Annotated in this window: 101 protein-coding genes, 1 tRNA gene, 1 other RNA gene and 2 riboswitches (2 of these 105 cut by a window edge); of the genes, 42 read left to right on the top strand and 61 right to left on the bottom strand. The window is 58.3% G+C overall.

From position 1 onward, the window contains the following. The 9 genes from FMN52_RS12500 to FMN52_RS12460 all read left to right on the top strand — a co-directional run. Positions 1-770, top strand: the 3' portion of a protein-coding gene (locus FMN52_RS12500; RefSeq protein ID WP_148608920.1) for a tetratricopeptide repeat protein. It extends 139 nt beyond the left edge of the window; 770 of the gene's 909 nt are visible here — the last part of the coding sequence; its start codon lies beyond the left edge, outside the window; its stop codon occupies positions 768-770. 154 nt (positions 771-924) lie between these two features. Continuing rightward, positions 925-2,037 carry a branched-chain amino acid ABC transporter substrate-binding protein gene (locus tag FMN52_RS12495; protein WP_148608919.1) on the top strand — a complete coding sequence of 371 codons (1,113 nt, stop codon included), beginning with the start codon at positions 925-927 and terminating at the stop codon, positions 2,035-2,037. 161 nt (positions 2,038-2,198) lie between these two features. Further along, positions 2,199-3,122 (top strand): high-affinity branched-chain amino acid ABC transporter permease LivH, encoded by a 924-nt coding sequence (gene livH / locus FMN52_RS12490; protein WP_148608918.1) that lies wholly within the window; start codon positions 2,199-2,201, stop codon positions 3,120-3,122. Then, a complete protein-coding gene (locus FMN52_RS12485; protein WP_148608917.1) occupies positions 3,122-4,393 on the top strand; it encodes a high-affinity branched-chain amino acid ABC transporter permease LivM in 1,272 nt (423 codons plus the stop codon). Before livH ends, FMN52_RS12485 begins: the two co-directional genes overlap by 1 nt. 6 nt (positions 4,394-4,399) lie before the next feature. Further along, complete coding sequence (gene livG, locus FMN52_RS12480; RefSeq protein WP_148608916.1) at positions 4,400-5,155, top strand: high-affinity branched-chain amino acid ABC transporter ATP-binding protein LivG; 756 nt, start codon at positions 4,400-4,402, stop codon at positions 5,153-5,155. Positions 5,156-5,164: 9 nt separating this feature from the next. Next, positions 5,165-5,866, top strand: a complete 702-nt coding sequence (locus FMN52_RS12475) for an ABC transporter ATP-binding protein (protein WP_148608915.1) — start codon at positions 5,165-5,167, stop codon at positions 5,864-5,866. Between the two features lie 239 nt (positions 5,867-6,105). Beyond that, positions 6,106-6,570, top strand: coding sequence for a DUF3015 domain-containing protein (locus FMN52_RS12470; RefSeq protein ID WP_148608914.1), 465 nt, complete (start codon positions 6,106-6,108; stop codon positions 6,568-6,570). An 89-nt stretch (positions 6,571-6,659) separates the two neighbouring features. After that, positions 6,660-8,525 (top strand): DUF4105 domain-containing protein, encoded by a 1,866-nt coding sequence (locus tag FMN52_RS12465; protein ID WP_148608913.1) that lies wholly within the window; start codon positions 6,660-6,662, stop codon positions 8,523-8,525. After that, positions 8,495-9,367, top strand: coding sequence for an alpha/beta hydrolase (locus FMN52_RS12460; protein WP_148608912.1), 873 nt, complete (start codon positions 8,495-8,497; stop codon positions 9,365-9,367). The genes FMN52_RS12465 and FMN52_RS12460 overlap by 31 nt, the downstream gene beginning before the upstream one ends. Positions 9,368-9,418: 51 nt before the next feature. On the opposite strand, the gene pnp is transcribed toward FMN52_RS12460, so the two are convergent. From pnp to ftsH, 13 genes are all read right to left on the bottom strand, one after another. Next, a complete protein-coding gene (gene pnp, locus FMN52_RS12455) occupies positions 9,419-11,539 on the bottom strand; it encodes a polyribonucleotide nucleotidyltransferase (protein ID WP_148608911.1) in 2,121 nt (706 codons plus the stop codon). Positions 11,540-11,890: 351 nt separating this feature from the next. Further along, positions 11,891-12,160: a 30S ribosomal protein S15 gene (rpsO, locus tag FMN52_RS12450; protein WP_064230008.1), complete on the bottom strand. Its 270-nt coding sequence runs from the start codon at positions 12,158-12,160 to the stop codon at positions 11,891-11,893. Positions 12,161-12,238: 78 nt separating this feature from the next. Further along, a complete protein-coding gene (gene truB / locus FMN52_RS12445; protein ID WP_148608910.1) occupies positions 12,239-13,180 on the bottom strand; it encodes a tRNA pseudouridine(55) synthase TruB in 942 nt (313 codons plus the stop codon). Then, positions 13,177-13,599 (bottom strand): 30S ribosome-binding factor RbfA, encoded by a 423-nt coding sequence (gene rbfA, locus FMN52_RS12440; protein ID WP_148608909.1) that lies wholly within the window; start codon positions 13,597-13,599, stop codon positions 13,177-13,179. The genes truB and rbfA overlap by 4 nt, the downstream gene beginning before the upstream one ends. Further along, complete coding sequence (infB, locus tag FMN52_RS12435) at positions 13,599-16,145, bottom strand: translation initiation factor IF-2 (RefSeq protein ID WP_148608908.1); 2,547 nt, start codon at positions 16,143-16,145, stop codon at positions 13,599-13,601. Before infB ends, rbfA begins: the two co-directional genes overlap by 1 nt. Positions 16,146-16,163: 18 nt before the next feature. Further along, positions 16,164-17,657 (bottom strand): transcription termination factor NusA, encoded by a 1,494-nt coding sequence (gene nusA, locus FMN52_RS12430; protein ID WP_148608907.1) that lies wholly within the window; start codon positions 17,655-17,657, stop codon positions 16,164-16,166. A gap of 55 nt (positions 17,658-17,712) precedes the next feature. Then, a complete protein-coding gene (rimP, locus tag FMN52_RS12425) occupies positions 17,713-18,174 on the bottom strand; it encodes a ribosome maturation factor RimP (protein WP_088559066.1) in 462 nt (153 codons plus the stop codon). 320 nt (positions 18,175-18,494) lie between these two features. Then, positions 18,495-18,579: transfer RNA gene (locus tag FMN52_RS12420), tRNA-Leu, on the bottom strand. 7 nt (positions 18,580-18,586) lie between these two features. Continuing rightward, positions 18,587-18,967, bottom strand: coding sequence for a preprotein translocase subunit SecG (secG, locus tag FMN52_RS12415; RefSeq protein WP_148608906.1), 381 nt, complete (start codon positions 18,965-18,967; stop codon positions 18,587-18,589). Positions 18,968-18,991: 24 nt separating this feature from the next. Next, positions 18,992-19,750 carry a triose-phosphate isomerase gene (gene tpiA / locus FMN52_RS12410; RefSeq protein ID WP_148608905.1) on the bottom strand — a complete coding sequence of 253 codons (759 nt, stop codon included), beginning with the start codon at positions 19,748-19,750 and terminating at the stop codon, positions 18,992-18,994. A 75-nt stretch (positions 19,751-19,825) separates the two neighbouring features. Next, complete coding sequence (glmM, locus tag FMN52_RS12405) at positions 19,826-21,169, bottom strand: phosphoglucosamine mutase (protein WP_148608904.1); 1,344 nt, start codon at positions 21,167-21,169, stop codon at positions 19,826-19,828. Next, positions 21,169-21,999 carry a dihydropteroate synthase gene (folP, locus tag FMN52_RS12400; protein WP_148608903.1) on the bottom strand — a complete coding sequence of 277 codons (831 nt, stop codon included), beginning with the start codon at positions 21,997-21,999 and terminating at the stop codon, positions 21,169-21,171. The genes glmM and folP overlap by 1 nt, the downstream gene beginning before the upstream one ends. Before the next feature lie 92 nt (positions 22,000-22,091). Continuing rightward, positions 22,092-24,035 (bottom strand): ATP-dependent zinc metalloprotease FtsH, encoded by a 1,944-nt coding sequence (gene ftsH, locus FMN52_RS12395; RefSeq protein WP_240339474.1) that lies wholly within the window; start codon positions 24,033-24,035, stop codon positions 22,092-22,094. Positions 24,036-24,421: 386 nt separating this feature from the next. On the opposite strand from ftsH, the gene yhbY reads away from it, so the two are divergent. Further along, positions 24,422-24,733, top strand: a complete 312-nt coding sequence (yhbY, locus tag FMN52_RS12390; protein WP_148608902.1) for a ribosome assembly RNA-binding protein YhbY — start codon at positions 24,422-24,424, stop codon at positions 24,731-24,733. 75 nt (positions 24,734-24,808) lie between these two features. Here the strand turns inward: yhbY and greA are convergent, their stop codons facing one another. From greA to grpE, 7 genes are all read right to left on the bottom strand, one after another. After that, positions 24,809-25,288 carry a transcription elongation factor GreA gene (gene greA / locus FMN52_RS12385; protein ID WP_148608901.1) on the bottom strand — a complete coding sequence of 160 codons (480 nt, stop codon included), beginning with the start codon at positions 25,286-25,288 and terminating at the stop codon, positions 24,809-24,811. 4 nt (positions 25,289-25,292) lie between these two features. Beyond that, positions 25,293-28,511: a carbamoyl-phosphate synthase large subunit gene (gene carB / locus FMN52_RS12380; protein WP_148608900.1), complete on the bottom strand. Its 3,219-nt coding sequence runs from the start codon at positions 28,509-28,511 to the stop codon at positions 25,293-25,295. A gap of 80 nt (positions 28,512-28,591) precedes the next feature. After that, positions 28,592-29,722 (bottom strand): glutamine-hydrolyzing carbamoyl-phosphate synthase small subunit, encoded by a 1,131-nt coding sequence (gene carA, locus FMN52_RS12375; RefSeq protein WP_205424925.1) that lies wholly within the window; start codon positions 29,720-29,722, stop codon positions 28,592-28,594. 194 nt (positions 29,723-29,916) lie between these two features. Beyond that, positions 29,917-30,717: a 4-hydroxy-tetrahydrodipicolinate reductase gene (gene dapB / locus FMN52_RS12370; RefSeq protein WP_148608898.1), complete on the bottom strand. Its 801-nt coding sequence runs from the start codon at positions 30,715-30,717 to the stop codon at positions 29,917-29,919. Positions 30,718-30,742: 25 nt separating this feature from the next. After that, positions 30,743-31,873 (bottom strand): molecular chaperone DnaJ, encoded by a 1,131-nt coding sequence (gene dnaJ, locus FMN52_RS12365; RefSeq protein ID WP_148608897.1) that lies wholly within the window; start codon positions 31,871-31,873, stop codon positions 30,743-30,745. Between the two features lie 78 nt (positions 31,874-31,951). Continuing rightward, on the bottom strand, positions 31,952-33,877 hold the full coding sequence (gene dnaK / locus FMN52_RS12360; RefSeq protein WP_148608896.1) for a molecular chaperone DnaK: 1,926 nt from the start codon (positions 33,875-33,877) through the stop codon (positions 31,952-31,954). 92 nt (positions 33,878-33,969) lie between these two features. Next, complete coding sequence (gene grpE / locus FMN52_RS12355) at positions 33,970-34,569, bottom strand: nucleotide exchange factor GrpE (protein WP_148608895.1); 600 nt, start codon at positions 34,567-34,569, stop codon at positions 33,970-33,972. 255 nt (positions 34,570-34,824) lie between these two features. On the opposite strand from grpE, the gene recN reads away from it, so the two are divergent. Continuing rightward, a complete protein-coding gene (gene recN / locus FMN52_RS12350; protein WP_148608894.1) occupies positions 34,825-36,504 on the top strand; it encodes a DNA repair protein RecN in 1,680 nt (559 codons plus the stop codon). A 93-nt stretch (positions 36,505-36,597) separates the two neighbouring features. Here recN and fur read toward each other — a convergent pair whose 3' ends face one another. Then, the gene (fur, locus tag FMN52_RS12345) at positions 36,598-37,008 is read right to left on the bottom strand and encodes a ferric iron uptake transcriptional regulator (RefSeq protein ID WP_148608893.1); all 411 of its coding nucleotides are present in this window, start codon (positions 37,006-37,008) and stop codon (positions 36,598-36,600) included. A 122-nt stretch (positions 37,009-37,130) separates the two neighbouring features. On the opposite strand from fur, the gene FMN52_RS12340 reads away from it, so the two are divergent. Beyond that, positions 37,131-37,457 (top strand): outer membrane protein assembly factor BamE, encoded by a 327-nt coding sequence (locus tag FMN52_RS12340; protein ID WP_148608892.1) that lies wholly within the window; start codon positions 37,131-37,133, stop codon positions 37,455-37,457. Between the two features lie 2 nt (positions 37,458-37,459). On the opposite strand, the gene FMN52_RS12335 is transcribed toward FMN52_RS12340, so the two are convergent. The 3 genes from FMN52_RS12335 to FMN52_RS12325 all read right to left on the bottom strand — a co-directional run bounded on the left by FMN52_RS12335 (position 37,460) and on the right by FMN52_RS12325 (position 39,882). Then, a complete protein-coding gene (locus tag FMN52_RS12335; protein ID WP_162851871.1) occupies positions 37,460-37,741 on the bottom strand; it encodes an RnfH family protein in 282 nt (93 codons plus the stop codon). Next, positions 37,738-38,184 (bottom strand): type II toxin-antitoxin system RatA family toxin, encoded by a 447-nt coding sequence (locus FMN52_RS12330; protein ID WP_148608891.1) that lies wholly within the window; start codon positions 38,182-38,184, stop codon positions 37,738-37,740. The genes FMN52_RS12335 and FMN52_RS12330 overlap by 4 nt, the downstream gene beginning before the upstream one ends. 72 nt (positions 38,185-38,256) lie before the next feature. After that, the gene (locus FMN52_RS12325) at positions 38,257-39,882 is read right to left on the bottom strand and encodes a sodium-dependent transporter (RefSeq protein ID WP_148608890.1); all 1,626 of its coding nucleotides are present in this window, start codon (positions 39,880-39,882) and stop codon (positions 38,257-38,259) included. 200 nt (positions 39,883-40,082) lie between these two features. Here FMN52_RS12325 and smpB point away from each other — a divergent pair, with 200 nt between their 5' ends. The 3 genes from smpB to ssrA all read left to right on the top strand — a co-directional run bounded on the left by smpB (position 40,083) and on the right by ssrA (position 42,576). Continuing rightward, positions 40,083-40,562, top strand: coding sequence for an SsrA-binding protein SmpB (smpB, locus tag FMN52_RS12320; protein WP_148608889.1), 480 nt, complete (start codon positions 40,083-40,085; stop codon positions 40,560-40,562). A gap of 140 nt (positions 40,563-40,702) precedes the next feature. Beyond that, the gene (locus tag FMN52_RS12315) at positions 40,703-42,121 is read left to right on the top strand and encodes a wax ester/triacylglycerol synthase family O-acyltransferase (RefSeq protein WP_148608888.1); all 1,419 of its coding nucleotides are present in this window, start codon (positions 40,703-40,705) and stop codon (positions 42,119-42,121) included. Between the two features lie 90 nt (positions 42,122-42,211). Then, positions 42,212-42,576: a transfer-messenger RNA gene (gene ssrA, locus FMN52_RS12310) on the top strand. Positions 42,577-42,646: 70 nt separating this feature from the next. Here ssrA and FMN52_RS12305 read toward each other — a convergent pair. After that, positions 42,647-43,540: a transporter substrate-binding domain-containing protein gene (locus tag FMN52_RS12305; protein WP_148608887.1), complete on the bottom strand. Its 894-nt coding sequence runs from the start codon at positions 43,538-43,540 to the stop codon at positions 42,647-42,649. Positions 43,541-43,712: 172 nt separating this feature from the next. Here FMN52_RS12305 and FMN52_RS12300 point away from each other — a divergent pair, with 172 nt between their 5' ends. From FMN52_RS12300 to FMN52_RS12290, 3 genes are all read left to right on the top strand, one after another. Beyond that, positions 43,713-44,309, top strand: coding sequence for an exopolysaccharide biosynthesis protein (locus FMN52_RS12300; RefSeq protein ID WP_148608886.1), 597 nt, complete (start codon positions 43,713-43,715; stop codon positions 44,307-44,309). A gap of 69 nt (positions 44,310-44,378) precedes the next feature. After that, positions 44,379-45,035, top strand: a complete 657-nt coding sequence (locus tag FMN52_RS12295) for an SDR family oxidoreductase (RefSeq protein ID WP_148608885.1) — start codon at positions 44,379-44,381, stop codon at positions 45,033-45,035. A gap of 219 nt (positions 45,036-45,254) precedes the next feature. Beyond that, positions 45,255-46,142: a chemotaxis protein gene (locus tag FMN52_RS12290; protein ID WP_148608884.1), complete on the top strand. Its 888-nt coding sequence runs from the start codon at positions 45,255-45,257 to the stop codon at positions 46,140-46,142. On the opposite strand, the gene FMN52_RS12285 is transcribed toward FMN52_RS12290, so the two are convergent. The 5 genes from FMN52_RS12285 to mqo all read right to left on the bottom strand — a co-directional run bounded on the left by FMN52_RS12285 (position 46,139) and on the right by mqo (position 53,718). Next, positions 46,139-47,002 (bottom strand): hypothetical protein, encoded by an 864-nt coding sequence (locus tag FMN52_RS12285; protein ID WP_148608883.1) that lies wholly within the window; start codon positions 47,000-47,002, stop codon positions 46,139-46,141. The two genes, FMN52_RS12290 and FMN52_RS12285, sit on opposite strands and share 4 nt — an antisense overlap. Positions 47,003-47,048: 46 nt before the next feature. Continuing rightward, positions 47,049-48,719 carry an acetolactate synthase large subunit gene (locus tag FMN52_RS12280; RefSeq protein WP_148608882.1) on the bottom strand — a complete coding sequence of 557 codons (1,671 nt, stop codon included), beginning with the start codon at positions 48,717-48,719 and terminating at the stop codon, positions 47,049-47,051. Between the two features lie 48 nt (positions 48,720-48,767). Next, complete coding sequence (locus FMN52_RS12275; RefSeq protein WP_148608881.1) at positions 48,768-50,792, bottom strand: hypothetical protein; 2,025 nt, start codon at positions 50,790-50,792, stop codon at positions 48,768-48,770. 55 nt (positions 50,793-50,847) lie between these two features. After that, entirely contained in the window at positions 50,848-52,080 is a 1,233-nt protein-coding gene (locus FMN52_RS12270; protein WP_148608880.1) for a carboxylate--amine ligase, read from the bottom strand. 156 nt (positions 52,081-52,236) lie between these two features. After that, complete coding sequence (mqo, locus tag FMN52_RS12265; protein ID WP_148608879.1) at positions 52,237-53,718, bottom strand: malate dehydrogenase (quinone); 1,482 nt, start codon at positions 53,716-53,718, stop codon at positions 52,237-52,239. Between the two features lie 323 nt (positions 53,719-54,041). Between mqo and nhaD the strand changes: the two genes are divergently transcribed. Together nhaD and FMN52_RS12255 are read left to right on the top strand one after the other, a co-directional pair. After that, positions 54,042-55,292, top strand: a complete 1,251-nt coding sequence (gene nhaD / locus FMN52_RS12260) for a sodium:proton antiporter NhaD (protein ID WP_148608878.1) — start codon at positions 54,042-54,044, stop codon at positions 55,290-55,292. A gap of 9 nt (positions 55,293-55,301) precedes the next feature. Next, a complete protein-coding gene (locus FMN52_RS12255; protein WP_205424924.1) occupies positions 55,302-56,285 on the top strand; it encodes a calcium/sodium antiporter in 984 nt (327 codons plus the stop codon). A gap of 26 nt (positions 56,286-56,311) precedes the next feature. On the opposite strand, the gene FMN52_RS12250 is transcribed toward FMN52_RS12255, so the two are convergent. Beyond that, positions 56,312-57,076, bottom strand: coding sequence for a lysophospholipid acyltransferase family protein (locus FMN52_RS12250; protein ID WP_148608877.1), 765 nt, complete (start codon positions 57,074-57,076; stop codon positions 56,312-56,314). 212 nt (positions 57,077-57,288) lie between these two features. Here FMN52_RS12250 and FMN52_RS12245 point away from each other — a divergent pair, with 212 nt between their 5' ends. Together FMN52_RS12245 and FMN52_RS12240 are read left to right on the top strand one after the other, a co-directional pair. Next, the gene (locus FMN52_RS12245) at positions 57,289-58,515 is read left to right on the top strand and encodes a sulfite oxidase (RefSeq protein WP_148608876.1); all 1,227 of its coding nucleotides are present in this window, start codon (positions 57,289-57,291) and stop codon (positions 58,513-58,515) included. A 58-nt stretch (positions 58,516-58,573) separates the two neighbouring features. Beyond that, positions 58,574-58,894 carry a cytochrome c gene (locus FMN52_RS12240; protein WP_148608875.1) on the top strand — a complete coding sequence of 107 codons (321 nt, stop codon included), beginning with the start codon at positions 58,574-58,576 and terminating at the stop codon, positions 58,892-58,894. 34 nt (positions 58,895-58,928) lie between these two features. Here FMN52_RS12240 and msrB read toward each other — a convergent pair whose 3' ends face one another. From msrB to chrA, 3 genes are all read right to left on the bottom strand, one after another. Further along, positions 58,929-59,354: a peptide-methionine (R)-S-oxide reductase MsrB gene (msrB, locus tag FMN52_RS12235; protein ID WP_148608874.1), complete on the bottom strand. Its 426-nt coding sequence runs from the start codon at positions 59,352-59,354 to the stop codon at positions 58,929-58,931. A gap of 11 nt (positions 59,355-59,365) precedes the next feature. Beyond that, positions 59,366-60,019 carry a peptide-methionine (S)-S-oxide reductase MsrA gene (msrA, locus tag FMN52_RS12230; RefSeq protein WP_148608873.1) on the bottom strand — a complete coding sequence of 218 codons (654 nt, stop codon included), beginning with the start codon at positions 60,017-60,019 and terminating at the stop codon, positions 59,366-59,368. Between the two features lie 112 nt (positions 60,020-60,131). Continuing rightward, the gene (gene chrA, locus FMN52_RS12225) at positions 60,132-61,313 is read right to left on the bottom strand and encodes a chromate efflux transporter (protein ID WP_148608872.1); all 1,182 of its coding nucleotides are present in this window, start codon (positions 61,311-61,313) and stop codon (positions 60,132-60,134) included. Between the two features lie 165 nt (positions 61,314-61,478). On the opposite strand from chrA, the gene FMN52_RS12220 reads away from it, so the two are divergent. After that, positions 61,479-62,453 carry a metallophosphoesterase gene (locus FMN52_RS12220; RefSeq protein WP_148608871.1) on the top strand — a complete coding sequence of 325 codons (975 nt, stop codon included), beginning with the start codon at positions 61,479-61,481 and terminating at the stop codon, positions 62,451-62,453. Here the strand turns inward: FMN52_RS12220 and FMN52_RS12215 are convergent. The 3 genes from FMN52_RS12215 to FMN52_RS12205 all read right to left on the bottom strand — a co-directional run bounded on the left by FMN52_RS12215 (position 62,450) and on the right by FMN52_RS12205 (position 64,688). Further along, a complete protein-coding gene (locus tag FMN52_RS12215) occupies positions 62,450-62,932 on the bottom strand; it encodes a CDP-archaeol synthase (RefSeq protein ID WP_148608870.1) in 483 nt (160 codons plus the stop codon). The two genes, FMN52_RS12220 and FMN52_RS12215, sit on opposite strands and share 4 nt — an antisense overlap. Positions 62,933-62,959: 27 nt before the next feature. Further along, the gene (locus FMN52_RS12210) at positions 62,960-64,336 is read right to left on the bottom strand and encodes a class II fumarate hydratase (RefSeq protein WP_148608869.1); all 1,377 of its coding nucleotides are present in this window, start codon (positions 64,334-64,336) and stop codon (positions 62,960-62,962) included. A 67-nt stretch (positions 64,337-64,403) separates the two neighbouring features. After that, entirely contained in the window at positions 64,404-64,688 is a 285-nt protein-coding gene (locus FMN52_RS12205; protein ID WP_148608868.1) for a hypothetical protein, read from the bottom strand. Positions 64,689-64,880: 192 nt separating this feature from the next. On the opposite strand from FMN52_RS12205, the gene FMN52_RS12200 reads away from it, so the two are divergent. From FMN52_RS12200 to FMN52_RS12190, 3 genes are read left to right on the top strand one after another with little or no spacing between them, the layout of a single operon-like run. Beyond that, on the top strand, positions 64,881-66,359 hold the full coding sequence (locus FMN52_RS12200) for a response regulator (RefSeq protein ID WP_148608867.1): 1,479 nt from the start codon (positions 64,881-64,883) through the stop codon (positions 66,357-66,359). After that, positions 66,317-67,000, top strand: coding sequence for a response regulator transcription factor (locus FMN52_RS12195; RefSeq protein WP_240339473.1), 684 nt, complete (start codon positions 66,317-66,319; stop codon positions 66,998-67,000). The genes FMN52_RS12200 and FMN52_RS12195 overlap by 43 nt, the downstream gene beginning before the upstream one ends. Next, entirely contained in the window at positions 66,997-68,367 is a 1,371-nt protein-coding gene (locus tag FMN52_RS12190; protein ID WP_148608866.1) for a HAMP domain-containing sensor histidine kinase, read from the top strand. Before FMN52_RS12195 ends, FMN52_RS12190 begins: the two co-directional genes overlap by 4 nt. Here the strand turns inward: FMN52_RS12190 and FMN52_RS12185 are convergent. The 13 genes from FMN52_RS12185 to FMN52_RS12125 form a co-directional block, all read right to left on the bottom strand. Then, entirely contained in the window at positions 68,339-69,463 is a 1,125-nt protein-coding gene (locus tag FMN52_RS12185; protein WP_148608865.1) for a porin, read from the bottom strand. The two genes, FMN52_RS12190 and FMN52_RS12185, sit on opposite strands and share 29 nt — an antisense overlap. After that, the gene (locus tag FMN52_RS12180) at positions 69,453-70,037 is read right to left on the bottom strand and encodes a DUF4956 domain-containing protein (protein ID WP_148608864.1); all 585 of its coding nucleotides are present in this window, start codon (positions 70,035-70,037) and stop codon (positions 69,453-69,455) included. Before FMN52_RS12180 ends, FMN52_RS12185 begins: the two co-directional genes overlap by 11 nt. Next, entirely contained in the window at positions 70,021-70,779 is a 759-nt protein-coding gene (locus tag FMN52_RS12175; RefSeq protein ID WP_148608863.1) for a polyphosphate polymerase domain-containing protein, read from the bottom strand. Before FMN52_RS12175 ends, FMN52_RS12180 begins: the two co-directional genes overlap by 17 nt. Beyond that, positions 70,776-72,566, bottom strand: a complete 1,791-nt coding sequence (locus FMN52_RS12170; protein WP_148608862.1) for a CotH kinase family protein — start codon at positions 72,564-72,566, stop codon at positions 70,776-70,778. Before FMN52_RS12170 ends, FMN52_RS12175 begins: the two co-directional genes overlap by 4 nt. Before the next feature lie 116 nt (positions 72,567-72,682). Beyond that, a complete protein-coding gene (locus FMN52_RS12165; protein ID WP_148608861.1) occupies positions 72,683-74,449 on the bottom strand; it encodes a NahK/ErcS family hybrid sensor histidine kinase/response regulator in 1,767 nt (588 codons plus the stop codon). Beyond that, complete coding sequence (gene ercA, locus FMN52_RS12160; protein ID WP_148608860.1) at positions 74,433-75,596, bottom strand: alcohol dehydrogenase-like regulatory protein ErcA; 1,164 nt, start codon at positions 75,594-75,596, stop codon at positions 74,433-74,435. The genes FMN52_RS12165 and ercA overlap by 17 nt, the downstream gene beginning before the upstream one ends. Positions 75,597-75,640: 44 nt before the next feature. Next, positions 75,641-77,563 carry a prolyl oligopeptidase family serine peptidase gene (locus FMN52_RS12155; RefSeq protein ID WP_240339472.1) on the bottom strand — a complete coding sequence of 641 codons (1,923 nt, stop codon included), beginning with the start codon at positions 77,561-77,563 and terminating at the stop codon, positions 75,641-75,643. Next, positions 77,529-78,665 carry a pyrroloquinoline quinone biosynthesis protein PqqE gene (pqqE, locus tag FMN52_RS12150; protein WP_148608859.1) on the bottom strand — a complete coding sequence of 379 codons (1,137 nt, stop codon included), beginning with the start codon at positions 78,663-78,665 and terminating at the stop codon, positions 77,529-77,531. The genes FMN52_RS12155 and pqqE overlap by 35 nt, the downstream gene beginning before the upstream one ends. Further along, positions 78,662-78,937, bottom strand: coding sequence for a pyrroloquinoline quinone biosynthesis peptide chaperone PqqD (pqqD, locus tag FMN52_RS12145; protein WP_148608858.1), 276 nt, complete (start codon positions 78,935-78,937; stop codon positions 78,662-78,664). Before pqqD ends, pqqE begins: the two co-directional genes overlap by 4 nt. After that, positions 78,937-79,692, bottom strand: a complete 756-nt coding sequence (gene pqqC, locus FMN52_RS12140) for a pyrroloquinoline-quinone synthase PqqC (RefSeq protein WP_148608857.1) — start codon at positions 79,690-79,692, stop codon at positions 78,937-78,939. The genes pqqD and pqqC overlap by 1 nt, the downstream gene beginning before the upstream one ends. Beyond that, entirely contained in the window at positions 79,689-80,618 is a 930-nt protein-coding gene (gene pqqB / locus FMN52_RS12135; RefSeq protein ID WP_148608856.1) for a pyrroloquinoline quinone biosynthesis protein PqqB, read from the bottom strand. Before pqqB ends, pqqC begins: the two co-directional genes overlap by 4 nt. A 53-nt stretch (positions 80,619-80,671) precedes the next feature. Further along, positions 80,672-80,743: a pyrroloquinoline quinone precursor peptide PqqA gene (gene pqqA / locus FMN52_RS12130; protein WP_007153157.1), complete on the bottom strand. Its 72-nt coding sequence runs from the start codon at positions 80,741-80,743 to the stop codon at positions 80,672-80,674. A 334-nt stretch (positions 80,744-81,077) separates the two neighbouring features. After that, positions 81,078-82,598, bottom strand: a complete 1,521-nt coding sequence (locus FMN52_RS12125; RefSeq protein ID WP_104321811.1) for an aldehyde dehydrogenase family protein — start codon at positions 82,596-82,598, stop codon at positions 81,078-81,080. Between the two features lie 375 nt (positions 82,599-82,973). Then, positions 82,974-83,079, top strand: a riboswitch (guanidine-I (ykkC/yxkD leader). Positions 83,080-83,137: 58 nt separating this feature from the next. Between FMN52_RS12125 and FMN52_RS12120 the strand changes: the two genes are divergently transcribed. The 7 genes from FMN52_RS12120 to FMN52_RS12090 all read left to right on the top strand — a co-directional run bounded on the left by FMN52_RS12120 (position 83,138) and on the right by FMN52_RS12090 (position 93,310). Continuing rightward, entirely contained in the window at positions 83,138-83,863 is a 726-nt protein-coding gene (locus FMN52_RS12120; protein WP_148608855.1) for an urea amidolyase associated protein UAAP1, read from the top strand. Between the two features lie 13 nt (positions 83,864-83,876). Beyond that, positions 83,877-84,515 carry an urea amidolyase associated protein UAAP2 gene (locus tag FMN52_RS12115; RefSeq protein ID WP_148608854.1) on the top strand — a complete coding sequence of 213 codons (639 nt, stop codon included), beginning with the start codon at positions 83,877-83,879 and terminating at the stop codon, positions 84,513-84,515. Continuing rightward, positions 84,506-88,141: an urea carboxylase gene (gene uca / locus FMN52_RS12110; protein ID WP_148608853.1), complete on the top strand. Its 3,636-nt coding sequence runs from the start codon at positions 84,506-84,508 to the stop codon at positions 88,139-88,141. Before FMN52_RS12115 ends, uca begins: the two co-directional genes overlap by 10 nt. 69 nt (positions 88,142-88,210) lie before the next feature. Then, a complete protein-coding gene (locus tag FMN52_RS12105) occupies positions 88,211-89,278 on the top strand; it encodes a putative urea ABC transporter substrate-binding protein (RefSeq protein ID WP_148608852.1) in 1,068 nt (355 codons plus the stop codon). An 82-nt stretch (positions 89,279-89,360) separates the two neighbouring features. Next, on the top strand, positions 89,361-89,975 hold the full coding sequence (locus FMN52_RS12100; RefSeq protein ID WP_148608851.1) for a TetR family transcriptional regulator: 615 nt from the start codon (positions 89,361-89,363) through the stop codon (positions 89,973-89,975). A gap of 201 nt (positions 89,976-90,176) precedes the next feature. After that, complete coding sequence (locus FMN52_RS12095; RefSeq protein WP_148608850.1) at positions 90,177-91,361, top strand: helix-turn-helix transcriptional regulator; 1,185 nt, start codon at positions 90,177-90,179, stop codon at positions 91,359-91,361. 236 nt (positions 91,362-91,597) lie between these two features. Then, positions 91,598-93,310, top strand: a complete 1,713-nt coding sequence (locus FMN52_RS12090; protein WP_148608849.1) for a hypothetical protein — start codon at positions 91,598-91,600, stop codon at positions 93,308-93,310. Positions 93,311-93,413: 103 nt separating this feature from the next. Here FMN52_RS12090 and FMN52_RS12085 read toward each other — a convergent pair whose 3' ends face one another. Next, the gene (locus FMN52_RS12085) at positions 93,414-94,307 is read right to left on the bottom strand and encodes a methylated-DNA--[protein]-cysteine S-methyltransferase (protein ID WP_148608848.1); all 894 of its coding nucleotides are present in this window, start codon (positions 94,305-94,307) and stop codon (positions 93,414-93,416) included. Between the two features lie 138 nt (positions 94,308-94,445). On the opposite strand from FMN52_RS12085, the gene FMN52_RS12080 reads away from it, so the two are divergent. Next, positions 94,446-95,216, top strand: coding sequence for a class II aldolase/adducin family protein (locus tag FMN52_RS12080; protein ID WP_148608847.1), 771 nt, complete (start codon positions 94,446-94,448; stop codon positions 95,214-95,216). Positions 95,217-95,234: 18 nt separating this feature from the next. Here the strand turns inward: FMN52_RS12080 and glnT are convergent, their stop codons facing one another. Then, on the bottom strand, positions 95,235-96,593 hold the full coding sequence (glnT, locus tag FMN52_RS12075; RefSeq protein WP_148608846.1) for a type III glutamate--ammonia ligase: 1,359 nt from the start codon (positions 96,591-96,593) through the stop codon (positions 95,235-95,237). A 157-nt stretch (positions 96,594-96,750) separates the two neighbouring features. Between glnT and FMN52_RS12070 the strand changes: the two genes are divergently transcribed. The 3 genes from FMN52_RS12070 to FMN52_RS12060 all read left to right on the top strand — a co-directional run bounded on the left by FMN52_RS12070 (position 96,751) and on the right by FMN52_RS12060 (position 99,742). Continuing rightward, positions 96,751-97,782, top strand: coding sequence for an alpha/beta fold hydrolase (locus FMN52_RS12070; protein ID WP_148608845.1), 1,032 nt, complete (start codon positions 96,751-96,753; stop codon positions 97,780-97,782). A 184-nt stretch (positions 97,783-97,966) separates the two neighbouring features. Next, positions 97,967-98,075: riboswitch (guanidine-I (ykkC/yxkD leader) on the top strand. A gap of 66 nt (positions 98,076-98,141) precedes the next feature. Next, positions 98,142-98,957, top strand: a complete 816-nt coding sequence (locus FMN52_RS12065; RefSeq protein ID WP_148608844.1) for an ABC transporter permease — start codon at positions 98,142-98,144, stop codon at positions 98,955-98,957. Next, a complete protein-coding gene (locus tag FMN52_RS12060; protein ID WP_148608843.1) occupies positions 98,957-99,742 on the top strand; it encodes an ABC transporter ATP-binding protein in 786 nt (261 codons plus the stop codon). Before FMN52_RS12065 ends, FMN52_RS12060 begins: the two co-directional genes overlap by 1 nt. A 60-nt stretch (positions 99,743-99,802) precedes the next feature. Here FMN52_RS12060 and FMN52_RS12055 read toward each other — a convergent pair whose 3' ends face one another. The 3 genes from FMN52_RS12055 to pedF form a co-directional block, all read right to left on the bottom strand. Then, positions 99,803-101,578, bottom strand: coding sequence for a PQQ-dependent methanol/ethanol family dehydrogenase (locus FMN52_RS12055; protein WP_148608842.1), 1,776 nt, complete (start codon positions 101,576-101,578; stop codon positions 99,803-99,805). A gap of 193 nt (positions 101,579-101,771) precedes the next feature. Next, a complete protein-coding gene (locus tag FMN52_RS12050; RefSeq protein WP_148608841.1) occupies positions 101,772-102,728 on the bottom strand; it encodes a transporter substrate-binding domain-containing protein in 957 nt (318 codons plus the stop codon). A 77-nt stretch (positions 102,729-102,805) separates the two neighbouring features. After that, the gene (gene pedF, locus FMN52_RS12045; RefSeq protein ID WP_148608840.1) at positions 102,806-103,234 is read right to left on the bottom strand and encodes a cytochrome c-550 PedF; all 429 of its coding nucleotides are present in this window, start codon (positions 103,232-103,234) and stop codon (positions 102,806-102,808) included. Between the two features lie 260 nt (positions 103,235-103,494). Between pedF and FMN52_RS12040 the strand changes: the two genes are divergently transcribed. Genes FMN52_RS12040 through FMN52_RS12025 form a run of 4 tightly spaced genes read left to right on the top strand, consistent with a single transcriptional unit; the run spans position 103,495 to position 107,211 of the window. Further along, positions 103,495-104,667: an ABC transporter substrate-binding protein gene (locus FMN52_RS12040; RefSeq protein WP_148608839.1), complete on the top strand. Its 1,173-nt coding sequence runs from the start codon at positions 103,495-103,497 to the stop codon at positions 104,665-104,667. 42 nt (positions 104,668-104,709) lie between these two features. Further along, positions 104,710-105,684, top strand: a complete 975-nt coding sequence (locus tag FMN52_RS12035) for a YVTN family beta-propeller repeat protein (protein ID WP_148608838.1) — start codon at positions 104,710-104,712, stop codon at positions 105,682-105,684. Further along, positions 105,681-106,403, top strand: a complete 723-nt coding sequence (locus tag FMN52_RS12030; RefSeq protein WP_148608837.1) for an ABC transporter ATP-binding protein — start codon at positions 105,681-105,683, stop codon at positions 106,401-106,403. Before FMN52_RS12035 ends, FMN52_RS12030 begins: the two co-directional genes overlap by 4 nt. Before the next feature lies 1 nt (position 106,404). Further along, positions 106,405-107,211, top strand: a complete 807-nt coding sequence (locus tag FMN52_RS12025) for an ABC transporter permease (RefSeq protein WP_148608836.1) — start codon at positions 106,405-106,407, stop codon at positions 107,209-107,211. A gap of 87 nt (positions 107,212-107,298) precedes the next feature. Here the strand turns inward: FMN52_RS12025 and FMN52_RS12020 are convergent, their stop codons facing one another. Genes FMN52_RS12020 through FMN52_RS12010 form a run of 3 tightly spaced genes read right to left on the bottom strand, consistent with a single transcriptional unit; the run spans position 107,299 to position 109,689 of the window. Then, entirely contained in the window at positions 107,299-107,970 is a 672-nt protein-coding gene (locus tag FMN52_RS12020; RefSeq protein ID WP_148608835.1) for an ATP-binding cassette domain-containing protein, read from the bottom strand. Next, the gene (locus FMN52_RS12015; protein WP_240339471.1) at positions 107,963-108,739 is read right to left on the bottom strand and encodes an ABC transporter permease subunit; all 777 of its coding nucleotides are present in this window, start codon (positions 108,737-108,739) and stop codon (positions 107,963-107,965) included. The genes FMN52_RS12020 and FMN52_RS12015 overlap by 8 nt, the downstream gene beginning before the upstream one ends. Next, positions 108,736-109,689 carry an ABC transporter substrate-binding protein gene (locus FMN52_RS12010; RefSeq protein WP_148608834.1) on the bottom strand — a complete coding sequence of 318 codons (954 nt, stop codon included), beginning with the start codon at positions 109,687-109,689 and terminating at the stop codon, positions 108,736-108,738. Before FMN52_RS12010 ends, FMN52_RS12015 begins: the two co-directional genes overlap by 4 nt. 370 nt (positions 109,690-110,059) lie before the next feature. Between FMN52_RS12010 and FMN52_RS12005 the strand changes: the two genes are divergently transcribed. Continuing rightward, the gene (locus FMN52_RS12005) at positions 110,060-110,737 is read left to right on the top strand and encodes a response regulator transcription factor (protein ID WP_148609746.1); all 678 of its coding nucleotides are present in this window, start codon (positions 110,060-110,062) and stop codon (positions 110,735-110,737) included. A 111-nt stretch (positions 110,738-110,848) separates the two neighbouring features. On the opposite strand, the gene FMN52_RS12000 is transcribed toward FMN52_RS12005, so the two are convergent. The 3 genes from FMN52_RS12000 to FMN52_RS11990 all read right to left on the bottom strand — a co-directional run. After that, positions 110,849-113,110, bottom strand: coding sequence for a hybrid sensor histidine kinase/response regulator (locus tag FMN52_RS12000; RefSeq protein WP_148609745.1), 2,262 nt, complete (start codon positions 113,108-113,110; stop codon positions 110,849-110,851). After that, entirely contained in the window at positions 113,088-114,368 is a 1,281-nt protein-coding gene (gene nosP, locus FMN52_RS11995) for a nitric oxide-sensing protein NosP (RefSeq protein ID WP_148608833.1), read from the bottom strand. The genes FMN52_RS12000 and nosP overlap by 23 nt, the downstream gene beginning before the upstream one ends. Positions 114,369-114,496: 128 nt before the next feature. Further along, positions 114,497-115,343 carry the 3' portion of a porin gene (locus FMN52_RS11990; protein WP_148608832.1) on the bottom strand. Its footprint extends 254 nt past the window's final position, so 847 of the gene's 1,101 nt are visible here — the last part of the coding sequence; its start codon lies off the right edge, out of view — the gene reads right to left on this strand; the stop codon is at positions 114,497-114,499.

Raw genomic sequence — 115,343 nt, 5'->3', positions numbered from 1 at the left:
ATACGCCCTTCATCGAGCTTTATCTGCTGGAGGAAAGCAAAGCCCTGCGCAAAGAAATGATGAACACCCGCGCGGAGCTGATCGAAAAGGTGGTGGACAAAGAGCTGTCCGTTGCCGACAAGACCATGTCCTACGCCACCGACACAGTGACCTACTTCTTCTATCTGATTGCCGGTGCAACCTCCATTCTGGTAGTCATTGGCTGGAACTCGATCCGCGACATGCGCAATCAGCTCACCAGCCTCGCCGAAAAACGGGTTAACGAACTGGTGATCGAATACGAGCAACGGCTCGAATTTATCGAGGACCAGCTGAAGCAAAAATCCGACATCATTCACCAGAATCAGGCCGAGATTGAGCGCACCAACGAAGTGCATTCGCTGTGGCTGAAAGCCAGCCAGGAAACCTCACAACAAAACAAGATCTCCGCCTACGATCAGATTCTGGATCTTCGCCCGGATGATGTGGAAGCTCTGAGTTACAAGGCCGACGCCGTCCTGGAAATGCAGGAGCCGCTCTGGGCAATCAGTCTTTGCCAGCGAGCGCTGAAACTTGCACCGGATAATGGCCACGCGCACTATCAGTTGGCATGCGCCTATGCGGAAATCGGCCGCTGGGAGGACGCAGTCAGCACCTTGAAGAAAGCTATTGAAATTTCGGAGGCATACCGCGACGATGCCTCCGTAGACGTTAGTTTTGAGCAGCTGCGCGAACACGAGAGCTTCCGCGCGCTGGTCTCACAGGATGAAGAAGACGGCACGGATGCGTGACACCGCTCAGAGCGGCACGGGTTTTGCCTTTGCAGACAGGCCCGTGTTCCGGAGCAAACTCCAGAGCCATCTGCTTGACAAGCAGTGAGGTGTGGTGTTTGTTTAACTCTCTGAGAACACAAGAATAACCCTGAAATAAAACAGGACAGACTCAATGAGAACTTCAGTAAAGAAACTCGTAACCGCTGTTAGTACTTCCGTCGCCCTGATGGGCGCTGGCCACGCCGCCGCAGAAATCCAGATCGGTATTGCCGGTCCCATGACTGGCCCCGTTGCCCAGTATGGTGACATGCAATTCTCCGGCGCCCGCATGGCGATCGAGCAGATCAACGCCAATGGCGGTGTGATGGGCGAAGAGCTCGTTGCCGTTGAATACGACGACGTGTGTGACCCGAAGCAGGCCGTAACTGTTGCCAACAGCCTGGTCAACGATGGCGTTCGCTTCGTAATCGGCCACCTGTGCTCCAGTTCCACCCAGCCCGCATCTGACATCTACGAAGATGAAGGCATCCTGATGGTGACCCCGGCTTCCACCAGCCCGGAAATCACCGAGCGTGGCTATGAACTGGTGTTCCGTACCATCGGCCTGGACAGCATGCAGGGCCCGGTTGCGGCGAATTACATTGCCGCCCAGAATCCCGAGCGCGTGGCCATTGTTCACGACAAGCAGCAGTACGGTGAAGGTATTGCCACCGCGGTTCGTGACACCCTGAAGGACGCTGGCGTTGAAATCGCCATGTTCGAAGGCATCACCGCCGGTGACAAGGACTTCTCATCACTGGTCACCAAGCTCAAGCAAGCTGATGTGGACTACGTCTATTACGGCGGTTACCACCCGGAGCTTGGTCTGATCCTGCGCCAGGCTGACTCCGCTGGCCTGGATGCCCGTTTCATGGGCCCCGAGGGCGTAGGTAACAAGGACATCAACACCATCGCCGGCGAAGCAGCAGAAGGCCTCCTGGTAACCCTGCCACCGGCATTCGACCAGAAAGCCGAAAACCAGGCGCTGGTGAAGGCGTTCGAAGACAAGGGTGAAGATCCTTCCGGTCCTTTCGTTCTGACCTCCTACACCGCTGTCCAGCTGGTTGCCGAAGGTATTGAAGCGGCTGACTCCACCGATCCGTTCGACGTTGCTGCTGCCCTGCGCGAAGGCACCTTCCAGACTCCGATCGGTACCGTTGAATACGACAAGGCCGGCGACATGAAGTCGTTTGAGTTTGTTGTGTACGAATGGCATTCAGATGGAAGCAAAACTCCGGTAAACTGAGCCAAAATCGTTAACAAACGGTAATCATGAGAGCACCTTCTCACCGCGATCCGGGAGAAGGTGTTTTTCTAGGCTCCTGTTGATCCTCCTACACTTCCTGCCCGGATATCCCGGGCAGACGTGTGGTAGCGGAGGGAGCAGGCTTTCGGAGTCCCATAACAATGCAAGACCTCCTGTATTTCTCTCAGCAGCTCATCAACGGGCTGACGATCGGGAGCACCTATGCCCTGATCGCCATCGGCTACACGATGGTTTACGGCATCATTGGCATGATCAACTTTGCCCATGGTGAAATCTATATGATCGGTGCCTACACGGCGCTAATCGCCATTACCGGCCTCGCCTCCCTGGGCATTGCCTGGCTGCCACTGATCCTGATCGTGGCTCTGCTCTGTGCCATGCTCGTCTCCAGCTCCATGGGCTGGGCGGTGGAACGGGTGGCCTATCGGCCTGTGCGGGGGCGTCACCGCCTGATCCCGCTGATCTCAGCCATCGGCATGTCCATCTTCCTGCAGAACTACGTGCACCTGGCACAGGGGTCACGGAACATCGGTTTTCCGGCACTGATAGATGGCGGTTTCAACTTCGGTTCCGGTGACGGTTTCCAGATGTCCCTGTCCTATATGCAGATCACCATCTTCATCACCACCCTGATCTGTATGACGGCCCTGTCACTGTTCATATCCCGCTCCCGGACCGGCCGCGCCTGTCGGGCGGTGTCTCAGGATCTGGGCATGGCCAGCCTGCTGGGCATCGATACCAACCGGATTATCTCCGCGACGTTCGTGATCGGTGCGGCCCTGGCGGCGGTTGCCGGCCTGCTACTGGGCATGTACTACGGTTCGGTTGATCCCCTGTTCGGGTTCATTGCCGGACTGAAAGCCTTTACTGCTGCGGTACTTGGTGGCATTGGCAGCATCCCTGGTGCGATGCTGGGCGGACTGATACTGGGCGTGGCAGAGAGTATGACCTCCGGCTACCTCAGCGGTGAATACAAGGATGTGATCTCGTTCAGCCTGCTGATCCTGATTCTGCTGTTCAAACCCACCGGCCTGCTCGGCAAACCGGAGGTTGAGAAGATCTGATGGCTGCTAACAATTTCAGACACGCGCTGTTCTGCGCGTTCATTACACTGATCATTTCCTACCCGATCATCGGCTTCAACCTTGAAGCCCAGGGCATCAACGTGACCCTGACCGGCGCCGATGCCAGCACCATAGTGATGGTATTGCTCGCGGCGTTGATCGTATTCCTGTTCCAGATGTTCCGGGAACAGATCATGGGGGGCTTGAAGAGCATCCCCCATCCTTTGCCCCAATCCAACAAGGAGCCAATGGCGGAAAACCGCCGGGCAAAGATTGAGTCCTGGGTACTCACCGGTATCGTGATTTTCGCGCTATTCTGGCCTTTCCTTGTATCCCGTGGCTCCGTGGATCTGGCAACCCTGGTACTGATCTACATCATGCTGGCCCTTGGCCTGAACGTGGTGGTCGGTCTGGCCGGCCTTCTGGATCTTGGCTACGTGGCATTCTACGCCGTGGGCGCCTATACCTTTGCCTTATTGTCCCAGTACACAGGCATTTCGTTCTGGTTGGCTCTACCCATCGGTGCCCTGCTCGCGGCTCTGTTCGGTTTGGTGCTCGGCTTTCCGGTGCTCCGGTTGCGGGGGGATTATCTGGCCATCGTAACCCTCGGGTTCGGTGAAATCATCCGGATCCTGCTGAACAACTGGACGACGCTGACTGGCGGCCCCAACGGCATTGGTGGCATCCCCGATCCAACCCTGTTCGGCATGGAATTCGGGCGCCGGGTGAAGGAAGAAGGCAACACCTCGTTCCACGAAACCTTTGGCATTGCCTACAGCGGTGAGCACAAGGTCATCTTCCTGTACCTGATTGCCCTGGTTCTGGCGGTGTTCACTGCCCTGGTTATCCGTCGTTTCATGCGGATGCCGGTCGGCCGTGCCTGGGAGGCACTGCGGGAAGATGAAATCGCTGCCCGCTCCCTCGGCCTGAGCCGAACCGCGGTGAAGCTGTCCGCCTTTACCATTGGCGCCTTCTTTGCCGGTTTTGCCGGCACGGTATTCGCCTCCAAGCAGGGTTTTATCAGCCCGGAATCGTTTGTCTTCCTGGAATCCGCCATCATCCTGGCCATCGTGGTACTCGGCGGCATGGGCTCCCAGATCGGTGTGGTACTCGCGGCAATTGCCGTGACCATCCTGCCAGAACTGGCCCGTGAGTTTTCCGAGTACCGGATGCTTATTTTCGGCGCCGCCATGGTGCTGATGATGGTCTGGCGTCCGCAGGGCCTGATGCCCATGCGCCGCATTCACATTGAACTGAAAAGGCAGGAGTGACAGACGATGCTTGAAGTACAGAATCTGTCCATGCGCTTTGGCGGCCTGCTGGCGGTAGACGAAGTGTCTCTGGACGTTCAGGAACACGAAATTGTATCCATCATCGGTCCCAATGGGGCCGGAAAAACCACCGTATTCAACTGCATGAGTGGTTTTTACAAACCCACGGGTGGCAAGATCCTGTTCGAGGGGAGAGAGGTTCAGGGCAAACCTGACTACAAGATCTCTCGTCTCGGGATGGTACGCACCTTCCAACATGTCCGACTGTTCAGCCAGATGACGGTGGTGGAAAACCTGTTGGTGGCACAACATCGCCATCTCAACACCAACCTGATTTCCGGCTTGATCAAAACCCCCAGTTATCGGACGAAAGAGCAGAAATCCCTGGATCGTGCCGCCTACTGGCTGGACCGGGTAGGCCTGCTGGACCTGGCCAACCGGGAAGCCGGCAATCTGGCCTATGGCCAGCAACGACGTCTTGAGATTGCCCGCTGCATGGTGACCGAGCCAAAGCTGTTGATGCTCGACGAGCCAGCAGCCGGCCTCAACCCGGCGGAAACCAAGGAACTCAATCAGCTGATCGTCAGCCTGAAAGAGGACTACAACGTTTCCGTGGTGCTGATTGAGCACGACATGAGCCTGGTAATGGATATTTCCGACCGCATCAACGTCATCAACCAGGGACGCCCCCTGGCCAGTGGCACACCGGAAGAAATCCGCCAGAACGACGACGTGATCAAAGCCTATCTGGGCGAGGCCTGAGGTAACCACATGCTAGTACTAGAAGATGTCCATACCCATTACGGCAAGATCGAGGCCTTGCACGGGGTGTCTGTCGAGGTCAAAAAGGGTGAGATCGTCTCGCTGATCGGCGCCAACGGCGCCGGCAAAACCACTCTACTGATGACCGTTTGCGGCAACCCACAGGCCAGTTCCGGTCGCATTTTCCTGGAGGGCCGGGAGATTACCCGTGAACCGACTGCCCAGATCATGCGGTCCGGCATTGCCATCGTCCCTGAAGGGCGGCGGATATTTTCAGGCCTGACGGTTGAGGAAAACCTCCACATGGGTGGTTTCTTCAACACCAAGACCGAAATCCGCAAGAGCCAGGAGCACGTCTACGAGCTCTTCCCCCGCCTGAAGGAGCGCGAACATCAGCGTGCCGGCACCATGTCCGGCGGCGAGCAACAAATGCTGGCTATCGGGCGGGCACTGATGAGCAGGCCAGAGATGATCATCCTTGATGAACCATCGCTGGGCCTGGCACCGCTGATCATCAAACAGATCTTTGAGATCATCGGCCAGCTGCGCGAGGAAGGCATCACCGTATTCCTGGTAGAGCAGAACGCCCACCAGGCGCTGAACCTGGCAGACCGTGGCTATGTGCTCGAAACCGGCAAGATTCGCCTGCACGATACGGGCAAGAACCTGCTGGAAAACCCGGATGTCCAGAATGCGTACCTTGGCGGCTGATCTCTGATCGTTGCCTGTGAATGAAAAGCCGGAACATGCCAACATGTTCCGGCTTTTTTAGGCCAAATCAATTACTCACCCACCTTTTAACTTGCGCTGGCTGGATATCAACTATACTCAAACCAACGGTCAACCTGTCTCCACAAGACCAGTCAGGGCCGTTTTCGCAATGCTGCTCCACGTCAGGGGCAGCATTGTGTATTGCGACGACAGCTTTAAACCACAGAAAGGAGTGGATAATGAAAAAACTGATCGCAGGTGCAATTCTCCTGGGTGCTTCCTCCATGGCCTTTGCCCAACCGGGCTGCGGTGTGGGTGCCATGATCTGGAAAGGACAATCCGGCATTGCTCCCCACGTACTGGCTGCAACCACCAACGGGACCTTTGGTAACCAGACCTTTGGCATGACCACTGGCACCCTTGGCTGCCAGACGAACCAGTCTGTTCAGTCCATGGCTATGTACATGGACAGCAACATCGATAAGGTTGCCCGGGACATGTCCCGCGGTTCTGGCGAGAACCTCGACACGATGGCCGTTCTTCTGGGCGTCGACGAGGCTGACCGCGACACCTTCCGCAAAGTGCTGCAAGATAACTTTGCCACCATTTTCCCGAGCTCTGACACCACCTCCGGCGAAGCGGTCGATGCCATCGTCGCGCTGCTGGAGAAAAACGAGTCACTCAGCAAGTACGTAGCAGCCTGATAATGACTCATTGAATGGACTCTCATGCGCCAGGGACGGCGCATTGTTCCATCCTCCATACCGTTCAACCCCGGATGCAGTAAACACCCATGGGCAACATGCTTCGCATTGGGCCAGCGCTGATCTGGCTTGCAGTCAGCCTGCAAACCCAGGCTAATACGCCTGAAAACACATCCGAACTCCATCTCGATCCTGCCTGGCTCACACTTATCCATTATCAGCCCGACACCTTTGGCGATGGATATACCAGCCAGGCCGACGATCCGGCCTTTTTTCTGAGCGAAGACGGCAAACACTCACCACAGGCGGAGCTGAAGGCAACCCTCGACGCCATCCAGAAGCCCGGCCAAGGCAATGACCACGCCCGCTGCCGTTTCCCGGCCCGGGAAACCTGGCTTCGTCAGCAACTGGATCTATCGTTAACCGAAATCGACTGCCCCGGGTATCAGGAATGGTCGGAAACACTGAACACCGAGACCGTGACCCTGGTGTTCGCCGCCTCATACCTGAACAGCCCTTCGTCCATGTTCGGCCACACGTTTCTGCGCCTTGATCCTCCCCAGGATGATGACGACACCAATCTGCTGCTGGCCAACACAATTTCTTATGCGGCCGACGCCGCTGCCCACGACAGTGAGCTACTGTTTGCCTACAAGGGCATTTTTGGCGGCTATCCTGGCATCACCTCCGTCCAGCCCTACTACGAGAAAATCCGGTTGTACTCCGACATCGAACATCGTGACCTGTGGGAGTACAAACTGAACCTCACGCAGGATGAAGTGGACCTGATGATCGCTCACGCCTGGGAGATCAGGGATCGGAATTTTGATTACTACTTCTTCGACGAGAACTGTGCCTACCGCCTGCTGGCCCTGATAGACATCGCCCGCCCCGGCACCGATCTTCTGGGCGAAGTGAGCACTCACGCCATCCCATCGGACACGGTACGCTGGGTGGTCGACAAGGATCTGGTGAGCGACGTTTATTACCGGCCCTCGGCTGCCACGTCGGTGGCCTACAGTCTCTCTACCCTGCCCGACGATCAACAGACCCTTGCGGCAGCCATCGCCAACGGATACGTAGCCGCTGATGGTAGCGAAGTGAGGTCACTGCCAGCCGAGCAACGAGCACATGTTCTGGACGCCACCTACGATTATGTTCGCTACAAGAGCGAGGCCGACGGCTGGCCCCGGGAAATCGCGGCGCCACTCTCCCATGACCTTTTGAGAGAGCGCAGCCAGATCAACAATGTGGCTCCGCCGGAGGCGCCGCCAGAGCCGATTGTCAGAGACGATCAGGGCCACGACACCTTTCGCCTGAGCCTGGGAGCTGGCCAGCAGGCGCACCGGGAATTCGCCCAGCTGACCCTGCGCCCGGCCTACCATGACGTCCTTGATCCGCCGGCTGGCTACCGCACCGGCGCCCAGCTTCAATTCCTCAGACTCGACGCGCGTCTTTACACAGACAACGACGAGCTTCAACTGGAACAACTGACCGGCGTGGAAATCCGCTCGTTGAGCCCGCGGAACGCTTTTTTCTCGCCGCTGTCCTGGCAGGTAGGGTTTGGTGGCCGCCGAACCGACACCGGCAACGACCGGGTCCTGACCCCCTACCTTGAGGGCGGCGCCGGCGGCAGCTGGCGCCTGGGCCATCAAACCCAGGCCTTTGCCATCGCCACCGCCGACCTGGAAATCGACGACGACCTGCGCCGAGGCTACGATGCGGCCCCGGGGGCCGACGTAGGCTTGTTGCACCAGAACAATCGGTTCAGCCTGCTCGCCGGTGCCAAAACCAAGGCCTGGATCGTCAGCAGCCAACATCGTCAGGACCAACTCTACGCCAAAGCCAACTGGCACATCGGGCGGGAGTTCAGTCTGTTTGCCGAATTCGCCAGAGAAGACCACTACGACAGGTACCAGAGCACATGGCACGCCGGACTCCACGCCTACTTTTGACCGCCGCAACAGCCCGGTTAACCGGGCTGTTGATCGCCCTACTTCTGCTATCCGGTTGCAGCAGTGTGTTCTTTTACCCGGACCGGGTGACTTACATCACCCCGGACCGACTTAATCTCGAATACGAAGATATCTACATCGACACCGCAGACGGCGAAACTCTCCACGGCTGGTGGCTGCCTGCAGACGCGCCTGAGAGTGACTCCAGGGGCACTGTCTACTTCCTCCACGGCAACGCCCAGAACATCAGTAGCCACATCTTGAACGTGGCCTGGTTGCCTGAGAGAGGCTACAACGTATTCACCATCGACTACCGGGGCTACGGCAAATCCACCGGCGACCCGGACATCGAAGGCGCCCTGCATGATGTCGAAACCGGTCTGCGCTGGCTGGCCGAAAAGCCGGAAGTCAATGGACGGTCGCTTTTCATCCTCGGCCAGAGCCTTGGCGGTGGGCTGGGAATCGCATTGGCCAGTGAGTGGACCCAGAGGGAAGAGGAGCCCCGCCTGGATGGCGTCATCCTGGATGGCACATTCTCAGGCTTCCGTGGAATCGCCCGGGAGAAACTGGGCGAATTCTGGCTTACCTGGCCATTTCAGATTCCGCTGAGCTGGACCATTCCCGAGGACTACGAGGGCGTGGATCATATCCCCAGAATCAGCCCGGTGCCGGTAATGGTGATCCACAGCGTGCGGGACGGGATTATTCCGTTTCATCATGGGGAGGCCCTGTACGAAGCTGCAGAGGAGCCCAAGGAGTTTTTGCAGACGGATACGCCACATGGGGCGACGTTTGTTATTCCAGGGTACCGGAAGGAAATGATTCGGTTTATGGCGCAATAAAAAACCCGCCGATCCAGAGGAAAGGCGGGCTTTTATTAAGCCCGAAAACGATCAGGCAGAGAAATCGGTCGGCTGGTCGCCTTCCTTGATTTCCTTCATGGACAGCTTCACCCGACCACGGTTGTCCACATCCAGCACTTTCACCAGAACTTCCTGACCTTCGCTCAGCTCGTCAGTTACGTTCTCGATGCGGCGATCAGAGATCTGGGAAATGTGCACCAGACCATCCTTGCCAGGCAGGATGTTAACGAAGGCACCGAAGTCCACAATGCGCTCAACGCGCCCCTTGTAGATAGCACCCACTTCGATCTCAGCGGTGATTTCCTTGACCCGGTTCACCGCCGCCTGGGCAGCTTCCTGGTTATCCGCGTAGATCTTCACATTGCCGTCATCATCCAGATCGATGGAAGCGCCGGTCTCGTCACAGATGGAACGGATCACAGAACCGCCCTTACCGATAACGTCGCGGATCTTTTCCGGATTGATCTTGATAGTGGTGATGCTCGGCGCACGGGCAGACAGCTCGGCACGGGGGGTAGAGATCACCTTGTTCATCTCGCCCAGAATGTGCAGACGCGCTGCGTGGGCCTGCTCAAGCGCAAGTTCCATAATCTCGTCGGTAATGCCGTTGATCTTGATATCCATCTGCAGGGCGGTCACGCCCTCCTGGGTACCGGCAACCTTGAAGTCCATGTCGCCCAGGTGATCCTCGTCACCCAGGATGTCGGTCAGAACCGCGAACTTGTCGCCTTCCTTGACCAGACCCATGGCAATACCGGCCACCGGCGCCTTGATGGGCACACCCGCATCCATCAGCGCCAGGCTGGAACCACAGACCGAAGCCATGGAGCTGGAACCGTTGGACTCGGTGATCTCGGAAACCGCACGGATGGCGTACGGGAATTCTTCGAGGGTCGGCATAACCGCCAGAACACCACGCTTGGCCAGACGACCATGGCCAACCTCACGGCGACCCGGTGTGCCCACACGACCAGCTTCGCCCACGGAGTACGGAGGGAAGTTGTAGTGGAACAGGAACGGATCCTTGCGCTCACCTTCCAGTGCATCAATGATCTGCACATCACGGGACGTACCCAGAGTGGTGGTCACGATGGCCTGGGTCTCGCCACGGGTAAACAGGGCAGAACCGTGAACGCTGGGCAGAACACCCACTTCAATTTCGATCGGACGGACAGTCTTGTTGTCACGACCATCGATCCGGGGCTTGCCATCAATAACCTGCTGGCGAACCACGTTTTTCTCGATCTTGCCGAAGTACTTTTTGACTTCGTCTTCGGAAGGCTGGCCTTCCTCTTCACCGGCCAGTTTCTCAACGGCAGCGGCTTTCACTTCGCCAAGGCGCTCGTAGCGGGCCATCTTGTCGCGGATGCCATAGGCTTCCCCGATGGCACCGGCAAAGTCCGCCTTGATGGCATTGAGCAGCTCGGTGTTCTCGACCGCCGGTTGCCAGTCCCAACGGGGCTTGCCGATTTCAGCGGCAAATTCCTTGATCGCCGCAACCGCAGTCTGCATTTCCTGGTGGCCGTAAAGCACGCCGCCCAGCATCTGGTCTTCAGTCAGGCCCTTGGCTTCGGATTCAACCATCAGAACCGCGTCTTCGGTGCCGGCAACAACCATGTCCAGCAGGGAGGTCTGCAGCTCTTCGAAGGTCGGGTTGAGGAAGTAGCCGCGCTCGTTGGTGTAACCCACACGGGACGCACCGATGGGGCCATCGAACGGGATACCGGAGATGGACAGCGCCGCAGACGCGGCCAGCATCGCAGCAATATCAGGATCCTGATTCTTGCTGGAGGACATAACCGTGGTGATGACCTGAACTTCGTTCATGAAGCCGTTCGGGAACAGCGGACGAATCGGACGGTCGATCAGACGGGAGGTCAGGGTTTCCTTCTCGGAAGGACGACCTTCGCGCTTGAAGAAGCCACCGGGGATTTTGCCCACGGCGTAGGTCTTCTCGAAGTAGTTCACGGTCAGCGGGAAGAATGGCTGGCCGGGCTTGGCTTCCTTGGCGCCAACAACGGTACCGAGAACGGAAATATCATCCACGGTTACCAGTACGGAACCGGTTGCCTGACGGGCAATACGGCCGGTTTCCAGAGTGACGGTCTTGCCGCCAAGCTCAAACGATTTCTTGAAAGGTTTCAGATCCACAAAAAACTCCTGGTCTATCTGTTCCAGATTGATTCGTCCCGAACGCCCCTGCGCACGAGACCATAGTTCTGCAGATGATGTACTGTGGTCTGAAGAGCAACCCGTCTGAAAGCTAACAGGCTGTTGCAAAACCCCGGTCTGAAGGGCGGCAGTTCCAGAAGCCGCCGGGCCCGGGTTTTCAACAACCTGCTATCAATTTCGGCTTTCCATTACGACAGGGAATCCTTCGAAAACACAGACAATCCAACTGCAGTGGGAGAAAAACACAACCAGCAGACCCGGTGAAGGGCCTGCTGGTTGACGGCTGCCACCGGGAACACCGGCACAGCCCTCAGGTCGTAGAGACCCGGATCAGCGACGCAGACCCAGACGCTGGATGAGCTCCAGGTAACGGTCGGCGTTTTTGCGCTTGAGGTAGTCCAGCAGCTTACGACGCTGGTTAACCATCCGGATCAGGCCGCGGCGGGAATGGTGATCCTGCTTGTTGGCCTTGAAGTGATCCTGCAGCTTGTTGATGTTAGCGCTCAGCAGTGCCACCTGAACTTCAGGGGAACCGGTATCGCCATCACCTTGCTGAAAATCCTGAACGATCTGTGCTTTCTCGTTGGCAGAAAGTGCCATAACTCACCTCATTGTTTGCGATGCTTTCGAATACGGCCGAACCGCGCATCTCTACAGCCCGGCTAGACAGCGGAGCGCCTAACGCTTTCCGCTGCTCTTCACCAGTCGGCGTGGAACCAGATTGGTCTGTTCGCCTTCCGGGAATGCTTCTGCCAGCCCCACGAAGCTCTCGTTAGCGCTCTCACTTGCATAGAGACGCACGAAGCCTTCATAGGCCCGACCCGGTATTCTAACCGGTTGTCCGTTCAAGATCGATACCAGCGCCTGCCCCGCCAGACGGTGCTCAGGGAACATGGACAGCGCGGCATCCGGTGCCACGAGCAGGCCATCAAGGCTTTCACCCCGTTCACGCATCGCCTCGAGATCAGTCACTGCGTGGGCATTGGCCAGGGTGAACCCCGAGGCCATGGTGCGGCGCAATGCCGTCACATGGGCACCGCAACCCAGGGCTTCACCAATATCCTCAACGAGTGAGCGAATGTACGTACCCTTGGTGCAGCTGACCGCAATATCCAGCTCATTCTCACGAATGTCCAGGAGGGTCAGCTCGTAGATGGTGACCGGTCGCGCCGGGCGCTCCACCTCGATACCTTCACGGGCATATTCGTAGAGCGGACGCCCCTTGTGCTTGAGCGCCGAATACATGGAGGGAACCTGTTGGATATCACCCCGGAAACCGTCCAGAACCGGCTCCAGTACACCCGCAGTCAAACCCGTGGGCACCGGTTTCTCGGCAACGACTGCGCCTTCGCTGTCGCCGGTTTCGGTCTGAATTCCGAGCCGGGCGGTAGCAATATAGGCTTTGTCGCTGTCGAGCATCATCTGGGAGAACTTGGTGGCCTCACCAAAACACAATGGCAGCACGCCTGTGGCCAGGGGATCAAGAGCGCCGGTATGGCCCGCCTTGGCGGCCCCGAACAGGCGTTTGACCTGCTGCAGGATACCGTTGGAGGTGACACCGATGGGCTTGTCGATAACCAGAATACCGTTAACGTCACGGCCTTTGCGTCTGCGGCTCAAGCGTTACGCTCCGGATCGTCCTGATCGTCTTCGGTCCGGTCCACGGCCGGCTTGTCGCCGACCGCTTCCCGAATGAGGCTATCCATCTTACGGCTGTATCCCTGCAGCGTATCGAAGTGGAACCGCAGCTGGGGCACAACCCTGAGCTTCATCGCACGACCTACCTGACCGCGCAGAAAGCCCGAAGCCTTGTTGAGCACCGAAATCGATTCCTTGACCTCCGGAGACTCCTCCGTCAGTTCTTCGGTGGAAAGCAGGGATACATAGATATCGGCGTAGCCAAGGTCGCGACTGACCTTGACCGCGTTGACGGTGACCATGCCCACCCGCGGGTCTTTGACTTCCCGCTGGATGAGCTGGGCCAGTTCCCGTTGCATCTGATCGCCAATGCGATCAATACGGCTGAACTCTCTTGGCATCAGGCCCCCGTGGACTCAAGCTTGCGCTCGACCCGGACGCGATCGAAGACCTCGATCTGGTCGCCGACTTTCACGTCGTAACCCTTAACACCAATACCGCATTCCATGCCGTTTCGGACTTCAGGCACGTCGTCCTTGAAGCGACGCAGGGATTCCAGCTCGCCTTCAAAGATAACCACGTTGTCCCGCAGAACCCGGATCGGCTTGTTGCGGTACACGGTGCCTTCGGTGACCATACAACCGGCCACCTGGCCGAACTTCGGCGAACGGAACACGTCGCGAACATCGGCAATACCAACGATGTCTTCGCGGAATTCCGGTGCCAGCATCCCGGTCAGCGCCGCTTTCACATCATCAATCAGGTTGTAGATGATGCTGTAGTAGCGAAGATCCAGGCCTTCCTGCTCAACCAGACGCTTGGACGCACTGTCTGCACGCACGTTGAAGCCGAAGATAACCGCATTGGTTGCCATGGCCAGGCTGACGTCGGTCTCGGCAATACCACCGACACCGGAAGACACGATCTTGACCTGGACTTCATCATTACCGAGGTCCTGCAAGGCCTTGGTGATGGCTTCCAGAGACCCACGAACGTCGGTCTTGAGCACGACATTGAGGGTTTTGACCTCGTCCTTGCCCATGTTCTCGAACAGGTTCTCGAGTTTGGCCGCCTGCTGGCGCTGGAGACGCTGTTCCCGCTCACGGCTCTGACGGAACTCGGCCAGCTCTTTGGCCTTCTTCTCGTCGGCCACGGCGAAGAATTCGTCACCGGCATCCGGTGTACCGTTAAGACCAAGAATCTCAACCGGAATCGACGGGCCAGCTTCTTTCGTCTGCTTACCAGCTTCATCGGTCATCGCCCGGACCTTGCCGAAATAGGCACCGGCAACAACCATATCACCTTGGCGCAAGGTACCGTTTTGCACCAGAACGGTCGCCACGGAACCACGACCACGCTCAAGGCTGGATTCCACGACCACACCCTTGGCCGGCGCATCCGTTGAGGCCTCAAGTTCGAGGATTTCGGACTGCAGCAAGACGGCCTCAAGCAGCGCTTCGATGCCGTCACCGGTGTGAGCGGAAACGGGCACGAACTGAACGTCCCCACCCCAGTCTTCCGGGACAACTTCCAGGGCAGCCAGCTCACTCTTGATTCGATCCGGGTCCGCCCCTTCCTTGTCCATCTTGTTGATGGCAACAACGATCGGCACACCGGCCGAACGGGCGTGCTGCACCGCTTCCTTGGTCTGCGGCATTACGCCATCATCGGCGGCAACAACCAGGATAACGATATCGGTACACTGTGCACCACGGGCACGCATGGCGGTAAAGGCCGCGTGACCCGGGGTATCCAGGAAGGACACCATGCCGTGATCGGTCTCTACGTGGTACGCACCAATATGCTGGGTAATACCACCGGATTCACCGGAAGCCACCTTGGTACGGCGGATGTAGTCCAGGAGGGAGGTCTTACCATGGTCAACATGACCCATCACACTCACAACCGGAGCACGCTTGGTTTTCTCGCTGCCTTCGAAGGAGAATTCACTCAGAACCTCTTCCTCGAACGCATCTTCACTGACAGTCTTGGCTTTATGACCCAGCTCCTCAGTCACCAGAACCGCAGTTTCCTGGTCCAGTGCCTGGTTGATGGTGGCCATCACGCCCATGCCCATCAGGGTCTTGATAACATCAGCCGACTTGACCGCCATACGCTGGGCAAGGTCCCCGACTGAAATCGTTTCCGGAATCTCTACTTCTCTGACCATTGGTTTGGTCGGCCTCTCGAAGCCATGACGCTTCTCTTTGGGTTTCTTTTTCGCACGCAGCGGCTTACGCAGCGTGGTCTCTTCCTCATCCTCGGAGATAACCAGCGGCTCTTCCACCGGACGACTGCGAGGACCACGATGACCAGCCTGTTTCTTCTTCGGCTTGCCTTCTTCGACCTCGTCGCCACGCTCGCGAACTTTTTCTTTCTTTTTCTTCGGCTTCCGATCCTTGCCATCACCCTCAGGCGGCGGCATCGGCATATCTTCCGGAGCGGGAACGGGCTCGGGCTCAGGCTCTTTCTTAGCCTCAGCCGACTCTGTTTGTTCCGGCTGCTCTGACGTCGCTGCCTCCGCCGGCTTTTCCGCCTCTGGCTGCGGCGCCTGATCGGCCGCCGCTACCTTTGGCGCCTCTTCCACCGGCGCTTGCTCCGGCTGCTGCTCTGCTACCGGCTCTTCCGGCTTCGGAGCTTCAGCCTCAGGCTCCAATTCAGCCCGTTTGATATAGGTACGGCGCTTGCGAACCTCAACATTGACGGTCTTTGCCTTGCCGGCTTTGAGCGTGGTGGTGGTCTTACGCTTCAGAGTAATCTTGCGCGGTTCGGCGTCAGCCTCACCGTGAGTCTTTCTCAAATAGGCCAGCAACTGCTGCTTCTCATCGCTGGAGACAGAATCATTCTCGGAGCGGGCTTTCAGGCCAGCCTCCACAATCTGCTTCAGCAAACGATCCACGGGAGCGCCTACATCTTCGGCCAGTTGTTTTACCGTTACTTCAGCCATACTGGTCCTCCTCCCGAATTAAGCCTGGTCTTCAAACCAGGGGGCACGTGCAGTCATGATAAGCTGACCAGCACGCTCTTCATCCATACCTTCAATCTCAAGCAGGTCGCCTACCGACTGCTCTGCCAGATCTTCCATGGTGCGCACACCCATGCCGGCCAGCTTGAAGGCCAGACTACGGTCCATGCCGTCCATTCCAAGTAGATCATCTGCCGGCTCAGCACCCTCGAGCGCTTCCTCGCTTGCCAGAGCCTGGTTCAGCAGGACGTCCTTGGCACGGCGGCGCAACTCGGTGACGGTTTCTTCGTCAAAGCCTTCGATCGCCAGCATTTCTTCCATTGGCACATAGGCCACCTCTTCAATGGAGGTAAACCCTTCCTCGATCAGCACACCGGCGAATTCTTCATCAACGTCCAGATTGCCAGTGAAATGCTCGACAAGACGACCGTATTCCTGCTCCTGACGCTCACCGGCCTCTTCCTCGGTCATCACGTTCAGGGTCCAGCCGGTCAGGTCCGTCGCCAGGCGGACATTCTGGCCATTACGACCGATTGCCTGTGCCAGGTTATCCTCCGCCACAGCCACTTCCATGGTGTGCCGGTCTTCGTCCATTACGATAGAAGCCACTTCTGCGGGCGCCATGGCGTTGATCACCAACTGGGCCGGGTTATCATCCCAGAGCACGATATCAACACGCTCACCGCCCAATTCATTGGACACGGCCTGAACCCGTGAGCCACGCATGCCGACACAGGCACCAACGGGATCGATACGGCGATCATTCGTCTTCACCGCAATTTTGGCACGGGAACCCGGGTCACGGGCAGCACCACGGATCTCGATCAGATCTTCAGCAATCTCCGGCACTTCGATGCGGAACAGCTCAATCAGCATCTGCGGTGAGGTGCGACTGAGAATCAGCTGGGGGCCACGATGATCTGTGCGAATCTCCAGCAGCAGGGAACGTACCCGGTCACCCATGCGGAACGTCTCGCGCGGGATCAGAAATTCCCGGGGCAACAGCGCCTCGGCATTGGCACCCAGATCTACAATGACATTATCCCGAGTCACTTTCTTGACGGTGCCCGAAACCAGCTCACCAACGCGGTCGCGGTAGCTGTCCACGATCTTGGTACGCTCTGCCTCACGAACCTTCTGGAAGATAATCTGCTTCGCTGCCTGAGCACCGATACGGCCAAAGGCTTCGGATTCGATTTTCTCTTCGTGGATATCGCCGGGCTTCAGGGCCGGGTCGATTTCCTCGGCTTCCTGCAGGGTGAGCTCGGTGCCCAGCGCAGGAACGGCATCGTTATCCATAACCAACCAACGGCGGAAAGTTTCGTATTCGCCGGTTTTCCGGTCGATTGATACGCGGATATCCGCCTCTTCGTCTTCAAAGCGCTTTTTGGCAGCGGTGGCCAGTGCCAGCTCGATCGCTTCAAAAATCACATCCTTCTCGACACCTTTCTCGTTCGAGACGGATTCAACCACCAGCAAGATCTCTTTACTCATTGGATTGCCCTGCCCTTAAAATCAACTGTGCGTCCACGGACTTTATTCAATTCGTTCATTCAAATACCGGAACGATGTGGGCTTTTTCAATGCTGTCGAATGGCAGCAGATATTCGTGATCATCAACGACCACAACCACATCATCACCTTCCACGCCTTTGATCAGCCCCTGAAACTTCCGGCGGCCCTCAAACGCCATCCGGAGACGAATCTGAACCTGGTGACCAACAAAGGCCTCGTATTGTTCAAGACGAAACAGCGGGCGATCCATCCCCGGGGATGAGACCTCCAGTGTGTATTCGGTCTGGATGGGGTCTTCCACATCCATCACACCGCTGATCTGACGACTGACTTTTTCGCAGTCCTCAATGCCGATGCCATTTTCGGCGTCGTCAATAAACACTCTTAACAGGGAATGATGTCCCTGCGAGCGGAATTCAATGCCCCAGAACTCATACCCCAAGCCTTCCACTACGGGCTGAAGAATGTCTTCCAGTTGCTTAAGCTTGGCTGACAAGTTGCGCCTTCTCCGTTATCAGATTTACCGGCCCCAAAAACAAAAAAAGGGCTGTTTTATCAGCCCTTTTTATGCACCAGGGCCCGTTGCGCCAGGCCCCTTAATCAAAAAGCCCCTGACAATGGGGCCTTTTGTTGCAAGAACTCGCAGGAAGCAAACCGGTGTACCGCTTCCTGCTGACAGACACCTGGCCTGCCAGAAACCCGCCAATAACACGCGGCAGGTCCCAATATCCGCCGGAGTATAGAGACGCCGGACAGACTGGTCAAGGACTGACCAAAAAAAACGGCCTGGAAACTCCAAGCCGCTTTTCTTCTATATGGTGCCCGGGGCCGGACTCGAACCGGCACAGCTTTCGCTACTACCCCCTCAAGATAGCGTGTCTACCAGTTTCACCACCCGGGCAACATTCTTACTCGAGTTCAGGAAGATCGGACTCCCCACCCTCGGTTTCGCTGACTGAGGCTCCACCATTGTCAGCAGCGGTGTCCGCCGGGGCAGCATCGCTGGATTCCTGAACCACAGGAATACCCGCTTCCCCTGCCACTTCGGCACGCTGCTTGGCGAAAATCGCCAGCGAGAAACTTGTCACAAAAAATACCACTGCAAGCAGGGTCGTAAAGCGGGTCAGAAAGCTTCCGCTGCCCTGGCTACCAAACACCGTCTGGGAGGCACCACCACCAAAGGCGGCACCGGCATCAGCGCCTTTGCCCTGCTGGATCAGCACCAGACCCACCAGCGCCACCGCGATCACCACGTGCACAACGACTACCAGTGTCTCTACCCAATCCATAACGAATCTCGCGAACCTTTAAATTCAGGTACTCGCCGGAACACTCCGGCAAATACTTACAAAATCTTCTGCTATGAGCGACGCTCCGCCGATCAAACCACCGTCTATATCCGGCTCGGCAAAAAGAGCGGCTGCATTATCCGCTTTTACGCTGCCCCCGTAAAGCAGGCATATCTCATTGGCCGGCGCGCCCATTTCCGAAAGCACGCCTCGGATCGACGCATGCATTGTTTGAGCATCTTGCGCCGTCGCTGTTTTACCCGTACCGATCGCCCAGACCGGCTCGTAAGCAACAACAACGCGCTGCCAGTCATCCGCTGCGACTTTCGCGAGCCCCGCCTTCACCTGAGAGGCGACAACAGCTTCGGCTTTACCAGCCTCGCGCTCTTCCAAAGTCTCGCCAACACACAGCACTGCATGAAGCCCGGCGCCGATGATGCGATCGACCTTTTCGGCTACTGCATCGTCTGTCTCACCAAAGAGCTGGCGACGCTCGGAATGCCCGACCAGAGCATACAGACAGCCCTGATCCACAGCCATATCCGCGGAAACTTCCCCGGTGTAGGCGCCAGAAGCCCACTGCCCCACGTTCTGAACGCCAACTGACAGGCTATCACCTGCGCTTGCGACTACGTCTCCGACATAAATAGCGGGAGGAATGATAACAACCTCGACGCCATTATCAAGAGAGGCCGCCTGGGATCGCACATCGCTTACCAGCGTTTGTGCCAGGTCTTTCGACCCGTTCATTTTCCAGTTTCCGGCTACAATCTTCCGACGCATAACAGTTCCCGAACGTGAGGGAGGGCGAACTATACAGCACTCCCTTCCCCTAGACAACCGCCTGAAAACACAAAATTAAGCGGTAGATTTCTCCACGACTTTTGCCAGTTCCTCGACCACCCGCAGAATCTCGTTGGCGTCCTGGCCTTCCGCCATCACCCGAATCAATGGCTCCGTTCCTGAGGCTCTCAGCAGGATTCTTCCGGAGCTGCCGAGTTCCGTTTCAGCTTTGCGCACAGCGGCCACGATATCGTCTCGACTGAACGGATCAAAACGTTGCTGCACCCGGACATTGATCATTTTCTGAGGCAGCTTACTCATGCCCTGACGCAGATCAGAAAGTGTTTTCCCGGACTTCCAGACAGAAAGCAGAACCTGCAGCGCAGAGACAATACCATCGCCGGTACTGGTGCAATCGCGTATGACCATGTGGCCTGAGCCTTCGCCGCCCAGCACCCAGTTATTGGCCAGCAGCCGTTCCATCACGTAGCGATCGCCGACTTTTGCACGCTCAAACTCGATCCCGATTTCCTTCAACGCCAGCTCAACGCCGAGGTTGGTCATCAACGTACCCACGACGCCACCCTTGAGACTACCTTCCGCAAAGCGCTGGGAGGCAATCACATAGAGCAGCTCATCGCCGTCCACTTCAGATCCGTCCCGGTCCACCATCAGAACCCGGTCACCATCACCGTCAAAAGCGATGCCCAGATCCGCGCCTTTTTCGATCACCTTCGCTTTGAGAGCGTCCAGATGAGTGGATCCGACGTTCAGATTGATGTTCAGGCCATCCGGATCCCCGCCGATTACCGATACCGTGGCGCCAAGCTCACGAAACACCTTGGGCGCCACGTGGTACGTCGCGCCATGGGCACAGTCGAGCACGATGCTCATACCGTCCAGCGTGAACTCGTTGGGGACCGTACTCTTGCAGAACTCCACATAGCGGCCCGGCGCATCATCTACCCGTGAAGCCTTGCCCAGCTCTGTTGGGCCACAAACCTCAATCGGTTTGTCGAGCCAACGTTCGATCTCAGACTCGAGGGCATCATCAAGCTTGGTGCCGGCCGCCGAGAAGAACTTGATGCCATTGTCGTGATGTGGATTGTGGGAGGCGCTGATCACAATACCCGCCGAGGCCCGAAACGTGCGAGTCAGATAGGCGATAGCGGGTGTTGGCATCGGGCCAAGCAGCTTCACATCCACCCCCGCCGCAGACAGACCGGCTTCAAGGGCCGATTCGAACATGTAACCGGAAAGCCGGGTATCCTTGCCGATCAGCACACTGTTGCGCTGACCATCCCGCTTGAAAGCCTGACCGGCGGCCCACCCCAGCTTGAGCATGAATTCCGGGGTTATGGGAAACTCACCCACATGCCCGCGAATCCCGTCCGTACCAAAATACTTTCTCTCGGACATTAACCTGCCTCCTTCACTGCCGCCGCCACACGGACGGCGTCCACTGTTTCCCTGACATCGTGCACGCGAATAATACTCGCACCCTTCATGGCGGCTATTGTCGCGACCGCAAGGCTTGCGGGCAACCTTTCATTCACATCCCGACCGGTGATATGGCCGAGCATGGACTTTCTGGACATTCCCACCAACAGTGGATGCCCAAGAATTTGCATCTGCTCAAGGGAGTTCAACAGCTGCAGGTTGTGCTCAAGGCTTTTGCCAAAACCGAAGCCGGGGTCCAGAAGAATGTTTTCCGGGCGGACACCGGCAAGCTCCGCAACACGTATGCGTTCCGTCAGGAAGGCACTGACTTCCCGGCGCACGTTCCGATACTCGGGACGATCCTGCATGGTGTCCGGCTCGCCCTGAATATGCATGATACAAACGGGGATACCCATCCGGGCAGCTACCTCAGGTGCACCATCCCGTTGCAAAGCTCGCACGTCATTAATCAGACCGGCCCCCAGCTTTGCCGTCTCTGCCATGACTTCCGGAGCGCTGGTATCCACCGAGATCACCGCCTCCAACTCCCTGGCAGCAGCCTCAACCACAGGGCAGACTCGGTCAAGCTCCTCCTGGACCGAGACCGGCATCGCGCCCGGCCTCGTGGATTCGCCGCCGATATCGATAAAGGCGGCCCCATCGGCAACCATCTGCCTCGCCCGTATAAGCGCTGAATCCGGGCGGTTGAATTTTCCGCCATCAGAAAATGAATCCGGCGTTACGTTCAAAACCCCCATCACGTGGCAGCGGGACATATCCAGTTCTCGGCCGGCAAAGTTCATTTTCATGGCAAACCTTTTTCAATGGCAAAAACAAACGCCGCCCGGAATCCGGGCGGCGCAAGGAACTACACTATTTTCTGACCGGAGCTAGCTGGCAGTCAGTGTTCTCCGGCCGGCCGGCCGACACCGGGATGACGACCGTCATCGGAAGCCTTTGGTTCCGGCGCGGTCTCGGGCTCGTCGGCCTTGACGCCGCCAGCCGGACCACTATCTCCCCAACCTTTCGGCGGGCGAGGTGTGCGACCCTCCATGATGTCATCAATCTGGTGACGGTCGATGGTTTCGTACTTCATCAACGCGTCGGCCATCATGTCCAGCTTGTCCCGGTTATCGACCAGAATCTGCTTGGCCTTCTCGTAGCAGCTGTCAATAATGTTCCGGACTTCCTCATCAATACGCTGGGCCGTTTCCGGTGAGTACACAGTCTGGGACTGACCGGCAGACCGGCCGAGGAACGGCTCTTCGCTGTCGGTATCGTACTGCAGAGGCCCAAGCTTCTCGGACAGCCCCCAACGGGTCACCATGTTACGCGCAAGGCTGGTCGCACGTTCGATGTCGTTAGAAGCACCGGTGGTTACACCGTCAAAGCCAAGAGTAAGCTCTTCGGCAATACGGCCACCAAACAAGCTGCAGATGGAGCTGATCAGGAAGCGTTTGCTGTGGCTGTACTTGTCCTCTTCAGGGAGGAACATCGTGACACCCAAAGCGCGACCGCGCGGGATAATGCTTACCTTATAGACCGGGTCATGCTCCGGCATCAACCGGCCAACAATCGCGTGACCAGACTCGTGGTAAGCGGTGTTCCGCTTTTCTTTTTCGCTCATCACCATGGACTTGCGCTCGGCGCCCATCATGATCTTGTCCTTGGCAAGCTCGAACTCCTCCATGGACACCAGACGCTGGTTGCGACGGGCCGCAAACAAGGCTGCCTCGTTCACCAGGTTCGCAAGGTCGGCACCGGAGAATCCGGGGGTGCCACGAGCGATCAGAACCGGCTCAACACCATCGGCCAGGGGCACTTTCTTCATGTGCACCTTGAGGATCTGCTCACGACCAATGATATCTGGCAGGCCAACGACAACCTGGCGGTCAAAACGGCCCGGGCGCAACAGTGCCGGGTCGAGAACATCCGGACGGTTGGTGGCGGCGATGACGATAACGCCTTCGTTACCTTCAAAACCGTCCATCTCGACCAGCAGCTGGTTAAGAGTCTGCTCGCGCTCGTCGTGACCGCCGCCCATACCGGCGCCACGATGGCGACCGACGGCATCGATCTCGTCGATGAAGATAATGCAGGGGCTTTGCTTCTTGGCCTGCTCGAACATATCGCGAACACGGGAAGCACCCACGCCCACGAACATTTCGACGAAGTCGGAACCTGAGATGGAGAAGAACGGCACCTTGGCTTCGCCGGCAATAGCCTTGGCGAGCAGGGTCTTACCGGTACCCGGCTGGCCGACCATCAGGACACCCTTGGGAATGCTCCCACCAAGACGCTGGAATTTGCTGGGATCCCTCAGGAAATCCACCAGCTCCTTCACATCTTCCTTGGCTTCATCAACGCCTGCAACATCTGCGAAGGTGGTCTTGATCTGGTCTTCACTCATCAGGCGAGCTTTGCTCTTGCCGAACGACATGGGGCCTTTGCCGCCACCGCCGCCCTGCATCTGGCGCATGAAGAAAACAAACAGAGCGATGATGATCAGTATCGGGAACGCAGCAACCAGCAACTGTGTCCACAAGCTCTGGCGCTCAGGCTCCTTACCGATGACCTCAACGTTGTTCGCGAGAAGATCGTCCATCAGCTTGTTGTCAGACACCTGGGGACGGACTGTCTGGAACTGGGAGCCGTCACCACGGGTACCCTGCACCTGCAACCCATCGATTGTGACCTGACGGACCTGACCTTCCTGGACCATCTCCACAAACTGGGAATAGTTGACTTGTTGGCCGGTGGTGGTGGGAGAAAAGTTCTGAAACACCATCAGCAGCACGGCGGCTATAATTAGCCAGAGAACCAGATTTTTTGCCATATCGTTCAAGGATCATCACCTGTGAATTGTAGGGTTAACCTTTCGCAAAGCACCCTTTTCTGACACCTTACACCAATTGTACGCCGGTCCACCAGAAACGGCCCATCCGTATCGGCCACACGCAGCACACAGTTTTTTAATGAAAAGTTGCCTTAACCTTCATATTGGGTGCCATATCTGAAATTACAACAGCAACCCTCAATACGTCCCCATCTCCACGAACCTTTTGACCCCTGTCCCACGGGATGGTTCCTTCTGCCTGCGGCCCCGACGTCGATACGTGTTAACGACCATTCTTACAGCAGGACGATCTGTTACAATTCGCCGATTATACGTTCAAGTCAGCCTATCCGCCGCTGACCTTTTGTTAATAGCACCAATAAAGAGATTACATCATGAGTCTTTCACCGGAACAGCGCCGGGAATACCGGGCGATTGCCCACAACCTCAAGCCCGTCATCATTGTTGGCGACAAAGGCCTTTCCGAGGGACTGCAGGAAGAACTTGAGCGCGCACTGAACGATCATGAGCTGATCAAGATCAAGGTGGCGAGCCAGGACCGTGACGCCAGACAGGAGGCTATCACTGCCCTGTGTGAATCTTCTGGCGCTGAACTGGTCCAGACCATCGGCAAGATCGCCGTCATTCTGCGTCGGGCCAAAAAGCCCAACCCCAAGCTCTCCAACCTGCTGCGCCACAAGCACTGATCCGAGGCCTGGGAATCGAAAACAAAAAGCCGGCTGGGAAAACCCGAGCCGGCTTTTTGTTTATCGAATATGGGATCAGACGTATTCGACCTGCTCGATCTCATACTCCACGGTACCGGACGGCACGCGAATCGCCACAACGTCGCCTTCGCTCTTGCCCACCAGAGCCCTGGCAATCGGAGAGGAAATCGACAGCTTGCCTGCCTTGATATCCGCCTCATCCTCGCCAACGATCTTGTAAGTCACCTGTTCATCGGTGTCCATGTTAAGCAGATATACCGTAGTACCGAAGATTACCCTGCCGGTGTTCTCCATGGTGGTCACATCGATAACCTGAGCGGCAGAAAGCTTGCCCTCGATTTCCTGGATCCGGCCCTCAATAAAGCTCTGCTGCTCGCGCGCAGCATGGTATTCGGCATTTTCTTTCAGGTCGCCATGTTCCCGGGCGTCTGCAATCGCCGCAATGACCCGGGGGCGATCTTCGGACTTCAGCTTCTGAAGCTCCTCACGGAGACGGGTCTCGCCCGCCTTTGTCATCGGTACTCTGTCAGCCATAGTCTCACTTTCCTGCGTGAAGATCCTGGAGGCGGCGTACAGTGCGCTCCGGGCCGAACTTGATGGCCCGGCAGAAGGCTTCGCCGCCCGCCAGTGTTGTTGTATAGGTTACCTTGGTCTGCAATGCCGACTGGCGAATCTGGGCCGAGTCGGAAATCGCCTTGCGACCTTCAGTGGTATTGATGATCAGCTGAACCTGACCGTTCTTGATGGCATCCACAATATGCGGACGACCTTCACGGACCTTGTTCACCCGATCAACCTCGATTCCGGCCTCTTTCAGGGCCTTGGCCGTGCCGGTGGTGGCCACAAGCTTGAAACCGGCCTCAACCAGATCACGGGCAACTTTCGCCGCGCCGGGCTTGTCGACATCCCGCACTGACATGAACGCGGTACCTTTGGCCGGCAGGCGCTCACCAACAGCCAGAGCGGCCTTGGCAAAGGCCTCATCAAAGCTGTCACCCAGGCCCATGACCTCACCGGTAGACTTCATTTCCGGCCCCAGGATCGGATCTACCGCCGGGAACTTGTTGAACGGGAACACCGACTCTTTTACCGCGTAGTAGCGCGGAATGATTTCCTGGGTGAATTCCAGCTCTTTGAGGGTCTTGCCAGCCATTACCCGGGCCGCCACCTTGGCCAGGGACACACCGATGGCCTTGGAGACGAACGGAACGGTACGCGATGCCCGCGGGTTTACTTCGATCACGTAGATCTCACCGTCCTGCCAGGCTAGCTGCACGTTCATCAAGCCGATTACATCCAGCTCAATGGCCATCTTCTTGACGGCATCACGCATCTCGTCCTGAACCTGCTGGGACAGGGTATACGGCGGCAGCGAACAGGCAGAATCACCGGAGTGAACGCCGGCCTGCTCAATGTGCTGCATGATGCCACCAATCACCACGTCTTTACCGTCGGAGATGGCGTCGATGTCCACCTCGATGGCGGCGTTCAGGAAGTGGTCCAGCAGCACCGGGCTGTCGTTGGAGACCAGCACTGCGTTGCGCATGTAGCGAACCAGCTCTTCTTCGTCATAGACGATTTCCATGGCCCGACCGCCCAGCACGTAAGACGGACGCACCACCAGCGGGTAGCCGATTTCCCGGGCCGCCAGGATGCCTTCCTCGTGGCTGCGCACGGTGGCATTTTCCGGCTGCTTCAGACCCAGACGGGTGATCATCTGCTGGAACCGTTCCCGGTCCTCGGCGCGGTCGATAGCATCCGGGCTGGTGCCGATGATAGGAACACCGGCCGCTTCCAGGCCACGAGCCAATTTCAGCGGGGTCTGGCCGCCGTACTGAACGATCACGCCCTTGGGCTTCTCGACGTGGATGATTTCCAGCACGTCTTCCAGGGTGATCGGCTCGAAGTACAACCGGTCGGAGGTGTCGTAGTCGGTGGACACGGTCTCCGGGTTGCAGTTGATCATGATGGTTTCGTAGCCGTCCTCACGCATGGCCAGGGCCGCGTGCACACAACAGTAGTCGAATTCGATGCCCTGACCGATCCGGTTGGGGCCGCCACCGATCACCACGATCTTCTCACGGTCGCTGGCGTCCGACTCGCACTCTTCCTCATAGGTGGAGTACATGTAGGCGGTATCGGAGGCAAACTCGGCGGCGCAGGTATCCACACGCTTGTATACCGGGCGGATATCGAGATCATGGCGCAGCTTGCGCAGACTGACCTCGGAGATACCCAGGAGTTTGGCCAGGCGAGCGTCGGAGAAACCCTTGCGCTTGAGGCGGAACAGTGTGGCCTGGTCAATGTCGGCCTTGCCGGCACTCTTCAGCGCCTGCTCTTCCCTGATCAGATCCTCGATCTGCACCAGATACCAGGGATCCACATGGGTATGGGCGAACACATCCTCCACGGACATCCCCGAACGGAAGGCGTCGCCGATGTACCAGACGCGGTCGGCACCGGGCACGTTCAGCTCGCTGATCAGGGTTTCCTGCGAGTCCTCGGAACTGAGGTCTTCCAGCTTCTCATCAAACCCTTCGGAACCCACCTCCAGGCCCCGCAGGGCTTTCTGCAGGGATTCCTGGAAGGTGCGGCCGATAGCCATGACCTCACCCACGGATTTCATCTGGGTGGTCAGGCGGGCATCGGCCTGGGGGAATTTCTCGAAGGTGAACCGGGGGATCTTGGTGACTACGTAATCGATGGACGGCTCGAACGAGGCCGGTGTCACGCCGCCGGTGATTTCGTTGCGCAGCTCGTCCAGCGTGTAGCCCACGGCCAGCTTGGCGGCGACCTTCGCGATCGGGAAGCCGGTGGCCTTGGAGGCCAGGGCCGAGGAGCGAGACACCCGCGGGTTCATCTCGATCACCACCATGCGACCGGTGTCCGGATTGATGCCGAACTGAACGTTGGAGCCGCCGGTTTCCACACCGATCTCACGCAGGACCGCCAGGGAGGCGTTCCGCATGATCTGGTATTCCTTGTCGGTGAGAGTCTGGGCCGGCGCCACGGTGATGGAGTCACCGGTGTGCACACCCATGGCGTCGAAGTTCTCAATGGCACAGACAATGATGCAGTTGTCGTTTTTGTCCCGGACAACTTCCATCTCGTACTCTTTCCAGCCGATCAGAGACTCATCGATCAGCAGCTCGTTGGTCGGGGACAGATCCAGACCCCGGGTACAGATTTCTTCGAATTCGTCGCGGTTGTAGGCAATCCCGCCGCCGGAGCCGCCCATGGTGAAGGACGGACGGATGATGCAGGGAAAGCCGATCTCGTCAGCGACTTTCCGGGCTTCTTCCATGGAATGGGCGAAGTTGGCCTTGGGGCATTCCAGACCAATCTTCTTCATGGCCTTATCAAAGCGGTCCCGATCCTCAGCCTTATCAATGGTGTCGGCATTGGCGCCGATCATTTCCACGCCATGCTTCTCCAGCACGCCCTGCTTTTCAAGTTCCAGCGCGCAATTCAGTGCGGTCTGGCCGCCCATGGTGGGCAGCAAGGCGTCCGGCTGCTCTTTCTCAATGATCTTCTCGACGGTCTTCCAGGTGATCGGCTCAATATACGTGGCATCGGCCATGACAGGGTCTGTCATGATGGTTGCCGGGTTGGAGTTAACCAGAATGACCCGGTAACCCTCTTCGCGCAGCGCCTTGCAGGCCTGGGCTCCGGAGTAATCAAACTCGCACGCCTGCCCGATCACGATGGGGCCCGCGCCCAGGATCAGGATGCTTTGGATGTCGGTACGTTTTGGCATGTCTTGGTAAACCTGTCAGCAACTTTTGAATTCTGGCAGCGCAACGCGCGGCGCCCGTGAGTTTTCCCTGGCGATCGGTCTCAGGCCGATCGCGCCTCCATCAGGCGGATAAACTCGTCAAACAGCGGGGCCACGTCATGGGGACCGGGGCTGGCTTCCGGATGACCCTGGAAGCTGTAGGCCGGCTTGTCGGTACGGCGGATACCCTGCAAGGTGCCGTCAAACAGGGATTTGTGAGTCGCCTCAACATTAGCCGGCAGTGTTGCCTCGTCCACGGCAAACCCGTGGTTCTGGCTGGTAATCATCACTGTGCCCTTGGCAATATCCTGCACCGGATGGTTGGCACCGTGGTGGCCATGCCCCATCTTCATCGTCTTGGCACCGCTGGCAAGAGCCAGTAGCTGGTGACCCAGGCAAATACCGAAAACCGGGATCTCGGTTTCCAGGACTTCCCTGATGGCGGTGATGGCGTAATCACAGGGCTCGGGGTCCCCGGGGCCGTTGGACAGAAACACACCGTCCGGATTCATCGCCAGTACCTCGGAGGCCGGCGTCTGGGCAGGCACTACGGTAATGTCGCAGCCGCGGGAAGCGAGCATGCGCAGGATGTTCAGTTTCACACCGTAATCCCAGGCAACGACTTTGAACTGGGACTCTTTCCGCTCACCATAGCCCTCGGCCAGGGTCCACTCGGTCTCGTTCCAGGACCAGATCTTGTCGGAGGTAACCTCTTTTGCCAGATCCATGCCCTTGAGGCCGGGGAAAGCTTTCGCCAGTTCCAGCGCCCGCTCGGCGGTGGCGTTTTCGCCCGCCACGATGGCACCGTTCTGGGAGCCTTTGTCCCGGAGGATACGGGTGAGACGGCGGGTATCAATGTCGGCGATACCAACAATGTTGTTGCTTCGCAGGTAGTCGTCCAGGGTACCCTTGCTGCGCCAGCTGCTGGCCAGCAGAGGCAGATCGCGGATGATCAGGCCGGCGGCCTGGATACGGTCTGACTCGATGTCTTCTTCGTTCACACCGGTGTTGCCGATGTGCGGGTAGGTCAGGGTAACGATCTGGCGGGAGTAGGACGGGTCGGTCAGGATTTCCTGGTAGCCGGTCATGGCGGTGTTGAACACCACTTCACCGCTGGTTTCTCCGTCGGCGCCAATGGCGCTGCCGTAGAACAGGCTTCCGTCTGCGAGTGCAAGGATTGCTGGTGTGCTCAAGGCTTGTATCCTCATCGAGTGGCGTATCGGTTCGTCACGAACAGGAACGCAAGCGCAAATTCAGGTTGCAAAAAAGCGAGACGGAGTCTTAACTCGGTCCCGCTTTTTCAGAAACTTGGTGCAAAGGTACGCTTGGTGCAGTCAAACCGCCTTATTGTAAAAAATATGGCGCTTTGTGTCCACGAGAATTGCCCTCACTTGAGGGCCAGAACGTCCTGCATGTCGTAAAGCCCGGCAGGCTTATCCTTCAGCCACAACGCCGCCCGCATCGCACCTTTGGCAAAGGTCATCCGGCTGCTGGCCTTGTGGGTCACTTCGATGCGCTCCCCCTCGGTGGCGAACAGGACGGTGTGATCACCAACCACGTCACCGGCGCGAATGGTCTCAAACCCGATTTCCTTGCGGGTACGCTCGCCGGTGAAACCCTCACGACCATAAACGGCACACTCTTTCAGGTCGCGGCCGAGGGCGTCAGCGACAACTTCGCCCATGCGCAGGGCCGTCCCGGAGGGCGCGTCTTTTTTGTGGCGGTGATGGGCTTCGATGATTTCCACGTCGTAGTCGTCACCCAGGGTTGCGGCGGCGGTGCGCAGCAGGTTGAGGACGACGTTAACGCCCACGCTCATGTTGGGTGCGAACACCACCGGCGTGGATTCGGCGGCCAGGGCAAGCTGCTGCTTTTCGGCGTCGGACATGCCGGTGGTGCCAATCACGAGCATCTTGCCGTTGGCCTTGCAAAACTCGGCGTTTTCCAGGGTCAGGTCCGGGAAGGTGAAGTCGACAAGCACATCGAAATCGCCCTTTACATCGGCCAGACTGCCGGCCATTTTCACGCCGGTTTTACCGATACCGGTCATTTCACCGGCATCGGCGCCGATCAGGCTGCTGCCCGGCTCGACGACGGCGGCACCCAGCTCAAGGCCCTCAGTGCCGTCAACAGCTTCGATCAGAACTTTTCCCATGCGCCCGGCGGCGCCGATGATTGCTACCCTCATGCTCGCGTTCCTTTTTTCGGGCCGATCAGAATTTCATTTCGTCGAAGAAGCTTTTCACACCTTCAAACCAGGAGGTCTTCTTCGGACCATGCTCTGTGCCGTTGCTGGCATCCAGCGTCTTCTGGAATTCTTCCAGCAGTTCTTTCTGGCGCTTGGTGAGATTCACCGGCGTTTCCACGATCACGCGGCACAGCAGATCACCGGCGGGGCCGCCACGAACCGGACTGACGCCCTTGTTGCGCAACCGGAAGAGTTTTCCGGTCTGGGTTTCCGGTGGAATCTTCAGTTTCACCCGGCCATCCAGTGTCGGCACCTCAAGCTCTCCACCCAGGGAGGCATCAACGATGCTGATGGGCACTTCACAATAGAGATTGCGGCCATCGCGGGTGAAAATCGAATGTTCCCGCACGGCAATCTGCACATACAGATCTCCGGGAGGACCACCATCGATGCCCATCTCGCCTTCACCGGAAAGACGAATGCGGTCACCGGTGTCCACGCCGGGCGGCACCTTGACCGACAGTGTTTTCTCTTCCTGAACCCGACCCTGACCGTGACAGGCATTACAGGGGTTCTTGATGATCTGGCCGGAGCCCCGGCAGGTCGGACACGCCTGCTGCACGGTAAAGAAGCCCTGCTGCATGCGCACCTGCCCCATACCTTTACAGGTACCACAGGTTTCCGGGCGAGAGCCTTTTTCAGCGCCGCTGCCATCGCAAACTTCACACTCGCGATGCCCCGGGATCTGGATCTGAACGGTCTTGCCCTTTACGGCCTCCTCCAGATCAAGCTCCAGGGTGTACCGCAGGTCGGCACCGCGGGTATTGCGGCCCCGACCGCCGCCACCACCAAAAATGTCACCAAATACATCGCCGAAGATATCGGAGAAGCTGGCACCGCCGCCTCCGAATCCGCCGCCACCGGCCTGACCGTCTACGCCGGCGTGACCAAACTGGTCGTAGGCAGCCCGTTTGGACGGCTCTGCCAGTACTTCGTAGGCTTCGCTGGCCTCTTTGAACTTGTTCTCGGCTTCGGCGTCGTCCGGGTTACGGTCGGGGTGATACTTCATGGCGAGCTTTCGGTAGGCTCGCTTGATTTCCTTCTCGTCCGCGTCCCGGGAAATCCCGAGAATCTCGTAATAATCGCGCTTGGCCATGCTTTTAAAACCCTGTTTTTAAACGCGGAAAACGCGGGGAACTCCCCGCGTTTTCCAACTGCCTGATGTACGTCAGATTTATCGCTTGTCGTCGTCTTTGACTTCTTCAAACTCAGCATCGACGGCGTCGTCAGACTGCTGGCCCTGGGCTTCTTCCTGCCCACCGGCCTGCTGGGCCTGATCCGCCTGATCTGCATACATCTTCTGGGCCAGCTCGGAAGAAACTTCAGTCAGCTTCTGAGTCTTGGCTTCGATGTCTTCCTTGTCGGAACCTTCCAGAGCTTCTTCCAGCTCCTTGACGGAAGCTTCGATAGACTCTTTCTCGCTGTCGCTGACCTTGTCACCGGCGTCCTTCAGGGTCTTGCGAACGGCGTGGACCATTGCATCACCCTGGTTGCGAACCTGGACAAGCTCTTCGAACTTGCGATCTTCCTCAGCGTTGGCCTCGGCGTCCTGAACCATCTTTTCGATCTCGTCATCGTTCAGGCCGGAAGAGGCCTTGATCACGATGGACTGCTCTTTGCCAGTCGCCTTGTCCTTCGCGGACACGTTAAGGATACCGTTGGCATCAATATCGAAGGTGACTTCGATCTGCGGAACTCCGCGTGCTGCCGGCGGAATGTCAGCCAGATCAAAACGACCCAGAGATTTGTTCTGGTTCGCCTGCTTACGCTCACCCTGGACCACGTGAATGGTCACGGCAGTCTGGTTGTCATCCGCTGTTGAGAAGGTCTGCGACTTCTTGGTCGGGATCGTCGTATTCTTGTCGATCAAAGGAGTCGCCACACCGCCCATGGTTTCGATACCCAGGGTCAGCGGGGTAACGTCCAGCAGCAGAACGTCTTTTACATCACCGGACAGTACGGCCGCCTGGATGGCAGCACCCATAGCCACGGCTTCATCCGGGTTGACGTCCTTGCGAGCCTCTTTGCCGAAGAACTCTTTAACTTTTTCCTGAACCAGCGGCATGCGGGTTTGACCACCGACCAGAATCACTTCGTCGATTTCGCCAGCTTTCATACCTGCGTCTTGCAGAGCAACCTTACACGGCTCCAGACTGCGCTGAACCAGCTCTTCCACCAGGGATTCCAGCTTGGCGCGGGTCAGTTTTACATTCATGTGCTTGGGACCTGACGCGTCTGCTGTGATGTACGGCAGGTTAACGTCGGTCTGCTGGCTGCTCGAAAGCTCGATCTTGGCCTTTTCACCGGCTTCTTTCAGACGCTGCATGGCCAGAGAGTCGCCGCGCAGATCAATACCGCTGTCTTTCTTGAACTGGTCTGCCAGGAACTCGATGATCTTCATATCGAAGTCTTCACCACCGAGGAAGGTGTCGCCGTTGGTCGCCAGCACTTCAAACTGGTGCTCGCCATCCACATCAGCAATTTCGATGATGGACAGGTCAAAGGTACCACCGCCGAGGTCATAAACTGCAACGGTGCGATCACCGCTCTTCTTGTCCAGGCCATAGGCCAGAGCAGCTGCAGTCGGCTCGTTAATGATGCGCTTCACATCAAGACCGGCAATCTTGCCAGCGTCCTTGGTTGCCTGACGCTGGCTGTCGTTGAAGTAGGCCGGCACGGTGATAACCGCTTCGGTCACTTTCTCGCCAAGGTAATCTTCGGCGGTCTTTTTCATCTTCTTGATGATTTCCGCAGAAACCTGCGGGGGCGCCATCTTTTCACCCTTCACTTCTACCCAAGCGTCGCCATTGTCAGCCTTGGCGATCTTGTAAGGCACCATCTTGATGTCTTTCTGAACCACGTCGTCTTCGAACCGACGACCGATCAGACGCTTGATGGCGTACAGGGTGTTGTTCGGGTTGGTTACCGCCTGGCGCTTGGCTGACTGGCCAACCAGGGTCTCACCATCGTCGGTGTAAGCGATGATGGACGGGGTGGTGCGATCACCCTCGGCGTTTTCAATTACCTTCACCTTGTCGCCATCCATGATGGCCACACAAGAGTTGGTCGTTCCCAGGTCAATACCGATAATCTTGCTCATTGAGTCACTCCAATTCTTCTGAATGCTTTCCCGGAGGGCAATTGCCTCCGCTTTCGCTATTTACTGGCTATATTGGCGCTTTAATCGGCTTTTCAAGCCTGCTCATCAATTTTTGGTGCATCTTCTGCCTTGGCGACCACCACCATGGCCGGCCGCACCACGCGGCCATTCAGCAGATACCCTTTCTGCACCACGGCGACCACACTGTTCGGCTCTGCATCCGGCGACGGCACCATGGACATGGCTTCGTGCTGCTGCGGATCGAACGGTTCGCCAACCGGGTTGATCTGCTCAACATTGAATTTCTTCAGACTGGACATGAACAGATTCAGGGTCATTCCCACGCCTTCACGGATCGAGGCAACCGCTTCACCCGAATCTTCATGCCCCTCAGTGCTCTCGACTGCCTTCTCCAGGCTGTCGGCAACCGGCAGCAGCTCTTTGACGAACTTTTCCAAAGCAAACTTGTGGGCCTTCTCCACATCAATCTCGGCGCGACGCCGAACGTTCTGCATCTCCGCCTGGGAGCGCAGCATCTGCTCCTGGAACTCCTGAACCTGAGCCTTGAGCGCCTCCACTTCTGAGGTCTCGCTGTCTCCCGCGTCTCCTTCAGCAGACTGGGCTTCCTCTTTGGCAGCCTCGAGGGCTTCGTTCAGTTCCTCGTGCTCATTCCGGTTCTCGTCAGTGCTCATGGCTACTCCTGCTTGGTCTAAAACGGCCCGCTATCCGTGGCCGGTTAAACATGGGCTCCGGCCCCGGCGAGCCGGAAAACGTCGTTGCGAACGGATATGGGGCCCGCTCCTCAGGTTTCAACCACCAATGCCTGCAATCCTGAAGAAAATCCCGTCCCGAGGTTTGCAAACCGCAAAAACCCTGTATATATTCACAGTCACTGTATACATGCACAGTATTTTGCCGGTCTCAGGAAAAACGCGGAGGTTATCTGCATGCTGACTCAACTTACGGTTTCCAATTACGCCATCGCCGAACGGGTGGAACTCCAGTTCCGCAAGGGCATGACCGCATTGACCGGCGAGACCGGGGCCGGCAAATCCATTGTGCTCGACGCCCTGGGCCTCGCCATGGGTGGTCGCGCAGATGCCGGCGCGGTCCGCCACGGCGCCAAACGAGCCGATATCACCGCCACCTTTGACGTATCCGACATTCCCGAGGCCGGCAAATGGTTGGCAGAGCACGAGCTGGATGACGAGAACGACTGCATTCTGCGCCGAGTCATCAGCAAGGATGGCCGCTCCCGCGCCTACATCAATGGCCAGCCCTGCCCACTGAATCACCTGAAGGAACTCGGTGGCGTATTGATGGATATTCACAGCCAGCACCAGCATCAGTCCCTGTTGCGCAAAGACACTCACCGCAAACTGGTGGACGAGTTTGCGGGCGTTGAGGCCCTGGCCGCCGATACCCGCGAAGCCTGGAGAGCGTGGAACCAGATCCGTCAAAGGCTGACCGAGCGCCAGCAGAATGCCGATGAAGCAGAGGCAAAACTGCAGCTGTTGCGTTACCAGGTGGAAGAACTGGATCGCCTGGCGCTGGAAGACGGTGAGCAGGAACAACTGGAGCAGGAGCAGGCCCAACTGAGCCAGGCCGACACGGTTCTGCATAACAGCCACCAGGCGGCCCTGCTCTGCACGGAAGATGAAACCAGCGCGGTCGATCTGGTCCGCCAGGCACTGCAGCAGCTGGAACAGCTTCCAGTGGATGTGCCCGCACTGGCCGATACCATTCAGATGCTGAACGAAGCCCAGATCCAGATCAGAGAGGCCGGCGACAACCTGCGCCACTTTGTCGAAGACTACGAGGCTGATCCGGCTCGGCTGGCAGAAGTGGAAGAACGCCTGAGCGCCATTTATCAGATGGCCCGCAAACACCGGATTACACCGGAGGAACTACCGGAACTGCATCAGCGCCTGAGCGCCGAGTTAGCGGAACTTGATGGCGGCGAAGGCAGTCTGGAACAGCTGGAAGCTGACCTGGAAAGCCAGCGCGGACGCTTCGATGAACTGGCCGAAAAACTGTCAGAAGCCCGCGCCAAAGCCGCCGCTGAACTGGACCAGCGGGTCGCAGCCGAGCTTGCCCACCTGAGCATGCCAAACATGCAGTTCATTACCCACCTGAATCGCAACAACGGCGAGGAACCGACGCCCCACGGGCTGGAAGAGGTTGAATTTCTGGTCAGCGCCAACCCGGGCCAGCCAGCCCGGCCATTGGCCAAAGTGGCCTCCGGCGGCGAGCTGTCGCGGATCAGTCTTGCCATTCAGGTAGTCGTTGCCCAGACCTCAACCACGCCCACGCTGGTCTTCGACGAAGTGGACGTAGGGATTGGCGGTGGCACGGCCGAAGTGGTTGGCCAACTACTCCGAACCCTTGGCAGCAATGGTCAGGTGCTTTGCGTCACCCATCTGCCGCAAGTGGCAGCCCAGTGCCACCAGCACCTGTTTGTCAGCAAATTTACCGAGCAGGATGCAACCTTCTCGAAAATCGAGACGCTGGACGATCAGGGCAGAATCAGTGAAGTGGCGAGAATGCTGGGCGGCGTGGACATGACCGAACATACAATCGCTCATGCCAAAGAAATGTTTTCAAAGGGGCAGGCAACCCATCACTGAGCCGCAAGCAACTATCCACTACCCCTCTCGATCCTGAGAGCTGTTGGGGCGGGCCAAAAAACCCGCCCCTTTTTTTTCGTCAGACCATCAGGCTCAGGACTTGGTGGGCTTTACGTACAAAATCAGGCTGTGATCGACGATTTCGTAGCCATGCTCTTCAGCAATTTTCTTCTGGCGCTCTTCAATCACCTCGTCGACAAACTCGATGACCTCACCAGTCTGAGTGCAGACCATGTGGTCGTGGTGGTCGTCGCCGGCCATTTCAAATACAGCATGACCACCTTCAAAGTTGTGGCGCAATACCAGTCCAGCCGCTTCAAACTGCGTAAGCACACGGTAGACTGTTGCCAGCCCCACGTCATCGCCTTGCTCCAGAAGCTTCTTGTATACATCTTCGGCACTGAGGTGATGTTCCTCCGCTGTCTCCAGAATATTGAAGATTTTCACTCGTGGCAGAGTCACTTTCAGACCGACTTTTCGCAATTCGGCGTTTTCAGATGACATGTTACTATTCACTCTTTGGTGTGCCTCACGGCTTCCGGTATGATGAAGCCGCCATTGAACGGTTAAACCGTGTCACACCTGCCCCTGGCAGGCGATTTCAAGATAGAGGATTTCCCCCGGCGATGCAAAAGCTCACAGCTCTCATTCTCACTTTCGTTCTATCCGGTTGCGTTTTCCCGGGCGTCTACAAAATCAACGTCCAGCAAGGAAACATCGTTACCGATGAAGAGCTGACGCAGCTGACTGAGGGCATGCCTCGCAGCCAGGTGCATGCGGTCATGGGAACCCCGCTTATGCTCAACCCCGTTGATCTCTCCCGCGAATACTATATTTACACCTTCCAGAGGCAAGGCGGAGACATCCAGGAACAAAGAATCATCGTTTACTACGAAAACGACCAGTATGCCTACTACGAGGCCCAGCTGCTGGAAGAAACCCCGGCCTACTGAGACTAACCTTTCTTTTTCGCCCGGTTCAGTCGCGCCTGCTTCGGGTCGATCTTTAGCGGGCGATACAGCTCAACCCGGTCGCCTTCGCGAAGTTCGTGTGCGGCCGGATCCTTGATCACCTTCCCGAACACGCCCATATCAATGCCATCCGGGTCGATTTCCGGAAAAATATCGGTAATCCCAGAGAGCTTGGTCGCCTCCAGAGCGGTGGTCCCCTCCGGCACGTTCACCGGCACGATTTCCTGTCTGTCAGGCCTGGCATAGGCCACTTCCACCTGAATCATGCGCCCTCCTTCCGGTACAGTTCATCGGCACGACGACAGAACGCATCAACCATTGTATTGGCCGCCTGGCTGAATACCGGCCCGAAGGTCATCCTTGAAAGCGATCCGGAAAACTCGAACTCCAGAGTCAAAATCACCTTGCAGGCATTGTCGTCCAGGGATTTGAAATGCCAGCGCCCCGTCAGGTTGCGAAAGGGGCCGTCCACCAGATTCATCTCAATCGCCTCCGGCATCAGCAACTGATTCCGGGTCGTCAGTTTATGCCGCACCCCACCCTTGGCAATTTCCAGGGACGCGGTTACCTGCTCTGGCTGGCGCTCATGAATCTCCGCTCCCGCGCACCAGGGCAGAAACTCCGGGTAACGGGCAATGTCGTTAACCAGGTGAAACATGCGCTCGGCGGAGTGCATTACCAAAGCTGTTTTATCGATCTGATGGGGCATTGGAACCGGTTGTCCTGCTTACAAACACACTATGAAAAGATTGCAGACTTCTGGAAAGGAAGACAGCCTTAATCACACACTATGATAAAGGATATCATCCTGTTTTGGGGCTTTTTCGCCTGACTTACCATCTCCCCCTTCCTTTGCCGGCGGTTTCTGGTCTGCCGCAGGCGCCGAGTTATCAGCCCCAGCCGCTTCGCCATCCGATTCTGCGGGTGTCGCGGCAAATGACCGATCTTTCGATAGCGCTTCACCATCCTCTGAAAGCAGGACGGCGGACTGCTCGCACCAGGCCGCGGCGTTACCGTTGCTGCAGAGGTTGGCCAAAGAAAAGGCCGTGTACTGGATCCCTATCCAGGCAACGACGATGGGCAACACCAGGCGCATCACCCAGAACCAGATGCCGGCGAACAGTCTCGGCGCGGCGCCCAGCATGGTACCGGAAAGATGTCTGGTCAGGCACCAGCCGGTGAACAGCGCAATCAGGATGGCCACCAGGGGAATCAGGAGGCCACCGGTGACCAGTTCCAGCCAGCGGAACAGGGTAGCTCCGCCAACCCGCTGCTCGGCCCAAACATTAAACGACAGCAGAGAGGCGAGCCCCGCCAACCAAACCGCCAGGCCAATGAGGAGCACCGAGAGCGTTCTGGGCGCTCCGGTCCACTCGCGGAACCAGCCGACAATCGGCTCCAGCAAGTTCAGTGATGTGGTCCAGACAATCAGCACCACCATCAGGAACACGGCCGCAATCACGAACTGGCTTGCAGGCAACTGGGCCAGCGTTACCGGCATGGACACAAACAGCAGACTGAAGCCCCTTTCACCGTCAAAGCTGTTGCCGTCTGTCGCGATCGCAAAGATCATCAATCCGGCGAGGATGGCTACCAGGGTATCCATCAGTACCACCGCCAGAATCGAACGCTTCAGGCGGGTGTGTGACGTGGTGTAGGAACCCAGTATGGCCCAGACCCCCATCCCAAGACCGAGGGTGAAGAAGGCGTGGAACAGGGCCGCTTTCAGGCTCTCCCAGGAAAGGTCCTCCGGATGCATCGCCAGAATGTGATTGATAGCGCCGTCGATCCGGCCATGCCAGGCCGCGAGGGCAAACAACACCAGCATCAGCACCAGGGCGCCCGGCACCACCACCCTAAGAGTCCGCTCCAGTCCCTTCACAATGCCCTGTGCCGAGACCCAGAGCACCAGCAGCAGAAAGCAGACATGCCACCCCATGAAAAGCCGGTATCCCCTTGGATCTGACACCAGGCCCGCAAGAATACCGGTTGCCTCTGTCTCGCCGGCACCGGAAAACCGGCCAAGCGCCCCGAAAAACACGTAGGCCAGGGCAATGGCTCCGAATACTGCGGTAAACGAGAGCACCAGAAAGGCTGCCAGTATGCTGAGCCGACCGACCGCCATCCAGGCACGAGACCGTTTGGCACTGCGGATCAGCCCGTCCATGGCCAACACAATTCCATGGCGGGCATAGCGACCTATGGCCGCTTCGGTCACCATCAACGGCAGCGTAACCAGCAGCAAGCAGGCAAGATAAAGCAGGATGAACAGGCCACCACCATGCAAACTGGCCAGATAAGGGAACTGCCACAGATTGGCAAGACCCACGGTAGCGCCCACCGCAGCCCAGAAGAAGGTTGATTTTCGGGTAAAGGACCCGATATGTGTCTGATACGGCGTAGGCATTCGCGTCCCTGAGGCCATTGAGCAGGTCGGGGAGAAGGTCTGGGCCAGTATTGTAGCTGAAGGATCCCGCCGCGCACGAACCAGAAACCGCCACAACGCTGAATTCGTGACCGGTCCGGCACTCCTGGGCTACAATGCGCCTTTTTCCGGCTGCAGCAAGGCCGGCCCGTTCATTCGTCCGACCCCGGATTCATTGATTCATGAGCAAGAAAAAACCCGGAACGCCGAGCAACACCATTGCGCTGAACAAAAAGGCGAAGCACGAGTACCACATTGAGGAACGCTTTGAAGCGGGTCTCGCCCTGCTGGGCTGGGAAGTGAAATCCCTCCGCGCGGGAAAGGCCCAGCTGGTGGACGCCTATGTGCTGCTCAAGGACGGCGAAGCCTGGTTGCTCGGCTCTCACATCACCCCGCTGATTGCGGCATCCACCCACGTGATCGCAGACCCAACGCGCACCCGCAAGCTCCTGCTTCACGCCAAGGAGATTGCCAAGATCGTCGGCAAGGTCAACCAGGCCGGTTACACCTGCATTCCGCTGGCGCTGTACTGGAAAAACAACAAGGTGAAGTGCGAGATTGCCCTGGTGAAAGGCAAGAAGCTGTTCGACAAGCGCGCCACCGAGAAAGAGCGCGACTGGAACCGCCAGAAGCAGCGCATTCTGCGCGAAGTCAACGTCTGATTCCGTTCCCCAGGAATTAACAAATACCTGACGCCGGTCATGGCCGGCGTCGGCCGGTATGTCGCATACTCACTCTCTTTGTTCAGAATTCCAACAGGCCTATACTCGGGAACTCCGGTGCATGGCAAAGGGAGCCGCTTATGTCACCCAAACAGATACCTATGTCCGCTGTAGACCGCGCGTGGCTGCGCATGGACACCCCCCAGAACCCAATGATGATCTGTGGGGTATGGACGCTGGAGCGGCCGATTTCCATGAGCCGCCTCAGGCACACCCTTGAAGAGCGATTTCTCTGCTTCGACCGGTTCCGGCAACGGGTAATCGACACTGGCGACCGCGCCTACTGGCAGGACGATCCCCTGTTCGACCTGGACAACCACCTGCACCGCATCGCCCTGCCGGGCAAGGCCGACAAAGCAGAGCTTCAGAAGCTGGTCAGTGACATGAACAGCACGTCGCTGGATTTTCGGCAACCGCTCTGGCAAATGCACTATATCGACAATTACGGCGACGGCGGCGCACTACTCATCCGTATTCACCACTGTATTGCCGATGGCATCTCGCTGGTTCGTGTAATGCTGTCACTCACCGATAAAACGCCGGAACCCAGGCTGGGCAAAGTGGCCCGCAAGCGTCACTCCAAACCCGGCAGGAAATCAGCAATCCAGAACTTCCTGCACCGTGCCGTGGACAGCGCGCAGACAGCCACCAACCAGGCCAAACTGTTTATCCACTCCGTCCGCGAGGAGCCCAACTACCCGTTAAAACTGGCCACCACCGCCAGCGGCGTAGCCCTTGATCTCCTGAAACTTGGTCTGGCTCCCGTCGAACCCAAAACCGGACTGAAAGAGCCCTTATCCGGACGCAAGCAAGTGGCCTGGGCCGATCCTCTCGACCTTGCCGAAGTAAAAGCCTGCGCCAAGGCTCTGGGGGGCACCATCAACGATGCCCTGCTCTGCACGGTCACCGGGGCCTTACAGCGGCATTTTGCCGCCCATAAGGAGACGATCCCCGAGTGTGGAATCCGCGTGGCCGTGCCGTTCAACCTGCGGCCCCTTGATCAGCCCATCGAAACCCTGGGCAACAAGTTCGGGCTCGTACTGGTTACCCTGCCGGTGGAAGTGAGAGACCCGCTCATGTGCTTCCGCCAGGTGCAGGAGAACATGAACCGGCTCAAGCAGTCCTATCAGGCCCAGGTTACCTACAGCCTGCTTGATATCTTCGGGCGAGGCCCCGATGTTATAGAACGAAGGGCCCTGAATCTGCTCAGCAACAAGGCTTCGGCGGTACTGACCAACGTGCCCGGCCCGAAAGAGCCTCTGTATCTGGCGGGCAGCAAGCTGACCCAGCCCATGTTCTGGGTTCCCCAGAGCGGCACCATCGGAATCGGCATGAGTATTCTCAGTTATGCCGGCACCGTGCAATTCGGCATCACCGTGGACAAGGCCATTCACGCCGACCCGGACGCCGTGATGGGCTACTTCCGGGAAAGCTTCGAGGCCCTGAGCCACGCGGCCCTGGCAGGCCGGAACGGGGCCATTGAACGCAAGGCCAGCTAGGGTTCTAGGTACATCTACAGCCCCGAAAGCACAAAACTGCAACAAAGAAACCTTGAAGTCCGGCAAACCGGACACATATACTGAAGATAAGGGGACGACATGGCTTCGACGCCGGTGGCGAACCCTTGAGTGCATGTCGAGATGGCAGCCAATCTCGTTAATCCAAAGCTGCAACGCAATAGTCGCAAACGACGAAAACTACGCACTAGCAGCGTAAGCTGCTAGTCGTCCTGACCGGGTCGCCCGTAGCCCGGAAGCAACATCTCAGGACGTCATCGCTTACGGGATGCTCCGTTACCCAGAGTTCACTGGTTAACGGCTAAGATTTAAAGAACTCGGTTCTTGCACCCTGGCTCTCGGGTCGCTTGAACTTAAATTAATAGAGAGACGCTAAACATGTAGACCTCAAGGCTGAGTACTGGCGGACGCGGGTTCAATTCCCGCCGTCTCCACCAAACAACCGAGAGAAAGCCCCTGATTTCAGGGGCTTTTTTCGTTATACACCCTCCAAAACCTGGCCGAACGTCAACGAATCGCCAACGGGCATGCGCCCGTATCCGTCTGCGCCTCTGCCAGCCCAAAATCTCCGTGAACGCAAACATACCGATTCACAATGGCCGCAAACGTCCCATCGTCCAGCATTGCTCGCAGCGCAAGATCAAAATCCGCCACAAACTCGGAGCCAACCGATGCTTTGGAGAAAACAAAGAACGCAGGTTTGTTGGATACCACCAGAGAGCTCGGAACAATCGCGCCGGACAGCCCCAGCTCCTTAATCTCGTACAGGCCGGTTAACCTGCTGGCAACCACGCCATCGATTCGATTGCGCGCCAGCATTCTCCAGAGCGACTCCCGGCGGGAGAGATACTGAATATTTTTTTCGTAGTCCGGATTCTGAACAAGGGCGCTGTATTCGTCGCTATAGGACACGTTAATCTGGGCGCCGAGCCTGAAATCCGATTCCAGCAGTACCCTCAGTCCGCTGAAGTCGAACCTGGCCTTGTCAGACCGTCGAACAAACAAGATATTGGGGGATACCAGGCCAACCACTTCCGAGTAGTGGGCATACTGTTCGCGCTCGGGCGTCCGATAGGCACCGGAGAGCATATCCACCCGCCCATCACGCAGTTCCCGGAGCGCCCTCGCCCATGGCAGCTTTTGCAGCGAAAGACTGCAACCAAGGCGCTCCATGGCTTCCCGAGCGAGATCGGCATCAATGCCCACCACTTCATCTTCCTTGAGCATGAAATAAGGCGGATCATCATCCCAGCGCAGGGTGATGTCGCAGTCACCATAGCTGGGGGCAGCAAAACAGAGAACAGACGCGAGGACCAAAGCAGATTTGCGCAAAACCGGCCCAAATAAGCGCAGGGGCAACAACTGCGAGAACGGGAATCCGTTACTCTTGCCTGTATACATCTTTGGTGCCGCTGATGAGGGGAACTTCGTTCAATATAGACCAATAACTCCTTGGCTCAAAACCGTGTGCTAGGCAGGTCAGTACTAACCCTTCCGTCATCTTGTAGTCATGCACTGTTTACTCAATCAAGGTAGTGTCTGAGAACTGCCAAAAGGAGCATCAACCAACACCATGAACCAACCAGACGACCCAGCCAGCCTGACAGAGCTCCTGGAGCGCCTCCGCTTGAACACCGCGGGGCAGGCTCAGGTGTCTGTGGGCGACGTACTGGAAGCCGTCGGTGAGCGCTCATTCGGGCCGATCGTTCTGATCGCCGGTGTTATTACCCTTGCGCCGCTGATCGGTGACATTCCCGGGGTACCCACGCTGCTCGGCCTGATGGTGTTGCTTACCCTGGGGCAACTGGTGTTTCAGCGACATTCGGTCTGGATTCCGTCAAAGCTGGCGCGCCGAAACATTGAAAGAGAAAAGCTTGCCCAAGGCCTCGACTGGATGGCGAAGCCTGCCCGTTTTATGGATCGCTGGACGAAACAACGGCTGATCTGGCTGGTCACGGGGCTGGGGCAATACGTTATGGCGGTCATTTGTATGGCCGTAGCCGCCGCCATGCCACTGATGGAAGTGATTCCTTTCAGCGCCAACGGTGCTGGCCTAGCCCTGATGGCATTTGGACTGGCCATTGTGGCCCGGGACGGCCTGCTCGCCCTGGTAGCGATCCTGGCTACCGGGGGAACCGTCTGGTTTATTCTGAATAACCTTCCCTGGTAGCCAAACACTTTTGGCATAATAGCCAGAGATACCTGCTACTGTTGAATCTCCACCAGCAAGGGTAAAACCATGACCATTCTGATTACAGGCGCCAATCGCGGCATCGGTAAGGGGCTTGCCGATGAGTGGCGGAAAGCGGGCTCTGATGTCATCGGCACGGCCCGCAGTGAGCCGGGCATGGAGCCGCTGGATGTGGCCGAACCGGACAGCATTTCCGCCCTGGGCAAACGCCTGGAGGGAAGCCCGGTTTCAACCCTGGTATGCAATGCCGGCATTCTGATGGATCGCCATGACCAGCTGGACAACGGTTACCCTCCCGAGCTCTGGGCCCAGCACTTCCAGGTCAATGTGACCGGCGTATTCCTGACCATACAGGCGCTGCTGCCCAATCTTAGATTGGCGGTGGCGAACGGCGGCCACCCTAAAATCGCCATCATTTCCAGCAAACTTGGATCCCAAGCCTCTGCCGGTGGCGGACGCTACATCTATCGTGCCTCTAAAGCAGCGGCGCTCAATCTCGGACGCAATCTCGCCATCGATCTGCGCGAGCAAGGCATCGCCGTGGGCATCTACCACCCGGGCTGGGTTGCCACCGACATGGGCGGCAGCAACGCCGAGGTATCGGTTGAACAATCCGTCGATGGCCTTCGGAGGCAGATTGATAATCTCACCCTGGCCGAAACCGGATGTTTCAGAGCGTGGGATGGTCAGGACATTCCGTTCTGAGAGATTACTGGGCACAGTGCTCACCCTCAATCGCTGATGCGGTAGGATTCTGTCACCATTTGAAACAATCCTTCTGAATCCCGACTCATCGTAAAGCTGCTACTATTGCTACATACCCTTGCTTGCCGGCTGAACAGCCTCCGGCAAGCAGCATACTGAACCAACTTCTTGAAAAGGCTCCTGCTTCAGGGGCTTTTGCGGTTGAAAGGACCCGGTTTTATGTCCAGCAAAGCGAAGCAGACCCAGAAACTTCTGCTATTCCGGCTTTCCGGCGAGCGTCTGTTCGGAATCGGAACTCTGAAGATCCGGGAAATCCTGCCTTTCATGCGGCTGACCAAACTGCCTCACAGCCATCATGCGGTCATCGGCACGGCCACCTTCCGAGGCTCCGCCGTTCCGGTGATTGATATGGCAGCGGCAGTCGGCTATCCGCCGCTGACCCAGGAGGAACGGGAAAAGGCCTCGATTATTGTCACCGATATCCAGCGCCAGGAGATCGGCTTTCTGGTGCGCAGCGTTCAGCAGATTATCGAAACCGATTGGAAGTCTGTCATGCCGCCTCCCAAGGCCCTGGGCAGCAAGGCGTTTATCACCGGCCTGCTGGACGTGGATGGCGATATCATTCAGTTGCTGGACGTGGAGTTACTTCTGGCCAAGGTGTACCCGGAATCGCTGGATACCCAGGAGGTCGTTCTCACGGATGTGCAGAGCGAGACCCTCAAGGCCCTGAACATTCTCATGGTGGACGATTCCCAGGTGGCCCGGAAGCAGCTCTCGGATGTGCTGGATAGCAAAGACATCCCCTACCAGGTGACGTCCAATGGCGATGATGCCCTGCAGATCCTTCTGCGGGACCACGAACTGGGCCGGCCCACGGATATTCTGGTCAGCGATATCGAGATGCCGGGGCTGGACGGTTACGAGCTGGCGTTCAATGTCCGGGACAATTCAGCGTTGAAGCAGCCTTACATCATCCTGCATACGTCTCTGAACAGCGAGATGAGCCTGAGCTATGCCAATCAGGTAGGTGCCAACGAGGCACTGACCAAGTTCGATGCCGAAGAGCTGCTTCAGGCAATGCTAAGGGGTGCTGAAGAGGCTCGTTAAGGCCTGAGCTGCTCAATAAATTCGTCCGCGTCAGCCCGCATTTCAGCCAGCTTTTGCTGCCACTCTTCCCGGTAACGGTTCAGGGTTTCCTCACTCAGGCGAGTGAAACGCTCTCCGGTTTCCGCCACGGTGCGGCTGGCGTTGGCGAGGGATTCCATGGTCGGGTCACTCAGCTCATCGGCCTGCCGATCCAGATCCCGGGCAGCCTGTTCCAGAATCACCCGATCGTCCTCGGGTGTCGGCTCGTCGTCTTTCAGGGCTTCTTCCACCGACCGCTCTAGCTCCCGCATGGCGTCCTGCAGTTTTTTGCCGAACTCGTCCATGGCGCTCTCTGCTTGCCGGCCCATTTCATCAGAATAGGCTTCCAGATCCTGCGCCAGCTGCTCCATTTGCTGCTCAAAATCGTCAGAAGATGAGGACAAACGGGCGCTGAGCTCCTCGCCAAGCCGGCTGAGCTCACCCATGATGCTGTTGAACGGTGAGGGATTGAGGATGGCCTCGCCGGTGCGGTCGTAATCCACCAGCCATTGCTCCTGAAAGCGCACGAGGTAGGTGACCAGCTCCAGCCGCTCGCCTTCGGTGCCCGCCTCGGCGGGCAGGCGGGTTACGATGGTGGCTTCACGGTCTTCGATGATCACCCGGCCGAACGATGGCACGGCGTCGGTCCAGCTGCGCTTGTAACCGTCGAACGCGGCGGACTCCGCCAGGGTGGAGTACTCCATAACGTCGTCGGCATCGTTCTCGGCCATGGCCTGCCAGAAGGCAGCCGCCACTTCCTGGGGCGTCTCGGGGTTGCTGCAACCAGCGAGCATGGTCAGTGTAAGGGCCGCAATCAGGCCACGTGTCAGGAAACGGATCATTGCTGTGCTACCTCGGGTTCAACATCCGCAGAGCATGATACACCCCTTACAGCCTGCAGGTCAGTTCCGCCAGCTCCTCATCAAACACCCGACGGTTTTCACTGTAATCCACCGGCACCTCTACCAGGTGGACACCGCCGTCTGCCAGGGCGCGTTCCAGAATTGGCCTCAGGTCTTCCGTGCGGGTTACCCGGCGCCCTTTGGCACCATAGGATTCGGCGTAGGTGACAAAATCCGGATTACGATAATCCAGCCCGAAATCAGTGTAACCCTCCTGCGCCTGCTTCCACTTGATCATGCCGTAGGCACTGTCGTTGATAATCAGCACCACCAGGTTCAGGTTGAGGCGCACCGCGGTTTCAAGTTCCTGGCTGTTCATCATGAAGCCGCCATCGCCGCAGACCGCCATCACCTTGAGTTCCGGATACAGCATGGAGGCCATCATCCCGCTGGGCAGGCCCGCACCCATGGAGGCCAGCGCGTTGTCGAGAAGCACGGTATTGTTGTCGTAGGCCGGGTAATTGCGGGCAAACCAGAGTTTGTACATGCCGTTATCCAGGGTGATGATCCCGTTCTCCGGCATCACCTGACGCACATCATGAACAATACGCTGGGGAATCACCGGGAAGCGGTCGTCCTCGGCCCGCTCCTGCAGATGGGCGTCCACCGCCTCTTTCACTTCCATCAGGCGAGTGAAGTCGTGGTTGGCGCATTGGCCACAGTTCTCGGCCATGTATTCCACGCTGTTGGCGATATCCCCCACCACCTCATGCTGGGGAAAATACACCGGGTCCACGTCAGCCGCACTGAAGTTCACATGAATGACCTTCTTGCCGCCGGGGGTCATAAAGAAGGGTGGCTTTTCCACCACATCGTGGCCGACATTGATCACCAGATCGGCACGATCGATCGCACAGTGCACGAAGTCCCCGGCCGACAGGGCGGCATTGCCCAGGTAACGTGGGTGCCGCTCATCCACCACGCCCTTGCCCATCTGGGTGGTAAAGAACGGGATGCCGGTGACATTAACCAGGTGCAGCAGCGCCTGGGACACCCGCTTCCGGTTGGCGCCGGCACCAATCATGATCAGCGGGTGCCGCGCTTCGCGCAGCATCTCGCAGGCCATCTCCAGACTCTTGGGGCTAGCCGAGGGCCGGCGGGCATCACTGGGTTTGAAGATATGGGTGTCAGATTCGGGTGCCTCGTCGGCGATGTCTTCCGGCAACTCGAGATGCACCGCGCCCGGACGTTCTTCAGAGGCCAGACGGAAGGCTTCCCGAACCTTGGCAGGGATGGTGTTGGCATTGCTGATTTGCCGGGTGTACTTGGTGAGCGGACGCATCAGGTCCACCACATCCAGAATCTGGAATAACCCCTGCTTGGAGGACTTTATGGGCTTCTGGCCCGAGATCATCATCATGGGCATACCGCCCAGCTGGGCGTAGGCGGCCGCAGTCACGAAGTTGGTGGCGCCGGGCCCGAGCGTGGAAAGGCAGACCCCCACCCGGCCCGTCAGGCGGCCATAGGTGGCGGCCATGAAGCCGGCGGCCTGCTCATGTCGATTGAGCACCAGTTGAATGCTGGAGGTTCTCAGGGCCTCGAGGAAAGCAAGGTTCTCCTCCCCGGGCACCGCGAAAATGTATTCAACGCCTTCGTTTTCCAGCGCCCGGATAAACAACTCGGCCCCGTTTTGGGCCGGGGTCTGTTCGTTGGCCATGGCCTTCCTCTTGATCTGTGGGTTCCGGGTGATCAGCAGGTTCCGGGATCAATCGGTTATGGGCGGCTCTGCCTGGAGGGCGTCCGCCGGCAAGCGATCCTTACCCCAACTGCGATGCACACCTTCTGTTACGCGCCGAAGGGCATCCTCGTTCACTTCCGCCGGCTCTCCCCGCTCCAGGGGATCATAGTGGAAGATGTACAGCCGTGATGTGAACTGTTCGAATGGCAGCGACGACTCGCCAAAACGCTCTCCGTTGCCAGACGTACTGACTTTGACCCCATCGCCCCAGTTCTGGCCACTGTCGTTATTGGGATTGAAGAAATAAATCCGCATCTCACCTTCCGGGTCGAGCGCGGACCGGAGAATGGTAATGGCGTGCCAGCCGATAAACCGGGCGGCACTGTCGGTAACAGCAATACCCGCAGGCTGCGGGTGGATCAGCGGCTGATTGCCGTTGTAATAGGGATGATAACTGGCGTAGAAATGCCGTATAAAGCCTTCCAGATCATGCAGCTTGCCAGTGGCCACATCCACGTTGATGGCAAACCCGCGCCCGGCAGACCAGCCGTGGAACTCCGGGTTTACCCATTTATGGGGATCACCCTCGCGCCCGACGCACAACCGGCCCATCTCCACATAAATGCGGTCCAGATGCGGCACCACTACCAGAGAAACCGGATCAAGATCCAGCGTCACCTCGGACGCGACACCGCCGACACTGCGCGCCGATGACACCGGCTGACCTTCAAAGTGAATGACGATTTCATTGTCTCGAGCAGCCCAGGCCACCATCTGCAAGAGATAATCCGGATCGTTATACGCCCACATCGAGAGCGCACGGGCCGACTGGCAGGTGGGGTTGTTGCCCTGCCCTACTCCCAAAGGCTGGCCCAACATATTCAACACGCCCTGAATCAGCCAGGCATTCGGTTGCGGTTGATAGCCATAGGCCAGCTCAAGTCTCTCCCGCGCATGAGGACAGAGAGACAGCCGTGCCTGGCGCCACAGACCCGGCGCAACAGGAGGTTGATAAAGAATACCCCTTTCCAGAAGCAGCGCCAGGCCATAAATGCCCTGGGCGGTTTCCGGATAGACCCCTTCTTCAATCAGGGTGTGGACCAGCTCCCGATAACACATCAGGCAATCCCGGCCAGTGCTGGACAGACCCAGCGCCTCGCTGAGCAAAGTGTCCTGGTCCGCCAGGATGAAACGTATAAACGAGGCATGATAAGGGGAGACCAGGCCGGTATCGTGCATGGACCGCGCAAACCCGGTGGCTTCGTTCTGCAGGGCCTGGGCGTCCATGGTTTCCAACCGCTGCTCGTAGACCACGGTTCCGGGGTCTTCACTGCAGGCCCGGGTGGGGCCATAGAGGCTGGAGATCAACCGGTCGGCACCGCGCCCCGCGCTGCCCAGATCGGCCTGCGGATCGGCCCGGCAAAGGGCAATCTGCGTAATCATCTTGCGCACATCCGATACCTGGATCGGTCGCTGCTCAAGAATCCGCCAGATTTCCTCGATCAGACTGTCAATGACATGCTCGTAGCCGATGTGGTGGGCCACGTACTGCACAAGGCTCTGGCTGATCAGCGCGAGCTTGCCCTGCTCCCGCTCAGCCTCGCCGGTCATTCCAAACAGCAGGCCCAAATTGATGGCCAGGACTTGCGTCAGGTAATGGTGGGCCTGTTCAGCCGACACCGAAGGGTGCAGATAGCTGCCCCGGGCGACGGCAAGCAGCCTCAATTCGCTGAAGGCCTCGATGACAACGGTGTCGGCATTCTGGCTCTGCAGCGAATAGGTTGTCAGCGTGGGAAGAAGAATCCCGGGTTCGGCCCAGTCGGTGCCGGCAAAGACGCCCGCCAGTTCAAGGCGCTCAGCGCGCTCCTCGATGATCCGGCAGCCATCCGGCTGCAGCAGGATCCGGCGGGCAATATCCAGCACGCGCGGCAACTTGCCGGCCTTGGTAAAAGACCGGCTTTCTTCCAAAGCCTGAATTGCGTCATCCAGGCGTTGAGCCAGCTTGTCGAGGTTCACAGCTGGCGCTGCGCTGCCCGGTTGGTGATCGTTCAAACGATAATCCTCAGGGCCTGGCACCAAACCCGTTTGTTGTTAATGCTTCTCCTGATTATACATAGAAATCGAGGTCTTCCTGATGTTTCAGGAGGTCCCGCATGACGTAAGGGTCTTCACCGAAGAAATACACCAGCCCCCAGTGGGTACCGAAAGCGGTACGCTTGGTGACCGTTTCTTCCAGCGGCGCGGTCAGCTCGTGGGACTCGAAATACTCGTGGTTTTCGGTCTCTTCCGGGATTTCCAGCTTGCTGACCACCCGACGACGCGGATAGACGCCGAAGCAACCCGCGTAACCCTTGGCATCCACCACTTCCTTCGGGAAGAAGGCCTTGATTTCATCTTCCGTGGTTTTCGGGTCAAAGGTCAGGATCATGCCCTGGTATGCGTTGAAGCCGTAGGCACGCTCAAGCAGCTCGAACACCTTGAAGCCCGGTGGACGGTAGGCCACCTCACCAAAGTACATGGTCCGGTCGCTGGTCACGAAGTACTCCGGGTGAATAAACCCGAATTCGATATCAAAGGTCTTGATCAGCTTTTCGATTTCGCCCCGGATCTGATCCCGATACTTCTCAAGGTCCGGTGTCGCAGGAACAAACACGGAATAGCCCAGAGTCACATACTCGGAAATGTTCAGGAACGCGATCTTGCCGTTGTGGATCCAGGCTTCGACCGCAAACTCCCAGCCATCCAGGTGCGATTCCATCAGTACCGGGAACTCTTCCTCAGGGATGGTATCGACCTCGTCGGGCGTACGGATTACCCGGTGCCCCAGGCACCCGGCCTTGTCAAACGCCTTGAGGTGAATCGGGTCGTTAGGATCACCATCCAGCTTGAGCAGAGTCTGGTTCACTCGCTTCAGAAAGCGGATAACATCGCCCTTGTCGTGCGCTTCCTCAAAAATACCCACGCGAATGCCACCGAGCTGGGCACGGCGTTTCATCAGCGCCTTGTCACGCAACAACATCGCCTGACCGAACAAACGAGGCTTATCCATCAATACCGAGTTGATGGCACCGGCCCACTCTACAGTTTCCTCAAACAACGGGATGGCAACATCTACGCCCATCTCCTTGAGGGTCTGCGCAATCTCGACAGAGCGGTCGTTCAGGCGCTCAAAATTCCAGGGCACATAAGGAATATCATGCTCTTCGCAATAGGCTTCCGCCCAATCCGGTGCCACGACAACATACCGGCGATCGAACTTGTCGGCCGCTTCAACCGCATTCAGGCTCCAGCCCAATAGCGCGATATACCCTTTCTCAGGATTGTACTTTTGTTCACTCACAGGCTCTCTCCGTTCATAAGGGTTGATTTATAACCCTACGCATAAGCTGTGAAATCGCAAATTCCGGGCCTTACTGAAACGCGAAAAGCACTGCAATCACCGGGGTTGAATCCAGCAGTCGCAGTGCCTATGGGTTTCTTAGATCGTTTAGGAATATCAGCCCAATTTCAGGGTCGACAGGGTCCTCTCACGCACTTTGGTTAACAGTGCTTCGTCTTCAACGAGGGATTGGCCGTAGGACGGCACCAGCTCCTTCATGCGCTCCTGCCACTCTGGCGTCTTGATCTTCTCCGGGAAGCAGCGCTCGATAACGTTGATCATCGCATTGGCTGCGGTAGACGCTCCGGGAGAAGCGCCAAGCAGTGCCGCCAGAGAGCCGTCTTTGGCCGCCACAATTTCAGTGCCGAACTCGAGCTTGCCACCGCCGCCATCAACCTGCTTGATGATCTGCACCCGCTGGCCAGCCATACGCAGCTGCCAGTCCTCTTCCATGGCGTCCGGGAAGAAGTTGCGCAAGGATGCCACCCGGTCACTATGGGACTGGAACACTTCCCCGATCAGGTAACGGGTCAGATCCATGTTGCTCTTGCTCACTGAGAGCATCGGCTTGAGGTTGGTGGATTTAACCGACCCCAACAGGTCGAAGATGGAACCCTGTTTGAGGAAGCGGGTGGTAAAGCCGGCAAACGGTCCGAACAGCAGGGCAGGCTCACCATTGATGATCCGGGTATCCAGATGCGGTACCGACATGGGCGGCGCCCCGATCGGCGCCTTGCCGTAGACCTTGGAATGGTGCTGCTCAACGATGTCCGGCTTGCCACATACCAGCCACTGACCGCTGACCGGGAAGCCGCCATAACCGCGGGCCTCCTCGATCCCGGACTTCTGCAGCAGCGGTAGCGCACCACCGCCTGCACCCAGGAACACGAAGCCGGCTTCCAGCTTGGTCAGCTCGCCGGTTTTCTGGTTTTTCACCCGGACTTTCCAGCGGCCGTTATCACGCTGGTCAATGTAATGCACCGGGCTACTGAGCATCAGCTCGAAATTCGGCTGGGTTTCCAGCCACGTCACCATACTGCGGGTAAGAGAACCGAAATCCACATCTGAGCCGTGCTTGATACGGGTAGCAGCCACGCGCTGCATCGGGTCCCGGTTGTTGACGATCAGGGGCATCCATTCTTCCAGATCCTTCGGGGACTCGGTGTATTCCATATCTCGGAACAGATGGTGGGCGCTCAGGCGCTCGTAACGGCGCTTGAGGAAGGCTACATCTTTCTCACCCCAGACAAAGCTCTGGTGCGGCGTGCGGTTAATAAAGGTGGATGGCTCCGGCAGGATGCCCTGCTCCACCAGGTAGGACCAGAGCTGCAGGGACACCTCATACTGGGCGTTGATCTGCAGGGCCCGATCGATGGTCACGTCGCCATCGTCGGTTTCGGGAGTGTAGTTAAGCTCACAGTACCCGGCGTGCCCGGTACCTGCGTTATTCCATCCGTCTGTGCTCTCATGGGCAACGTGGTCGAGACGCTCCACCATGACGATGTCCAGGGACGGATCAAGCTGCCTGAGCATCATGCCGAGAGTGGCGCTCATGACGCCACCGCCGACCAGCACTACATCTGCCTGTCTAACGGCCATTGGTTTTCACCCTAGCTAGTGTTGAGCCTTTTTGCCCCCTCACGATCAGCAAGGAGGCCTGTCGGAAGCCGGTCAGGCGCGAGGTAAACGGCGCCGCCGTCTGCTTCCGGTCTGAATGTGCGCGCAATTATCCCGATTTTCGGCGGGATAATAAATTGCGATTGTCAATCGTTGCGTCTTTATCAGACTTTTGCTGGTTCCAGTTGCCGATACGTGCACTTACGAACAGTGGTTTGCTGCGGGTCAAAGGTCTAAAATCCGCACGCATGATCTGTCTGGCCGGCTTCGGCCTCTACTCTGGTAACCAGGACGGGATTTCCCCAATGTCTGCCCTTGATGCGTTTCTGATTATTCTCGCGGTTCTGGCGCTGTTGGGCGTCATATTTGAAGAAGCCATCCACATCAACAAGGCCAAGGTAACGCTGTTCTTTGGCACCATGAGCTGGATGCTGCTCTTCCTGTTCAGTGATAACGCGGATCAAACGTCTGCCATTTCCGCCGGCCTCTCCGAGAGCATTGCCGAAATCGCTGGACTGTGGCTGTTTCTCGTCGCAGCCATGACATTCGTCGCTTACCTGAACAAGAAGGGTATGATCGAAAACGTGATTTACCTGATCATGCCGAAACAGGTGAGCGAGCGGCGGCTACTGTTCCTGACCGGTCTTTTCTGCTTCATTTTCTCGTCTTTGGCAGACAATATCACCGCCACTTTAGTCTCATGCTCGCTGATTCTGTCGCTGGATCTGGAGCTGAAAAAGCGTATCCAATTCGTCACGCTCGTTGTCTTTGCGGTCAACTCGGGAGGCGTCTCCCTGATCACCGGCGACGTCACCACCTTGATGATTTTCCTCGCTGACAAGGTGGAAATACTGACTCTGCTGACCCTGGCGATCCCGGCCTCGATTACGGTTTTCGTCCTTGCCGTCTTCCTCTCACGGGGACTGACAGGCACCGTGACACTTCGTTCCAACACTACCCCGGTGCGACGGGTGGATGCGGTCATCAGCGGGCTCTTTTTGTTAACAATCCTGACCACCATTGCCGGCAATGCCCTGTTTGGAATTCCACCGGTTCTGACCTTCCTGTTCGGCTTGTCCATCATGTTCCTTGTGTCTCGATTCATGAGTGACGACTCCGATCTGGACCCGATTCTCGAATACATTCGTATCATCGAATTTGAAACCCTGCTGTTCTTTCTGGGCATCCTGCTGCTGGTGGGCATGCTCAAGGAGATTCATGCACTGGATTCGCTGGTGGCCATTTACGATATCCTGCCACCGCTCTATGCCAACTACCTGATGGGCATCTTCTCGGCGGTTATCGATAACGTGCCGCTGACAGCAGCGCTGTTGAAATCGGGCATTGATATGAGCGCCGGCGAATGGATGGGGCTCACCTACGCTGTGGGCGTTGGCGGATCGCTTCTGGTCATTGGTTCAGCGGCCGGCATCGTGGCGATGAGCAAGATCCCGGGGCTGACCTTTGCGGCCTATATGCGGTATCTTGCACACCTTCTGGCAGCCTACACCCTTGGCTATGCCGGCGTTTTCATGCTCGGACGGTTCATTCACTGAGGTTTTTCTATGTTAATGGCATTTGGCGCCATCATCGCTGGCCTGGTATTGCTGGTATGGAGTGCCGACAAGTTTGTGGAGGGCGCCGCGGCGACCGCCAAACATTTGGGCATGCCCACCCTTCTGATCGGCATGGTGATTATCGGTTTCGGCACCTCGGCCCCGGAACTGGCCGTTTCTGCCATGGCGGCGTCCGACGGCAATCCCGGGCTGGCCCTGGGTAACGGCTATGGCTCCAACATTACCAACATTGCACTCATTGTCGGCCTGACAGCCATCATCGCGCCTATCGCGGTGCATTCACAGGTCATCCGGAAGGAACTGCCGCTGCTGATCGTACTCACCCTCATTGCCGGAGCCCAACTGCTTGATGGGCAACTCTCCCGTATGGATGGCTGGGTATTGCTGGCGGTATTCGCTGCGGTTATGGGCTGGTCAATCTATCAAGGCCTGAAAGGGAAGGCAGACCCCTTGGCCGGTGATGCCGATGCCGAGATCATTGCCCATCCCATGCCCCTTAAAACCGCCGTTATCTGGCTGGTGATTGGTCTGATACTGCTGATTGTCAGTTCCCGCATGCTGGTATGGGGCGCGGTCGCCATTGCCCAGAGCCTTGGCGTCAGCGACCTGATCATCGGCCTGACTATCGTTGCCATCGGCACCTCGCTGCCGGAGCTGGCCTCAGCGCTGGCGGCGGTCAAAAAGAACGAGCACGACCTCATTCTGGGTAACATTCTGGGATCGGGCATCTTCAACACCCTGGCCGTGGTGGGCCTTGCGGCCGCAATTGAACCCCTGGCGGTGGATCCGGAAGTGCTCTACCGGGACTGGACGCTGATGCTCGCGCTAACGGTGGGCCTGTTCCTGATGGGCTTTGGCCTTACTGGATGGCGCAAACTGGTCAGCCGGGTGGATGGCGGCATCCTGGTGCTGGTGTATGTGGCCTATACCGGCTACCTGCTGTCCACGGTGGTCGCCGCCGGCACCGCCTGATCTGCCGTACCTGGGTGAAGCCGGCGCTAACCGGCTTCACCGTCTCCCAATAGCCCAGTCAGCCTCGAGCGCACCTCGGCCATCACCTCATCCAGGTCGGCTTTGGTCTTGCCGGCCGTTTCCAGAGGCTCACCTACCCGAACGTCCACCGGCTGTCCAAGGTTGATTTGCCAGGTCCGGGCCGGCAGCACCCGATGAATGCCGCGCACGGCGACAGGCACTATCACCGCCTCGGTATCCAGCGCCAGGTGAAAACAGCCTTTCTTGAATGGCAAAAGCTTACCATCCGGTGAACGGGTCCCTTCTGGTGCGGCCCAAAGCACGATTCCGCTTTCCATCATCGCCCGGGCCTTCTCCAGGTCTCTGACCGCACGTTGCCGATTGGACCGGTCCACGGAGGGAAACTCCGCTGCACGCATGGCTTGTCCCAACAGGGGAATGCTGAACAGTTCCTTCTTCGCCAACATGCGAATGGAGCCGGGCAAAGAAACGAAGGTAACGGGAATATCATAGTGGCTGGCATGGGTGCACATGATGATGTAGCGCCGGCCATCCCCGAAATCCGGCACCTGCCCGCGCACCGTCAGGCTGGCACGGACCAGGCGTAACAGCGACGCCGACCACTCACGACAGTATTGATCAACGATGGGCCGGTTCAACCTTCCGAACAACGCCCTCAACAAAACCAGCAGGGAAAAAAGCGCTGTCAGTCCGACACTGCCCAGAACCACACCCGCCCGCCGAAGAAGCGTCGCCGACTCCGTTAGCGGATTCATCTTCAATCGAATCATCACAGCTACCCTTCTCTGTTTCCTGCGTTAGTTCCCGGCCTTGATGGGGATTTCAGTCGCGGCGAATTATAGCGACTGAAAAACCCATTGGATAACGCACAAAAGTATTGATTATTTTTTGACCACTACCTATAAGGTATAAGGATATAACGGTGCCGAATTGAACGAGCAGTCCCACCGTCCGACGACAACCCTAAAAAGGAGACGGGATCATGAAACAGGAAACAGCTCTGATGCGAGGCCCGAATGACCCGGGCTTGCAGAACCCTACCCGCCGCACGCTGCTGCTTGGCAGCGCCGGCGCCCTGGCGGCGGTAAGCGTGCTGGGGTTTACGCCCCTTGCCAAAGCCGATGAACCGAAATCACTGCCGGATTACGCCGCCTGGAAAGAACGCAACGCCCTGATTGTCCACAGTACCAACACCATGGAAACCCAACGGGGGGCGATCGGCAATGGCGTCATAACCGCCAGTGACCGTTTGTTCGTTCGTAATAACCTGCCTGCTCCACCAGCCTCAGTAACCGACAACCCGGATGTCTGGGAGGTGCGGATCGAGGGCGTCAAAAATCCGGGAACCCTGACTGTTGGCGACCTGAAACAGATGGGGATCACCACCGTTGCGTCCGTATTGCAGTGTTCCGGTAACGGCCGCGCCTTCTTCCCTCATGGAGCAAGTGGTACCCAATGGTCTGTTGGCGCTGCCGGCTGCATCATGTGGACCGGTGTGCCATTGAAGGATGTTGTGGAAGCTCTGGGCGGCCCCGTTGATGGGGCACGCTATATAACCAGCACCGGTGGCGAGACACTGCCTGACGGCCTGGACCCGAAAACGGTGATGGTTGAGCGCTCGGTTCCGACTCGAGCAATGGACAGCGCCCTGCTGGCCTGGGAAATGAACGACGAGCCCCTGACCCACACCCATGGTGGCCCTTTACGCATGGTGGTGCCAGGCTACTACGGCGTGAACAACGTGAAGTACGTTAAGAACGTCGCCTTCACCGAGAATCAGACTGACGCCAAGATCCAGGCCTCCGGTTACCGGATTCGCGATGTCGGTGTGAAAGGCGCCCCGGATCAACCCTCCATGTGGGAAATGAACGTCAAATCCTGGGTGACCGCCCCCCTGGAAAGCGGTCGGACCGGCCGCAACATGATCTACGGCGTTGCTTTCGGGGGCACCGTTGCGCTGGAAAAAATCGACGTCTCAGTGGATGGCGGAAAAACCTGGAAACAGGCTCGCTTCCTCGGACCGGACCTCGGCCCCTATGCCTGGCGGCCTTTCGTCCTGGCAACAGATTTGCCAGCGGGCGAGCATCGGATTGTCAGCCGCGCGACCGACGTGGAGGGCAACACCCAGCCTGAGGGCCGGACCGAGAATGAACGTGGCTACGGCCACAATGGCTGGAGCGACCACGGAGTCACGGTTGCCATCAGTTGATCATTGGCGGGGTCGACCCGGGAACACGGCGGCTCCGACCTTTGCGGAAAGTAATAACATGAGAAAAACTGCAGTACTGGGCATCATTGTCCTGATCGGACTGTCGCCCCTGACAATGGCCAGCGACCTCGACAAAGGGAAACAAGTATTCACTCAGGACGCACAACCCGCCTGCACGATATGCCATACGTTGGCAGACGCCGGTTCGGCAGGTGCCGTCGGCCCAAACCTGGATGAACTCAAACCCACCAGGGAGCAGGTGGTCAATGCCGTGACCAGCGGGGTCGGTATCATGCCAGCGTTCAACGAGTCATTGTCTGAGGAACAGATTCAGGCGGTGGCGCACTATGTAGCGACTGTAACAGGCGGGGAGAAATAAAATCGGGGGCCCGGTCGGCCCCCTCTCTTCCGAATCAGGCGTTTTCCTGAAACACCATGGCAACCGAGTTCAGGCAATAGCGCTGCCCGGTTGGCGGCGGGCCGTCGGGAAAGACATGGCCGAGATGGCTGTCGCAACGCGGACAGCGAATTTCGGTGCGGGTCATACCCAGACTGGTGTCCTCAATGTACCGGATATGCTCCGGATCAAATGGCTGGAAGAAGCTTGGCCAGCCGGTTCCCGAGTCAAACTTCGAGTCCGAACTGAACAGAGGAAGATCGCAGAGCCGGCAGTAATACACCCCGGCTTTCTTGTTATCCAGCAGGGTCCCACAAAACGGATGCTCGGTGCCGTGATCAAGCAGCACACGCCGTTCCTCCGATGTCAGATCCGCAGCTTTCGCTTCAACCTGTGCCTTGGTCAATGGTGTCAGGTCATAACCTGCAGCGGAAACTCCCATTATCTGCCTCCTCAGGCGATGCTGTCTGTGTCGTTGTCTGTGAATTCCGGCTTCAGACGGTCAGGATAACTGTCCACAAGTTTTTCCATTTTCGGAGCGGCCACGGCCATGATATACGGCTGATAAGGATTCCGGGCGGCAAAATTCTGGTGATACTCTTCTGCCGGGTAGAACGCTTCCAGGGGCTCGAGCGTGGTCACAATCGGATCCGGGTAAACGTCTGCCTGATTCAACTGCTGAATGTAGGCCTCAGCTACCCGCCTTTGTTCCGCCGTCTCATAAAACACGGCAGAGCGATACTGGGTGCCTCGGTCATTGCCTTGGCGATTCAACTGGGTGGGATCATGGGCAACCGAGAAAAACACTTTGAGCAACTCGCCAAAACTGACCTTGGCCGGATCATAGTGAACATCCACTACCTCAGCGTGGCCGGTAGTGCCGGAGCATACAGCCTCATAATTGGCGGAACTGGCGTGCCCGCCGGCGTACCCAGATTCAACGCTGTTTACCCCGTCAATGGCCAGGAAAACCGCCTCGACGCACCAGAAACAGCCGCCGGCCAGGACAACCCGCTGTTCACCCCCGGCCGCTGGCAGATCCTGTTCCGGATCGGGAAAACGGCTGCGGGGAACGTTGAGACCCGGGATACTGCATGATGTCGTCATGGTGACCTCTGCGTTCAAGTTATCTGCGTGTTATGGCTCGATTGTGGCTGGAAACCTGCGGATTTGCCAACCCGTGTGCTTGTCCAGGCAAACCGGCTTATTATTACGCTGGTCAGGGCAGCAGGATCACTCCGGACAGTGCGCTCAGCGGCGCCAGCAGCCAGACCGGAACCCGCCATACGGCCAGACACAGCCAAAGAATCAGTACCAGACCCAGATCCACTGCGCTATGGACCGCCGAGGTCCACACCGGATCATAGAGAGCCGCCAGCAGCAGCCCCACGACCGCCGCATTGACACCCGCCAGCGCTGACCGGGCCGGACGATGTTCCCGAAGCCAGCTCCATAGTGGCAGACCGGCAAATACCAACAGGGTTCCCGGCAGGAATACGGCCAGTACGGCGATCACACCGCCGAGAGCACCGGCCTGCGCACCACCCAGAAATCCTGAGAAGGAAAACAGCGGCCCCGGCATAGCCTGGGCAACTCCGTACCCCGCCAGGAAGGTGTCCGCTGGCATGGCACCGGAGGCCACGAATCCCTCTTGCAACCAGGGCAGCACAACGTGCCCGCCGCCAAATACCAGGGCACCGGCCCGGTATAATTCGGCACCGATCCAGCCAAGACTCCCTGTCGCCTGAGGCAGGAACGAAACCAGCAACAAGACCACAAAGGCCGCGGCAAAAAGCGCAGGTTTTCGGGATTGCAGCGGCACATGCAGCGGCTCGGATGCCGCACTGGCCCCCAACCCCAGAAAGGAACCGACAGCTCCGGCAATGGCCAGGGCCAGAATCTGCATCCAGGTTTCGCCCATCACCAGTAGGCTCACGGCAACCAGCAAAGCCATTGCGATTCGGGGCCGGTCCGGGCACAGGGTTCGCCCCATCTGCCAGACAGCCTGGGCCACCACCGCCACAACAAACAGCTTGAGACCGTGAATCCAGCCGCCACTGCCGGCCTCGGGCCAGGCGTTCAATCCCAGCGCAAAGCCGATCATGATCAGCGCCGATGGCAGGGTGAACCCCAACCACGCAGCGAACGCACCGCGGTAATGGCCTCGCAGGAAACCGATGGTCAGGCCCACCTGGCTGGAAGCCGGCCCGGGCAGCAGCTGGCAAAGGGCCAGGACTTCTCCGTATGCACTGTCTGACAACCACTGCCGACGTTTAACAAATTCGTCGTGAAAGAATCCGAGGTGGGCTGCCGGCCCGCCGAAAGAGGTCAGCCCGAGCCGGAGGAACAACAGAAAAATCTGCCAGGAGGACAGCGTTTCATCGCCTGATGGTTCAGTCATAAATCCCCTGAGTCTGTTCGTCGGCACATTCACCTGCCAGTGTGTCATCAAACATGAACATTATGTCGTTTTGGTTGCATCCCTTCGAGGGCCAACCATAATGACAGACAGGGTTTGCCACTTTGCACATCGGCCATGCCCGGCTCGGCATATAAGGGAAGAAAAATGACGGCAAGGGCTCGCACACCGGAGAACCAGGATGAACTCCTGGAATACCGCCTGAGCCTGCGGCTCGGCCCGGTTCACGCCCGCCAGAGACTCGGGATTGAACGGGAAGCTGAAGCGAAGGTATTCGGGCAGGATCACAGCTCCTTCCATTTGGAAAACTGGGCCACGGCGCCCGGCTTTATCCGTACCTGCCTGCGGATGGTTGGCTTATGGGGACGGGGCCAGAGCAACAGCCGGCGCCTGAACACCGTGCACAATCGTTTCCAGCTTCCCGGTCTGCCTGAAGCCTTCGAGGGCTTTCGCATTCTGCATCTGACCGATCTGCATGTGGACATGGACGAAGCCAACCTGCAGGCAGTGCTGCGTCAGATAGAACCTCTGGACTATGATCTGTGCGTGTTGACCGGCGATTACCGGAAACTGACCTGGGGGCCGATCGATTCCTCCCTGGACGGGATGGCGAGACTTCGGGATGGCATCAAAGGCAAGCCTTACGCCGTCCTCGGCAACCACGACAGCGTTCGAATGGTACCTGCGCTGGAAGACATGGGTTACAAGCTGCTGATGAACGAAATGGCGCCCATTGAGCGCGGTGGTCAGGCCCTTTATCTTGCCGGTGTAGACGATGCCCACTTCTTCAAGGTCCACAACCTGCACCAGGCCGGGGACAAGATCCCTGCCGGAGGCACCAGCATCCTGCTCAGCCATACACCAGAGATCTGGCGCGAGGCAGCCCATGCCGGCTACGACGTCTTTCTCTGCGGCCACACACACGGTGGCCAGATCTGTCTGCCCGGTGGCATACCGGTGACTCTCGACTCTGACTGCCCGCGAACTCTCGGGCGAGGCTACTGGCGGATGAACGGTATGCAGGGCTACACCTCACCCGGCTCAGGCACGTCCGTAGTTAACGTTCGACTTAACTGTCCGCCGGAGGTGACCCTCCACACCCTCACCCGCGGGCCGAATTAATGGGGCTGCCGGCGGATCCCGAGACGATAAAGCAGCGGTGAGCCAAAAATGTTGGACAGGGTAAAAAGAACCACCACAACCAGCACCACCCAAAGACTGATGGACAGCCACCACATCGCCAGCAACATGGGCAGGAGCGCTTCCGGAATCTGATCCAGACCGACGGCCCGGGCACTTGAGGCCATACCCAGCCGACGCTTGATAAAACTGCTCAGCATATCGCCAGCCAGCCCCAACAGGCCGAACAGAAGCCCAAAAACGAACCCCAGGCCGGTCACGACGGCAAAAAGGGCGCAGGCCAAGGCGCCGGATACAACGCCCCGCCAGGTTTTGCTTTCACCGAATACGGGACGGCCATCGGACCACAACCGCCCGCCATCCACCGGCGCCGACCAGCGGTTCTTCAAAAGCCCGGCGGCAACCACCGGCGTCCCGTTGGCCAGCACCAGCATCACAAACAGCTCCAGGATAATCAGCAAGCGTTTGCGCCCCTCTGAAACGACCGATCAGGCGATACCGCCCCGGGTCAGCTTGAGCGGGTCCATCAACTCCTCAAGCCGTTCGCGGCTCAGGCCGCTACGCTCCTCCGCCACATCAATGACCGGGCGCCCCGTTTTATAGGCCTCCTTGGCGATGCCTGCCGCCAGGGTGTAGCCGATTTCCGGATTCAGCGCTGTTACCAGCACCGGGTTCCGACCCACGCCGGCGTTCAGGTTGTCAGCATTGACCGTGAAGTCCTTGATTGCCTTGTCCGCCAGCATGATGGCCGCGTTAGAGAGCAGATCGGTCATATCCAGCAGGTTACCCCCAACCAGCGGGAGCATGACGTTGAGCTGGAAATTACCGGACTGGCCGGCGATAGCCACAGCGCTGTCCAGCCCCATCACCTGGGCACCCACCATGGCAACGGATTCGGGAATCACCGGGTTTACCTTGCCCGGCATGATACTGCTCCCCGGCTGCAATGCCGGAAGACTGATTTCAGCCAGACCATGAATCGGACCACTGTTCATCCAGCGCAAATCGTTGGCGATCTTGGTTAGAACAATGGCCGCACCGCGCAATTGTGCGGACAGCGCCACCGGAGCATCCACGGCGCTCTGGCCGGTGAATTTGTGATCGAGAGAGGTAAACGGATAGCCGGTGTTGGCGCGCAGGAACTTGACGAACTGGCCGGAAAATTCCGGTAGCGCATTGATTCCGGTACCCACCGCTGTGCCGCCCTGGGGTACGGCCAACAGCTCATCAGCTGCGGCTTCTAACCGCTTTTCCACGGCCAGAAGCTGTTCGCGCCAGGTTTTCAGCTCCTGGCCGAGGGTCACCGGCATGGCATCCATCAGGTGGGTGCGACCGGTTTTTACCTGGCTGGAAAATGCCGCTTCCTGCTCGTAAATCACACCGCAGAGATGCGACAGCGCCGGCAGCAGCTTCTCCTTGGCTGCAATCACGGCGCTCACGTGGATCGCCGTTGGAATCACGTCGTTGGAACTCTGGCTCATGTTCACGTGATCGTTCGGGTGCACCTCAAAGCCTGCGTTGCGGGCGATACTGGCGATCACCTCGTTGACATTCATGTTGGTGCTAGTGCCGGAGCCGGTCTGGTAGCGGTCCACCGGAAACTGATCCGCGTACTCGCCCTTCACCAGATCTTCGCAAGCCCGGGAAATCGCATCCCGCAGATCGTTGTCCAGCAGTCCCAGGCTGGTATTGGCCTCGGCGGCCGCTCGCTTGATCTGGGCAACGGCGGCAATAAACGGCTGAGGCATCGGCTGGCCACTGACCGGGAAGTTTTCGACCGCGCGCTGGGTTTGCGCGCCCCAGAGCGCATCAGCAGGTACCTGGACGTCCCCGAGGCTGTCGGTTTCCGTTCTGAATTCGCTCATATTCCCTCCTGTCCGTGCGTTTGCACTGTGGGCTTCTTGGCCTGTACGCCAGGGGCCCGGCCATGGCTCAGCCGCCGCCCTGGGATCTTAGCCGGACATGGTCGCAGATGCCCGTAACCTGTTCAAAATTGAGGATCAGGGTATGAACGGTGTTGGTGTAGGTGTCGTGAAGGTGAAACTTGTAACGGTGCTGCTTTTCACCCTGCAGAAACGCATCGTACTCGCGGACCAGTTCACGCACATCCCCACCGGAATCCTTGCTCCAGGTCGCATTGAACGGACCCATTACGGCGCCGCCAGCCAGGCAGATGGTTACTTCGTGATTCGTCAGACCATTCTCAGGAACTGTCATGGTTATTTCCCTTTCGATGAGCCTTTGGTAAGTGTAGTCGCTCCTGACGCCAGGACAGTCCATAGTGCCAAGGCTGTCACAGAACCAGACTTTCATTACCGGCAAAGGTACTCTTGTAGGAATTTCCTACACCGCTAAGCCACTGCTGTTGCTAATCTCTTCCCGACCCCATCAGCAGGATACAGAGCAATCATGGCGACTAGCGGAGCGGCGGAGATCCTTCTCCGGTATGACGACGACCAGAGCCGGCAGCATTTCGAAACCCTGTTCGCCAGCGATTTCGTTATTCACGCGTTCGCCACTGACCAGGGGGCACTCGACTACCTGGCCTCGGCTCCCACCATACCCACCGCCATAATTCTGCTTCCGAACCGCGCTGATGACTATCTTGAGTCGTCGCTCCTGGCACAGGCCAGGGACCACCACCCCCGGATTCTGAAGATCCTCATAGGAGATGCCATTGCGCTGAACCTCCTCGTGAAACTGCTGGACAATCAGCTGATCGATCGCTGCTTCGAACAGCCGGTCAATCCCGATGTTATCCGGTCGCACGTGCTCACAGCTGCGCTTACCCGCGATGGACAAACACCCTCTCCGGATACCAGCCAGCCCCACGAGGGCCCCAAACCGGCGATACTGATTGTGGATGACGAACCGACTGCCACCCGTTATCTGTCGAGGCAGTTGGAGCGCATGCAGAACGAATTCCGCGTGCTGAGCTCCATCAGTGCAGAAGAGGCTCAGCTCGTGTTGCAGAAAGACAGCGATGTCGCGGTGGTGATGACCGACCAGAGAATGCCCGGGATGCATGGCAAAGAGCTGCTGGACGAACTACGCCAGTCGCATCCGACCATTGTCCGCATTCTCACGTCAGCCTGGGGCGAGGTTGATGTGGCCATGGATGCAGTTAACGAGGGCCGGATTTTCCGCTATCAAAAGAAGCCGTGGAACGCAGCCGAATTGTTGTCTCTCTTCCGCACGGCTCTTGTCCAACATCGCGCCCTGGTCTCTGCAAGGGACCGTTCACGCTCAATCGCAGAACAACAGTTCGCGGAGCTTCGCCAGCAACGACGAGCCAGACTGCTTGAACATCTGTCCGAGAGAGTGGACGGTTTTACCGGCGAACCGATCACCGCCGACTTTCTGGACGCCCTGGCAACCGTCCGCACACTTCCTGCCCAGCCACCCCATCTGCGCGCAAGCCGGGAAACCGCGCTTGAGCATGATCTTGTAAGGGACTTTGCCGGACTGGTGGGCCGACAGCTGGACACCCTGCCGTCAAGCTACGTGCACGGCATCCTTAGCCGGCAAGCCTTTGACCAGGGTCTGGCGGACGCATTGGAGAACCCGGCAGTCGCGAGCGAAACACAAACACCATTGATGGCCCTTTGCCGGGCACTGGCAACCCTGATGAAGGCCTCCGGGCTGGAGCGCTCTGCTCTGGAATTGACCCGGACCGAGAACCGTCTCATGGTCACCAGCGCCAGCCCACTTCACATGTACAGCCACCTGCTGGCACCAATCACCCGTATCTCCCGACCACTACTGGAGCAGCAGAGCGCCCTTCTGATGCTCTTCGTAAGCACCCGACTGCTTGCTGGCGACATCGATGTAACCGGAGGCGACCAGTGTCTTCGATTGAGCCTTCAGCTGCCGGCCAGGGCAGACTGATGGCGTCAGGTCAGCGCAGGCTCAGGTTGTACGTCACCATGGGGCAGCGACTGCTCCGTGACAGCTTGTTATTCCAGATCCTTTTGCACGATGAGGTCGAGCTGGTCGGCGAATCGGAGACCGGAGTGGCAACGCTCAATCGCCTGAAGACGGCCACCCCTTCAGTACTGCTGATTGAAGAAAACCTGCAGGACAACGACGGGCTCACCATCGCCGAGCATGCATTGGCGATGAATCCTTCATTGTCCGTACTGCTGATATCGGACACGCCGGTCAGCAGCGGACGGATGGCGATCTATCTGGAAGCAGGCATCAAGGCCGTGGTATCCAAAGACCAGCCAGTACAGGAGTTGATCAAGACGCTGTTCTACATTCGAAACGGGCAGGTCTATGTCGGTAACTGGCAACAGGAACCAGCACCGGCCGCCATGCTCGCCTATCAGGCCTTGTCCGGACGGGAGCGGGAAGTGGCACAGCTGATGGCCAGCCGGCTGCCGGTACGCGATATTGCAGGCAGGCTTGGCGTTTCTTGCAAGACGGTGCATTCCTACAAGGACCGGATTTTCGTGAAATTGGGCTTCGAGCGCCTGCCCGAGCTCATTCTCTTTATGCAACGACACCAACACGGAGCCGCCGAGTGAAACTGCTTTCCGGGATGGATCAGATCCGCCAGCTGCCCGCCTACCGACAGCGACGCTTCGAACGCTTCTACCATACCCAGTATCGGTACCGGGTGCTGCCCCTGTTCGCCGACGTTTACCTGGTCATTGCCTTTATCGGTACCCTGCTGTTTCTCGGGGGCCTGGCCCTGAACCCGGATGCACCGGACGTATTCGGCATCTACCTCATCTACACCGCGATACTGACCGGTCTGATCGCCGCTCACCGGTTCACGCGCCTGCGCCGGTCAGCGCCGATGATCGTTTACCTGGTGTTTTTCAACATGGCTGCGTTCAGCTACCTGGGATACATGACAACGGGCGCATCGCTCGCTCCCATCGTGGGATTGTTCTTTTTCATCAGCTCCGTGGGCATCATTACCCTGTCCCTGTTCCACACCAGCGTGATTATCCTGATCAACCTGACACTGCTGGTCCTCGCCACGTTCGTGGCGGTCGACAGCGCTCAGGTAAGCGACACCCTGATCGGCATTCTGACCAACTGGCTGATTCTGATGTGCCTCGTGGTCGCGCCACTGTCGGCCTGGTTTCTGTCACAGTTCCTGCGCAATTTGCTGGCACTTCAATTCCTGCTTCGGGACCGGAATCGACAACTTTCCCGCACTCTGGAAACCCTGAAATCAACGGAAGAAAGACTGGCCCAGGAACAGAAACATCAGGCCCTGAGCCATATGGCCAAGGGGCTGCTGCACGAAATCATGAACCCGTTGAACTGCGCCAGCCAGGCGGTGGATTTTGCCAGCTCGGTGAACCGGGATGTCGAGGTCGCAGACGCCCTGACCGACGCCAGCACCCACCAGAAACGCATTGCCGATATTGTGTCTGACCTGATCGAGTTTTCCCGTCCGGTACCGGAACACCACCTGGAGACGGCAGACCTTGGCAAACTGGTGACCACCGCCACCCGCTTCTGCCAGCATCAGCTCCGAGGTGTCGAGCTTCAGACTGACATCCCGGACGGGACGACCGTTCCCTGCTATCCGTCTGCCCTGACCCAGGTGTTCGTTAACCTGCTGCTCAATGGCGTCTCTGCCGTCAGCAAAAACCAGCGGCCCGGCAAGATCGAGATATCCGCCGAAAGCACCGACAATGCTCATAGAATCGTGATTCGGGACAACGGCCAGGGCATCGCGCCGGACGATATCAAGCGGCTCACTGATCCGTTCTATTCCACCAGTGATACGCCGGACAACCTGGGGCTGGGCCTGAGCATCTGCCAGACCATCATGCGACATCACAAGGGCAACATGTCGATTACCAGCGAGCCCGGCCAGTGGACACAGGTCACCCTCACGCTACCTAGAACCGCAGCACTGCACGCAGGGTAACGGCGTCTCCGTCCGGGTTGGCCATCAGGGTGTTACCGCGAATATCCGGCAAAAGGTAATTCAGACGCAGCTGGAACAGCTCGCCCAGATACCAGGCAAGACCCAGCAGCGTCACACTCGCCTCGGCTCCCAGGTTCCTGTCTCTCAGGTCCACAGCACTGTACCGGGCGACCAGTTCCAGGGCGCCCGCCCGGTGCCGGGGCTCTATCCGGTCGAACTCACCCCGGCTGTAATAACGCTGGTCATCTGTCAGGAACACACCGGCCTGGAGGTAAGCGCCACCGAACTGCCAGCGCGACCCATCGGTTCGCCGCACATTCTGAGCCATGGCTTCCGCCACGAGGGTCAGGCGATTATGAAGCCAGGCGGCTTCAAAACCTGCCAGCCAGGCATCACGGGCCTCGAACCTTGGGCTGCGGATGACATTGTCGGCACTGAACACTTCCCCTTCATCCTTGATCTGGAAACGGCTGTCGCCGAGATCACGATAAGAGGCGGCTGCACCCAAATGCAGGGTCTGGCTCTCTGAACGAATGGGGGCACGGGTCAGTCTCGCGGTTATGGCGTGAGTGGAGCCACCATCGGGTTCATCGGTAAACAGGCCCAGTGACCAGGTGCCGCGTTTGCGGTACTGCCCCGCCATAATACCGGTGGAACGACCCGGTGCGAACGCCGAGGTCACCAGCGAACGCTCGCTGGTGTTCAGGCTGGTGTAGCTGGCGAGGCGCTCCAGGCCGAAAGGCTCCTTGAAGCGCCCAATCTGGGCCTCGAAACGGCTCCTACCGTCATAGAGAAGATAAGCATCGCCCAGATCCAGCTCTTTCTTGTCGCCTTTGATCTTATAGCTGCCGTCCAGCTCCGCCTCCCAGCGTTCTCCCCAGCTCAGTTCCAGTTCAAGCTTCGCATTTCGCAATACGCCCCGGGTTGTGCTGCGCTCGCCATCTTCGTCATAAAACGCGCCGTAATGGTCGACACCGGCGGCGACATAACCACCCAGTTCGGCTTCCAGCGGTGACGCCAGAACGAGCAGTGGCTGCAGCGTAAACGCCAGTGTCAGACCGATAACCAGCAATGCCCATTTCAGCTCAGCGAACATGATCGGCATCCTTGCGAAAGTGCATTCGCAGCATGGCGGTGTCCCTCAGATAGCTGACAGACACGACATCCACCCTAAACACATCCAGACCGGTACGCTCACGAAGGTCCGCAATGAGCAGCTCCCGGCGATCCCGGTGGATGTTTTCGATCTTTTCGTACTCCACCTCTCTCTCGCTGTGCCTCGGCAAAAGCACACGGGTTTCGAGCACCAGCGCCAGAGCAATGACCAGGAGATTCAGGCACACCAGTTCCAGGTGGTGCATGTTCCCAACCGCCGCCAGCAGGGCCATGGCAATCACCAGAAACAGGTAGGTCATTTCCTTTATGCCCAGCGCCTCGGTGCGATACCGGAGCATAGAGAAAACTGCGAACAGCCCGAAGGCAAAGCCCATGGTGACGGTGACCGAATGCAGCAAGGCAGTCACCAGAAAAACGCCGACACCAAACAGAATGAACGAGGCGGCATTCTCCCGGTGACGGGAAAAGGCGTAGTAGCAACGAATCAGCACAAACACCGAGGCGGTATTGATTAAAAAGCGGATCACAAAATGGAAATCAACTGCAGATTCCATGGAGTCTCCTCAACAGCGGTTTGAAACGATTGGTTTTGCATTCGTGGCCGAACAACAGGCTGGTACCGATGCAGTATTTGCTGAACTGCATCGGCCGGCAGCCAAGCTGACCAAGACGTTCAAGAAAGGGGGAGCAAGGGATCTTGCGATCGTACTTGACCTCGAAAACGGCAATATCGGGCAGGCACAAACTGTTTCGACGGTCGGGCGAGTGAAAACCCAGCCCCGTGTCCACGGTTATCCGCTCGGTTCCCATCGGGCTCATCAAGGTCATCCGGCGGTAGCCGACAAAAAGAGCCGGCAGCATCCCTGCCACCGGTCGGCCCAATTGCTCTTCAAGAAACGGGATCACCCGGTTGTTCGTAACGGTCTGCGATGTCAGCGGCAAACGGTTCTTGATGGTTCTCTCCCGATTGCTCTTTTTCTTGACCTCCAGGAAGCTACCCCCGGTTTCGCGGTAGTGCCGGATTCGGAGCTTGAATCGGTTCAGCTTGCCGTTGTGGTGATCCAGATAAAGCTGGCGACCCGGTGTATCAAAATACAGGGTGTCATAGGTGAACCGCCGGTTCCCGTCGATCTCCAGAATGGAGTAGTGGTGCTCCAAACCGCGCAGGCAGGCATCCAGCAGGTGGGCCGACACCAGAAACTTGGTGTCGATCCGGTTCATCAAACGGGCCTGCATCTGCTCGTCCAGGCAATGCCCGCGGAATGCATCCGGCGGGCTGGCGACGGCCATGTTCATTGGATGCCCGAATCGTATTCCAGGGTGGCATCCAGAGTCAGCTCCACATCGCCCTCACTGGCGCCGGTGCCTGCTCGGCTGATGGTAATACTGCCCTCTGCACCCAGGGCCAGGGTGCGCACATCCCCGGGCTGGCTTTCGTCCACTTCAAACAGCAAGGCGTTGGTGGCAAAGCCGTGGAACTCGTGTGTACCGGGCACGTAATCGGATGCCTCGATAAACAGTTGCAGCACATAGGGTGTGAAGTTGTCGTTGATATCCGCGCCAATCAGCAGGAGGCTCATCACCGCCGGCTTTGATTCGCGATCAACCGAGTAAACCAGGCTGTCCACCTCGAAGGCAGCAAAGGTCAGGCTCGCGTTCACCGCCTGACCTCCGGGCAACGTGAATCGGAAGGCGCCCGTGTCGGCACCGTCCTCAGACTTGACGGTGCCGGTCAGGCTGGTTGTCGCCGGCGCACTGCAGTCCGGTTGCGTGTCCGCGAGCCGGTATACGTCCCCGGAGGGCGTTTGCTCGGCGATGGCCTGTTCAATAACAGCTCTGCGGGCGGGCCGGAAATCGTCATCGCCGGCCACGCCGCGGCCACCAATGAAGGCTTTCAGGCTGGCAGTTGTCTCCGCGCTGGTTCCGGTGAGTTGACGTATCCGCTCCACTTCCGTCAGCAAATCGGCCTCATCCCACTGGGTGGCCAGCAGGTTTTCAAGCTCGGCCTCATAGCGCGCCCGGTACTCGGGAATATTGAAAAGCCGGTCCGCCAGCGAGAAGTTGCGGTAGAGCACCCCCGTCAGCGGCTTCAGGGGATGCGTCCCACGAAACGCCGTATCAGCGCCCCAGGGAATAAAATGGAACAGACCGTCTCCGGGGTCCCGATAGATGTGGAAGTTATTGGCATTGCCCGTGGCAGAATCCCAGGCGCCCAACAGTGTTTCCACCGCCCAGAACCGGATAAATTCATCCACATCCACCAGCTGCGGCAATACATTCAGCATCTGCTCATCGGGCAAGGCCAGAGCATCGGTAACGGCCTGCAGGTCAGTCCGGTCGTTTTCTTTTTCGTTGGTCTTTTTCTCGAAACGCTGGCTCAGCCAGGTACCGAAGTCCGCCGTTTGAGCTTCGTACTGGTTACCGTCGTCGTCCCCGAATGCCCGTGCCAGAAAGGGCTTCTTGATCGGCTCGACATTGGTAAACACACCCAGATCCTCGCCATTGACAGACACTCTGGCGTAATTGCATTTCGGCGCCGCGAGCCCGGCCTGCCGGAACTGGTCATAGGCCAGGCACTGGCGGGCATTGGATGGGTCCTGGCGGTTGTTGTTCAGGGTCATCCGGGTCATGTTCTGATAAGTGCGACCAGGCCAGAGATCGTTAAAGTCCAGCTTGAGAGAGGGGATACTGGGGCTCAGGGAGCCCATGTAGCCTTTCTTGCGCACGATCACCCGGTCCATGCGGTCACCGTCGATGGTGACGCTGGCCGTGAATTCCGTGTATTCGAACTCGGGCACACATTCCCGGTCGGTGCTGGCCAGGGTTCGGGCTTCCGATTTCAGTTTGCTGAAATCGGCGGAGCTCATGGTGACCGACACATCAATCAGCCGTTCGGGATCATAAAGCTCGGCATCGCCTCCTATATTCACGGGCTCGGCCGGGGGTTCGAAATCCGATGGGCTGGACACCTCCGTCTCGCTGCCCCCACCGCCGCAACCTGCCAATAGCACAGCGCCGATCATTGCCAGCCACCAATGCCCAAATCCGCTGCCGGCTTTCCGGCCAATCGTTGTTGTTTTCATCTGTTACTCCCTCAGATGTTTTGAAACTTGCCGGTATCGGAGACCGGTTGAGGGAGTATTTCGCGAAGCGCTTCAGAGTGTATGTAAGAAGGTCTTACATGACTGGCGAGAAAGGGTCAGGCCGAGTCAGAAGCCAGCAAGCTGGTCATCAGGGCCCTGAGCCGGTTCGGTTTCACCGGTTTGTTCAGGATTGGCAGGTACTGGGCGCGCAGTATCTTGCGGGTGTCGTCGCTGCGATCTGCGGTAATGATGGCGGCGGGAATGTCCCGGCCAAGGTGGCGGCGAACCCCGTGAACGGCATCGTAACCGGTTCGCTCATTGTTCAGGTGATAGTCCGCAAGGATAATGGCCGGTATCTGGCCGGTTTGCTCCAGAGTCTCTACGGCCTCTGCCTTGCTGGCGGCTGTGAGCACTTCACAGCCCCAACGCTCCAGCAGCAACTGCATGCTCTCCAGAACCGCCGGCTCGTTGTCGATCACCAGCACCGGTACACCGTCAAAGCCATCGGCGAAATTCTGGAGCGAATCTGCGCGAGCCAGATCCGGTCTGGCCTGAGCGGGTTCGAGCGGAAGGGTCAGCACGAAGCGGGAACCACGACCGGGCCGTGATGACACATCAATGTCGTATCCCAGCACCCGGACCATCCGTTCCACGATGGCCAGCCCCAGCCCCACACCCTGCCGACCGCCGGTGCCCTGGGGCAACAGCTGGTGAAACTCGGTGAAAATGTCCCGGAGCTTGTCTTCCTCGATGCCAACACCGGTGTCCCAGACTTCAATCCGCAGACGGTCGCCGCGGGATCTCAAAGCCATGACAACACCGCCCTTGCGAGTGTACCGGAAGGCATTGCTAAGCAGATTTCGGAGGATACGGGTCAGCATGCGCTGATCTGTTCGCACCATCGCCGGAATGGTCCGGACCCGAAACCCAAGGCCAGCATTGCTAGCAACGGCCTCAAACTCCTCCCCGAGGGATCTGGCCAGGGCGGCCACATCGGTGTACACCAGATCCGGCTTCATCGCCTGCTGATCGAGCTTGGAGATATCCAGCAGGTCCGCCAGCAGGTCTTCGGCGCCCTCCAGAGCCCGATGTACCTGGTGCACCATACGGGTTTCCTGTTCCGGCAGCGTGCTGTCCTGGAGCGCGGAGATCATCAGCCGGGCTGCATTCAGGGGTTGGAGCAGGTCATGGCTGGCCGCCGCGAGATATTTATCCTTGCTGCGGTTGGCCTCTTTGGCGGCCTCCATGGCAACAAAGAGCTCGCGCTCAACCTTCTCACGTTCCTCAATCTGGTAGCGCAGGCCCACATTGGCATTCTGCAGTGCTTCGGTCCGCTCTTCCACGCGCCGCTCGAGGGTGGCGTTCAACTGCTCCAGTTTCTGCCGGGCCAACACTCGTTCGGTAATGTCGGCAACGAAGGCTTCCACCACTTCCGGTCCGAGGTCCGGGCGTCGCAGCAAGGTGACAGCAACGTGGACCGGCGTGCGATCAGCACGCTGGAAACGGGTTTCCCGGGCACTCAGGCTGCCCTCGTCGAGAAGCTCCTGACGTATGGCATCGAATTCACTGGAACTGCAGAACAACTGTTCACGGAGGCGGATGACCTTTTCCGTGAGCGCCTCGGGACTGTCATATCCGCAGATTCTCGCCATCGCCGGGTTGCAGGCCAGAAAGCCGCCCCGCAGGTTGGCCTGGAAGATACCGTGCAAGGCGTTCTCGAACAGCCATTTGTAACGGTTGCGTTCCTGCTCCAGCTCGTCAATGCGTTCCTGCAGAGCCGGGTAATAGTTCTTGCGGACGGACTGGCTGCCCAGCCCGAGAAGATCGCCAATTCCGTAGCTACTGTCCTGTTCGCCATCCTTGATGTCAGAGGGCTTCTTCATAGACAACCTGGACATCCCGCAGCGACGACTTCCGGGGGTTGGTGAGAATGCAAGGATCCTGCAACGCAAAGCCGGACAGGTGGGGAATATCGGACACCGAAACACCCAGCTGGGCAAGACGCGCCTCAAGACCGACCCGACGCTTGAGCTCCACGATACGGTTCATCAGCCGCTTCTTGATTTCCGCTTTGTTCATACCCCGGGTATCTATATCCATGGCTTCGGCAACGCGGCGGAACCGGTCTTCGGCAGACTGGAAGTTGTAAGCCACCACGTGCTCCAGCAGCAGCGCATTACACAGCCCATGAGGCAAATCCAGGAAGCCACCCAGGCTATGAGACATGGCGTGTACCGCCCCGAGAATAGCATTGGAGAAGGCCAGCCCCGCCTGCATGGAGGCCAGCATGATCTGCTCCCGAAGATAGGGATCTGCCGTGTTGTCCACCAACGGCTCGAGATTCCGGTTGATTAACCGGATTGCCTCCAGCGCATGGGTATCGGTCAGCGGCCCGCTGCCAGTCGACACATAGGCCTCAATGGCATGCACCAGGGCATCGACCCCGGTGCAGGCGGTGAGGTAGGCATCCATGGTCTCGGTGACTTCCGGATCGATCAGGGACACATCCGGCACTACGGCCTTGCTGATGATCGAGAATTTGAACCGGCGGTTGGGGTCGGAAATGATCGCAAACTGGGACACATCCGCCGAGGTGCCCGCCGTGGTGGGAATCAGGATCAGGGGCGGTGACGGGTTGGTGATGGTATCGACGCCCTCGAATTCCAGGATGCTGCGACCGTGAGTGGCCACGATACCGATGCCCTTGGCGCAGTCCATGGGGCTGCCACCGCCGATGGCAACGATGACATCGCACTCATTGGATTTGTAGAGTTCGGCGCCGGTCATCACCTCATCCACCTTGGGGTTGGGTGATACACCGGTGTACACGGTCGAGCGGATACCCGCATCGGTCAGCAGCGTCACGATTTCATTGACCCAGCCGGCGGCAGCTACACCCGGATCCGACACCAGGAAGACATGACGGGCACCGAAATTACTGGCGAAGTTGGCCACGGACTTCCGGGAGCCGGCACCAAACACGATTTCCGGTGAAACAAACTTTCGCAAGCTGGATATATCGTGACTCATCAGGCTGCACTCGACCGCTTGTTGTTATAGGAATAGCCGAGAGTTTAACTCAAGTTCTCCGCCTGATCATTGGCCTTTTGGCTATGCTTTCGGTAGAAGCTGAACATCCATTCGAGCATACCGGCCTGGTTGGCCTGGCGCCGGAAACCGTGACCCTCGTCTTCAAACCAGTGCAGCTCTGGTGCCCTGCCAGCCGCTTTCATGGCCTCTGCCATGGCACGGGTCTGCTCGGGCACCACAACCTTATCCTGCCCGCCCTGGAAAAAGATCATCGGCGCGGTAATACGCTCGGCATGAAACAGAGGCGTTCTCTCGTGCCACCGCTCCGGGTGTTTTTCTGGCGAGCCCAGCAGCCAATCCAGATAACCGGACTCAAAGCGATGGGTCATGGCCCGTAAGCGCATGGGATCCGTCACGCCGAACATGCTGGCACCGGCGGTAAAACGCTGGCTTCGGATCATCGCCATCAGGGCCGTGTAGCCCCCGGAACTACGGCCCTGGATAAACACCCTGTTGCCATCAGCCAGGCCGAAGGAGGCCAGGTGGTCTGCCGCCCGTTCCATATCCGCGACATCCACTTCACCCCATCGCCCTTCCAGGGCCAGGCGGAACTCACGACCAAAGCCGGTGCTGCCTCGATAGTTGATTTCAGCCACGGCGAATCCCCGCTGACACCAGTACTGAACCTGGGGATTGAACACCGGATAGGCCGCCGACGTCGGCCCTCCATGAGCAATCAGAATCAGTGGAGGGACGTCTGGCGTGGCCAGCTTGGGCGTGTAGAAAAACCCGTGGATAGAAGCTTCGCCCGGGTTCAGGGCTGGAATCTCGATATCAAGCGGCAGCGCCGCCCTCGCCTCTGGCATGGACTCCTCGCCGCCGGCAATGGTGCGGGCCTGGCCGGTCTTGAGATCAATCTCGAGGACGGCGTCCAGGCGGCTGGATGCGCGGCCGATGCAATAAAGATGCTCGCCAGCCGACTGCAGACAACGGAAGTCGCCAAAGTCCCGGGCAACCCGGATTGCGTCACCGGTTTGCCCGGAGCTGAGCCAGAGCTCACCCGTGCCATTACAATAACGAACCCTGGCCCAGCAGCCCCTGCCTGTTGGGCAGTGGTGGGATTCGCCCAACTGCCAGGGGGCATTGGCATGATCCCGGGCTGGCGAATCGCTGGCGTGCCATCCGCCCTCGCCCGACGTATCGACACGCCAGGGTTGCCACCAACCCTCGTGGTCGGACAAAACCCAGAGTTGGTTGCCATCGAACACCGGCTGCTGTACCGAAGACTCAGAGGGTGTTGGCCATTCCCGGCCTTTATCCAGCAATCTATCTTCAGAGAAATTTGCGGTCCACAGCCGGGTACGCAGCCAGGGCATATCCGGCAGCTGCCAGCTGGTCCAGGCAACCTGATAGCCGTCGGCCGAGACCGCCGGCGAGCTGTAAAAATCCAGGCCGGAATGAAGAACCGAACGCTCACCCTGCATGGAGACGGCAACCAGCTGCTGTTTGCCCTCTGCTTCCCGTACCGCGAGCACCCGTTGACGGGACGGGTCAGCGACCAACCCACCATAGGCCGCCCCGGGGTCATCGGTCAGGGTGAGGCACCAACCGCCGGCCAGACTGACAAACCGTATCTGCTGGTCCTCGCCAACCACGAATACGCCGCTGTCGGCAGCCGCCAGGGCGCCACCACCGTAGCCATTTACCCGGCTGCGGATGCCAAGATCATCAGGCCCAAGACGAACCGGCCCCTGATCGGTAAGGTGCCAGAGCGAATTGCAACCGCGTGCCGGATCAGTCTCCAGCCAGAACACACCCGCCGGGGACACCGCAAGTTCGCCACGCTGGATATGGGCCGAGCAGGCCTCGTAGGCACTCAGTACCGTTTTGTCGTGGTGATGGCCGACCAGTGCAGGATCGATGGCGGAGCTGTTAACCCCGGAAGAAAAGCCGTGAATTGTCCGCATTTCGATAAACCAGTTCAGTCAGGCCGGCCGTGGCATGATCGGCAGCTTTCCTCGCTGCCAGGATTCGATCATGATACGACGATTTGCTGCATACTGGATCTGCGTTATCCGCATTACCGGTCAAAAGATAGGCCTGGCAGCGGCAGCCACCGAAGTCTTTCTCCTTCTCATCGCAGGAACGGCAAGGCTCCGGCATCCAGCTGTCGCCGCGGTAGTGATTGAACCCCGGGCTGTCGTACCAGATGCTTTGAAGATCCATGTCTCGGACATTGGGGAAGTCGATGGGTAGCAAACGCGCGCTGTGGCACGGAAGTGCGGTGCCGTCCGGCGCGACTGTCAGGAACAGATTGCCCCAGCCGTTCATGCAGGCTTTCGGGCGCTCTTCGTAATAGTCCGGTGTCACAAAGATCAGCTTCATGGCCGAGCCGGATTGCTGCAGCCGTTCCCGGTACCGGTTCACTTCCTGCTCTGCCTTGACCAGCTGCGCTTTGGAAGGCATCAACCCTTCCCGGTTTTCGAAGGCCCAGCCGTAATACTGGCACGTAGCCAGCTCGACGTAGTCCGCCCCCAGGCGCTCGCACAAATCCATGATGTCGTTCATCTGGTGGATGTTGTGGCGGTGGATTACGAAGTTGAGCACCATCGGGTAGCCGGCTTCTTTCACCGCACGGGCCATGGCCAGCTTCTGGTCAAAGGCCTTGCGGGAGCCGGCCACGGCGTTGTTCAGTTCCGGATCTGAAGCCTGAAAGCTCACCTGGATATGATCCAGCCCCGCCTCGGCAAAAGCGCCCACCTTGGCCTCCGTCAGGCCCAGCCCTGAGGTAATCAGGTTGGTGTAATACCCCAGGTGCCGTGCTTCGGCAATCAGCTCCGCCAGGTCCTGGCGCACCAGGGGTTCGCCCCCGGAGAAGCCCAGTTGGGCCGCGCCCATTTTTCGCCCCTGTCGAAGCACGCTCACCCACTCCTCGGTGGTCAGCTCCTGTTGGGTCTGCGCAAAGTCCAGCGGATTGGAGCAATAGGGGCATTGCAGCGGGCAGCGATACGTAAGCTCCGCCAACAGCCACAGGGGTGGCCCGGCGTTGTGGGGGTTAGTCGTGCTCATGACAGTTCAATCCAGTGTTGTTGCCGGGCGTCCTGCAAAAATTCGCTGACGTCCTTGCCAAGCGGGCCGGCGTCGGGGAACTGCTGCTCCAGGCTGGCGACGATATCGGCCACGCTACGCTGGCCGTCCACCTCGTTGAGAATGGCGCCGGCACTGCCGTTGAGTTTCACCATGCCCTCGGGGTAGAGCAGCACATAACTTTCCTGGGCCGGCTCCCACTGGAACCGGAACCCCCGGCGAAAACGCGGTATCTCATGCATACCCACCTCCATTACAGCCCCCGGTGCCAGACCTGTTCGTCGGTCACGGTGTGGTACGGCGGGGTGCAGTGGCCGTAGGCCATGGTCATGGCATCCAGCATGGTCCAGAGGATGTCCAGTTTGAACTGAAGAATCTCCAGGGCCCGGGCCTGCTGCGCCTCGGTGGTGAAGTAGTCCAGGGTAATGGTCAGGCCATGTTCCACGTCTCTTCTCGCTTCGGACAGACGTTTGCGGAAGTAGCTGTAGCCGCTCTCTTCAATCCAGGGGTAGTGGGCAGGCCAGCTGTCCAGGCGGGACTGATGGATTTCCGGAGCGAACAGTTCGGTCAGCGACGAGCAGGCCGCTTCCTGCCAGGTCGCCCGCCGGGCAAAGTTCAGGTAGGCGTCCACGGCAAAGCGGACACCCGGCAACACGTGGCGCTGGTCGATCACTTCGTCCCGGCTCAGGCCCACGGCTTCGGCCAGGGACAGCCAGGCTTCGATGCCGCCAACATCCCCGTCGTGGCCATCGTGGTCCAGAATCCGCTGCAGCCAGAGCCGGCGCACACCGGCGTCCGGGCAGTTGGCCATGATGGCGGAGTCTTTCTGGGGAATCTTGATCTGGTAGTAGTACCGGTTGGCCACCCAGCCGCGGATCTGTTCGGGCGTGCACTGCCCGCCGTACATGGCTTTATGGTACGGGTGGTGGATGTGGTAGTACTGGCCCTTGGCCCGCAGGGCCTGCTCGAAATCCGTCCGGTTCATGGCGGTGTTGGCTTTGGCGTTCATGGCTGCCCCGACAGGTCGATGTGCATTCCGTCCCAGGACACCTCAATGCCGTGGCGGGTCAGCTCCGCCCGCTCCGGCGAGTCCTCGTTCAGGATCGGGTTGGTGTTGTTGATGTGTATCAGGATCTTGCGCTGGGCCGGCATGGCGTCGAGCACCTCAATCATGCCGCCCGGGCCACTCTGGGCCAGATGCCCCATGGCCTGGCCGGTCTTGGTGCCCACTTCCTGGCGGATCATCTCGTCGTCGTGCCAGACGGTACCGTCCACCAGCAGCACATCGGCCTGGCGCATCCATCCGAGAATACGGTCATCCGGCTCGCCCAGTCCGGGGGCGTAGAGCACGGTCTGGCCGGTACGGGTGTCTTTCAGGAACAGGCCGATGTTATCGCCCGGGTGCGGGTTGTCCCGGCGCGGTGAATACGGGGGTGCGTTGCTCAGCAGCGGAATGGCGGTCAGCTCGATGGACGGTGCGCAGGGTATGGTAAAGGGCGACTGCTCGGACGCCTCGATACGCTGCCAGTTCAGGCCACCGTTCCAGTGCTTGAGCATGGTGAACAGCGGAAAACCACCGCTCAGATCTTCATGAACCTGCTCGGTACACCAGACGTCCATCGGCAGGCCCTCGCGCAGGGAAAGCAGGCCGGTGGTGTGATCCACCTGGCTGTCCATCAGCACAATGGCATCAATGCCGGTATCGCGCAGAGCACGGGCCGGCTGCATCGCTTCGAAAGAAGCCAACTGGGCGCGAATATCCGGGGATGCGTTAAACAGGATCCAGTGCTCGCCATCTTCACTGATAGCAATGGAAGACTGGGTACGGCCCTGGGCGTTCAGAGTACCCTTACGGAAGCCGTCGCAGTTGGCGCAGTTACAGTTCCACTGGGGAAAGCCACCGCCGGCGGCGGAGCCCAGAACGTGAATCAACATGGTGGGTCACTCCACAAGCAAAACGGCCAGCTCGAGGCTGGCCGCTTCAGCACTCAGCGATTGGCGAAGTACATGGTGACTTCGAAACCGATGCGGAGATCTTCGTAGGCTGGTTTGGTCCACATAATGCTCACCTATATTGTCATGATTGTTAGCGCATTGAGGGTGAATCAACGACATTGCCGATAACCCAGTTCCCATCCTATCGGCCGGGGCAAGGGGCCAATATGGTACTTTGGAACTGTTTTGGTGCCTCCCTAGGTCGCACATGGGTGGCGGCAGAAACCGGCTCTGGCCTGAAACGAAAAAAGGCCCTGGGAAGGGCCAAAGAGAGTGACAGAAAAACCCGAACTCTCATCAGAGAGTCGCCCCGGTCAGACACCGGGGGATGAAGGTGCACATCCAATGTGCTGACTCACAGGCGGGCCCGTGTGGGAGGCCCGCTTACCGCTCATAGATTCAGAAGAAACCCAGCGGGTTGGTGTCGTAGCTCACCAGCATGCACTTGGTCTGCTGGTAGTGCTCAAGCGCCATCTTGTGGGTTTCACGGCCGACGCCAGACTTCTTGTAACCACCGAAGGCAGCATGAGCCGGGTAAGCGTGGTAGCAGTTCATCCAGACCCGACCGGCCTGGATGTTGCGGCCCATCCGGTAGGCGAGATTGGTGTCACGGGTCCACACACCGGCACCCAGACCAAACTCGGTGTCGTTGGCAATGGCCAGGGCCTCTTCTTCGGTCTTGAAAGTGGTCACACCCACAACCGGTCCGAAGATTTCTTCCTGGAACACGCGCATCTTGTTGTCGCCCTTGAACAGAGTCGGCTGGATGTAGAAGCCATTGTTGAACTCTTCATCCAGGTGCTCGCGATCGCCGCCAGTCAGAACCACAGCGCCCTCTTCCTTACCAATGGCAAGGTAGGACATGATCTTGTCGAACTGTTCCTTGGACGCCTGGGCGCCTACCTGAACATCGGTATCCAGCGGGTTACCGCGCTTGATCGACTTGGTCCGCTGAACCACCTTCTGCATGAACTCTTCGAACATGTCTTCCTGAACCAGTGCCCGAGACGGACAGGTGCAGACTTCGCCCTGGTTGAAGAACGCCAGAACCAAGCCTTCCACGCACTTGTCGATGAATTCCGGCTCGGCCTTCATCACGTCGGAGAAGTAGATGTTCGGGGATTTGCCACCCAGCTCCACTGTGGACGGGATGATGTTTTCAGCCGCGCACTTGAGGATGTGGGAGCCAACCGGGGTGGAGCCGGTGAAGGCAATCTTGGCAATACGCTTGCTGGTGGCCAGGGCCTGGCCAGCCTCGATGCCGTAGCCGTTAACAATGTTCAGTACGCCCGGCGGCAGCAGGTCGCCAATGATTTCCATCAGTACTAGGATGCTGGCAGGCGTCTGCTCGGCAGGCTTCAGCACGGTGCAGTTACCCGCAGCCAGACAGGGGCCCAGTTTCCAGGCTGCCATCAGAATCGGGAAATTCCAGGGAATGATCTGGCCAACGACACCCAGCGGCTCATGGAAATGATACGCCACGGTATTGTGGTCGATCTCGCCCATGTGGCCTTCCTGGGCACGAAGACAACCCGCGAAGTAGCGGAAGTGGTCGGCTGCCAGGGGAATGTCGGCGTTCAGGGTTTCGCGCACGGCCTTGCCGTTGTCCCAGGTTTCCGCAACTGCGAGCTTCTCGAGGTTGGCCTCGATCCGATCGGCAATCTTCAACAGAATGTTGGAACGCTCGGTGGGCGACGTCTTACCCCACGCTGGTGCCGCCTTGTGCGCTGCATCCAGAGCCAGATCAATATCTTCGGCACTGGAGCGCGGAATTTCACAGATCACATTGCCAGTCACCGGTGTGATGTTCTCGAAATACTGGCCTTTTACCGGGGCAACCCACTCGCCACCGATGTAGTTCTCGTAACGGGATTTGAAAGAAACGACGGAGCCATCCTTTCCTGGTTGTGCGTAGATCATGATCTCGACCTCTTGTTGTGTTTGTCGCAGGGCAACGCGGCCTTTCGCGTTTACCCATTCAATGTAGACCCCAATTCCCAAGGTTTGAATGATGCGATGGAGGCGAAAAACTCCTCCCTTGGTAGTAGATGGCTTGAAGGCCATGCCATCAGTGGTCTGGCTCTGGAATCAAACTCCGAAAATAAATGCACTGGAAGCGCACTGATCGATGCACAAAAACGGTGCGCTCGCCCAGGCAGGGAGCAACACTGCCCCACCCCGGAACTTTCACCTCAATAAAATCAGCGACTTGTCGATTGGCATGGACTCTGCAGTGCATTCAGCACGCAGCGAGACGTCGGTTACTGAAACCACAATCAAAGCGCCACAATCTGACCAATGGTCAACTAGGGTTCCGGTCTGCAACCACAAACGCAGACGACTGGTCCGAGAGTTGACGACCTTTTCCAAGGTTACACGGCGGGACAAAAGCCCGGGAGGATCGCTCAGTTACTGACGCCTCTCGCTATTTTGGATGCCCTAACCAGGAGGAAAAGGCCATGTTGCAAACCGCAGCCCCCCTCTACGACGATCTGATTCCCGGCGGATCCCACTGGTCCTTTATCGTGCGCCGCGGCCATGTGCTGCGCCTGATTGACGAAACCGGCGGGACCAACGTCGGCATGTTGATGTACAACCCCGAGAACCCGCTCGAGCGGTACAACATGCCGGACACCCTGAAAAACCAGCACACCTTCCTGCTCACCAAAGGCCACGTGCTGCTCTCGGACATGGGCAGGGTGTTTGCCTCCATCGTCCGCGATGATCTTGGCTGGCACGATACCGTCGCAGGCACCTGCAATGCCGATCTGGTGGAAAAGCGCTGGGGCAAAAAGACGTATCAGGAAGCCCATAATCACTACCACCGGAACGGGTTCAACAGCTTCCTGAACGAGCTAGCCAAGTACGGCCTCGGCAAGAAAGACCTGACCGCCAACCTGAACTGGTTCAGCAAAGTAAAAACAGATGACGACGGCAACATGGCCTTCGCCGAGGGTCACTCCCACGCCGGCGCCACAGTGGACCTTCGCTTCGAGATGGACACCATCGTGGTGCTGCACACCTGCCCGCACCCGATGAATCCAGCCATCGATTATCCGAGCCACCCCCTGCGCTACCAGTTGTTCAAGGCAGCACCGGTGAACGATGCCGATCCGTGCAAGACCTCATCACCCGAGGCCACACGGGCATTTGCCAACACCGCTCTTTATCACCTGATGCAGTAATGGGAGGCCGGAGATGATCAAGCAAAGCGCACTGAAACCTGAAGACGCCGCCTTCCGTGAAACCGTACCGGCTGGTGAGTATCTCCTGAAAGTTGTAAAAGCCGGTGAAACCGTCCGGATCCTGGATCTGGAAGGCAACCAGGCCGCCGACACCCTGTTTTACAACGCCCACAATCCGACCGAACGCTACAGCGCCGTCGACACCATCCGCGAGCAGGGCAATGTCTACCTGACGGCTGGCTCGAAGCTGATGTCCTCTGAAAACAACGTGATGCTGGAAATCACCGCCGACACCTGCGGCCGTCACGACACCCTGGGCGGCGCCTGTGCCGCCGAAAGCAACACCACCCGCTATGCGCTCGAGAAAAAGTGCATGCACGCCTGCCGGGACAGCTGGCTGGTGGCTGTCACCGAACATGAAGAGCTGGGTATGACCAAGCGCGACATTACCCACAACATCAACTTCTTCATGAATGTGCCGGTGACCGCCGAGGGTGGCCTGACCTTCGCTGACGGCATTTCCGATGCCGGCAAATACGTGGAGCTGAAAGCAGCGATGGACGTGCTGGTCATGATTTCCAACTGCCCGCAGCTGAATAACCCCTGCAACGGCTGGAATCCGACACCGATCGAGGTGCTGGTATGGAGCTGAACAGCGCCCTCAACAAACCCAACAAGGTCCTGATCGCCAACCGGGGGGCCATCGCCTGCCGGGTGATTCGAACCCTGCGTGACATGGGCTGCACCTCGGTTGCGGTCTACGCCGAGGCGGATGCGGATTCCCTGCACGTACGGCAGGCAGATGAAGCATACTCCCTCGGTGAAGGCACAGCGGCGGCGACCTACCTGGACCAGGACAAGCTGTTCGAGGTGATCCGCAAGAGCGGTGCCGGCGCCATCCACCCCGGCTACGGCTTCCTGAGCGAAAACGCCGATTTTGCCCGGCGCTGTGACGCCGAGGGCGTGGTCTTCCTGGGCCCGACACCCGAGCAGATGGAGCAATTCGGTCTCAAGCATACGGCCCGGTCACTGGCTGAAAGCGCCGGTGTGCCACTGCTCCCGGGCACCGGCTTGCTGACCGATCTGGAGGAAGCACTGACAGCGGCTGACACCATCGGCTACCCGGTGATGCTGAAAAGCACCGCCGGCGGTGGCGGCATTGGCATGTCCCGCTGCTACGGTCCTGATGACCTGAGCAAGAGCTTCGAATCCGTCCAGCGACTTAGCCAGAACAATTTCAGCAACAGTGGCGTGTTCCTGGAGAAATTCGTCGAGCACGCCCGTCATGTCGAAGTGCAGCTGTTCGGCGATGGTCAGGGGCAGGTACTGGCCCTGGGGGAACGGGACTGTTCCGCCCAACGCCGTAACCAGAAAGTGATTGAGGAGGCCCCGGCTCCCGGGCTGACCGACAATGTCCGCACCCGCATGCACGACACTGCCCGTCAGCTCGGTGAAAGCATCGGCTACCGCAGTGCCGGCACCGTCGAATTCATCTATGATCCGGACACTACCGAGTTCTATTTCCTGGAAGTGAATACCCGCTTACAGGTTGAGCACGGCGTCACCGAGCAGGTTTACGGCGTCGACCTGGTACGCTGGATGGTGGAGCTGGGCGCCGGCACCCTGCCCGACCTGTCAGCGCTGGGCAGCAACCTCACCCCTTCCGGCCACGCCATTCAGGCGCGGATCTATGCCGAGGACCCCAACAAGGATTTCCAGCCCGGCGCCGGCTTGCTCACCAACGTGGCCTGGCCCGAAGAGGATGGCCTGCGAATCGACACCTGGATCCAGCCGGGCACGGAAGTATCGCCACTCTACGACCCCATGCTCGCCAAGGTCATTGTGCATGAGTCTGATCGCGAGTCCGCCCGTCAGCGGTTGATGCAGGCACTCGACGACAGCCAGCTCTACGGTATCGAAACCAACCTCAAGTACGTGCGCCAGGTACTGGACGACCCGCGCTTTGCCGAGGGTAGACTGTTTACTCGAACCCTTAACGAATTCGATTACCAGCCGGCCACCGTGGATGTGCTCAGTGGCGGCACCCTGACCACCATCCAGGACTACCCCGGCCGCATCGGCTATTGGGAAATCGGCGTACCACCCTCCGGCCCATTCGACAGCTATTCGTTCCGGCTTGGCAATCGCCTGCTGGGCAATCGGGAAGGGGCTCCGGGCCTGGAAATCACTCTCAAGGGGCCGGTGCTGACGTTCAACCGGGCTACCCAGATCGTCCTCACCGGTGCCGCTCTGGACGCAGCCCTGAACGACGAGCCGGTGGACTTCTGGCAAGTCATTGACGTGCCAGCCGGTGCCACCCTCAAGCTGGGCGCCACCACGGCGGACGGCGCCCGGGCCTACGTGTTGTTCCGCGGTGGGCTGGACTGCCCCGAGTACCTGACCTCGTGCAGCACCTTTACCCTTGGACAGTTTGGCGGCCACGGTGGCCGTGCCTTGCGAGCCGGCGATGTGCTGGCAATGGCGAATGCCGAACCAACCAGCCTGACAACCCTGCCCGCCGACCTGAAGCCGACCATCGGCAAGACCTGGAAACTGCACGTTACCTATGGGCCTCATGGCGCCCCGGATTACTTCACCAAAGAAGACATCGACACCTTCTTTGCCAGTGAGTGGGAGATCCATTACAACTCGAGCCGCACCGGCGTTCGCCTGATCGGCCCGAAGCCGGAATGGGCCCGCAGCGACGGCGGCGAAGCGGGCATGCACCCCTCCAACATCCACGACAACGCCTACGCCGTTGGCACGGTGGATTTCACCGGCGACATGCCAGTGATTCTTGGCCCCGATGGACCTAGCCTGGGCGGTTTCGTCTGTCCGGTGACCGTCATCAGCGCCGACTTGTGGAAACTGGGACAGCTCAAGGCTGGCGACAAGGTGAAGTTTGTGCCGGTAAGCCAGGATCAGGCGGTGGCCCTGCGGGAAGCACTGGACGAATCCGTGGCAACACTGACCTCGGCTACTGCCCACATCACACCCATCGAGCCAACCACTCCGATCCTGGCTTCACTCAGTGCCAATGAGCATGAGACCGACGTGGTCTATCGGGCCGCCGGCGACAATTACGTGCTGGTGGAATACGGCCCCATGGAGCTGGACATACGCCTGCGTTTCCGCGCCCACGCCCTGATGCTGTGGCTGCGCGATCAGAATCACGACGCCATTCTGGAGCTGACCCCCGGCATCCGTTCTCTCCAGGTGCATTACGACAGTCAGAAACTGGACCAGCGCACGCTGCTGGATCTGCTGATCAGCGCCGAAAAGGAACTCGAAAAGCAGCCCGAGTGGGACGTGCCCGCACGCATCGTGCACCTGCCCCTTTCCTGGGACGACGAGGCTTGCCAGACCGCCATAGCCAAGTACATGCAGTCGGTGCGCAAGGACGCGCCCTGGTGTCCCAGCAACCTGGAGTTCATTCGCCGCATTAACGGGCTGGACAGCATCGACGAGGTCAAAAAGACGCTCTTTGAAGCGAGCTACCTGGTGATGGGCCTGGGCGACGTTTATCTCGGCGCGCCGGTGGCGACCCCGCTGGATCCCCGCCACCGGCTGGTGACCACCAAATACAACCCGGCCCGCACCTGGACGGCGGAAAACTCCGTTGGCATCGGAGGCGCCTACCTGTGCATCTACGGCATGGAAGGCCCGGGAGGCTACCAGTTTGTTGGTCGCACCCTGCAGATGTGGAACCGCTACCGCACGACCGACCTGTTCGAGGCTGGCAAGCCCTGGCTGCTCCGGTTCTTTGACCAGGTGCGTTTCTACGAAGTCAGTGCCGAAGAACTGCAACAGATCCGCAGGGACTTTCCAAATGGCGACTACCCGATAAAGGTGGAAGAAACCCGCTTCAACCTGAAGGACTACGAGCAGTTTCTGGCGAACAACGACGGCGAAATCCAGACCTTCACGGCCAAACGGAAACAGGCCTTCGACGCGGAACTCCAACGCTGGATCGAGTCCGGCCAGATCAACTTCAGCTCCGAGGCGCCGATTGAGGAGACCGGCGAGGACGACATAGCCAACCTGCCGGCGGGCCAGCACGCAGTGGAAAGCCATGTGGCGGGCAATCTATGGGAATGCCTGGTCAAGCCCGGCGACACCATCGATGCCCAGCGGCCAGTGGCGGTTATTGAATCCATGAAGATGGAAATCGAATTACTGAGCCCCGTAACCGGACGCGTGGTGGACGTGCGTCGGGAAGCGGGTCAGGCGGTCTCGCCGGGAACGCCGGTCGTGATCGTGGAAGAGATTACCGAGTAATGCCAGCAACCCAAAAAAACTGAAAAAGACCAAACCTGCAAACACGGGCAAGGCCCGAGGAGAGACACCATGAAAACACGCAACTTTAGTAAACGTCTTGCGGCCGGTCTGTTCACGGCCTCACTGTCCATGGGTGCAATGGCCGAGGAAAAGGACTCCTTCAGCATCGCCTGGACCATCTACGCCGGCTGGGTGCCCTGGCAGTATGCCGAAGACTACGGAATCATGAAAAAGTGGGCGGACAAGTATGATATCGAAGTGGATATCGTGCAGGTGAACGACTACATCGAGTCCATCAACCAGTACACCGCCGGTCAGTTTGACGGCGTCGTCGCCACCAGCATGGATGGTCTGTCGATCCCGTCAGCATCCGGCGTGGACACGACTGCGCTTATCGTGGGCGACTACTCCAATGGTAACGACGGCCTCGTATCCAAGGATGCCAAGACCATCGAAGAGCTGGAGGGCGAAACCGTTCACCTGGTTGAGCTCTCCGTATCCCACTACCTGCTGGCAAGGGCACTGGCAAGCGTCGGTCTCGAAGAGCGTGATCTGAGCGTGGTGAACATTTCCGATGCCGATCTGGTTTCCGCGTTCCAGACCGACGATGTCCGCCATGTGGCTACCTGGAACCCGCTGCTGGCGGAAGTGGAAGCCTACCCGGGTGCGACCAAACTGTTCGATTCCAGCCAGATTCCGGGTCACATCAAGGATCTGACTCTGGTGAACACGGAAACCCTGGCCGACAACCCGAAGCTGGGCAAGGCGCTTGTGGGTGCCTGGTACGAAACCATGAGCATCCTCGCATCAGACTCTGAGGAAGGTCAGGAAGCCCGAGCGTTTCTGGGTGAGCTGTCTGGAACCGATCAGGCCGGCTACGAAGCACAGCTCGCTGGCATGAAGATGTTCTGGGAACCGCAGATGTCTGTGGACTTCATCAACAGCAATGAAGCCCTGGAAGCGATGGACAGCGTTCGTCAGTTCTCTTTCGAGAAGGGACTGCTTGGGCAAGGTGCGATGAGCCCGGACTTTGTGGGCATCGAATTCCCGGATGGGTCGATCATGGGCGACACCGGAAATGTGAAGCTTCGGTTTAACGACAGCTACATGCAGATGGCGGCAGACGGGGAGATCTGAGCGATCGTGTTCTAAAACTCTGCTAGGATCGGGCACGATTAGTCGTGCCCTTTTTTGTGGTCTTCGGAGGTGGATTGGATTTATGCGCCGTACCAAGGAAGATGCCGAGAAAACCCGCCAGACCGTGCTTGAGGCCGCGCTCAAGTTGTTTAGCCGGGACGGTTACTCACTAACGACTTTGAGCCGTATTGCCAAAGAAGCCGGTTGTAGCCGTGGGCCGATCTACTGGCATTTCGAGAACAAGGATGATCTGTACGAAGCTGTACTTGCCTACTCCCAGGAACCGCTGGAAGCCCTGGTCGCGGAGTGTTCGGGCATGCGGGAAACGCCCATTGAGGCCATGGACCATTTTATTGAACGCTGGCTGGGCCTGCTGGCCAATGATCGGAAGTATCGTCAGTCGTTTGAGATTCTGCTGAACAAGACCGAACTCACCGATGCCATGAGCCGGACGCTGAAGCGGGAACGGGCGCTGACCAAATCGATTATTGCCATGTTCCGGGACCTGGTCGCCCAGGCCGCTGATCAGGGTCTGATTTCTACACAGGAAGCCCCGGAGGATCTGGGACTGCTGAGTTACACCTATCTGATGGGCATTACCCAGACCTGGCTGTTTGCGCCGAAGCTGTTCTCACTGAAACAGCAAGCATCGTTTTTCCAGCGACAGTTCTGGCGACTACTGGGCATGGCGAAGTGATTAACCCTTCCGAACAAGCCAGTGCCTTTCAGCACCTGGCACCTCAAAAGCTTTTGCTTTATTTTACATTTCTGGCTCCATCGCTCCGCTAAGCTAACGCTGAGCAACCTTACTTCTTCCTGGACTGGCCAAGACTTATGTCGCCCACCATATCGCCCATTAGCTGGGCGTTGGTGATTTATTCAAAAGGAATTTGTCGCTGTGACAAACGTCAATATTCCCGGTTCTCCGGATTCCAACACAGAACTCGCTTTTCCTTTCCCCTCGCTTGGAGGTGAGGATCTTCAGGCCTATAATACGCTTGTCAGCACCCTTTACCGTTGCCTACATGACAACACCGGCTTCCAGCCTTTCTTTGATGCTTTCAAACACCATTTCAAAGCCCTGCAAGGTGGAATTCTCGGTCTGTCGAGCAATCCACAACGTATGGTTTATGGCTGGACGTTTGGCTATCCGGAAGGGTTTGAAGAGTGGTATATCAACAGTGATCTCCCTGAACGGGATGAAGCCCTGACCCGTTATCGCCAGCTTCCCCCACGCCAGTTCGACTCATTTCTTCGCGGTGATACCAGTCGCACCATTCTCGATATTCTGGGCCCGGAAAGCCGTGCCTGGGCCGAGCAGGTCGGCATGGGCGATAGCGCTGGGATGCTTGTCACACAGGAAAACGGGAACAGTGTGGTGTTCATGGCCAACCGACACAAGGAGTTCGGCCCATACACCGATAACGAACTTCTGCAGATGAATCTGTTGGCTCCTCATATCGAGAATGCCGTTGCTCTGCACCTGAAGCTGTATGAGACGCGCAGCGACAATGAAAACCTGGCGACAGCACTCAACCACGTGAAAAAACCGCTCATTGTCTTCAATGCACTGGGCAATGTTGCACAGGCAAACGACGCGGCCCATGCGCTTATGGAAAACAGCGGGAGCATGTCCATTAACGATTCCGGGAGACTGCAGAGCACCGACCGCCAGATGACCCGCAAGCTTCAGGATGCCATCACCACCTGCATCGTCCTCTCTCACAAGGGCATTCTTTCGTCACAAACCGTCTTTACCAGTCGCGGCCAAGAACCTATCGCCGTCTGCCTGACGCCACTGATCGCCGATAGTGCCGAGAATAACGGCGTATTGGCAGAGCTGTTCAGTTTTGCCCCCTCACTGGAACCGGACCAGGAACGACTGCAGACACTTTTCCACTGCACACCGACAGAAGCCGCTGTCGCCGCGCTACTGGCCCAGGGCCTGAGCGCCAGCGATGTCGCCGAGAGAAAGCAGATTTCCATCCACACCGCCCGCCAACATATTAAGAGCCTGCTGGCGAAAAACGGCTATCGCAAACAGACCGAACTGGTGTCTATGCTGGTCCGGGCATTGGCCTGACACGAGAGCCTCCGTCGAAATCTGCAATTGTTTTAATGCTTTTACACTTGATCAACAAACAATTACAGATAAAAAAACACTATTGGTTCAAAGCACTTACCAAAGCTCCGACTCGACAAACACTATGGAACCGGCCATTCCGTGCATCCTTATCCCCAAAATGGGGCATGTCTTGATGCAAACCCGATGCTAGTTTCGAACTGCCAAATCAATCGATTCTTAAAGAAGGCAGGATTATGAGCAAATTCAAGAAGTTGACTCTAGCGACAGCGATTTCCTCTGCATTCGTTCTGACCGGCTGCGGTGGTAGCAGCGGTGGTTCTTCTGATGCTGTTGATAACAACGACACGGGTGACACCAGCACCACAGCCGAAACCGGTGTGTTCGTAGATGCCGCCGTTGCCGGCATCAATTACACCACTTCGCCGGGCGGCCAGTCCGGTCAGACCAATGAACTGGGCGAGTACAATTACGAAGCCGGCGATACTGTGGTCTTCAGCATCGGCGGCATCGATCTGCCGGCCGTCGAAGCCACCGGCCGCGTCACCCCGGCCGACATGGGTAGCGGTGCTACCGACTGGAGCTCCGACCAGACCGTCGTGAACATCCTGCGTCTGCTGCAGACCCTGGATTCCGATGGCGATGCCAGCAACGGCATCACCATTACGGAAGATGTACATACCGCTTTGCAAGACATTGATCTCGACCCCTCTGTCAGCGAGACAGACTTCGAAACCCAGGCCAACACTGCCATTAACGCGACCGGCAAGACGCTCATCGCGACAGAAGATGCGGTTAATCACTTCCAGAGTTCCCAATCCGGCGATCTGGTTGGAAGCTGGGTCTTTGAAGAAACCAATGGCAATGTCAACGTGCTGACATTCCTGAATGACAGCGAATACCTTATTGCCCACTCCAAAGCTGATGACGGTGACCAGCGGGCCGCCAGTGCAGAGTACGGCACCTACACCTGGGACAGTGCATCCGGTCAGTTGGACCTGACTCTGGTTGACGAATCAGACCTCAGTGGTGGTCTGATCGACAACAACTCCCCCGCAACCTGGACCATGCAGCTGAGCGACGGCGCACTCGTATTGACGTCTGTCGAAGAAAGCGAAGAAGTCAGGTTTGAAGCCGTGCGCAATACCCAGGACAGCCTGATCGGCAGCTGGTACCTCGGCGAAGGTTTTAACGAGCAGAAACAAATCGATCGTCACAACGTGCTGACCATTCTCGATGACAGCACCTACGTCATTGTTCACAACGACAATGGCGAAGTTTACGACGGCGACATCGTTGAGGCGGTTTCCTCCGAGTGGGGCACCTACAGCTTCAACGGCTCCACGTTTGCGGTAACCTCAGTATCGGCCGAACTGGACGGGCCTGGAGGGCTGTTTGACGACCCAGCGAAAGACGACGGCGGAAATGGCTTCGTCAATGGTCCGGCGGAGCTCCACCCGACCGGACAGCTCACACTATCCGACAACCTTCCGGTTGCTGAAGGAGGCGAGCCATTCACCCTCCGTCGCCTGGGTCGCTATGCGGTCACGCTTAAGGACTTCGAGGGCGATACCAAGCGGGTCTACGTCGAGGCCAGCGGCAACGACTTTATCGGTGGGGTTACCCAGACCCTCAGCTTTGCCGATATCGATGGCCGAACGCCAGCCGAGGATGGCATCTTTAACATGGATGCTCCGGACAGCGCGACCATTGACCTGGTGCTGAACCAGGATGGCAGCGGTTACATGGACTTTGATGTCTCTGGCGACCAAAACCAAATCGACAGCAACGGTTGGTCCGTCCTGACTTCCGGCTCCCTCACTTACGTAGAGGGCGGTGCGGAATGGACCTACCTGCCGATTAAAGGTAGCAGCCCCTACACCACGCTGGTTTATCAGGGTGACATGGATCTCATGTTCATCACTGAAGTTACTGAGGCACCGCAGTAAAGCAGGTAGCTTCTGCTCGATCAGAGCCCGCTATTGCGGGCTCCCGAATTACTGACGAACCCCGGTTAGCCGGGGTTCACTTTGTTTGGGTTTACGCTCACGATCAAGAACCGGGACGTTCTCTTTCAAGCAATTGCCGTTTACGATTGAGCCCCCACCGATACCCGCCCAGGGAGCCGTCACTGCGCAGCACCCGATGGCAGGGAATCAGCACGGCGATGCGGTTTCGTCCGCAAGCGGAGGCCACAGCTCGAACGGCTTTGGGCTCGCCCAGTCGCTTTGCCAGTTCCGTGTAGCTCACGACCTCGCCCTCACGAACGCTCAACAGAAGTTTCCAGACCCTCGTCTGGAACGCGGTGCCTCGGATATCCAGAGGTACATCCGGGCGAGGCGTGTTCTGGCTGAGGTGTTCGTCCAGAGCGGCAATCCAGGCATCCAGCTCCGGCGATGCCTTTGCCTCAGAGGGAACCAGTCGGGCCTTCGAAAACTCTCTCTGCAATTGATCCTGAAGCGCCGCTTCGTCATCCCCGAATTCGGCAAAACACACGCCCTGATCAGTGGCGGCCATCATCAGCAGTCCGAGTGAGGTTCGCCGGCAGGCATAGGCAATGATTTCGCCTTCGCCACCCTTACCATAACTGGATGGCGGCATACCGACCTGACGGTCTGCCTTGCCGTAGACGCGACTGACCGAACCAAAGCCGGCATCGTAGATTGCATCGGTCACGGTCTGGCCTGTTCTCAGTGCCTTCTTGTAGTGGTTCAGGCGCAGTGCATCCTGATAAGCCTTTGGTGAGACACCGAAGGCTTCCTTGAAAACCCGCTGTACGCGGGATGGCGACAACCCAACGACAGCGCCGAGGTCGGCAAGGCTCAATGGCTCATCTGGCCGGCTCTCGATGTATCTGGCCAGTGCGACCATTCGATCGGCAACGGGCATGGATGATTCCGCCTCACTAACCCTCTCGTCACGCATCGGGGTTCTGGAACTTGCCATGCTTTGGCTCCTTCATATGCACACAACCCATCATCCATATGATGCGCGTTTGCTTCGCCCCCTTCCATCCGATTCTTGCGGGCGCTACATTGACCGTCAATCAACAATAAAACCAACCGATTCCGAGGGGTCAGCACTATGTCCGAGCAATTGGCAATTCCATCCAGAAAGGGTGAAGTCAGTGAGGAGGAGTGGCAGCTTCGCACTGACCTTGCCGCTGCCTACCGCCTGATTGCTCTCTACGGCTGGGACGACCTTATCTTCACTCATCTCTCCGTGCGGATTCCCGGTGACGAGCATCATTTTCTGATCAACCCCTACGGCATGATGTTCGAGGAAATTACGGCTTCCAGCCTGGTGCGCATTGATCAGGAAGGCAACAAGATCAATCCTGACGATTTCGACATCAACCCGGCCGGGTTCACGATCCACAGCGCCATCCATGCGGTTCGGGAGGATGCTGCCTGTGTGATGCACACCCACACGACCGCCGGTGTCGCTGTGTCAGCGCAGAAGGAAGGCTTGCTGCCCTTGTCCCAGCAAAGTCTTTTCCCGCTATCCGGACTCGCGTACCACGATTACGAAGGCGTGGCGCTGCGCGAAGACGAGAAAGCGCGTCTGCAGGCAGATCTGGGCCACGCCCGTTTCATGATCCTGCGCAACCACGGCCTGCTGACCACCGGGCCCAGCGTCGCCGAAGCCTTCCTGAACATGTACATCCTGCAGCGCGCGTGCGAGGTACAGATCCAGGCTATGTCTGGCGGGCAACCACTGGTGCGTATTCCCGACGCCATCCTTAGCTCGATTCGTGAGCAAGCAAAGAAGGTCACCAAGGGTATGGGCGGCAACCTCGCCTGGCCCGGGCTTCTCCGGAAACTGGATCGCATCGATCCTGGCTTCCGGAACTGACACCACGCCATGTAGCTATCAGAACATCTTCAGATAACGGTCGACCTCCCAGGACGACACGTGGGTCTGATAGCTCTCCCACTCGCCTTTCTTGAAGTCGATGAAGCTGTTGAACATGGCTTCACCGAAGACTTCTTTCGCCAGCGGATCGGCCTCGAAGGCCTCCACGGCCTCGCCCAGGTTCCGGGGCAGATACTCGATGCCCTGCTTGGCAATTTCGGCATCGCTGTAGTTGTACATGTTCTCGTGGTGGGGTGCGCCTGCATCCAGGCCTTCCCGAATGCCTTCAAGGCCAGCGGCAAGGATCAGGGCACTGCCGAGATAGGGATTGCAGGCAATGTCCGCGGCACGGCATTCAATGCGCCCGCCCATGCCGGGAATCCGGATCATGTTGGTGCGGTTGTTGGAGCCGTAGCACATGAATACCGGTGCCCAGGTGGAGCCCGACATGCTGCCCTGGCGCACCAGCCGTTTGTAGCTGTTCACCGTCGGCGCGATCACGGCACTGATGGCAGCGCCGTGTTTCAGCACACCCGCAGTGAAGTGATAGGCGATCTTGCTGATGCCACAGTTGTGCAGGTCGTCCCCCTTGGGCTCAAAGAGGTTTTCGCCGGTCTTCAAGTCCGCCAGCGACATATTGTAGTGGGCGCCACTGCCGGTGCGGTCGGCAAAGGGCTTGGGCATGAAGCTGGCGAAAGCGCCATGTTTACGGGCAATCTCGTTCGCCATCATCCGGAAGAACACCAGGCGATCAGACATGGTCAGGGCGTCGGCGTACTTGAAGTCGGTCTCGAACTGACCGTTGGCGTCTTCGTGATCGAAAGAATACACATCCCAGCCGAGTTCGTTCATGGCGTCTACCAGCTCATCCATGATCGGGAGGTTGTCCATGAGGGTGCGGGGGTCATAACAGGGCTTGCCCAGGTTGTCGCGATCACTCAGCGGTGCAAAGCCGCCATCCTCGGTATCCCGAAACAGGAAGAACTCGGTTTCGATACCCAGGTTGAAGCGATACCCCATATCAGCCGCGGCACTCAGCTGACGCCGGAGAATATTCCGGGAACAGGCCTCGAACGGTTCACCGTTCAGAAACAGGTTGCCCGGGAACCAGGCCAGCTGGCGATTCCAGGGACAGATCGCCAGCCCATTGGGGTCCGGCATGGAGGCAACTTCGTCGTCGGAGATATCCTGGGGCACGCCATCGAGGGCAGCACCAGTGTAAAGCTCCGAACCCTCCATCATTTGCCCCAGGTGAGCCACGGGCACGAACTTGCCTTTGGTCACACCGTGGATATCCACGTAGCTGGCGATGGCATACTTCACGCCTGCCTCGGTGAGCTTTTCCTTCAGGGCCTGAGTGTTAGCCATTTCGGTCATCGTTTTCCTCTCTTCAGCCCGCTTGATCGGACCGTTAGTTTGGGTTCTGGCATGTTTCTTTCTTTGTTTTTGCCATTCAACATACATGCCAGCGTGTATGTAAATAACGAAAGCGAGATATCCCGGACGACCTTTTAGTCCGGAAGAGAGGACAAAAATGTCAGTGAAGCAATGGCTTGTGGAGGATTTCGAAGCGGGAGACCTGCTTCTGGCTTCAGGAGAAACACTCTACGCTGCTCGACTTCGGTACCACCGGATCGGCGAGCTGAACGCACCAAAAGACAACCTGATTCTGCTGCCCACGTACTATGGTGGTGCAGCGAAAGGTAATCACCCCTGGGTAGGTGGCGACAGCCCGATAGACCCGGACCGATACTGCATAATCATTCCCTCGTTGTTGGGGGCCGGTGAATCATCCTCGCCCTCAAACACCTCCGGAAAACAGGCCCGAGCAGGCTTTCCTGCCGTGTCCCTCTACGACAACGTCATGCTGCAAAAACAGCTAGTGGAGGAGGTATTTGGTGACGCCCGCATTGCTCTGGCGATGGGCTGGTCCATGGGCGGGATGCAGGCGCTTCAGTGGGGCTGCCTCTTTCCGACGCAGGTACGCGCGGTGTTGGCCACCTGCTGCACGGCTCGATGCTATCCCCATAACCGGGTGTTTCTGGAGGGTGTAAAGGCTGCCCTGACGTGCGACCAAAGCTTTGAGGATGGCCACTATCGGACACCTCCTGAGCGTGGACTCAAAGCCTTTGGCCGGGTTTACGCTGGCTGGGCCTATTCCCAGGCGTTCTTCCGTCACGAACTCTGGCGCGCCCTGGGATTTGGCTCTCTTGAAGACCTGCTGCAATTCTGGGAACAGGATCACCTGGCCCAGGACGCCAATAACCTTCTTGCGGTCCTGGACACCTGGCAGCAAGGCAATATCGGCGACAACCCGGTATTTCACACGGATTATGAGTCCGCCCTTGCCGCCATTACGATGCCAACCCGGATCATGCCCAGTTCCACCGATCTTTACTTTACGGCGGAGGATGCGGCACGAGATGCGGGCCGTATGCCGGGCGCGGCATTCGAACCCCTGCCCTCGAACTGGGGCCACATTGCCGGCGGTGCCGGCCGGGAGCCTGAGAGCCACGCTCAGATTCTGGCAGCGGCCCGATCGCTGCTCGCGGGAGAAGCGTCATGATAGAGCACCCGAATCTGTGGCGCACCAGCCTGGTGCGCCTTGCCAAGGGTAACTACTCCGGAATGACACGGTTTCGCCCGCTTGAAGGATGTGGCACGCCATCTGCAACGTTCGAAGCAGAAGGTTTTCGAAACCTCGATCCGTTTACAGCACTGTTCACAACACCGCAGACAGAGCGACGGACACAATGGGTGACTAGGGTTCCGGTCCGGGCAGTCAAGATTCCCGGATGGCTGGTCCGAGAGTTACCGACCTCTGGGGAGGTTACACGGCGGGACAAAAGCCCGGGAGACTAGATCGCAAGGGACGCTGTTACCCGCGATGACCTTGCCGTGTTGTGTAACCAGAGGAGACGACTCATGCGAATGATCAACCACCACCCCGGGCGCGTTTCAGCCACCCTGCTGGGCCTGCTGCCCTTCCTGTTGATCATGCTTGTCTACAGCCTGGCCTCCCAGGAGCGTCTGGCAGAAAACCCCAACGACAAACTCCTTCCCGGACTCGAACAGATGACTGCCGCCGTGGATCGCATGGCGTTCCAGGAAGACCGCCGCAGCGGCGACTACCTGATGTGGCAGGACACCACTGCCAGTCTGGCCCGCCTTGGAATGGGTGTTGGTATCGCCGCCTCGCTGGCCCTGGTGGTGGGGATACTCAATGGCGTTCTGCCGCTGGTCAGAGCCAATCTGGCCCCTCTGGTTTCGGCGCTCTCCATGGTGCCACCTCTGGCCATTCTACCTATCCTGTTTATTGTGTTTGGGCTGGGCGAGCTCTCGAAAGTCATGCTCATTGTCATTGGCACCGCGCCAATCATGATGCGGGATGTCGCCCAGCGGGTTCGTGAGCTCCCGGGTGAACAACTGATCAAGATACAGACCCTCGGCGCCAACTCCTGGCAGGTAATCACTCGCATGGCGTTGCCCCAGGTGTTGCCACGCCTGATAGACGCCGTGCGCCTCAGCCTTGGCCCGGCCTGGCTGTTCCTCATTGCCGCAGAGGCCATTGCCTCTACTGAAGGCCTTGGCTACCGGATCTTCCTGGTGCGGCGCTACCTGGCTATGGATGTGATCCTGCCCTATGTCATCTGGATCACCATCCTCGCCATTGTCATCGACCAGTGCCTGCGTCTGACCAACCGCAGGCTGTTCCCCTGGTACAACGCAGGAGGCCACTGATGAGCTTTATTACCGTCAACAATCTCTGGAAAGAATACGGGGGCCAGGTTGTCCTGGAAAACCTGAACCTGAACGTAAAACAGGGTGAGTTCTGCACCCTGGTGGGCGCCTCCGGTTGCGGTAAATCCACCTTCCTGAAGATGTTGCTGGGCCAGGAAACCCAGACCCGCGGCGACCTGCTGCTGGAAGGCGAGGCCTTCCCGGGCGAGCCGGACCGAAACCGCGGCATTGTCTTTCAACGGTACTCGGTGTTCCCGCACCTGACCGTACGTCAGAACGTACTGATGGGCCTGGAACTGGAACAGAAACCCTGGTTGGGGAAGCTGTTCGGCAGCGCCCGCAGAGAAGCGCTTGAGAAGGTGGACGCCATGCTGGAATCCGTTGGCTTGAGCCCCTCGGCCAACAAATGGCCCCACGAACTCTCCGGCGGCATGCAGCAACGGCTGGCCATTGCCCAGTCGCTGATCATGCGGCCACGAGTACTGCTGCTGGACGAGCCGTTTGGCGCTCTGGACCCGGGTATTCGCGGTGACATGCACGACCTGTTGCTAAAGCTCTGGCAGGAGACCGGCACTACCATTTTTATGGTGACCCACGATCTGAAGGAAGGTTTTTACCTGGGTTCCCGGCTGCTGGTGTTCGACAAGGTGCGGAACGATCCCCATGACCCACAGGCATTTGGTGCCACCATCACCTACGACTTGCCGATCGGTCAGACCGACCGGAAACTGTTCGAAGATATCAACCAGTCGGTCAGTGAGACCGCAAGAAATCAGGCGGCATGATTTTTCTTACGGCCAACTAAAAAGGTCGCCCGAGGGCGACCTTTTTCACGTCTGTTCGGATCAGTTGCTAGCAACACGATCCTTCGGCAGCTTGAAGGTCCAGACCATACCGCCCTGGTTAAAGTCCTTCACCACCTTGGCAACTTCGCCACCCCAGAGCGGAACGGCACCGCCCCAGCCGGATGCCACGGAGACGTACTGCTCGCCGTCCATGGTCCAGGTAATGGGTGTGCCCACGACACCGGAACCGGTGTTGAAGCGGTAAAGCTCCTCGCCGGTCTTGGCATCAAACGCCTTCAGATGGCCCTCGGGGGTGCCGGTGAAGACCAGGCCACCAGCCGTTGTCATCACGCCACCCCACAGCGGAGCGGTGTTCTCGTAACGCCAGACTTCCTCACCGGTTTTCGGATCCATGGCCCGAAGCACGCCGATGTAGTCATCGTTGGCTGGCTTGATGGTAAAGCCAGCACCCAGAAACGCAGCGCCTTTCTTGTAGGAAACCGGCTCGTTCCAGATATCCATGGACCACTCGTTGGAGGGCACATAGAAAAGGCCGGTCTGCTGGCTGAACGCCATCGGCATCCAGTTCTTGCCACCCAGGAAGGCAGGCTGTGCAACAACCGTTTCGCCTTTACTACCATCCATCTCAGCAGGATTGCCAGGTCGACCGCCATCGGCGTAGATCGGTCGACCAGTATCCGGATCCAGGCCTTCGGCCCAGGTGATCTTGTCAACGAAAGGGAAGCCACGAATGAAGTCGCCGTTCTCACGGTTCAAAACGTAGAAGAAACCGTTACGGTCGGCCGTGGCCGCTGCTTTCACGGTTTTACCGTTCTCTTCGTAGTCGAAGGAGATCAGTTCGTTGACACCATCATAGTCCCAGCCATCGTTCGGGGTGGTCTGGAAATGCCACTTGATGCTGCCGTCGTCCGGGTCGATCGCCAGGCGGCTTGAGGAGAAGAGGTTGTCACCCGGGCGCAGGTGCGAGTTCCAGGGTGCGGGGTTACCGGTGCCGAAGAACAGGGAGTCGGTATCCGCATCGTAGGTGCCGCCCAGCCAGGTAGCCGCGCCGCCGTTTTTCCACATTTCGCCGGGCCAGGTCACGCCTGCCTTGCCACCGGAAATACCGTTTTCGATTTTCTTGCCGTCCTTGTAGATGTAGCCCATATGGCCTTCTACCGTCGGACGGGTCCAGACCAGATCACCGGTGTTGGCGTCGTAGGCTTCAACCTTGCCGACAATACCGAATTCACCACCGGAAACACCAGTAATGACCTTGCCCTTGATGACCATGGGCGCGGCGGTGATCGCATAACCGGCCTGGTAATCGGCCACTTTCTTGATCCACATCGGCTTGCCGGTGTCCTTGTTCAGGGCAACCAGTTTGGCGTCCAGGGTCCCGAAGATCACCTTGTCGCCGTAGATGGCGGCACCACGGTTAACCACGTCGCAGCAGGGCATGATGCCATCGGGCAGACGGGCATCGTACTGCCAGATTTCTTCGCCGGTTCTGGCATCGATGGCATAGATCCGGGAGTAGGAGGCAGTCACGTACATGACTCCGTCCTTGATCAGCGGCTGGGATTCCTGGCCGCGCATTTTTTCGCTGCCGAAGGAGAAAGCCCAGGCCGGCTGCAGGTACTGAACGTTGCTGGTGTTCAGGTCTTCCAGAATGCTGTAGCGCTGTCCCTGGGTACCCATGCCATAGCTGACAATGTCCTCAGGGGTCTTGTGATCGTTGATGATGTCTTCGTCGGTTACCGCATGGGCCCCGCAGGAAACTGCCATGGCCAGGGCGCTGGCCGCAATGCGAATCCCGAACTTGTTGGTTCTCATGTTTGCGCTCTCCAAGTCTCTTGTTTTCAGTTCTCTTGAGTTCGTTTCAGGCCGAACCGGGAACTTTTCCCGCCTCTGATACGATTCTTCGCTTTGTGGAAAAAACCAACAATTGCTCGCCGGAACAGGTTTTCTCATCACTTGGTAGTACGACTACACCGGATCTTCCGGCCCGGGCGTTCGGGGCAAATCCTCAGAGCTTCCCTTCAGCCCTGGTGATAGCCTGCTCATCCAGAAATTCCCGGTAATAGCCCGGCACGCTGTAGCGGAGTTTCTGGCTGGTCATCAGCTCGTTCATCTCGCCGGTCTTCACCAGCCTGTCGATGATGGCTTCAAGGGCATAGCCCAGTTGGCGATGGGTGTGTTTGATCGCCATACCCACATCCCATACCTGTTTGCCGATACCCGGAAACCCATTACCAGCGGCTTCGAACAATGCGTTCTCGGATTTGGCCAGTTCGTGATCGATCTCCGAACGCATACCCATCACGGCACTTACCTCGCCATTGCGCATGGCCTCGAACGCGTCGGCCACATTGGTGTAATGGCGAACCTGCTCCCGCATGCGTCCGCCGAACGCGGAGGTCAGGTAAAAATCAGGCAAGGTATCTATCTCGACGCCAATACGGTTGTATTGAAAAACCGCCACGGTTTCGACGGCATCGAGCTTCTCGGGGTTGTAGGCAATTTGCCAGGTTTCCTGCTGATACGGGCCGAACAGAACGACCTGTTCGTTGATGTACTCGCCGGTGGAATCCTGCATGTAGGCGTAGGTCTTGTCGTAGGGCACCCGAAGCATCACGTCAGCAAGCCGCTGTTTGGCCAGGTAGTGCCCTTTCCAGACATTGTTACGCAGGTCGTCCCCGAGGTTTTCATCCGGGATTATCCAGTGCACTTTGAATTCAACGCCCATTGCCTTGGCGATCCGACGACCAAGCTCGATATCGATGCCTCTGGGGTCACCATCAACCTGGTAGGAATACGGCGGAAAATTCTCGTAGACGCCGACTTTCAGGTAGCCAGAATCCAGAATGATGTCGTAGGTGCGGTCCGCAGGTCGGTTCAGGAGTTCGTTTCCGTCGTTCACCTCCTGGGCCACCACAAGCTGGGCGAACAACAACAGGGCAAGCATCCGAGACAATATTTTCATCATTTTCTCCCAACGACGAAGGGCCGACACAAGGCCGGCCCGAATTCAGGCATTCATTTTGGCAAGGGCGGTTTTCATCACTCCGGCTTGGGCAGGGATTCCACATAGGAGCGGATTGCCCACATGGCATTCTGGTCCATGCTCTTCTTCCAGGAAGGCATACCCCGATCCGTGCCGTTGCGGACGCGATTGATAAAATACTCGTCGTCCCATTCGGTCAGTTCCCGCAGATCCGGTGTCAGACCTCCAGACATCGCCCGGATGCCATGGCAGGCGGCACAGTTGCCGGCGTAGGCACTTTCGCCAATTTTGACGGCCTGAGGGTTGAACTCTCCGAATTCATTGCCTTCACGGAACGGATTCTCAATGCGGATGTCATCGCCCAGCTCCGGCAGATTGCCCGTATCCACTTCCTGTGGTGTGACATTGCCGTGCGCAATAGCGAAGCCGGCCAGGCCAAACATGGCCGCAGCCACGATTGTTTTGAGTGAAAAGGACAGTGCCATTGGTCTTACCTCTGTTATTGGATTCCCCGTGGTTGGCTATTGGATTTGTCAGTTGCCAACTTGCTGACCTCTAGTCTAGGAATCCCCTTCTCCAATCCGAATGCCACTTTGGGGGTTTTGGCTTAGTTCCTTGGTAGTAGATTTTTGGCCCCCGAGCGGAAATCTCATCCTTTGGTACTGCCTGATTCCTACTTTCTGAATATTCCCGGGCGTTTCCCCCTTCCATAAGCTGGAAGCACAACAACAAACCGGAGAATCCCATGTCTTTTCTGTCCAAGGCAGCGGCCACTTCACTGCTAACACTGGCGGCGGCAAGCCCGTTAAAAGCGGAGGCTCTGGATGTGCGGATTGGCTACCTGCAATGGGTTCCGGATCAGGGGCCGGTGCTTTCCAATGTCATTCCCGAGCCGGAGGATGCCGGCCTCAGAGGTGCCGAACTGGGCATCAACGACAACAGCACCACCGGCAAGTTTCTGGGCCAGACCTACTCACTCCAGAGTGACGTTGCCGATACCGAAGAAGCCGCCATCGCAGCGTTTGAAGCCATGCGCAGGGACGGACTGGAATTGTTTGTAGTGAACGCGCCGGCCTCGACGCTGAAAACCCTCACCGAAAAGGCAGGCGACAACACCCTGATTTTCAACGCCGGCGCCAAGGACGATGCCCTGCGCACCGGCCAGTGCCACGTGAACCTGCTGCACACCATGCCCAGCTATTCCATGCTCACGGACGCTCTCGGCCAGTGGCTGAACCAGCGGCGCTGGGATGAGGTGTTTCTGATTACCGGGCCGACCGAGGCCGACAAGGGCTGGGCCGATGCCTTCCGCCGTTCGGCCAAGCGCTTCGGGCTGGAGATTGTCGAAGACAAGCCCTGGACCTTTGACGCCGACTTGCGACGCACCGCCTCGAAGGAGTTGCCGCTGTTTACCCAGGCCAGTGATTACGACGCAGTGGTCGTCGCCGATGTTCGCGGGGATTTTGGTGAGTACGTGCCGTTCAACACCTGGCTACCGCGACCGGTAGTCGGTACCCAGGGCATGTCACCTGTCACCTGGCATCGGGTAGTGGAGAGCTGGGGCGCCGCCCAACTCCAGAATCGTTTTCGCGAGCTGGGCGGCCGGGACATGAACAACGAAGACTATGCGGCATGGACCGCTATTCGCACAATCGGCACGGCGGTGACCGACCTGAACTCTGCCAGTCCCATAGACATCCGGAATTTCCTGTTCAGCGACAAGTTCCAATTGGCGGCATTCAAGGGCCGCAAGCTGACCTTCCGCGACTGGAATGGCCAGCTTCGACAACCGATTCCTCTGGTCCATCCCCGGGGACTGGTGGCGCGCGCACCCTTCGAAGGCTTTCTCCATCCCAACAGCCAGATGGACACCCTGGGTTTCGACCGCCCCGAAAGTGAGTGCCGGATCAACGGCTAACCCGATGTCGCCTTACCGGATACAACAAAAAGGAGCTACACGATGAAAACCCTGTTCAAGCGCACCGCCCTGGCCGCGATGATCGGCCTGTCCACACCGGCCCTGGCCAGCGTAGCCTATGTGTCCAACGAGAAGGACAACACCCTGTCGGTGATCGATACCGAAACGCAGAAAGTGATTGAAACCATCGACGTCGGCCAGCGGCCCCGAGGCATCCTGCTCTCCAAGGACTACACCAAGCTCTACATCTGCGCCAGCGACGATGACACGGTTCAGGTGCTGGATCTGGCTACCCGCAAGATTGTCGACACCCTGCCTTCCGGTGAAGATCCGGAACAATTCGCGCTGCACCCGAACAACAAGCATCTCTACATCGCCAACGAGGACGACGCCATCGTGACCGTGGTGGATGTCGACAGCAAAGAGGTGCTCGCCCAGATTGATGTGGGTATCGAGCCGGAGGGCATGGCGGTGAGCCCGAATGGCAAGTGGGCCGTGAACACCTCCGAAACCACCAGCATGCTGCACTGGATCAACACCGAGACCTTCGAGATCGAAAAGAACATCGTTGTAGGCCAGCGGCCTCGCCATGTTGAATTCAGCCGGGACAGCAAGATTGCATGGGCCTCTGCGGAAATCGGCGGCACCGTGCACATCATCGATGTCGACAACCTGGAGCAGATCCACGAGATGTCTTTCAAAGTGCCCGGCGTGAACCAGGACCGGGTACAGCCGGTAGGTATCGAACTGACGTCCGATGGCAAGTACGCGTTTGTGGCGCTTGGCCCCTCAAATCATGTGGCGGTAGTCGACGCAAAAACCTATGAGGTTCTGGATTACCTGCTGGTGGGTGCACGCGTCTGGCAGCTGGATCTCGACAAGGACGAGACGCATCTTTACACCACCAACGGCGTTTCCGGGGACGTGTCCGTGATCAACCTGGAGGACATGAAGGTCATCAAATCCATCAAGGTGGGCCGCTACCCCTGGGGTGTGGTCATCGATCCGACCTCATGACCATCGAAGCCAGCACCCTCAGCTTTCACTACGGCGACAAGCCGGTGCTCCGGGAGGTCAGCTTTGCGCTGACCTCCGGCCGCTTTCACGCCCTGCTCGGGCCCAACGGCGCCGGCAAATCAACCCTGTTTGGTTTGCTTACCCGCCTGCTGGCCCTCCAGCAGGGCGATATTCTATTGGGTGGCCAATCACTGAAAAAACAGCCGGCGGAGGCCATGCGCCAGATCGGCGTGGTGTTCCAGCAGAATGCCCTGGACCTGGACCTGACTGTGCGGCAGAACCTGCAATACCACGCGGCGTTACACGGTTTGTCCCGCAAAGAAGCTCGGGTTCGGGGTGACCAGGAACTGGAACGCTTCAACCTGCTGGACCGGGCCAACGATGCCGTCCGCCAGCTCAACGGCGGTCACCGCCGGCGCGTGGAAATAGCAAGGGCTCTTCTTCACAACCCTTCCCTGTTGTTACTGGACGAGCCGACCGTGGGACTGGACGTAGCAAGCCGCAAAGGGCTCAACGAGCACGTCCGAACCCTGTGCGAAGAAGACGGCCTGACCGTACTCTGGGCTACTCACCTGATCGAAGAAGTCAGTGAAGACGACCGGGTGCTGATCCTACACCAGGGCCAGTTACTGGCCGATGGCAATGGCCAGGCCATCTGCGAGGCCGAAGGCACCCGGGATCTGGCCGAAACTTTCCATTCTCTGACCGGAGCCGGCTGATATGAAAGCAGCGCACTACTGGCACTGTTTTGTGGGCATCCAGACCCGGGAGTGGCTGCGATTCTGGCAGCAGCGCACCCGCTTTGCCAGCGCCCTGGTGCGCCCACTGCTCTGGCTGGTGGTGTTCGCCGCCGGGTTCCGGGCAGTGCTGGGCATTTCCATCATCCCGCCTTACGAGACCTACATCACCTACGAGACCTACATCGCTCCGGGCTTGTGCGGCATGATCATCCTGTTCAACAGTATGCAGGGCGCTCTGTCCATGGTGTACGACCGGGAATTGGGCAGCATGCGGGTGCTGCTGATGAGCCCCCTGCCACGACCTTTCCTGCTGGTCACCAAACTGTTGGCCATGGGCGTTGTGTCCATTGGCCAGGTGTATGTGTTCCTGCTGCTGGCGCTGCTGGTGGATGTGGAGCCACCACTCTGGGGCTACCTGGCGGTGTTGCCGGCGTTGATCCTGACCAGTCTGATGCTAGGTGCTTTGGGTTTGCTCATTGCTACCTGGATCAAGCAACTGGAGAACTTTGCCGGGGTGATGAACTTCGTCATCTTCCCGATGTTCTTCATGTCCTCGGCGCTGTATCCGCTCTGGCGTATGAACGAAGCCAGTCCCTGGCTGTACTGGATTTGTCAGTTCAATCCGTTTACTCACGCAGTGGAGGCGATCCGGTTCTCGCTGTATCTGGAGTGGAATCCGATGGCTTACGGGATTACTGGGGGTGTCACTGTGGTTCTGGCATTGCTTGCCACAGCCGGCTTCCGGCCTCAGAGGACCAAGATACTTGGGACCTCCAAGCCTGCCTGATCCGGAGGAAGGCTGACAGCGTGCAGACCTCGTAGGTCGGATTAGCAAAGCGTAATCCGACAGCCATCCGGACACCCGTCGATCAACCTAAGAGCCCGTCAAGTCCAGACCACGAAGCCTGCCAAGCAGCCCATCGATCAATCCGGGTTCACCAATCGGATCATCCCACTGCAATCGGGCGGGCTTTCCATCCAGGTACCACAGACGGTTCGCCAAGATCTCTGCATCCCCGCCATCATGGGTAACACAGATCATCGCCATGTCCGGATGCGAATCCAGAATTCCGGCAATCAGTGCTTTTAGCTCACCCGCCATCACAGGGTCCAGTGACGCAAACGGCTCGTCCAGCAGCAGCAAGTCCGGCTTCACCGCCAGGCAACGGGCCAGGGCCGCCCTTCTGGCCATACCCAGGGACAGCTGGTCCGGCAGGTAATGGCCATAACCGGACAATCCCACCTGTTCCAACAAGGCCTCGGCTTCCCGATCACTGGCACCCACCAGTCTCAGATTGGCATCCAGGCTTCGCCACGGCAGCAAGCGATGTTCCTGAAACAGATAACCCACCCGGAGTTTGCCGCGACCAATAACCGCCTCGTCTGGCACCGATTTATCAAGACCGGCAATCGCATTCAGCAGGGTGGTCTTGCCGATACCCGAGGGCCCCAGCAGGCAGATTCGATCGCCTCTTTCTATGGTTGCGAAGACCTCTCCGAGCACCGGCTGGCCGAAATCGCGGCCGGCGATTCTGAGTTCAAGCATGGGCAGCCTCCGGCTGACGCCAGCGGCTGGATCGACGCTCAAGGGGCTGCAGGATGGCCAGCTCGATCAGCTGGACGACGGCAATAAAAGCCAGGCTGTAGGCCAGAATGGCTGCCACGTCGAATACCTGGAAGGCCATGTGCAGCTGGAACCCAACGCCGCTGGATCGGCCGAGCAGTTCCACTACAAGGACAATCTTCCAGATCAGGGCGAGACCACCCCGCGTGGCGGCCATGAGGTAGGGAAACAGCTGCGGCACCCAGACTTGCCGCAATCGTTGCCAGCGGGTGAACTCGTATACGGTGGCCATTTCCTCAAGCCGGTAGTCGAGGCTGCGGGCGCCTTCCCTGACGGTAACCGCCACGTTGGGCACTTTGTTGATCACGACCGCCATCACGGCAGCCACTTCGACCAGGCCGAACCAGACATACATGAGGATGATGGTGACCAGGGCCGGCAGGTTCAGTAACAGCACCAGCAAGGGATCGAACAGGGCATTGGTGGTTTGTGAACGGCCCATCACGATGCCGATGGCGGTGCCAATGGCCATGGCCAGAACAAACGCAACCACTACACGGGCCAGGGTAGCCCCCAGGTGATGCCAGAGCTCGCCGGAAGCCGATTCCCGAATCAGGGTATCCAGAACACTCAGGGGCGTTGGTAGCAGGGGCGACTGGAGCAACCAGGCGGTCAGTGCCCAGAGCACGACAAACGAAGGCAGAACTATCCAGTAGCTCCACAGCGGCGGGCGGCCGGAACGGCCTTTCACGGCTGCCTCCGGTAAAACAGATGGGCCGGCATAAGGTTGTCCGGGTCGGCGCCTGTGAGGGTCATCAAACGCTGCAGGTCAGCGATTCTCTGGTCCGTTTGCGGCGCAGGCGTCCCGGCGACAAAGCCCTCACGCAATGCGGTGAATACACCATCCTCGGGATCGCCCATGAGAGGGCGCAAGCGCTGCCACGGAGGTTCACCGTCCGCCAGCTCGGCTTTGGCCTGTCGCAGGGAAGTTGCGAAACCATCAATCAGAGAACCATGGTCTTTCGCCCAACTCTCGGGAAAAACATAGCCAAGCACTGGCAGGCTGCGATCCAGATCAAGCTCAGTGAGCAGGTCAGCCATACTGAACGCCGATCGCCAGTCGCCCTCGCCTCTGAGACGGGCCGCGAAATGCCAGTAGGTAACGACTACATCCACCTGCCCGCGTTTTAGCGCCTGGCTCAACAGAGGCGGAGCTGCGAACTGAAGCTCGGCGGACTCCTCCAGGTTGATCCCCTGCCGCTGTGCGACCTTCTTGAGCAGTATCCAGCCCTTACTGTCCGGCCCGCCCGCAACGCCGATGCGTTTACCCACCAGATCCTCCACCGAACGGATTGTTGAGGTTTCAGCGACGACGATATCGCCGATCTGGGAAGAAAAAGGGACATAAAGGTAAGGCGTGCCAGCCTGGAACCGGGACTGCGCCCACAGCAGGTCGGCCACCGCGCCATTCACCGAGCCGCTGGTAACCGCCAACCTGGAGGCCGGAAGGTTGGCAACCGGTTTCAATTCCAGCCGGTAGCCATTCTCCCGATCCAAGCCCCGGTGCAGGATATGGTCAAGCTCCCAGTGGGCAGTGCCGAACTGCAACACACTGACAGACAGCACGGGCACCTCAGGCGCTCCTTCCCGGGCATGAACACTGCCTGCGAGACTACAGAGAAGACATATCAGGGCGGCCATTCCCTTTTTGAACCAGAGATCGGCGAGAAAGCGTTGGGAAACAGGCGTTATTGTTGGTTGTAGGCTCATTGCTCCACGATACGAAGCCCGCAGCCCGGCAAGAATAGTACTTTGGTGCCTGTTTTTTGGTGCGATGGTCGCATTCAACCCGAGACCAAGATGGCGTGTAATGAAACCATGACAATAATAAACAGAGAATCGGGACCGACCCCGGCGATTCTCTGCACAGGAGGCCGCCATGCTGAACGAGCTCGATGCCGCACTCTCTACCGAGAACTACCCTTCCGAAAACTGCCATCATGCTTCCGAAAAACGCTATCATGATTCGGAAGCCATCCCAGATACTGAAAACAAACAGGTAGACCCATCCATGGAGCCGGCTTACAAGATTCTGATTGCCGACGACCACCCACTGTTCCGCGAGGCTATCAGTAGCGTTATCGCCTCTGGCTTTGAGGGCAGCGAGATCATCGAAACCGACGATCTGGACAGCGCTCTCGACATTACCCGTGAGAACGACGACCTGGACCTGATCCTGCTGGACCTGAACATGCCCGGCATGCATGGCCTGAATGGCCTGATCACGCTGCGTAATGAGGCACCGACCATCCCGGTGGTGATTGTCTCTGCCGAGGAAGACAAGCAGGTGGTTCTGCAAGCCATTACATACGGCGCCTGCGGATTCATTACCAAGTCCTCGCCCCGGGCCCAGATGACCGAGGCTATCCAGCAGATCCTGAACGGCAATGTTTACCTGCCCTCGGACATCATCCGAACCGGCAAGGAAAGCAATACGCGCCGTAGGCGCAATGAAGACAATCCTATTTCGCCGGAGCTGCTCAACTCCCTGACCCGCCGCCAGTTGCTGGTGCTCGAGCGCATGTCCAAGGGCGAATCCAACAAGCAGATTGCCTATAACCTGAACATCGCCGAGACCACAGTGAAGGCGCATGTGTCTGCGATCCTTCGCAAGCTCGGGGTACACAACCGGGTGCAGGCGATTCTGTCCGCCAGCGATGTGGATTTCAGTCAGTATTTGAAGCGGTAAGGTGGCGTGTTTGTCGGATTACGCCGTTGGCTAATCCGACCTACCTTTGGAGCACTCATCCCCGCGTAGGTCGGATTAGGCGCAGCCGTAATCCGACGCCTGTCGGCAACCTCAATTCCTGAGCAAATGACTCAGCGCACTGCGCAACTTAAGGGGCTTCACCGGCTTGTTCATCAGCAGGTGTCCAAGCTGGCGGATATGCTGCTTGAGTTCATTGGTGTAATTGGCGGTAATCATCACCACCGGTGCCGGGTATCTTCGGCGGCCATTGATCTCCGCTACCACATCCACGCCGTTTTCATCGTTATCCAGATGGTAGTCCGCCAGGATCAGGTCCACCGCACTGCTGGCCGGATCCAGCTGGCGTTCGAGATCCTCCAGGGACACCGCAGTCACTACCTGACAATCCCAGCCCTCGAGCAGGGTTTGCATGCCCTGGCAAATAGACTGGTCGTTGTCGATCACCCAGATTCGGGCACCGCCAAGACCGCTATCGAAAGACAGGGCCCGGTTCTGGTCCGCCGCCGGTTGGCGTGGCTTCAGCTTGCCGACCGGAACCCGGACGCTGAAGACTGACCCCCTGCCCTCAATGGAATTCACCGTCACCTCGTGTCCCAGCATTCGGGATATTTTGTCGACAATGGCCAGACCAAGTCCCAGGCCTTTATCGGGCTGTGAGCCGGCCGGGCGAATACGCTTGAATTCCTGGAAGATCTCGGTGAGTTTGTCTTCGGGAATACCCGGGCCGGTGTCCCACACCTGCAACAGCATATGATCACCACTGCGCCTGCAGCCCAGCAGAATGCGTCCCTGCCCTGTGTAGCGAATGGCGTTGGTCAAGAAATTACGGAGTATCCGGGCCAGCAATTGCGAATCCGATTCAACGATTGCGGAGCTGGCAACAAAATCCAGCCGGAGTCCCTCGGCCATGGCCATCTGACGAAACTCCCGGGCGATATTATTAAGCAGGTCCCGCAAGTCGAAGGCGGTGACATCCGGCTTGATCACACCGGCATCGAGCTTGGAAATATCTACCAGGGTACCCAGCAGGTTTTCGACATCGTCCAGGGACGTGCTCACCGAACGAACCAGTCCTTCGGCTTTAGGCCCGAACGACTGTTCCAACAGCGCACTGGTGAACAACCGCGCCGCATTTAGCGGCTGCAGCAGGTCGTGACTGACCGCCGCCAGGAACTTGGTTTTGGAGAGATTGGCCCGTTCAGCCTCAAGCTTGGCATCCCGAAGACGAGCCTCAACCGCCGCCCGCTCAGTGATTTCCTGACGCAGTTGATTGTTCAGACCGGTCAGGGCTGCGGTGCGTTCCTTCACCCGTCGCTCGAGGTTGTCATACGCCTGCTCCAGGGCCAGGGCGGTCTTGCGGCGGTCGGTGATGTCCCGTATCAGCACGAAGAAACCGATGATATCGCCCTGCTCATCGAAATTCGGCACGTAGGAACGCAGCATGTGGCGTACCTCACCCTGCTCACCGGTCTCCTCGAATTCGAACGTCACGTTGTGGCCGTCCATGACATCGAGAATCTGGGGAAGCAGGCGCTGGTAAAACTCCGGCGAATGCACCTCGTTAAGACGTTTGCCAAGGGGCGACTCGCCTTTGCGCCCGTACCATGACTCATAGACCTTGTTGCAGAACTGGATGGTCATGTCGGCCCCGATATAGGCAATCAGCGCGGGAACATGGTCGGTCACCACCCGGATCCAGCGCTCGCTTTCTTCGAGCGCCTTGATCCGGCGGGCCATTTCGCTGTTCTTCACATCGGTGATGTCGGAATAGAGCACCACCAACCCACCTTCCCGGGTCGGTCTCTCGGTAACCTGAACCCAGCGGCCGTTGGCCAGCAGAAACACCACGCCTTCCGAATCCGGATGGCTGTGTTCCTCCAGGACCAGACCGCAGGCCACCGCCTGCCGCTTTACGTCTGAAATCCGGGTACCCTGGCCCGGCGCGTCAACACCGGCATGGCGCCAGTAACTCCGGAACCGGCTGTTGCTCTGGATCAGGCAATGCCGGTTATCAAACAGCACAAAACCGTCGGCAATGCTCTCGATGGCATCGCTCAGTCTCTGGCGGGTTGTCTCGGCTTCTTCCCGGGCCCGGTTCAGGGCCTTGTTGCTGCCCTTGAGCTGCTCCATGGCCTGGTTCAGTGCCTCGGTCCGCTCCCGAACCTGCTCGGCAAGCACCACCGAGTGCTCGAAGGCGGCGTAGGGCTCCGGCTTGTGGGCAGAGCCGGACTCCACCCGGACAATCAGGGCATCGCGAATCCGCCGCAGGCGCTCGTTCTCCGTCTCAAGCTCGGCAATCCGCCGGTCCCGCTCGTCGCCGCCGAGTGTTTCAGTCTTGTCCGGAGTGGACATCAGGCTGGCCAATGACCACCCCCGTAAACGTCTGGTTGATATGCATGCCGTCGAACTGCTCGCCGTAGGTATTGAAGCCAATCACATTGTGATGGCGAAGGAATTCTGAAACCGCTTCCACTTCCCCCGTCAGTTCAGCTTCCAGTCGCCGCAGGAAACAATCGCAACCAATGGTAACCAGAGGCGGCCCAACGACTCGCTCTGCCGCTTCAATCTGGGTTCGAACGCTGTCGAGCAGGGACTCCGGTTCCATGGCCGTCATCACAATCCCGGTTTCCACCGCACAGTAGAAGGTCAGACTCTTGTCCGGGTTCACCCGCTGCACCGAGCGGACAAAATAGTGGCCGCCGATCTTCACCCCCATGGGTCTGAGCGCGAAGACCTTGCGATCCAGGGCATCGACATCCACGCCGACGGCTCGGGCATAGGCATCGGCGGCCGGTTCGGCGTTAAGCTCGAAGACCGTGCGACTTTCCGCGCAGGCGTCGGTCACTACCAGTTTTTCACTGCGCTCAACCATGTGATGTGTGGAAAAGACCCGAAAATCCAGGGGTGTGTTCACCAGCAGGACCGTGGCGGCCCCGGTGTGGAACTGGCCGTCATAGAACACATGGGTGTTGGCCAGGCGCTCATCATCACCGGCGGAGCCACCGAACTGGGGAATGGTGCCGAGCGCCGAGTTGAGGGTTGCCAGCACAAGCTCTTCACGACTAGAGAGGCCGTCCAGAAGCGTGATGGCAAAGGTGTTGCCTTTGACCGGCGCCAGACTGGCGTCCCGGCAGGTAGAAAGCAGGCCATCGATTACGCCCTGGGCGTCCTGCAGAGTGAACCGATCCAGCTCCCGGATCAGCGCACAGTCGATGGCGAAATAGCGGCGGTCAAACCCGATGGCGGTGATACACCCGCGACCGTAACCCTCCGGCGTAATCTCCCCGGCGGACGTGCAGCCGCATACGCGCACACCCTGAAAGCTGTGCTCAAGGGCAATACCGAGTCGACCCAGATCGTATTCCGCAGAACAGAAGAACAGCACACAACCAAGATGCTCATGGCTGAGCTGACTGGCGAGATTGGTGGCGGCCAACATCGGATCGCGAACGCTGGAGCTCGCTACCCGGACCGCGGGCAGGGTCGTCGCTGGCTTCATAAACGCAGGTCCCGAAAACGGATGACTTTCCACCGATTTTACGGCATCCGTAAACGCAGCCAATGCGACTTCAGTGCTTTTAATAGGCGCGCCGAAATGATCGTAAGCCATTGATTAAAATGCCTCCTGAATCAATGCCTGGTGGCGCTGCCGGTTTATATTCTGGCAAACCGGCACTTTAGTCTTAGACCAACCAACGCTGCGAGGGGCCTCCGGCCACCCGCAACGCCAGGAAGTGCTTAGAACATCACGATGGCGCCAAGGGCGATGGTGTCTGCCTCAGTGGTGGTTGCGCCGGTGCTGCGGTTGTTGTCTTCGTACATGTTGTACTCGGCAACCAGCTTGAAGTTGCTGTTTACATCATGGAAGAACCCGAGTGTTGTGCTCTCGGTTTCCAGATTCAGGATTTCAGCATCCGTCTCTCCGTAGGAAAGCACAACGCGATTGGCGCCGAAAGCATAGGAGCCCTGAACCAGAAAGCCGTCTGCATCGTCCTCGGTCACCGCTCCGTTGCCGATCAGAACCGGATTGTCACCCTTGGAAGTAAAACCCGAAGCTGCCAGGGTCAGTCCCGCGACGGACGCCTTGACGCCGTATCCAAGACCTGTGCTGTCGACAGTGGTACTACCATTTTCAGCAGACTGATAGCGACCGTTCACCCAGCCGGTCAGGGCCACATCGTTCAGGTTGGCGTTGTAGGTTATCTCGGACTCGAAGCGGGGAGCGGCGTTTTCGTCATTGGCACCGGTCACCGTATCGGCGGGATCCAGCACACCGGCCGCGACTTTGAGGCCGCTCATATCCGGCGAGCGGTAAGTAATCTGGGCAGACGGTGTCGGGTATGGGTAGCCCGCGCGGATATTGCCAAAGGAAACGCCACCGGCAACGCCTGGGGAACCGAATCCCATCAGGATTTCGTCGAGGAAAATGTTGGAGCGTGCGTAAAGGCCGAAGTCCTTACCAATCAGCACCTGACCAAAATCACCATCTACCGTGGCATAGAACTGACGCACGTCGATGGCGGTGTCTGTGGGTGAATCAAGGCTGTCATTGATGGTCGTCCAGAACGAGGACCGCCCGCCCAGG

The organism is Marinobacter sp. BW6 (assembly GCF_008107725.1).
Lineage (GTDB): Bacteria > Pseudomonadota > Gammaproteobacteria > Pseudomonadales > Oleiphilaceae > Marinobacter.
The sequence above is the reverse complement of the archived record's forward strand: the minus strand, read 5'-3'. Positions and strand labels throughout refer to the sequence as shown.

What these genes read in the sequence shown, in the direction of transcription:
- FMN52_RS12495 (WP_148608919.1), top strand. Translation starts at nt 925, where the DNA reads ATGAGAACTTCAGTAAAGAAACTCGTAACCGCTGTTAGTACTTCCGTC.
- livH (WP_148608918.1), top strand. Translation starts at nt 2,199, where the DNA reads ATGCAAGACCTCCTGTATTTCTCTCAGCAGCTCATCAACGGGCTGACG.
- FMN52_RS12485 (WP_148608917.1), top strand. Translation starts at nt 3,122, where the DNA reads ATGGCTGCTAACAATTTCAGACACGCGCTGTTCTGCGCGTTCATTACA.
- livG (WP_148608916.1), top strand. Translation starts at nt 4,400, where the DNA reads ATGCTTGAAGTACAGAATCTGTCCATGCGCTTTGGCGGCCTGCTGGCG.
- FMN52_RS12475 (WP_148608915.1), top strand. Translation starts at nt 5,165, where the DNA reads ATGCTAGTACTAGAAGATGTCCATACCCATTACGGCAAGATCGAGGCC.
- FMN52_RS12470 (WP_148608914.1), top strand. Translation starts at nt 6,106, where the DNA reads ATGAAAAAACTGATCGCAGGTGCAATTCTCCTGGGTGCTTCCTCCATG.
- FMN52_RS12465 (WP_148608913.1), top strand. Translation starts at nt 6,660, where the DNA reads ATGGGCAACATGCTTCGCATTGGGCCAGCGCTGATCTGGCTTGCAGTC.
- FMN52_RS12460 (WP_148608912.1), top strand. Translation starts at nt 8,495, where the DNA reads ATGGCACGCCGGACTCCACGCCTACTTTTGACCGCCGCAACAGCCCGG.
- rpsO (WP_064230008.1), bottom strand. Translation starts at nt 12,160, where the DNA reads ATGGCACTTTCTGCCAACGAGAAAGCACAGATCGTTCAGGATTTTCAG.
- rbfA (WP_148608909.1), bottom strand. Translation starts at nt 13,599, where the DNA reads ATGCCAAGAGAGTTCAGCCGTATTGATCGCATTGGCGATCAGATGCAA.
- infB (WP_148608908.1), bottom strand. Translation starts at nt 16,145, where the DNA reads ATGGCTGAAGTAACGGTAAAACAACTGGCCGAAGATGTAGGCGCTCCC.
- nusA (WP_148608907.1), bottom strand. Translation starts at nt 17,657, where the DNA reads ATGAGTAAAGAGATCTTGCTGGTGGTTGAATCCGTCTCGAACGAGAAA.
- secG (WP_148608906.1), bottom strand. Translation starts at nt 18,967, where the DNA reads ATGGATTGGGTAGAGACACTGGTAGTCGTTGTGCACGTGGTGATCGCG.
- tpiA (WP_148608905.1), bottom strand. Translation starts at nt 19,750, where the DNA reads ATGCGTCGGAAGATTGTAGCCGGAAACTGGAAAATGAACGGGTCGAAA.
- glmM (WP_148608904.1), bottom strand. Translation starts at nt 21,169, where the DNA reads ATGTCCGAGAGAAAGTATTTTGGTACGGACGGGATTCGCGGGCATGTG.
- folP (WP_148608903.1), bottom strand. Translation starts at nt 21,999, where the DNA reads ATGAAAATGAACTTTGCCGGCCGAGAACTGGATATGTCCCGCTGCCAC.
- yhbY (WP_148608902.1), top strand. Translation starts at nt 24,422, where the DNA reads ATGAGTCTTTCACCGGAACAGCGCCGGGAATACCGGGCGATTGCCCAC.
- greA (WP_148608901.1), bottom strand. Translation starts at nt 25,288, where the DNA reads ATGGCTGACAGAGTACCGATGACAAAGGCGGGCGAGACCCGTCTCCGT.
- carB (WP_148608900.1), bottom strand. Translation starts at nt 28,511, where the DNA reads ATGCCAAAACGTACCGACATCCAAAGCATCCTGATCCTGGGCGCGGGC.
- dapB (WP_148608898.1), bottom strand. Translation starts at nt 30,717, where the DNA reads ATGAGGGTAGCAATCATCGGCGCCGCCGGGCGCATGGGAAAAGTTCTG.
- dnaJ (WP_148608897.1), bottom strand. Translation starts at nt 31,873, where the DNA reads ATGGCCAAGCGCGATTATTACGAGATTCTCGGGATTTCCCGGGACGCG.
- dnaK (WP_148608896.1), bottom strand. Translation starts at nt 33,877, where the DNA reads ATGAGCAAGATTATCGGTATTGACCTGGGAACGACCAACTCTTGTGTG.
- grpE (WP_148608895.1), bottom strand. Translation starts at nt 34,569, where the DNA reads ATGAGCACTGACGAGAACCGGAATGAGCACGAGGAACTGAACGAAGCC.
- recN (WP_148608894.1), top strand. Translation starts at nt 34,825, where the DNA reads ATGCTGACTCAACTTACGGTTTCCAATTACGCCATCGCCGAACGGGTG.
- fur (WP_148608893.1), bottom strand. Translation starts at nt 37,008, where the DNA reads ATGTCATCTGAAAACGCCGAATTGCGAAAAGTCGGTCTGAAAGTGACT.
- FMN52_RS12340 (WP_148608892.1), top strand. Translation starts at nt 37,131, where the DNA reads ATGCAAAAGCTCACAGCTCTCATTCTCACTTTCGTTCTATCCGGTTGC.
- FMN52_RS12335 (WP_162851871.1), bottom strand. Translation starts at nt 37,741, where the DNA reads ATGATTCAGGTGGAAGTGGCCTATGCCAGGCCTGACAGACAGGAAATC.
- FMN52_RS12330 (WP_148608891.1), bottom strand. Translation starts at nt 38,184, where the DNA reads ATGCCCCATCAGATCGATAAAACAGCTTTGGTAATGCACTCCGCCGAG.
- FMN52_RS12325 (WP_148608890.1), bottom strand. Translation starts at nt 39,882, where the DNA reads ATGCCTACGCCGTATCAGACACATATCGGGTCCTTTACCCGAAAATCA.
- smpB (WP_148608889.1), top strand. Translation starts at nt 40,083, where the DNA reads ATGAGCAAGAAAAAACCCGGAACGCCGAGCAACACCATTGCGCTGAAC.
- FMN52_RS12315 (WP_148608888.1), top strand. Translation starts at nt 40,703, where the DNA reads ATGTCACCCAAACAGATACCTATGTCCGCTGTAGACCGCGCGTGGCTG.
- FMN52_RS12305 (WP_148608887.1), bottom strand. Translation starts at nt 43,540, where the DNA reads ATGTATACAGGCAAGAGTAACGGATTCCCGTTCTCGCAGTTGTTGCCC.
- FMN52_RS12300 (WP_148608886.1), top strand. Translation starts at nt 43,713, where the DNA reads ATGAACCAACCAGACGACCCAGCCAGCCTGACAGAGCTCCTGGAGCGC.
- FMN52_RS12295 (WP_148608885.1), top strand. Translation starts at nt 44,379, where the DNA reads ATGACCATTCTGATTACAGGCGCCAATCGCGGCATCGGTAAGGGGCTT.
- FMN52_RS12290 (WP_148608884.1), top strand. Translation starts at nt 45,255, where the DNA reads ATGTCCAGCAAAGCGAAGCAGACCCAGAAACTTCTGCTATTCCGGCTT.
- FMN52_RS12285 (WP_148608883.1), bottom strand. Translation starts at nt 47,002, where the DNA reads ATGATCCGTTTCCTGACACGTGGCCTGATTGCGGCCCTTACACTGACC.
- FMN52_RS12280 (WP_148608882.1), bottom strand. Translation starts at nt 48,719, where the DNA reads ATGGCCAACGAACAGACCCCGGCCCAAAACGGGGCCGAGTTGTTTATC.
- mqo (WP_148608879.1), bottom strand. Translation starts at nt 53,718, where the DNA reads ATGGCCGTTAGACAGGCAGATGTAGTGCTGGTCGGCGGTGGCGTCATG.
- nhaD (WP_148608878.1), top strand. Translation starts at nt 54,042, where the DNA reads ATGTCTGCCCTTGATGCGTTTCTGATTATTCTCGCGGTTCTGGCGCTG.
- FMN52_RS12255 (WP_205424924.1), top strand. Translation starts at nt 55,302, where the DNA reads ATGTTAATGGCATTTGGCGCCATCATCGCTGGCCTGGTATTGCTGGTA.
- FMN52_RS12250 (WP_148608877.1), bottom strand. Translation starts at nt 57,076, where the DNA reads ATGATTCGATTGAAGATGAATCCGCTAACGGAGTCGGCGACGCTTCTT.
- FMN52_RS12245 (WP_148608876.1), top strand. Translation starts at nt 57,289, where the DNA reads ATGAAACAGGAAACAGCTCTGATGCGAGGCCCGAATGACCCGGGCTTG.
- FMN52_RS12240 (WP_148608875.1), top strand. Translation starts at nt 58,574, where the DNA reads ATGAGAAAAACTGCAGTACTGGGCATCATTGTCCTGATCGGACTGTCG.
- msrB (WP_148608874.1), bottom strand. Translation starts at nt 59,354, where the DNA reads ATGGGAGTTTCCGCTGCAGGTTATGACCTGACACCATTGACCAAGGCA.
- msrA (WP_148608873.1), bottom strand. Translation starts at nt 60,019, where the DNA reads ATGACGACATCATGCAGTATCCCGGGTCTCAACGTTCCCCGCAGCCGT.
- chrA (WP_148608872.1), bottom strand. Translation starts at nt 61,313, where the DNA reads ATGACTGAACCATCAGGCGATGAAACGCTGTCCTCCTGGCAGATTTTT.
- FMN52_RS12220 (WP_148608871.1), top strand. Translation starts at nt 61,479, where the DNA reads ATGACGGCAAGGGCTCGCACACCGGAGAACCAGGATGAACTCCTGGAA.
- FMN52_RS12210 (WP_148608869.1), bottom strand. Translation starts at nt 64,336, where the DNA reads ATGAGCGAATTCAGAACGGAAACCGACAGCCTCGGGGACGTCCAGGTA.
- FMN52_RS12205 (WP_148608868.1), bottom strand. Translation starts at nt 64,688, where the DNA reads ATGACAGTTCCTGAGAATGGTCTGACGAATCACGAAGTAACCATCTGC.
- FMN52_RS12200 (WP_148608867.1), top strand. Translation starts at nt 64,881, where the DNA reads ATGGCGACTAGCGGAGCGGCGGAGATCCTTCTCCGGTATGACGACGAC.
- FMN52_RS12185 (WP_148608865.1), bottom strand. Translation starts at nt 69,463, where the DNA reads ATGTTCGCTGAGCTGAAATGGGCATTGCTGGTTATCGGTCTGACACTG.
- FMN52_RS12180 (WP_148608864.1), bottom strand. Translation starts at nt 70,037, where the DNA reads ATGGAATCTGCAGTTGATTTCCATTTTGTGATCCGCTTTTTAATCAAT.
- FMN52_RS12175 (WP_148608863.1), bottom strand. Translation starts at nt 70,779, where the DNA reads ATGAACATGGCCGTCGCCAGCCCGCCGGATGCATTCCGCGGGCATTGC.
- FMN52_RS12170 (WP_148608862.1), bottom strand. Translation starts at nt 72,566, where the DNA reads ATGAAAACAACAACGATTGGCCGGAAAGCCGGCAGCGGATTTGGGCAT.
- FMN52_RS12165 (WP_148608861.1), bottom strand. Translation starts at nt 74,449, where the DNA reads ATGAAGAAGCCCTCTGACATCAAGGATGGCGAACAGGACAGTAGCTAC.
- ercA (WP_148608860.1), bottom strand. Translation starts at nt 75,596, where the DNA reads ATGAGTCACGATATATCCAGCTTGCGAAAGTTTGTTTCACCGGAAATC.
- FMN52_RS12155 (WP_240339472.1), bottom strand. Translation starts at nt 77,563, where the DNA reads ATGCGGACAATTCACGGCTTTTCTTCCGGGGTTAACAGCTCCGCCATC.
- pqqE (WP_148608859.1), bottom strand. Translation starts at nt 78,665, where the DNA reads ATGAGCACGACTAACCCCCACAACGCCGGGCCACCCCTGTGGCTGTTG.
- pqqD (WP_148608858.1), bottom strand. Translation starts at nt 78,937, where the DNA reads ATGGAGGTGGGTATGCATGAGATACCGCGTTTTCGCCGGGGGTTCCGG.
- pqqC (WP_148608857.1), bottom strand. Translation starts at nt 79,692, where the DNA reads ATGAACGCCAAAGCCAACACCGCCATGAACCGGACGGATTTCGAGCAG.
- pqqB (WP_148608856.1), bottom strand. Translation starts at nt 80,618, where the DNA reads ATGTTGATTCACGTTCTGGGCTCCGCCGCCGGCGGTGGCTTTCCCCAG.
- FMN52_RS12125 (WP_104321811.1), bottom strand. Translation starts at nt 82,598, where the DNA reads ATGATCTACGCACAACCAGGAAAGGATGGCTCCGTCGTTTCTTTCAAA.
- FMN52_RS12120 (WP_148608855.1), top strand. Translation starts at nt 83,138, where the DNA reads ATGTTGCAAACCGCAGCCCCCCTCTACGACGATCTGATTCCCGGCGGA.
- FMN52_RS12115 (WP_148608854.1), top strand. Translation starts at nt 83,877, where the DNA reads ATGATCAAGCAAAGCGCACTGAAACCTGAAGACGCCGCCTTCCGTGAA.
- uca (WP_148608853.1), top strand. Translation starts at nt 84,506, where the DNA reads ATGGAGCTGAACAGCGCCCTCAACAAACCCAACAAGGTCCTGATCGCC.
- FMN52_RS12105 (WP_148608852.1), top strand. Translation starts at nt 88,211, where the DNA reads ATGAAAACACGCAACTTTAGTAAACGTCTTGCGGCCGGTCTGTTCACG.
- FMN52_RS12100 (WP_148608851.1), top strand. Translation starts at nt 89,361, where the DNA reads ATGCGCCGTACCAAGGAAGATGCCGAGAAAACCCGCCAGACCGTGCTT.
- FMN52_RS12090 (WP_148608849.1), top strand. Translation starts at nt 91,598, where the DNA reads ATGAGCAAATTCAAGAAGTTGACTCTAGCGACAGCGATTTCCTCTGCA.
- FMN52_RS12085 (WP_148608848.1), bottom strand. Translation starts at nt 94,307, where the DNA reads ATGGCAAGTTCCAGAACCCCGATGCGTGACGAGAGGGTTAGTGAGGCG.
- FMN52_RS12080 (WP_148608847.1), top strand. Translation starts at nt 94,446, where the DNA reads ATGTCCGAGCAATTGGCAATTCCATCCAGAAAGGGTGAAGTCAGTGAG.
- glnT (WP_148608846.1), bottom strand. Translation starts at nt 96,593, where the DNA reads ATGACCGAAATGGCTAACACTCAGGCCCTGAAGGAAAAGCTCACCGAG.
- FMN52_RS12070 (WP_148608845.1), top strand. Translation starts at nt 96,751, where the DNA reads ATGTCAGTGAAGCAATGGCTTGTGGAGGATTTCGAAGCGGGAGACCTG.
- FMN52_RS12065 (WP_148608844.1), top strand. Translation starts at nt 98,142, where the DNA reads ATGCGAATGATCAACCACCACCCCGGGCGCGTTTCAGCCACCCTGCTG.
- FMN52_RS12060 (WP_148608843.1), top strand. Translation starts at nt 98,957, where the DNA reads ATGAGCTTTATTACCGTCAACAATCTCTGGAAAGAATACGGGGGCCAG.
- FMN52_RS12055 (WP_148608842.1), bottom strand. Translation starts at nt 101,578, where the DNA reads ATGAGAACCAACAAGTTCGGGATTCGCATTGCGGCCAGCGCCCTGGCC.
- FMN52_RS12050 (WP_148608841.1), bottom strand. Translation starts at nt 102,728, where the DNA reads ATGAAAATATTGTCTCGGATGCTTGCCCTGTTGTTGTTCGCCCAGCTT.
- pedF (WP_148608840.1), bottom strand. Translation starts at nt 103,234, where the DNA reads ATGGCACTGTCCTTTTCACTCAAAACAATCGTGGCTGCGGCCATGTTT.
- FMN52_RS12040 (WP_148608839.1), top strand. Translation starts at nt 103,495, where the DNA reads ATGTCTTTTCTGTCCAAGGCAGCGGCCACTTCACTGCTAACACTGGCG.
- FMN52_RS12035 (WP_148608838.1), top strand. Translation starts at nt 104,710, where the DNA reads ATGAAAACCCTGTTCAAGCGCACCGCCCTGGCCGCGATGATCGGCCTG.
- FMN52_RS12030 (WP_148608837.1), top strand. Translation starts at nt 105,681, where the DNA reads ATGACCATCGAAGCCAGCACCCTCAGCTTTCACTACGGCGACAAGCCG.
- FMN52_RS12025 (WP_148608836.1), top strand. Translation starts at nt 106,405, where the DNA reads ATGAAAGCAGCGCACTACTGGCACTGTTTTGTGGGCATCCAGACCCGG.
- FMN52_RS12020 (WP_148608835.1), bottom strand. Translation starts at nt 107,970, where the DNA reads ATGCTTGAACTCAGAATCGCCGGCCGCGATTTCGGCCAGCCGGTGCTC.
- FMN52_RS12010 (WP_148608834.1), bottom strand. Translation starts at nt 109,689, where the DNA reads ATGGCCGCCCTGATATGTCTTCTCTGTAGTCTCGCAGGCAGTGTTCAT.
- FMN52_RS12005 (WP_148609746.1), top strand. Translation starts at nt 110,060, where the DNA reads ATGGAGCCGGCTTACAAGATTCTGATTGCCGACGACCACCCACTGTTC.
- FMN52_RS12000 (WP_148609745.1), bottom strand. Translation starts at nt 113,110, where the DNA reads ATGTCCACTCCGGACAAGACTGAAACACTCGGCGGCGACGAGCGGGAC.
- nosP (WP_148608833.1), bottom strand. Translation starts at nt 114,368, where the DNA reads ATGGCTTACGATCATTTCGGCGCGCCTATTAAAAGCACTGAAGTCGCA.